The sequence below is a fragment of the Pontibacter ruber genome, assembly GCF_023630205.1.
Classification (GTDB): Bacteria; Bacteroidota; Bacteroidia; order Cytophagales; family Hymenobacteraceae; genus Pontibacter; species Pontibacter ruber.
In genome coordinates, this window is sequence record NZ_JALPRR010000005.1 from 1 (window position 1) to 115,343 (window position 115,343).

General features: G+C 48.5%; 94 protein-coding genes (1 of these 94 running past the window's edge). 59 read left to right on the forward strand and 35 right to left on the reverse strand.

What is annotated here, in order from left to right; all coding sequences use genetic code 11:
- Positions 1-476: 476 nt before the first annotated feature.
- The 3 genes from aspA to MJ611_RS19015 form a co-directional block, all read right to left on the reverse strand.
- The gene (gene aspA, locus MJ611_RS19005; RefSeq protein WP_250432032.1) at positions 477-1,886 is read right to left on the reverse strand and encodes an aspartate ammonia-lyase; all 1,410 of its coding nucleotides are present in this window, start codon (positions 1,884-1,886) and stop codon (positions 477-479) included.
- 46 nt (positions 1,887-1,932) lie between these two features.
- Positions 1,933-3,117: a ribonuclease D gene (locus MJ611_RS19010; RefSeq protein WP_250432033.1), complete on the reverse strand. Its 1,185-nt coding sequence runs from the start codon at positions 3,115-3,117 to the stop codon at positions 1,933-1,935.
- Positions 3,118-3,279: 162 nt separating this feature from the next.
- Complete coding sequence (locus MJ611_RS19015) at positions 3,280-3,486, reverse strand: hypothetical protein (RefSeq protein WP_250432034.1); 207 nt, start codon at positions 3,484-3,486, stop codon at positions 3,280-3,282.
- 334 nt (positions 3,487-3,820) lie between these two features.
- Between MJ611_RS19015 and MJ611_RS19020 the strand changes: the two genes are divergently transcribed.
- Positions 3,821-4,657 (forward strand): DUF5602 domain-containing protein, encoded by an 837-nt coding sequence (locus tag MJ611_RS19020; RefSeq protein ID WP_250432035.1) that lies wholly within the window; start codon positions 3,821-3,823, stop codon positions 4,655-4,657.
- 60 nt (positions 4,658-4,717) lie between these two features.
- Here MJ611_RS19020 and MJ611_RS19025 read toward each other — a convergent pair whose 3' ends face one another.
- Complete coding sequence (locus MJ611_RS19025) at positions 4,718-6,460, reverse strand: M28 family metallopeptidase (protein ID WP_250432036.1); 1,743 nt, start codon at positions 6,458-6,460, stop codon at positions 4,718-4,720.
- 557 nt (positions 6,461-7,017) lie between these two features.
- On the opposite strand from MJ611_RS19025, the gene MJ611_RS19030 reads away from it, so the two are divergent.
- The 4 genes from MJ611_RS19030 (at position 7,018) to MJ611_RS19045 (ending at position 14,255) form a co-directional block, all read left to right on the forward strand.
- Positions 7,018-9,777, forward strand: a complete 2,760-nt coding sequence (locus MJ611_RS19030) for a 2-oxoglutarate dehydrogenase E1 component (protein ID WP_250432037.1) — start codon at positions 7,018-7,020, stop codon at positions 9,775-9,777.
- A gap of 128 nt (positions 9,778-9,905) precedes the next feature.
- Complete coding sequence (gene odhB, locus MJ611_RS19035; protein ID WP_250432038.1) at positions 9,906-11,495, forward strand: 2-oxoglutarate dehydrogenase complex dihydrolipoyllysine-residue succinyltransferase; 1,590 nt, start codon at positions 9,906-9,908, stop codon at positions 11,493-11,495.
- 261 nt (positions 11,496-11,756) lie between these two features.
- Positions 11,757-13,160 (forward strand): dihydrolipoyl dehydrogenase, encoded by a 1,404-nt coding sequence (gene lpdA, locus MJ611_RS19040; RefSeq protein ID WP_250432183.1) that lies wholly within the window; start codon positions 11,757-11,759, stop codon positions 13,158-13,160.
- A gap of 303 nt (positions 13,161-13,463) precedes the next feature.
- Positions 13,464-14,255, forward strand: coding sequence for a pentapeptide repeat-containing protein (locus MJ611_RS19045; RefSeq protein WP_250432039.1), 792 nt, complete (start codon positions 13,464-13,466; stop codon positions 14,253-14,255).
- A 6-nt stretch (positions 14,256-14,261) separates the two neighbouring features.
- On the opposite strand, the gene MJ611_RS19050 is transcribed toward MJ611_RS19045, so the two are convergent.
- Positions 14,262-14,858, reverse strand: a complete 597-nt coding sequence (locus tag MJ611_RS19050; protein ID WP_250432040.1) for a hypothetical protein — start codon at positions 14,856-14,858, stop codon at positions 14,262-14,264.
- A gap of 334 nt (positions 14,859-15,192) precedes the next feature.
- On the opposite strand from MJ611_RS19050, the gene MJ611_RS19055 reads away from it, so the two are divergent.
- The 4 genes from MJ611_RS19055 to MJ611_RS19070 all read left to right on the forward strand — a co-directional run bounded on the left by MJ611_RS19055 (position 15,193) and on the right by MJ611_RS19070 (position 19,911).
- A complete protein-coding gene (locus MJ611_RS19055) occupies positions 15,193-15,921 on the forward strand; it encodes an ABC transporter ATP-binding protein (protein ID WP_250432041.1) in 729 nt (242 codons plus the stop codon).
- A 148-nt stretch (positions 15,922-16,069) separates the two neighbouring features.
- Positions 16,070-17,317, forward strand: coding sequence for an ABC transporter permease (locus MJ611_RS19060; protein ID WP_250432042.1), 1,248 nt, complete (start codon positions 16,070-16,072; stop codon positions 17,315-17,317).
- Between the two features lie 181 nt (positions 17,318-17,498).
- The gene (locus MJ611_RS19065) at positions 17,499-18,749 is read left to right on the forward strand and encodes an ABC transporter permease (protein WP_250432043.1); all 1,251 of its coding nucleotides are present in this window, start codon (positions 17,499-17,501) and stop codon (positions 18,747-18,749) included.
- A 61-nt stretch (positions 18,750-18,810) separates the two neighbouring features.
- Positions 18,811-19,911, forward strand: a complete 1,101-nt coding sequence (locus MJ611_RS19070; RefSeq protein WP_250432044.1) for an efflux RND transporter periplasmic adaptor subunit — start codon at positions 18,811-18,813, stop codon at positions 19,909-19,911.
- 104 nt (positions 19,912-20,015) lie between these two features.
- On the opposite strand, the gene MJ611_RS19075 is transcribed toward MJ611_RS19070, so the two are convergent.
- Complete coding sequence (locus tag MJ611_RS19075; protein ID WP_250432045.1) at positions 20,016-20,606, reverse strand: membrane-associated protein; 591 nt, start codon at positions 20,604-20,606, stop codon at positions 20,016-20,018.
- 167 nt (positions 20,607-20,773) lie between these two features.
- On the opposite strand from MJ611_RS19075, the gene MJ611_RS19080 reads away from it, so the two are divergent.
- On the forward strand, positions 20,774-21,253 hold the full coding sequence (locus MJ611_RS19080) for a GNAT family N-acetyltransferase (protein ID WP_250432046.1): 480 nt from the start codon (positions 20,774-20,776) through the stop codon (positions 21,251-21,253).
- Between the two features lie 3 nt (positions 21,254-21,256).
- Here MJ611_RS19080 and MJ611_RS19085 read toward each other — a convergent pair whose 3' ends face one another.
- On the reverse strand, positions 21,257-21,817 hold the full coding sequence (locus tag MJ611_RS19085; protein WP_250432047.1) for a DUF4864 domain-containing protein: 561 nt from the start codon (positions 21,815-21,817) through the stop codon (positions 21,257-21,259).
- Positions 21,818-21,955: 138 nt separating this feature from the next.
- Between MJ611_RS19085 and MJ611_RS19090 the strand changes: the two genes are divergently transcribed.
- The 5 genes from MJ611_RS19090 (at position 21,956) to MJ611_RS19110 (ending at position 26,401) form a co-directional block, all read left to right on the forward strand.
- A complete protein-coding gene (locus tag MJ611_RS19090) occupies positions 21,956-22,744 on the forward strand; it encodes a phosphatase PAP2 family protein (RefSeq protein WP_250432048.1) in 789 nt (262 codons plus the stop codon).
- 35 nt (positions 22,745-22,779) lie between these two features.
- Positions 22,780-24,066 carry a zinc dependent phospholipase C family protein gene (locus MJ611_RS19095; RefSeq protein ID WP_250432049.1) on the forward strand — a complete coding sequence of 429 codons (1,287 nt, stop codon included), beginning with the start codon at positions 22,780-22,782 and terminating at the stop codon, positions 24,064-24,066.
- Positions 24,067-24,264: 198 nt separating this feature from the next.
- Entirely contained in the window at positions 24,265-24,579 is a 315-nt protein-coding gene (locus tag MJ611_RS19100; RefSeq protein ID WP_250432050.1) for a hypothetical protein, read from the forward strand.
- A 210-nt stretch (positions 24,580-24,789) separates the two neighbouring features.
- Positions 24,790-25,875: a DUF3616 domain-containing protein gene (locus MJ611_RS19105; protein ID WP_250432051.1), complete on the forward strand. Its 1,086-nt coding sequence runs from the start codon at positions 24,790-24,792 to the stop codon at positions 25,873-25,875.
- 85 nt (positions 25,876-25,960) lie between these two features.
- Positions 25,961-26,401, forward strand: a complete 441-nt coding sequence (locus MJ611_RS19110; RefSeq protein WP_250432052.1) for a hypothetical protein — start codon at positions 25,961-25,963, stop codon at positions 26,399-26,401.
- Between the two features lie 27 nt (positions 26,402-26,428).
- Here the strand turns inward: MJ611_RS19110 and MJ611_RS19115 are convergent, their stop codons facing one another.
- The 4 genes from MJ611_RS19115 to MJ611_RS19130 all read right to left on the reverse strand — a co-directional run bounded on the left by MJ611_RS19115 (position 26,429) and on the right by MJ611_RS19130 (position 30,556).
- Entirely contained in the window at positions 26,429-27,943 is a 1,515-nt protein-coding gene (locus MJ611_RS19115) for an HTTM domain-containing protein (protein ID WP_250432053.1), read from the reverse strand.
- A gap of 93 nt (positions 27,944-28,036) precedes the next feature.
- Complete coding sequence (locus tag MJ611_RS19120; protein ID WP_250432054.1) at positions 28,037-28,519, reverse strand: hypothetical protein; 483 nt, start codon at positions 28,517-28,519, stop codon at positions 28,037-28,039.
- 238 nt (positions 28,520-28,757) lie between these two features.
- Entirely contained in the window at positions 28,758-30,104 is a 1,347-nt protein-coding gene (locus MJ611_RS19125; RefSeq protein ID WP_250432055.1) for a lysophospholipid acyltransferase family protein, read from the reverse strand.
- A 230-nt stretch (positions 30,105-30,334) separates the two neighbouring features.
- Positions 30,335-30,556 (reverse strand): hypothetical protein, encoded by a 222-nt coding sequence (locus tag MJ611_RS19130; protein WP_250432056.1) that lies wholly within the window; start codon positions 30,554-30,556, stop codon positions 30,335-30,337.
- Between the two features lie 309 nt (positions 30,557-30,865).
- Here MJ611_RS19130 and carB point away from each other — a divergent pair, with 309 nt between their 5' ends.
- The 5 genes from carB (at position 30,866) to MJ611_RS19155 (ending at position 39,336) form a co-directional block, all read left to right on the forward strand.
- The gene (carB, locus tag MJ611_RS19135; RefSeq protein WP_250432057.1) at positions 30,866-33,679 is read left to right on the forward strand and encodes a carbamoyl-phosphate synthase large subunit; all 2,814 of its coding nucleotides are present in this window, start codon (positions 30,866-30,868) and stop codon (positions 33,677-33,679) included.
- A 157-nt stretch (positions 33,680-33,836) separates the two neighbouring features.
- A complete protein-coding gene (locus tag MJ611_RS19140; protein WP_250432058.1) occupies positions 33,837-34,760 on the forward strand; it encodes a hypothetical protein in 924 nt (307 codons plus the stop codon).
- 865 nt (positions 34,761-35,625) lie between these two features.
- A complete protein-coding gene (locus tag MJ611_RS19145; RefSeq protein WP_250432059.1) occupies positions 35,626-35,913 on the forward strand; it encodes a DUF4834 family protein in 288 nt (95 codons plus the stop codon).
- A 42-nt stretch (positions 35,914-35,955) separates the two neighbouring features.
- Positions 35,956-38,391, forward strand: coding sequence for a YfhO family protein (locus MJ611_RS19150; RefSeq protein ID WP_250432060.1), 2,436 nt, complete (start codon positions 35,956-35,958; stop codon positions 38,389-38,391).
- A gap of 45 nt (positions 38,392-38,436) precedes the next feature.
- A complete protein-coding gene (locus MJ611_RS19155) occupies positions 38,437-39,336 on the forward strand; it encodes a 1-aminocyclopropane-1-carboxylate deaminase/D-cysteine desulfhydrase (RefSeq protein WP_250432061.1) in 900 nt (299 codons plus the stop codon).
- A gap of 2 nt (positions 39,337-39,338) precedes the next feature.
- Here the strand turns inward: MJ611_RS19155 and MJ611_RS19160 are convergent, their stop codons facing one another.
- The gene (locus tag MJ611_RS19160; protein ID WP_250432062.1) at positions 39,339-40,511 is read right to left on the reverse strand and encodes a glycosyltransferase family 39 protein; all 1,173 of its coding nucleotides are present in this window, start codon (positions 40,509-40,511) and stop codon (positions 39,339-39,341) included.
- Between the two features lie 160 nt (positions 40,512-40,671).
- On the opposite strand from MJ611_RS19160, the gene MJ611_RS19165 reads away from it, so the two are divergent.
- Complete coding sequence (locus MJ611_RS19165) at positions 40,672-41,301, forward strand: DUF4230 domain-containing protein (RefSeq protein WP_250432063.1); 630 nt, start codon at positions 40,672-40,674, stop codon at positions 41,299-41,301.
- A gap of 14 nt (positions 41,302-41,315) precedes the next feature.
- Here MJ611_RS19165 and MJ611_RS19170 read toward each other — a convergent pair whose 3' ends face one another.
- Together MJ611_RS19170 and MJ611_RS19175 are read right to left on the reverse strand one after the other, a co-directional pair.
- Complete coding sequence (locus tag MJ611_RS19170; protein WP_250432064.1) at positions 41,316-41,555, reverse strand: PLDc N-terminal domain-containing protein; 240 nt, start codon at positions 41,553-41,555, stop codon at positions 41,316-41,318.
- Positions 41,556-41,650: 95 nt separating this feature from the next.
- Complete coding sequence (locus tag MJ611_RS19175; protein WP_250432065.1) at positions 41,651-42,127, reverse strand: regulatory protein RecX; 477 nt, start codon at positions 42,125-42,127, stop codon at positions 41,651-41,653.
- A gap of 219 nt (positions 42,128-42,346) precedes the next feature.
- Between MJ611_RS19175 and MJ611_RS19180 the strand changes: the two genes are divergently transcribed.
- The 3 genes from MJ611_RS19180 to MJ611_RS19190 all read left to right on the forward strand — a co-directional run bounded on the left by MJ611_RS19180 (position 42,347) and on the right by MJ611_RS19190 (position 46,580).
- Positions 42,347-43,234 carry a DMT family transporter gene (locus MJ611_RS19180; RefSeq protein ID WP_250432066.1) on the forward strand — a complete coding sequence of 296 codons (888 nt, stop codon included), beginning with the start codon at positions 42,347-42,349 and terminating at the stop codon, positions 43,232-43,234.
- An 88-nt stretch (positions 43,235-43,322) separates the two neighbouring features.
- Positions 43,323-45,908 carry a DUF5686 and carboxypeptidase regulatory-like domain-containing protein gene (locus tag MJ611_RS19185; protein ID WP_250432067.1) on the forward strand — a complete coding sequence of 862 codons (2,586 nt, stop codon included), beginning with the start codon at positions 43,323-43,325 and terminating at the stop codon, positions 45,906-45,908.
- A 363-nt stretch (positions 45,909-46,271) separates the two neighbouring features.
- Positions 46,272-46,580, forward strand: a complete 309-nt coding sequence (locus tag MJ611_RS19190) for a hypothetical protein (protein ID WP_250432068.1) — start codon at positions 46,272-46,274, stop codon at positions 46,578-46,580.
- Positions 46,581-46,687: 107 nt separating this feature from the next.
- On the opposite strand, the gene MJ611_RS19195 is transcribed toward MJ611_RS19190, so the two are convergent.
- Positions 46,688-47,638, reverse strand: coding sequence for an EamA family transporter (locus MJ611_RS19195; protein WP_250432069.1), 951 nt, complete (start codon positions 47,636-47,638; stop codon positions 46,688-46,690).
- A 371-nt stretch (positions 47,639-48,009) separates the two neighbouring features.
- Here MJ611_RS19195 and MJ611_RS19200 point away from each other — a divergent pair, with 371 nt between their 5' ends.
- The 11 genes from MJ611_RS19200 to MJ611_RS19250 all read left to right on the forward strand — a co-directional run bounded on the left by MJ611_RS19200 (position 48,010) and on the right by MJ611_RS19250 (position 75,236).
- Positions 48,010-50,466 carry a bifunctional UDP-N-acetylmuramoyl-tripeptide:D-alanyl-D-alanine ligase/alanine racemase gene (locus MJ611_RS19200; protein WP_250432070.1) on the forward strand — a complete coding sequence of 819 codons (2,457 nt, stop codon included), beginning with the start codon at positions 48,010-48,012 and terminating at the stop codon, positions 50,464-50,466.
- A 188-nt stretch (positions 50,467-50,654) separates the two neighbouring features.
- Positions 50,655-50,906, forward strand: a complete 252-nt coding sequence (locus tag MJ611_RS19205) for a FeoA family protein (RefSeq protein WP_250432071.1) — start codon at positions 50,655-50,657, stop codon at positions 50,904-50,906.
- 8 nt (positions 50,907-50,914) lie between these two features.
- Positions 50,915-53,068 carry a ferrous iron transport protein B gene (feoB, locus tag MJ611_RS19210; protein ID WP_250432072.1) on the forward strand — a complete coding sequence of 718 codons (2,154 nt, stop codon included), beginning with the start codon at positions 50,915-50,917 and terminating at the stop codon, positions 53,066-53,068.
- A 713-nt stretch (positions 53,069-53,781) separates the two neighbouring features.
- Complete coding sequence (locus tag MJ611_RS19215; RefSeq protein ID WP_250432073.1) at positions 53,782-57,009, forward strand: SusC/RagA family TonB-linked outer membrane protein; 3,228 nt, start codon at positions 53,782-53,784, stop codon at positions 57,007-57,009.
- Positions 57,010-57,019: 10 nt separating this feature from the next.
- Positions 57,020-58,528: a SusD/RagB family nutrient-binding outer membrane lipoprotein gene (locus MJ611_RS19220; RefSeq protein ID WP_250432074.1), complete on the forward strand. Its 1,509-nt coding sequence runs from the start codon at positions 57,020-57,022 to the stop codon at positions 58,526-58,528.
- Between the two features lie 870 nt (positions 58,529-59,398).
- Positions 59,399-62,650 (forward strand): SusC/RagA family TonB-linked outer membrane protein, encoded by a 3,252-nt coding sequence (locus tag MJ611_RS19225; RefSeq protein ID WP_250432075.1) that lies wholly within the window; start codon positions 59,399-59,401, stop codon positions 62,648-62,650.
- 31 nt (positions 62,651-62,681) lie between these two features.
- Positions 62,682-64,193: a SusD/RagB family nutrient-binding outer membrane lipoprotein gene (locus MJ611_RS19230; protein ID WP_250432076.1), complete on the forward strand. Its 1,512-nt coding sequence runs from the start codon at positions 62,682-62,684 to the stop codon at positions 64,191-64,193.
- Positions 64,194-65,013: 820 nt separating this feature from the next.
- The gene (locus MJ611_RS19235; protein WP_250432077.1) at positions 65,014-68,235 is read left to right on the forward strand and encodes a SusC/RagA family TonB-linked outer membrane protein; all 3,222 of its coding nucleotides are present in this window, start codon (positions 65,014-65,016) and stop codon (positions 68,233-68,235) included.
- A 20-nt stretch (positions 68,236-68,255) separates the two neighbouring features.
- On the forward strand, positions 68,256-69,725 hold the full coding sequence (locus MJ611_RS19240) for a SusD/RagB family nutrient-binding outer membrane lipoprotein (protein ID WP_250432078.1): 1,470 nt from the start codon (positions 68,256-68,258) through the stop codon (positions 69,723-69,725).
- Positions 69,726-70,488: 763 nt separating this feature from the next.
- A complete protein-coding gene (locus tag MJ611_RS19245) occupies positions 70,489-73,758 on the forward strand; it encodes a SusC/RagA family TonB-linked outer membrane protein (RefSeq protein ID WP_250432079.1) in 3,270 nt (1,089 codons plus the stop codon).
- 20 nt (positions 73,759-73,778) lie between these two features.
- Entirely contained in the window at positions 73,779-75,236 is a 1,458-nt protein-coding gene (locus MJ611_RS19250; RefSeq protein ID WP_250432080.1) for a SusD/RagB family nutrient-binding outer membrane lipoprotein, read from the forward strand.
- 90 nt (positions 75,237-75,326) lie between these two features.
- Here the strand turns inward: MJ611_RS19250 and MJ611_RS19255 are convergent, their stop codons facing one another.
- The 6 genes from MJ611_RS19255 to MJ611_RS19280 all read right to left on the reverse strand — a co-directional run bounded on the left by MJ611_RS19255 (position 75,327) and on the right by MJ611_RS19280 (position 80,572).
- Positions 75,327-76,043, reverse strand: coding sequence for an SAM-dependent methyltransferase (locus MJ611_RS19255; protein WP_250432081.1), 717 nt, complete (start codon positions 76,041-76,043; stop codon positions 75,327-75,329).
- Between the two features lie 244 nt (positions 76,044-76,287).
- Positions 76,288-77,058: an alpha/beta fold hydrolase gene (locus MJ611_RS19260; protein ID WP_250432082.1), complete on the reverse strand. Its 771-nt coding sequence runs from the start codon at positions 77,056-77,058 to the stop codon at positions 76,288-76,290.
- Between the two features lie 69 nt (positions 77,059-77,127).
- Positions 77,128-77,760: a hypothetical protein gene (locus tag MJ611_RS19265; RefSeq protein ID WP_250432083.1), complete on the reverse strand. Its 633-nt coding sequence runs from the start codon at positions 77,758-77,760 to the stop codon at positions 77,128-77,130.
- A 9-nt stretch (positions 77,761-77,769) separates the two neighbouring features.
- The gene (selD, locus tag MJ611_RS19270; RefSeq protein WP_250432084.1) at positions 77,770-78,822 is read right to left on the reverse strand and encodes a selenide, water dikinase SelD; all 1,053 of its coding nucleotides are present in this window, start codon (positions 78,820-78,822) and stop codon (positions 77,770-77,772) included.
- A 5-nt stretch (positions 78,823-78,827) separates the two neighbouring features.
- On the reverse strand, positions 78,828-79,856 hold the full coding sequence (mnmH, locus tag MJ611_RS19275) for a tRNA 2-selenouridine(34) synthase MnmH (protein ID WP_250432085.1): 1,029 nt from the start codon (positions 79,854-79,856) through the stop codon (positions 78,828-78,830).
- 2 nt (positions 79,857-79,858) lie between these two features.
- Entirely contained in the window at positions 79,859-80,572 is a 714-nt protein-coding gene (locus MJ611_RS19280) for a pyridoxine 5'-phosphate synthase (RefSeq protein WP_250432086.1), read from the reverse strand.
- A gap of 172 nt (positions 80,573-80,744) precedes the next feature.
- Here MJ611_RS19280 and MJ611_RS19285 point away from each other — a divergent pair, with 172 nt between their 5' ends.
- From MJ611_RS19285 to MJ611_RS19295, 3 genes are all read left to right on the forward strand, one after another.
- A complete protein-coding gene (locus MJ611_RS19285) occupies positions 80,745-81,206 on the forward strand; it encodes a GatB/YqeY domain-containing protein (RefSeq protein WP_250432087.1) in 462 nt (153 codons plus the stop codon).
- Between the two features lie 138 nt (positions 81,207-81,344).
- Positions 81,345-81,863 (forward strand): CvpA family protein, encoded by a 519-nt coding sequence (locus MJ611_RS19290; RefSeq protein ID WP_250432088.1) that lies wholly within the window; start codon positions 81,345-81,347, stop codon positions 81,861-81,863.
- Positions 81,864-82,056: 193 nt separating this feature from the next.
- Positions 82,057-82,629 carry an anthranilate synthase component II gene (locus tag MJ611_RS19295; protein WP_250432089.1) on the forward strand — a complete coding sequence of 191 codons (573 nt, stop codon included), beginning with the start codon at positions 82,057-82,059 and terminating at the stop codon, positions 82,627-82,629.
- Positions 82,630-82,661: 32 nt separating this feature from the next.
- Here the strand turns inward: MJ611_RS19295 and MJ611_RS19300 are convergent, their stop codons facing one another.
- Positions 82,662-82,871, reverse strand: coding sequence for a hypothetical protein (locus MJ611_RS19300; protein ID WP_250432090.1), 210 nt, complete (start codon positions 82,869-82,871; stop codon positions 82,662-82,664).
- Between the two features lie 204 nt (positions 82,872-83,075).
- On the opposite strand from MJ611_RS19300, the gene MJ611_RS19305 reads away from it, so the two are divergent.
- The 11 genes from MJ611_RS19305 to MJ611_RS19355 all read left to right on the forward strand — a co-directional run bounded on the left by MJ611_RS19305 (position 83,076) and on the right by MJ611_RS19355 (position 94,551).
- Positions 83,076-83,852 (forward strand): alpha/beta fold hydrolase, encoded by a 777-nt coding sequence (locus MJ611_RS19305; protein ID WP_250432091.1) that lies wholly within the window; start codon positions 83,076-83,078, stop codon positions 83,850-83,852.
- The gene (locus MJ611_RS19310) at positions 83,849-84,514 is read left to right on the forward strand and encodes a CBS domain-containing protein (RefSeq protein WP_250432092.1); all 666 of its coding nucleotides are present in this window, start codon (positions 83,849-83,851) and stop codon (positions 84,512-84,514) included. Before MJ611_RS19305 ends, MJ611_RS19310 begins: the two co-directional genes overlap by 4 nt.
- A gap of 9 nt (positions 84,515-84,523) precedes the next feature.
- Positions 84,524-85,918, forward strand: coding sequence for a POTRA domain-containing protein (locus MJ611_RS19315; protein ID WP_250432093.1), 1,395 nt, complete (start codon positions 84,524-84,526; stop codon positions 85,916-85,918).
- A 14-nt stretch (positions 85,919-85,932) separates the two neighbouring features.
- Complete coding sequence (locus MJ611_RS19320) at positions 85,933-86,820, forward strand: NAD kinase (RefSeq protein WP_250432094.1); 888 nt, start codon at positions 85,933-85,935, stop codon at positions 86,818-86,820.
- Between the two features lie 121 nt (positions 86,821-86,941).
- A complete protein-coding gene (locus tag MJ611_RS19325) occupies positions 86,942-87,937 on the forward strand; it encodes a DUF6089 family protein (protein ID WP_262921721.1) in 996 nt (331 codons plus the stop codon).
- 49 nt (positions 87,938-87,986) lie between these two features.
- Positions 87,987-88,790, forward strand: a complete 804-nt coding sequence (porG, locus tag MJ611_RS19330; RefSeq protein WP_250432096.1) for a type IX secretion system protein PorG — start codon at positions 87,987-87,989, stop codon at positions 88,788-88,790.
- A gap of 58 nt (positions 88,791-88,848) precedes the next feature.
- Positions 88,849-89,592: an isoprenyl transferase gene (locus MJ611_RS19335; protein WP_250432097.1), complete on the forward strand. Its 744-nt coding sequence runs from the start codon at positions 88,849-88,851 to the stop codon at positions 89,590-89,592.
- A gap of 8 nt (positions 89,593-89,600) precedes the next feature.
- Entirely contained in the window at positions 89,601-92,084 is a 2,484-nt protein-coding gene (gene bamA, locus MJ611_RS19340) for an outer membrane protein assembly factor BamA (RefSeq protein WP_250432098.1), read from the forward strand.
- 15 nt (positions 92,085-92,099) lie between these two features.
- Positions 92,100-92,783, forward strand: coding sequence for an OmpH family outer membrane protein (locus MJ611_RS19345; protein ID WP_250432099.1), 684 nt, complete (start codon positions 92,100-92,102; stop codon positions 92,781-92,783).
- A 25-nt stretch (positions 92,784-92,808) separates the two neighbouring features.
- Entirely contained in the window at positions 92,809-93,426 is a 618-nt protein-coding gene (locus MJ611_RS19350; RefSeq protein ID WP_250432100.1) for an OmpH family outer membrane protein, read from the forward strand.
- A 90-nt stretch (positions 93,427-93,516) separates the two neighbouring features.
- Positions 93,517-94,551: an RluA family pseudouridine synthase gene (locus MJ611_RS19355; RefSeq protein ID WP_250432101.1), complete on the forward strand. Its 1,035-nt coding sequence runs from the start codon at positions 93,517-93,519 to the stop codon at positions 94,549-94,551.
- 71 nt (positions 94,552-94,622) lie between these two features.
- Here MJ611_RS19355 and MJ611_RS19360 read toward each other — a convergent pair whose 3' ends face one another.
- From MJ611_RS19360 to mazG, 8 genes are all read right to left on the reverse strand, one after another.
- Complete coding sequence (locus MJ611_RS19360) at positions 94,623-96,239, reverse strand: tetratricopeptide repeat protein (RefSeq protein WP_250432102.1); 1,617 nt, start codon at positions 96,237-96,239, stop codon at positions 94,623-94,625.
- 49 nt (positions 96,240-96,288) lie between these two features.
- Positions 96,289-97,167 (reverse strand): PstS family phosphate ABC transporter substrate-binding protein, encoded by an 879-nt coding sequence (locus tag MJ611_RS19365; RefSeq protein ID WP_250432103.1) that lies wholly within the window; start codon positions 97,165-97,167, stop codon positions 96,289-96,291.
- Positions 97,168-97,613: 446 nt separating this feature from the next.
- The gene (locus MJ611_RS19370) at positions 97,614-98,450 is read right to left on the reverse strand and encodes an energy transducer TonB (protein WP_250432104.1); all 837 of its coding nucleotides are present in this window, start codon (positions 98,448-98,450) and stop codon (positions 97,614-97,616) included.
- 196 nt (positions 98,451-98,646) lie between these two features.
- Positions 98,647-99,468 carry an energy transducer TonB gene (locus tag MJ611_RS19375; RefSeq protein ID WP_250432105.1) on the reverse strand — a complete coding sequence of 274 codons (822 nt, stop codon included), beginning with the start codon at positions 99,466-99,468 and terminating at the stop codon, positions 98,647-98,649.
- Between the two features lie 15 nt (positions 99,469-99,483).
- The gene (locus tag MJ611_RS19380) at positions 99,484-100,002 is read right to left on the reverse strand and encodes an ExbD/TolR family protein (RefSeq protein WP_250432106.1); all 519 of its coding nucleotides are present in this window, start codon (positions 100,000-100,002) and stop codon (positions 99,484-99,486) included.
- An 18-nt stretch (positions 100,003-100,020) separates the two neighbouring features.
- Entirely contained in the window at positions 100,021-100,626 is a 606-nt protein-coding gene (locus MJ611_RS19385) for an ExbD/TolR family protein (RefSeq protein ID WP_262921722.1), read from the reverse strand.
- Between the two features lie 18 nt (positions 100,627-100,644).
- The gene (locus MJ611_RS19390; RefSeq protein ID WP_250432107.1) at positions 100,645-101,520 is read right to left on the reverse strand and encodes a MotA/TolQ/ExbB proton channel family protein; all 876 of its coding nucleotides are present in this window, start codon (positions 101,518-101,520) and stop codon (positions 100,645-100,647) included.
- 499 nt (positions 101,521-102,019) lie between these two features.
- Positions 102,020-102,829, reverse strand: a complete 810-nt coding sequence (mazG, locus tag MJ611_RS19395) for a nucleoside triphosphate pyrophosphohydrolase (RefSeq protein WP_250432108.1) — start codon at positions 102,827-102,829, stop codon at positions 102,020-102,022.
- Positions 102,830-103,008: 179 nt separating this feature from the next.
- Between mazG and glmM the strand changes: the two genes are divergently transcribed.
- The 4 genes from glmM (at position 103,009) to MJ611_RS19415 (ending at position 106,885) form a co-directional block, all read left to right on the forward strand.
- Complete coding sequence (gene glmM, locus MJ611_RS19400; RefSeq protein ID WP_250432109.1) at positions 103,009-104,400, forward strand: phosphoglucosamine mutase; 1,392 nt, start codon at positions 103,009-103,011, stop codon at positions 104,398-104,400.
- A gap of 140 nt (positions 104,401-104,540) precedes the next feature.
- Positions 104,541-105,683: a cysteine desulfurase family protein gene (locus MJ611_RS19405; RefSeq protein WP_250432110.1), complete on the forward strand. Its 1,143-nt coding sequence runs from the start codon at positions 104,541-104,543 to the stop codon at positions 105,681-105,683.
- Positions 105,684-105,792: 109 nt separating this feature from the next.
- Positions 105,793-106,374, forward strand: coding sequence for an LOG family protein (locus tag MJ611_RS19410; RefSeq protein ID WP_250432111.1), 582 nt, complete (start codon positions 105,793-105,795; stop codon positions 106,372-106,374).
- A gap of 4 nt (positions 106,375-106,378) precedes the next feature.
- The gene (locus MJ611_RS19415) at positions 106,379-106,885 is read left to right on the forward strand and encodes a hypothetical protein (RefSeq protein WP_250432112.1); all 507 of its coding nucleotides are present in this window, start codon (positions 106,379-106,381) and stop codon (positions 106,883-106,885) included.
- Between the two features lie 115 nt (positions 106,886-107,000).
- Here MJ611_RS19415 and hemH read toward each other — a convergent pair whose 3' ends face one another.
- A complete protein-coding gene (hemH, locus tag MJ611_RS19420) occupies positions 107,001-108,029 on the reverse strand; it encodes a ferrochelatase (protein WP_250432113.1) in 1,029 nt (342 codons plus the stop codon).
- A 402-nt stretch (positions 108,030-108,431) separates the two neighbouring features.
- Here hemH and era point away from each other — a divergent pair, with 402 nt between their 5' ends.
- From era to MJ611_RS19445, 5 genes are all read left to right on the forward strand, one after another.
- The gene (era, locus tag MJ611_RS19425; RefSeq protein WP_250432114.1) at positions 108,432-109,319 is read left to right on the forward strand and encodes a GTPase Era; all 888 of its coding nucleotides are present in this window, start codon (positions 108,432-108,434) and stop codon (positions 109,317-109,319) included.
- A 69-nt stretch (positions 109,320-109,388) separates the two neighbouring features.
- The gene (gene der / locus MJ611_RS19430) at positions 109,389-110,702 is read left to right on the forward strand and encodes a ribosome biogenesis GTPase Der (RefSeq protein ID WP_250432115.1); all 1,314 of its coding nucleotides are present in this window, start codon (positions 109,389-109,391) and stop codon (positions 110,700-110,702) included.
- Between the two features lie 77 nt (positions 110,703-110,779).
- On the forward strand, positions 110,780-110,983 hold the full coding sequence (locus MJ611_RS19435; RefSeq protein WP_250432116.1) for a hypothetical protein: 204 nt from the start codon (positions 110,780-110,782) through the stop codon (positions 110,981-110,983).
- A 184-nt stretch (positions 110,984-111,167) separates the two neighbouring features.
- A complete protein-coding gene (locus tag MJ611_RS19440; protein ID WP_250432117.1) occupies positions 111,168-111,353 on the forward strand; it encodes a hypothetical protein in 186 nt (61 codons plus the stop codon).
- Positions 111,354-111,557: 204 nt separating this feature from the next.
- Positions 111,558-111,740 carry a hypothetical protein gene (locus MJ611_RS19445; protein ID WP_250432118.1) on the forward strand — a complete coding sequence of 61 codons (183 nt, stop codon included), beginning with the start codon at positions 111,558-111,560 and terminating at the stop codon, positions 111,738-111,740.
- Positions 111,741-111,823: 83 nt separating this feature from the next.
- Here MJ611_RS19445 and MJ611_RS19450 read toward each other — a convergent pair whose 3' ends face one another.
- Complete coding sequence (locus MJ611_RS19450; protein WP_250432119.1) at positions 111,824-112,393, reverse strand: glycoside hydrolase family 18 protein; 570 nt, start codon at positions 112,391-112,393, stop codon at positions 111,824-111,826.
- Between the two features lie 294 nt (positions 112,394-112,687).
- On the opposite strand from MJ611_RS19450, the gene MJ611_RS19455 reads away from it, so the two are divergent.
- The gene (locus MJ611_RS19455; protein WP_250432120.1) at positions 112,688-113,770 is read left to right on the forward strand and encodes a hypothetical protein; all 1,083 of its coding nucleotides are present in this window, start codon (positions 112,688-112,690) and stop codon (positions 113,768-113,770) included.
- An 89-nt stretch (positions 113,771-113,859) separates the two neighbouring features.
- Here the strand turns inward: MJ611_RS19455 and MJ611_RS19460 are convergent, their stop codons facing one another.
- The 3 genes from MJ611_RS19460 to MJ611_RS19470 all read right to left on the reverse strand — a co-directional run.
- Positions 113,860-114,726, reverse strand: coding sequence for a BadF/BadG/BcrA/BcrD ATPase family protein (locus MJ611_RS19460; protein WP_250432121.1), 867 nt, complete (start codon positions 114,724-114,726; stop codon positions 113,860-113,862).
- 64 nt (positions 114,727-114,790) lie between these two features.
- Positions 114,791-115,051 (reverse strand): cytochrome b5 domain-containing protein, encoded by a 261-nt coding sequence (locus MJ611_RS19465; protein WP_250432122.1) that lies wholly within the window; start codon positions 115,049-115,051, stop codon positions 114,791-114,793.
- 130 nt (positions 115,052-115,181) lie between these two features.
- Positions 115,182-115,343, reverse strand: partial view of a formimidoylglutamase gene (locus tag MJ611_RS19470; RefSeq protein ID WP_250432123.1) — the 3' end only. It continues 999 nt past the right edge of the window; 162 of the gene's 1,161 nt are visible here — the last part of the coding sequence; the start codon falls outside the window, past its right edge; its stop codon occupies positions 115,182-115,184.

Consider the following 115,343-nt stretch of genomic DNA (forward strand, 5'->3'; position numbering starts at 1 on the left):
GAAGTTAAGCCCCGCTGCGCCGATGGTACTGGAGTCACATCCGGGAGAGTAGGTAGCCGCCAACCCCTTCAACCACAAACGCCCCCTGTCCAAAGCAGGGGGCGTTTGTGGTTTTTAGGGCAGCTAAGAAAGTTTTCCTAAGAACAGCACCTAGATAAGAGACGAAAAGCAACCTGCTCTTGCCATTTTCCTGCCATCCCTGCTTGTACTGCCCTCTTCTTAAACGGCTTATTGATGCCTGAGGTGAAGTTGTATTGGTGCGTAAGTGATGTAGTGCAAAACGCGATTTCCTCCGCATGCTGGTTCAAGTAAAAGACAGGTTCTGCAGACTTCGTTCTTATTTGGTGGGATGGTATAAACATTTCGCCTCTTTACGTTAATTATATTGTGAATGAAGCAGAAGTTATAAAGTGTGATAAAAGAGAAGCCCCGGCAGAACATTATCTGCCGGGGCTTCTCTTTTTGTAAATTTGATCTTACTGATTGATGAACTTTGGATGAATAAGGTTTTCGATTGAGAAGATCTCATCCCACTTTTCCTGCGTAATCAGTCTTCTTTCCAGCACCGTAATTTCATGAATAGATTTACCCGTGATCAATGCTTCTTTAGCTATGGAGGCAGATTCCTCATAGCCTAGGATCGGATTCAGAGAGGTTACAATGCCAATGCTGTTCATGACCATATTCTTGCAAATCTCCTCGTTAGCCGTGATGCCATCCACACACTTAGCTTGTAGTGTATAACAGGCATTCTCAAGGTAAGTAAAGGAGCTAAACAAACTATAGGCTATCACAGGCTCCATCACATTAAGCTGCAACTGACCCGCTTCTGCAGCCATTGTGATGGTAACGTCAGTGCCTATTACATAGTAAGCAGTCTGGTTTACTACCTCGGGTATAACAGGATTTACTTTTCCTGGCATGATAGAAGAGCCCGGCTGCATTTTTGGTAAGTTTATCTCATTCAAGCCTGCTCTTGGCCCGGATGAAAGAAGACGAAGGTCGTTACAAATCTTTGATATCTTAATGGCAGAACGCTTCAGAACCCCTGAAACCTGTACATAAGCGCCAGTATCGCAGGTGGCCTCTATAAGGTCTTCGGCTAACACAACCGGTATACCTGTAATTTCTCTTAAGTGCTCTGTAACAATTGCCGGGTAGCCTTCCGGAGCATTGATGGAAGTTCCAATAGCTGTCGCGCCCATATTGATTTCGCAGATAAGCATTTTCACTTCCTGCAGGCGCTGGATGTCTTCTTTTATCGTTGTAGAAAATCCATGGAACTCGGCACCTAATGTCATCGGGACTGCATCCTGCAACTGCGTACGCCCCATCTTAAGAACACCTGCAAACTCTTCGCTCTTTTTGGCAAAAGACTGTTCAAGCGCTACAAGGCTTTTTATGAAGCTTTCGATTTTATTGTATAGGGCAAGACGGAATGCCGTTGGGTAAGCGTCGTTAGTTGATTGGGAACAGTTTACATGGTTATTCGGGTGCAGGAAATCATACTCTCCTTTCTTGTGCCCCAGGATCTCAAGACCAAGGTTAGCGATTACCTCATTGGCATTCATATTCACGGAGGTACCTGCACCACCTTGTATCATATCGGTTACGAACTGATCCAGGAACTCGCCGGCTATGATTCTGTCGCAGGCTTTGCAGATGGCTTCTGCTATAGCAGGCTTCAGTACGCCACAATCCATGTTTGCCAGGGCGGCAGCTTTCTTTACTTGTGCAAAAGCTTTTATAAAGAGCGGTTCTTTAGAGATAGGTATGCCTGTTATATGGAAGTTTTCCAGAGCCCGTAAAGTCTGTATTCCATAATATACTTCATTAGGAATTTCCTTTTCGCCAAGGAAGTCATGTTCCTTTCTGAATGTGCTCATTTCGTTGTAGTCTGTTTTATTAAGGGTATAGTGTATAATTAGTCTTTTAAGCCTCTAAGTCTGCTTTTATCACAGGAGTAGGTAACTCTATCCCCATCGTAGCCGCAGTAGCGAGCACTATATCTGTCGCATACTTTTTAACGCACAGCAATGCGCCGTTCTGACTATAGTAATTGATCAGGTTCTGGTTAATGATCAGCTTCGACGCAAACTCTCCATACTCATCCATGATGCGTTTCTGAACAAGCGTTAAATCCTCTTTGCGCTTTTCTGTTTCAGGGGTGCGCAACGGGCGCTGATAGCGCGAGTCGGGATAATCATGGCTGATGTTATGGTTTTTAGCTTCCTGTTTTGCATTGGCCATGGCTTCTTTCAACAGGCGCTCGTTGCGGGGCTTTTTCAGGCCGCCATGAATTCCCTTTGTATGGTTAAGCCACTCATGCAGATCTGTATTAGGGTTATTGGCCAGCTCCACCAGCGCCTCGTTGCCGATGATGTAAGGAGCAGGCTTGTTAAATTGCTTAGCCATCTCCTCCCTGAAAGCATACAATTCTTTAAGTATGAACTGCTGGTAATAGTTCAGCCTGAAAGCATTGCGCAGGCGTAAATGCGGATGCTCGGTTTCAGTATACCGGATCTGCTCCAGGATATGATTTTCTTCTTCCAGCCAATGCAAGCGGCCTTGCTTCTCAATTTCATGCACCAGCTTATCCATGATACGATGCAGGTAGATCACATCGATGGCCGCATAGCGCAATTGTTCTTCTGTAAGAGGGCGCTTGTTCCAGTTGCTGGACTGCTGCGATTTGTCTATCTCGGTGTTAAACTCTTCTTTCAGTACGGTTGCCAGCGAGGACCGCTCATAGTTCAGGATCTTAGCGGCTACGTCTGTATCCATGATGCCTCGAACACGGCAGCCTAATTTATCCAGGAGCAGGATATCGTTGTTGGAGTGGTGGATGATTTTTGTGATGGAAGCGTCTTCAAAAAGAGCAAAGACGGGTTTCAAATCGCTGATCGGGAAAGGGTCAATGATATAACAGGTACCATTGCCATCTGCTATCTGCACGAGGCATAAGGTAAAGCCATACGTAAAGCGATTCTGATCAAACTCAAGGTCGAGTGCTAATGCTTTATATTGCTTTAGTTGCTCAACTGCTTCCAGTAACTGGGTATCAGAATCAATGAGTTTTATAACAACCCCTTCCTCCATCATAGGTGAATTTTCCATTCCCTAAATTTAACAGGAATCACCCATAAACGCACTTTCTGTGCCTATTTCTTTTATCAGGCTGCAGGAGCTGTACTTTACTAAGGTAAGGCTGTAAAAATAAAGCGCCTCTGCCTTGTAAGGCAGAGACGCTTCAGCATTAATTATCTAAATATGGATATGTTATTGTTGTGGCTGCTCTTCCTGTATGTCATCTGCAACGCCATCGTTAACAGTGGTGTCCTGAACAGTGGTTGTATCAGTTTCAGTCCCCATTTCTGTCTCTGTTTCTGTAGTCTCAGTTTCTGTGGCAGTGTTGTTTTCAGTGCCACAAGCTGTAAAAGCAAAGAAAGCGAATGCAGCGAAAGCTAATTTTATTGTCTTTTTCATGGTATTCAATTTTTAATGAAACAAGAAATTTGTACTTGTTTATACAGCTTATACGAATAGGTAACCCACAAGGTATTCAGTAATTATCTATTTCTTAGGTAAGCGTACTGAATTCTTGTGTGTAGGATAGGATATTATACATAAACAGAATGTAGAGCAAATCTATGATTTGGACCCAAATCATACTTAAAATATATCTTTTATAACTATTTGAAGTTGGTGAAAATATTTATAAGTTGCTGATCCTTACGCTGCTCCCATACTTCGCCACTGTATGCCCACCCTCTTACATGGTTTATTCATCCTGATGAAACCATTAACTACACATAAAACCATGAAGAACCACAATCATTCAGCACGCCGGCTAAGGGGTGTGTATTCCCTGTTGTTACTTGTATTTGCGCTTGCCGCCTGCGATAAACAGGAAGAGGCCTTGCCTGATCAGCTAAATGCGCAGGCTACTGTAGATGCAAAAGAAGGCAAAACCACCATACACTATGGCCCGGCAACGCCATTGGGGCAGGGGGTAGCGCGCGCCTGGGTAGAAGTAACACGCGATGGCACGCCTGTAGCAATAGGGGTGAACATGTCGGCCAAAGCGGCAGCAAGCCTGCCTGAAAAGCCAATGATGTATGAAGTGCAGTTGCCAAAACAGGGCGATCTGACGCAGTATACAACGATAGGTTTAGATTGGAACCCCGGCGGTCACCCACCTATGCCTTACCTGAAGCCTCATTTCGACGTGCATTTCTATATGATCTCCGATGAAGAGCGCATGATGATCCCGCACGAGCCGTTGCACGAGTTCAGCGCTGAGTTCGCTGCTAATTACATGCCGCCTTTGTACATTTCAACAAGAGAAGCTATACCTGCCATGGGCGTACACTGGGCCGATGTTTTATCTCCTGAACTGGCGCCAAACGGACCTTCCTTTACCAAGACGTTGATTCTGGGTGGCTATAACAATAAGTTTTTATTCATAGAGCCTATGATTACGCTGGACTACCTGCAGCACCTGGAGGGCAATGTGCCGGTTGTATCGCCAATACGCCAGGCACCTAAGGTGCAGCAATCTGGTTACTATCCGCTGACCTATACTATCTTGTATGACCCGACTCCGGGAGAGTATGAGATCTCATTGACAGACCTGCAATACAGAGCAGCAGAATAAACTAAAACGGCTCCTGCTTAACCCAAAGCAGGAGCCGTTTTTATATCTAGCAAGTATAAATTACTTCTTGCTGGCAGAAAGCATTGTATCACGACGGGCCTTGAATTCAGAGCCTTCTTTCCATTCCGGGTATTTGTCTGCGTTAGCAACTCTGTAGCCTATCCTGAAGAACAGCTGAAGGTCTTCCACACCGCCCTCCAGGTTCCAGTCGTCACGCACCTCATCGCTTACCTTGTGGTAATGATCAGCAGTATACTTTTGCTGAAGACTGTCAATAAAGCCGGCGGGTTTGTTGCGGGCCAGCACACCGGATTTGGCATACAGCGCCGGCACGCCCTGTTTCGCAAATTCAAAGTGATCGGAACGATAGTAAGAGCCTTTCTCCGGAGAGGTTTCCGGTACGATACGGCGGTTTTGGGAGCGTACTTCCTCTGCCAGTATGTCTTCCAGGGTAGAGTTTCCTGCACCCACCACAACCACGTCTTCAGTAGGGCTGTATGCGTTAAGCACATCCATGTTGATGTTGGCAAGCGTCTTGTTGAGTGGGTAAAGCGGGTTAGTGGCGTAGTACTTGGAACCAAGCAAGCCTTGCTCTTCGGCTGTAACAGCTAAGAAAAGGATGGAGCGTTTGGGTTTGGTCGGCAGTTTGGTAAAAGCTTCTGCCAGTTCAAGCAAGCCTGCCGTACCTGTGGCATTATCCAGTGCACCGTTGTAGATCTGATCGCCTTGTAATTTACTGTCTTTGCCCAGGTGGTCCCAGTGGGCGGTGTACACAACATACTCGTTTTTCAACTGTGGATCGGAGCCTTCCAGCTTAGCTACTACATTGCGCGACTCTATCTCACGAAGTTGATTTTTGAGGGTAAAGTTGGCCTTTGCATTGAGCGGAACCGGCTTAAAGTCTTTCTTCAGAGCGGCTGCCTTTAGCTGCTCCATGTTCTTACCGGTCGCGGCAAACAGCTGTTTTGCTTTTTCAGACGTGATCCATGCTTCTACAGCGGCGCGGTCCATGTTCTTGTTAGGCGTGCTGATGTCGAAGTTCTCACGGCTCCAGCTTCCTGATACCACCTCGTACGGATAACCTGCCGGGCCTGTCTCGTGGATGATGATAGCAGCAGCAGCTCCTTTTTCAGCAGCTATTTCATACTTGTAGGTCCAGCGGCCATAGTAAGTCATGGCTTTGCCGCCAAATACGGTGCTATCGAGCTGGCCTGGTTTACCCGGTGCAGGTACAGGAGGATCGTTGATCAGCATGACAATGGTTTTGCCTTTCACATCCACGCCTTTGTAGTCGTCCCAGCCATACTCCGGGGCCACAATGCCATAGCCTACAAATACCATATCGGAGTTTTCGACTTTCACCTCGGGCACAAAGCGGCGCGACACGGCTACATAATCTTTGGGGAACTCCAGGTTTATTGTTTTACCTGCAGCTGTAAACGATGCTTTGGGTTGCGCTGTGAAGCCGAACATAGGTACCTTCTGCACATAAGAGCCATCGGGGTTGCCGGGTTGCAGGCCTGCTTTCTTAAACTGTCGGGTGAGGTAATTTACTGTAGAATCTTCGCCAGCTGTGCCCGGGCTGCGGCCTTCAAACGCGTCGGAGGCCAGTGCTTTGGTATGGGTTAGAATATCGGTTGCCGTTATACTTTGCAGGGCCGGGTTCAGGTTGGTGGTGTCACCAGCGCCGGCGGCGGAGCTAGTCGTTTTTTCTTCGGACTCGGCTACTTGCCTGGAGCTTTCGTTGCAGCTGCTTAGGGCAAACAGGCCAAGCAGCGTGAGCAGGGTGATGTTTTTCTTCATAGAGGTAAGGGGTTGATCTTGTTAGCATAAGGTAATACTTTTCTGACTAGCTTTTGTTGTGTTGCTTATACTTTCTGAAAGGCAGGTCTATAGTTAAGCTGGGGAAGCGGGCGATATACTAATTCCTTACCAATTAAGTTAAGCCTATACTTCCTTCTGAAAGTTAAGTAACGATGTAAGAAACAAAGTATGAGTTCAGGATACCGACAGAAAGTGCAGGGAGATGATGGGGGCTGGCTAAATCTTATGCATTTGAAAGAGCTAAAAGAAAGTATACCTATCTTCTAAGAATATCATCAAGCTAGAATGTAAATGCGCAGACCCTGTACAGCGCCTGCGCTAGTTCAGATAAAGAATTGCTATTGTGTTACTATCCAGCCGGTAAGATGGTCTGGTAGCGTGATATTTCCGGAACATAATCAAAAGCTACCAATTTAAAGTATAACTTAGTATTTTAGAGAGTTGAAAATGAGGCATATTTGCTTATGCAAATGCAGGTAATTTGAATTGTGGCAAATACTTCTAACTTTGCCTTTCACATATAGCAGTAACTAGTTATGGATAAATATACCTATATCGCAAACGCGCACGGAGACTACATCGATGAGCTGTACAAAGCTTATCAGCAGGATCCGGAGTCGGTAGATTTCGGCTGGCGCAAGTTTTTTGAAGGCTACGAGTTTTCAAGCGCCTATGGCGAGAACGGACATGCCACAGAGGGCGCAGTAGCTTCTCCAGTAAAAGCAGCAGGCGCTGCAGCTCCTGCTGTATCTGATAAGGAGGTGAGCGTTCGCAACCTTATTCATGCTTACCGTACACGTGGCCACCTGCGTTCCAAGACCAACCCGGTGCGTGAGCGCAAAGACCGCCACGCCATGCTGGATCTGCAGGACTTCGGCCTTTCAGAAGCTGATCTGGATACCGTGTTCCAGGTAGGTGAGATCATCGGCATCGGACCGGCTACGCTTCGTGACATATTGGGTGCATTGAAAAAGATCTACGAAGGCAGCATCGGTTTCGAGTACATGTACATCCGCGACCCGGAGGTACTGGAGTGGTTCAAGCAGAAAGTGGAGCGCGACTCCCTGAACTTCAACCCGGGCATCGAATATAAAAAGCGTATCCTTTCCAAGCTGAACGAAGCCGTAGTGTTCGAGAACTTCCTGCACACGAAGTTCTTGGGCCAGAAGCGCTTCTCACTGGAAGGTGGCGAAACTACCATACCTGCGCTGGACGCCATCATCGACAAAGGCTCTGAACTGGGCGTGAAAGAAGTGGTGATCGGTATGGCGCACCGTGGCCGTCTGAACGTGCTGGCCAACATCATGGGCAAAACTTATGAGCAGATCTTCTCTGAGTTTGAAGGTACTGCCGTGCCGGACCTGACCATGGGCGATGGCGACGTGAAATACCACATGGGCTTCTCGTCTGAGGTGGTAACGCCATCGGGCAACAAGGTAAACCTGAAATTGGCGCCAAACCCATCGCACCTTGAGGCGGTGAACCCGGTCGTAGAAGGCTTTGTACGCGCTAAGATCGACACGCTCTATAACAACGACGCAGACCAAATCATGCCGATCCTGATCCATGGTGATGCTGCTGTGGCCGGTCAGGGTATCGTGTATGAGGTAACACAGATGGCGAACCTGGCGGGTTACAACACCGGTGGTACCATCCACTTTGTGATCAACAACCAGGTAGGCTTTACCACTGATTTTGAAGACGCCCGCTCTTCTATATATTGTACGGATGTTGCCAAGATCATTGACGCACCGGTACTGCACGTAAACGGCGATGATCCGGAGGCGGTAGTGTTTGCGGTGCGTATGGCAGTGGAGTACCGCCAGCGCTACAACAACGATATATTTATCGACATGGTGTGCTACCGTCGCCACGGACACAATGAGTCGGATGAGCCGAAGTTTACGCAGCCGCAACTCTACAACCTGATCTCGAAGCACGCCAACCCGCGCGAAGTATATAATAAAGACCTGATCAGCCGCGGCGAGGTGGATGCGGAACTGGCCCAGAACATGGACAAGGAGTTCCGCCAGTTGCTGCAGGACCGCCTGGACATGGTGAAGCAAAAGCCGTTGCCATACAACTACCAGCCACTGGAGAAAGAGTGGCAGGAACTGCGCCGCTCCAAGCCGGAAGATTTCAACCAGTCTCCGCAAACAGGCATTTCTGCTGAAACAATTGAAACAGTAGGTACAGCGCTCACTACTCTTCCACAAGGCTTTAAGCCACTGAAGCAGATCGAGAAGCTGATCAAAGAACGTAGAGAAATGTTCTTCGAGACCAGGCAGCTAAACTGGGCAGCCGGTGAGTTGCTGGCTTATGGTTCTGTACTACTTGATGGCAGAATCGTGCGCTTCTCAGGTCAGGATGTGCAGCGCGGTACATTCTCGCACCGCCACGCTGTGCTGCACGATGCAGTAACCAGCGCACCTTACAACAACCTGAACCACATGCGCGAGGGGCAGGCATCTTTCGAGATCTATAATTCGCTGTTGTCTGAGTATGGCGTACTTGGTTTCGAGTTTGGGTATGCCATGGCTAACCCGAATGCACTTGTTATCTGGGAAGCTCAGTTTGGCGACTTCTCTAACGGTGCGCAGGTCATGATCGACCAGTTCATCACAGCTACTGAATCGAAGTGGCAGCGCATGAACGGTGTCGTTATGCTGTTGCCGCACGGTTACGAAGGGCAGGGACCGGAGCACTCCAATGCCCGTCCGGAGCGCTTCCTGCAACTGGCTGCTGAGAACAACATCTATGTAACCTACATTACCACACCGGCCAACTTCTTCCACATGCTGCGTCGTCAGCTGGCACTGCCGTTCCGCAAGCCGGCTATCAACATGTCGCCTAAGTCGTTGCTGCGCCACCCATTGGTGTCGTCTCCGATAGAGGAATTTACTTCCGGAGGCTTCCGTGAAGTGATCGGTGATGATTATGCAGTTGCCAAGTCTGTGAAGAAAGTGCTGCTGTGCTGGGGTAAAGTATACTTCGACCTGTTGGAAGAGCAGCAGAAGAATAACCGCACAGATGTTGCCATCATTCGTATGGAGCAGCTGGCGCCGTTCCCGAAAGTGCAGCTGGAGGCAGAGCTCAGCAAGTATAAAAATGCCAGAGTTTACTGGGTGCAGGAAGAGCCTGAGAACATGGGAGCCTGGACGTACATCCTGCGCATCATGCGCAACAGTGTAGAAGATGTAGTGGCCCGTAAAGCCAGCGCTTCGCCGGCAACCGGTTACCTGAAAGTACACGCAAAAGAGCAGCAGGAGCTGATCGGGCGCGCATTTGCCATATAATTAATAATGAGTAATGACTAATGATTAGTGGCAGATGAAGAGTGGATACATGATATTCATTGTTCATTCGTCATTAATCATTACTCACTCGTAATTCATAATTCGTAATTCATAATTCTGATAAAAATATGAGCTTAGAAGTAAAAGTGCCTGCCGTAGGTGAGTCGATCACCGAGGTAACCATAGCCCAGTGGCTAAAGAAAGACGGTGACCGTGTTGAAATGGACGAGGTGATTGCGGAGCTGGAATCTGATAAAGCCACCTTCGAATTGCCAGCTGAAGCCGCAGGCATTTTACGCATCGTTGCACAGGCAGGCGATACCATTGAAGTGGGCGCTACGATCTGCCGCATTGAGCAGAACGGTGAAGCAGGCAATGCACCGGCCGCCCCTGCTGCCGCTGCATCGGCTCCTGCCCAGGCAGCAGCTCCAGCACAACCTGCCGCTGCTCAGTCTTCGGCTCCGGTTGCATCAGGCGAGCCGGTAGAAATGAAAGTACCTACCGTAGGCGAATCGATCTCAGAAGTAACGATAGCAAACTGGCTGAAAAAAGACGGCGACCATGTAACTATGGACGAGGTTATCGCAGAACTGGAGTCTGATAAAGCTACTTTTGAGCTGCCTGCCGAGGCTACCGGTACACTTCAGATCGTGGCACAGCAAGGCGACACAGTAGAGATCGGTGGTCTGATCTGCAAAATTATACCTGGTGCCGGCGCCACACAGGCACAGGCTCAGGCGCACGCCAAGCAACAGGAAGCTACACAGCAGGTGGCTGCACAGCCTGCAGCAGCTGCTACTTCAGGAGCACAAACCTATGCTTCCGGTACGCCATCTCCTGCTGCCGGCAAGATATTGGCTGAGAAAGGCATTAATCCTGCCGAGGTGAGAGGTACCGGTCGTGATGGCCGCATTACCAAAGAGGATGCGCAGGGTGCACAGGCCCGACCTGCTGCGCAGCCAGCCGCCGCTCCGGCTGCAAAACCGGAAGTTGCTGCTGCGCCAGCTGTATCCGGCGACCGCAACCAGCGCCGTGAGAAAATGAGCTCACTGCGCAGAACAGTTTCCCGCCGTCTGGTGCAGGTGAAAAACGAAACGGCTATGCTTACTACCTTCAACGAGGTAGATATGAAGCCGATCATGGACATCCGCAACAAGTATAAAGACAAGTTTAAGGAGAAGCACGAAGTAGGCCTGGGCTTTATGTCGTTCTTCACCAAGGCCTGTACGGTAGCGTTGCAGGAGTGGCCTGCTGTTAATGCCATGATCGACGGCAACGAGATCGTGTACAACGATTTCTGCGACGTTTCCATTGCCGTTTCTTCTCCGAAAGGCCTGGTAGTGCCGGTTATCCGTAATGCTGAGCAACTGACACTGGATGGCATCGAGAAAGAAGTAATCCGCCTGGCCAAAAAAGCCCGTGATGGTAAGCTTTCTATCGAGGAGATGACAGGTGGTACCTTCACGATCACCAACGGTGGTGTGTTCGGTTCTATGATGTCTACGCCTATTATCAATGCGCCGCAGTCGGCTATATTGGGTATGCACAACATCGTGCAGCGCCCGGTTGCCATCAACGGACAAGTAGAGATTCGACCAATGATGTACCTGGCCCTTTCTTACGACCACCGCATCATCGACGGCCGTGAGTCTGTTAGCTTCCTGGTACGCGTGAAGGAGCTGCTGGAAGATCCGATGAGACTGCTTCTTGGTGTATAAGTTGTTGAGATAAAAAAGGAGGGGTAAGCGAAAAAGTTTGCTCCTCCTTTATTTTATACTTCAATGTAAGCAAAGTATGACGCGAGCGTCCTCGCTCGTGACTGACTATAGCGGGGCCTCCGGCCCTGTCAAAAGAAGTATAAACTCAACAATAGTTCGGCCAGAGGCCTCAGAATAATAGACACGAGCGAGGACGCTCGCGCCATGATAAAGAAAATCAAATACAAAAACGAGAGCTTGCTCTCATCAAAGTATAAAAAGATGAAATACGATGTAACCGTTATTGGTTCTGGCCCTGGTGGGTACGTGGCAGCGATCCGTTGCGCGCAGCTAGGCCTGAAAACCGCGATCATAGAAAAGTATAACGTGCTGGGCGGTACTTGCCTGAATGTAGGCTGTATCCCGTCAAAAGCGCTGCTCGATTCGTCAGAGCACTTCCACAATGCTGCCCATACCTTCAAAGAGCATGGTATTGAACTGGAAAACCTGCAGGTAAACATCCAGCAGATGATCAACCGCAAGGCTGGTGTCGTGAAGTCGAACAACGACGGAATTTCCTTCCTGATGAAGAAGAACAAGATCGATACCTACTTCGGCCTTGGCTCTTTTGTGAACAAGAACACGATCCGGATCACGGGTGCGGATGGAAATGTGCAGGAGATCGAAACCGACAAGACCATCATTGCAACCGGTTCTAAACCGACAGCTCTACCATTCCTGCCAATCGACAAGAAGCGCATCATCACGTCTACTGAGGCCCTGAACCTGACTGAGGTTCCGAAGAAAATGATCGTGATTGGTGGCGGTGTGATCGGTCTGGAACTGGGTTCGGTGTATGCACGTCTGGGCACTAAAGTACAGGTGGTGGAGTATATGGACTCGATCATCCCGACCATGGACCGTTCGCTGGGCAAAGAGCTGCAGCGTATCCTTAAAAAGACACTTGGTTTCGAGTTCTTCTTTAATCACAAAGTAACCGGAGCAACCAACGAAGGTGATGTGGTAAAAGTAACTGCCGAAAATCCGAAAGGCGAAGTGGTGACGTTTGACGGCGATTACGTGCTGGTATCGGTGGGTCGTAAGCCGTACACCGAAGGCCTTGGCCTTGAGAATGCCGGTGTGCAGATGGGCGAACGTGGTATGATTGCCGTAAACGACCACCTGGAAACCAACGTGCCGGGCATTTATGCCATTGGCGACGTAGTGCGTGGTGCCATGCTGGCGCACAAAGCCGAAGAAGAAGGCGTGCTGGTAGCTGAGCAGATCGTTGGCCAAAAGCCGCACATTAACTATAACCTGATCCCGGGTGTGGTGTATACCTGGCCGGAAGTGGCAGGTGTAGGTTACACGGAAGAGCAGCTGAAGGAGCAGGGACGCGCCTACAAAACAGGTTCGTTCCCGTTCAAAGCCTCTGGCCGTGCCAAGGCATCGATGGATACCGACGGTTTCGTGAAGGTGCTGGCAGACAAGGAAACAGACGAGATCCTGGGCGTGCACATGATCGGCCCGCGTATTGCCGACCTTATTGCTGAGGCTGTGGTTGCAATGGAGTTCCGTGCATCGGCAGAAGACATTGCCCGCATGAGCCACGCGCACCCAACCTATACCGAAGCCATGAAAGAAGCGTGTTTAGCTGCGACAGAAAACCGCGCACTGCACATCTAAGCAAGTATAGAAGTATAAAGTATAAAAGCGCCGCCCTGCAGAGGGTGGCGCTTTTTGTTTGTATAGCTTTAGCTATTTCTTTGGCTTATCGATGTGTTTGATGGCGGCCTTTATAGATAATGATCCTAATGCAATATCAGAGTCTACTATATACTTGTTTTGAATGGTAGCTTTAAATATCGCTTTTGTTGGTTGATTGAAATATAATCAGAAAAACTTTTTCAGCCCAGGCAACCTCTGCAAAATTTTCTTCATCTATTAGATCAAAGTCAAAGAATATAACTCACTTAAACCTTAACAACTATGAAAAGACAAGTACAGCTGCTGTTCGTGCTGCTCATACTCCCGCTGCTATCCATGGCGCAAACCAAAGTAAATGCTTCTGAGATCATCGCTAAGATAAACCGGGGCGAAGCGGTGTCTTACAAAAATGCCGAGATCGAGGGCGACCTGGACCTGACGAAGTTGCAGAATAGGAAGCTGAAGAAGGAGGTGGAAGATAAGAACAACTCCAAGGAATATATCAGCACGGTTACAGCGCCGCTCAGCTTTGTAAACTGTACCTTCCGTGGCGATGTGCTGGCCTACTACAATCCAAGCGAAGGCGTTAACATGGTTAAGGGCATGAACGAAGTATACAATACAGATTTCGAAAAAGAAGTGCGCTTTCAGAACTGTACCTTTGAGAAAAAAAGTGCCTTTAAATACTCAGCGTTTAAGCAGGGGGCAAACTTTGCCGCGAGCCGCTTTTCAGAGGAGGCGCTCTTCAAGTATAGCAAGTTCTCGAAGGCAGTAGATTTTTCTGATGCCACTTTCAGAAACGATGCCAACTTCAAGTATGTAGATTTTCCGGTGATGGCCAATTTCAGCGGAGCCACCTTCTACGACGAAGCCAACTTCAAGTATGCCGAATTTCCGGAGGGCGTTACTTTCCAGAAAGCCACTTTCAACGATCTGGCTAATTTTAAATATGCCAAGCTATCCAATCCTGTAAACATGAAAGGAGCCTCCTTTAATGGCAGCGATGATTTTAAGTACACCAAGGTGAACAACAAGAAAGCAACACGTGCCACATTAATGGAAACGTACAGGTAAAGCTGCTCAGCTGCTCAGGTCAAGTATCAGCTCTATGATCTTACCAAGTCCTTCCTCTGAGGTAAAGCCTGGCACGGGCGATAGATCCAGCCACTGGGTCCGTACTTGGTTCATCAGCTCCAGGCTGAGAGGTTGCTTATACGTTGTACTTGCTATAGCCACTGCCAGAGCCGTTTTTAAGTGGTTTGCCTTTACCCGTATGGTATGGTTAGAATAACGGCCGGGGTGCAGGTGCACATACCGGCCCTCGTACACGCCCCAGCGCAGCGCCCATACCGAGCCATCCGAAAGCGTGCAGAGGCGGTAGCCGCCGAGGCCAAGGTAATGTTTAAATACCTCTGGTTGCAACAGGCCCTGTTGCTGCAGGTATAAGATCACTTCTTCTGAGACCTGCAGCGGCGAAAGCGCGCCAAGGTACAGGTCCATCTGCGAACCTCCGATCCTGCGGAATACTTTTTTCAGTTCCTGCTCCGGCAGCTGTGTGCTTTGCCTGGCAAACTCCCGGATGTACTGCAGGTGATGTTTGAGGGGGTGGAAAAGAATAGGCTTCGGAAGATCAGGGCTATGAGCCTCTGTTGGCGGTATGGAAGCTGCAGCTGTCATGGCTATACTTATACTTCAGCCAGCGTTAAAAGTATTCCCGAATAGCACTTGCTTAAATTTTAAGCAGGCAGGCAACCTTCTTTCTTCTTTGCACATCTATACTCTGAAGCTGTTAGAATAGCGCTTTGCTAAGGTGCATTTTAACTTAAATAAGCAGGTTGTTAACTAAAAACAGCTTCCGGAAATGTACAGGAACTATAGTTTTGTAGAGAAACTACCGCAGTAAGTCGATGAAATGATTGTGTAAGTATAAGATACTTAAATCATTCTGAACGATTCGGTACCTTGTATTACAAACTAGCGTAAAATCTTAAGTATCAGTAGTCTTCCGCCTATGATCAAGTTACACAACATACATAAGTACTATGCGGTAGGGCAAAACAAACTGCATGTACTCAAAGGCATCGACATGCATGTGCGGGAAGGTGAATTAGTCTCTATTATGGGGTCTTCCGGCTCAGGCAAATCTACTTTACTCAATATACTGGGCATTCTCGATGACTACGATGCAGGTGAGTATACGTTAGCTGGCACCCCCATCAAGAACCTGTCAGCAACCAAGGCTGCCTATTACCGCAACAAGTTCCTGGGCTTCGTTTTCCAGTCGTTTAACCTGCTCTCTTTTAAGAACGCCATGGAAAACGTGGCCCTGCCGCTCTACTACCAAAAGGTAGGCCGCAAGCAGCGCAACAAACTCGCCCTGGAATACCTCGATATGGTAGGCCTGAAAGACTGGGCAGAACATTCGCCTAACGAGATGTCGGGTGGGCAGAAGCAGCGCGTAGCTATTGCCCGGGCGCTTATCTCACAGCCCAAACTTATACTTGCCGACGAACCCACAGGTGCCCTTGATACACAAACCTCCTACGAGGTGATGGATATCTTCAAAGAAGTGAACCGCAAGGGTATGACCGTTGTGATTGTGACGCACGAGAACGACATCGCCGAGCAAACACACCGCGTCATCCGACTAAAAGACGGCCTGATCGTGAACGATGAGCACGGCCTGTTGGAAGCGACTGTTGCAGAGAATAGAATTTTGAATGAGCGAGTGAGTGAATGAGTGAATCAGGTCGAAAATTAGAGAGGTAGAAAAGTAAAGAAGTATAAAACAGATCCTGTAAATCCTGATTCAGACAATTAACAATCAGCAATCAACAATAAAATCATTCACTCAATCGCTCATTCACTCATTCAAAATTGAAACAAGCATGTTCGATCTAGACAAATGGCAGGAGATACTGGGCACGATGCAGAAAAACAAGCTGCGTACGTTCCTGACCGCCTTTGGCGTGTTCTGGGGCATCTTCATGCTGGTGCTGCTGCTGGGTGCGGGTAAAGGCCTGGAGAATGGCGTGTACAACCGTTTCGGGGCAGGTGCCAAGAACAGCCTGTATGTTTTTACCGGCAAAACAGCGCTGGCGCACCAGGGCATGCAACCGGGCCGCGAGATCAAATTTACGAACGAAGACCTGAGTGCGATAGACCGCGAAGTAAGTGAGTTGGATGTTCTGGCACCGCGTAACCGCGTAATGGGCGAATACACGATCAACTACGGGAAGCAAAATGGCTCATTTCAGGTGTTTGGTGCCGAGCCGGATTTTCTGGTGCTGAACGGGGAGCGCGCTTTTCGCGGTCGCCTGCTGAATGAGTTCGATGAGCGTGAAAAACGAAAGGTCGTAATCATTGGGCAGCAGGCAAGCAACGTACTGTTTGGCGAGAATGCCGATCCGGTGGGCAAGTATGTAAACATCCGGGGCATCTATTTTAAAGTGGTAGGTACTTTTAAAGTAAGTGGCAATAACGGCAGCCGCCGTGAGGAACGCGCTTATATTCCTTTTTCGACGCTGCAGACCGCCTTTAACCAGCCTAACCAGGTGCAGATGATGGCGATGGCGGCCGAGCCCGGTGTCAGTGCCAAAGACATGGAAGACCGCCTGCGCAACCTGCTGGCCCAGCGGCACAAGTTCTCTACCGAAGACAAAATGGCCTTGGGCATAGAAAATACCGAAACAGAATACCTTAAAGTGATGGGCCTCTTTAACGGCATCCGGATGTTTGTCTGGATTGTGGGTATCGGAACCCTGATTGCGGGCATTGTGGGAGTGAGTAACATCATGCTCATCATCGTGAAAGAGCGTACGCGCGAAATTGGCGTGCGCAAAGCACTAGGAGCTACTCCCTTCTCCATCGTCAGCCTTATACTTCAGGAATCGATCGTAATCACGGCCTTTTCGGGTTACTTGGGCTTACTGGCTGGTACGGGTATACTTGCCGGACTGGAGTACATGATGGAGTCATCGGGTGCAGAAGCGCCCTTCTTTGCTAACCCGGAGGTAGACCCCGGTGTTGCGCTGTCGGCTACCATGGTGCTGGTCATATCAGGTGCCTTGGCGGGACTGATGCCGGCTTTGAAGGCTGCCCGGATCAAACCTATTGAAGCGCTGCGAGCGGATTAAGTATAATTGTGAATGAGTGAATCAGGTAGAAAAGTAGAGAGGTAAAGAAGTAAAGAAGTATAAAACAGATCAGTTAATTATCTAATCCTGTAGAACCTGATTCGGACAATTAACAATTTAACAATGCAGCCATTCAACAATAAAAACATTCGCTCATTCACCCATTCAAAATTAAAGAAGCATGATCGACATAGACAAATGGACTGAGATCTATAACACGGTGAAGAAGCACAGGCTTCGCACCGCGTTGACGGCCTTTGGTGTGTTCTGGGGCATCTTCATGCTGGTGCTGCTGTTGGGTGCGGGTAAAGGTTTGGAGAACGGTATCATGGCAGAGTTTAACATCGCCAAGAATGCCGTCTTTGTCTGGACACAGCGCACCAGCGTTCCCTACATGGGCTTGAAAGCAGGGCGATTTATTAAGATGACAAATGATGACATGGCAGCCATACGGGCCAGTGTGCCGGAGGTGGCAGTTTTAGCACCCAGCAACCAGGTAGACGGTGATTTTGCTGTGGTGTACGGCACAAAAAGCTCTTCTTTTACCGTGCGGGGCGAGAGTCCGGAAGTGCTGCAGGTGAAACCTACCAATGTACTAACCGGCCGGTTTATTAACCAGAAAGATATGGACGAGCGCCGTAAAGTGGCGATCGTAGGGCCCCGCACATTGGAATTGCTCTTTGAAAACGAAAAGGACCCGATTGGCAAGTACATCAGCATCAAGGGCATTTACTTTCAGGTAGTAGGTACTTTTAAACCGCTTGGCAAAGACGAAGATGTGGTGGAGGATGCACAAACCATTTACATCCCGACCACAACCCTGCAACAAGCCTTTAACAAGCCCAACGAGGTAGGCTTCTTTGCCATGACGCCGAAGCCAGGTATACCGGCTGCGGTGGTGGAAGAGAAAGTAAAACAGCTGCTCATGAAGCGCCACAACGTAGCCCCTGCCGACCTGAAGGCCTTTGGCTCGGCGAACGTGGAGCAGGAGTACCAGGACGTGCAGGGTATGTTTGCCGGCATAGCAGGCTTCAGCTGGCTTGTAAGTATAGGCACCATTATCGCCGGTATAATCGGGGTTGGCAACATCATGCTCATCGTGGTGAAGGAGCGGACAAAAGAGATCGGTGTACGCAAGGCCCTGGGGGCAACTCCCTTTTCCATTGTCAGCCTGATCATCCAGGAGTCCATTGTCATTACAGGTTTTGCCGGTTACGTGGGGTTGCTGGCAGGCACCGGCCTTGTGGCCCTGATCGAAAGCCTCATGATCAAGTATGAGGTGCAGGCGGGTTTCTTCGGGGCTCCGGAAGTGAACCTGGGCATTGCCGTCACGGCTACGGTGCTGCTGGTAGTGGCAGGCGCCCTGGCCGGACTTATACCTGCCACCAAGGCAGCACGGGTAAACCCGGTAGTTGCCCTGCAGGAAGAGTAAGTATACTTCGGATGTTGAATATTTTACTGATTACTGTTAATTGTTAATTGATAAATCCACTATGAAAAAAGTTTTCATCGGACTGTTCATCCTGATCTTTCTGGCGCTCTCGGCCTGGCTGGGATACTACTTCTACAAGAAATCGAACACAGACCCGATCGTCTACAAGACAGAAGCGCCCTTTACAACCGATATCGTGAAAAAGACAGTAGCCACCGGCTCCATTGTGCCGCGCAAGGAAGTACAGGTAAAATCGCAGGTGTCGGGCACGGTAGAGGAGCTGTATGTGGAGGCCGGCCAGATCGTGAAAAAAGGACAGGTGCTCGCCAAAGTAAAGATCGTGCCGAACATCGTGAACGTGAACAATGCCCAGAATACCCTCGAAACAGCCCGCATCAACTTCGACGAAGCCAGGCGCGAACTGCAGCGCTACGAGCAGCTGTACGAGCAGAAAGTTGTGCCGGAGCAGGAGTACCGCAAGTATAAAGCAGACTACAACCTGAAGCGCGAGGCCTTACAATCGGCAGAAAACAACCTGCAGCTAGTGCGCGAAGGTGCCTCCCGGCGCAGCGGCCAGGCATCCAACCTGGTATACTCCACCATTGATGGCATGCTGCTGGATGTGCCGGTAAAAGTGGGTACATCCATCATCGAGCGAAACAACTTCAACGAGGGTACGACCATTGCTACCGTAGCCGATATGCGCAGCTTGGTGTTTGAGGGTAAGATCGACGAATCGGAAGTAGGCAAGCTGAAAGAGAACATGGACCTGCTGCTGACCATCGGGGCCATCGAAGGCCGCGTGTTCAATGCCAAACTGGAGTACATTGCGCCGAAAGGTGTGCTGGAAGAGGGCTCCATCAAATTCCCGATACGGGCCAAGGTGCTGCTGGATGAGAAAGATTTTATACGGGCAGGCTACAGCGCCAATGCCGACATTGTGCTGGACAAGCGCGAAAAGGTGCTGGCCATAAAGGAGAGCATGCTCAAGTTCGAGAAGGACGAACCCTACGTGGAAGTAGAGAAAGCGCCTCAGGTATTCGAAAAGCGTGCCGTGAAAACCGGGCTGTCAGACGGTATCAACATAGAGGTGGTGTCGGGGCTTAAGACATCTGAAAAGGTAAAAGTGCCGGACGCCAACGCGATGGTAAAAAATATTTGATGTTTGTTTAAGGTGAAGGTAAAAAAGCGGGCACTGCACGCTTTTTTATTTTGTACGCATGCTGTTGTTATCAGCCTAATAACCGTTGATCTCCAAAGTATAACCTAGTTAAAGATCCACTGCAGGATAAAATGGGAGGGTATGAAAACAAGCAAAGGGTACACCAATAGTATAATCAGGAAGTATAAAACAGGAGAGATCGCCTTCTGCGGCTCGTTGCCCCAACCGAAAATCCAATTGATGTTTTCTTTGGGATCGGTGAAGAAGTAGGTTATCAGGAGCACCACCCAGGCCAGCGCTGTCTGGTAATAGATGGCGCGGGTATCATAGCCCCATTCCGTCAGCAGCCAGATAACTATAGCCGGCAGCACAACATGAAAGAGCGACAAGCCCCGTAGAAACAGGCTTTTGTCCTGCTGGAACATGTAATCGGTAAGCCCCAGCAGTTTTACCCCCGAGAACAGGCGCACAAAGTAATCTACGTTCCAGACCAACTCCAGCCCCAGCACCCCAACAGCCATCATGCTCAGCAGCAGGCGGTTCTCCGTCCATAGCACAATGCCAATCGAGAAAAGCGCAATATCAGAAAACCAAAGAAAGTTAGCCGGTTTATACTTTACCCAGTAGATGGGCACAAGTATGAGGAGAAACAAAGTATAAGCAAGCTTGAGCCAGAGCGGAACAGTAGCATCCATACTTGTGTGGGGTGTTGCAAGATAAACGGTATACTTGGGTTACGCTTAAAAAGATTGCGCTATGAGAGCCGGGTACACTATCCTGTTTCCGGCAGCCGGTACCGTGTAGTTTTCGTTTTGCGCTACGGCTGTTGTGCTGTAATTTTGCACCTGCTTATACCTTAGAAATGAATTTACCTGATATTTCTGCCTCTGTGCAGATACTGGATTTTGAGCCACAGCATGCAACCCGATTCCGTGAGCTGAACGAAGAATGGATAACCCGCTACTTTGTAATGGAAGAGGCGGATCATAAATCACTTGGAGATCCGCAAGGGTACATCATCAGCAAAGGCGGTTATATCTTAATGGCAGCCTATGAAGGAGAAATTGTGGGTGCCTGTGCCCTGATCAACGAAGGCGGTGGCATGTACGAGCTGGCAAAAATGGCTGTTACACCAAAAGCGCAGGGCCTGAAGATCGGGAAGAAGCTTGGAGAAGCTGCCATCCGGAAAGCAAAAGAAGCAGGAGCTTCCAACGTATACCTGGTATCAAACCGGAAGCTGGAGACAGCGCTGAATCTGTATCGTAGCCTCGGTTTTGTAGAAGTGCCAATGCCGCCAAGCATTTACGAGCGTGCCGATATCAAAATGGAGCTGGCGCTATAAGTATCAGATGAGGCTGCTTTCCCGTTGGGCATCCATGCGGGCAACGCCTTCTGTCATCCAGCAGCCTTTGTAGGGACCTTTCTGCTGTCGGCCAAGTATAAAAAGATAGGCACTTTCGGTATCGTCCTGCCCCTTAACCACCACAAGCTGGTAAGCACTGTTCTCGGTGATGATGAGCTTTCCTGTTTTGTACGATTTAAAGTTAAGCATAGGACTATAGGCAGGGTCGCGTACCAGCAGCCGGAAATGGTTGATGGGGCCTAAAGTCACACGGTTAGTTGGAGACGAGAAGTTGAACACCGTGATCACGCCACTGTCGCTGTGGTCGTTCTGCTGCAGGGCCCGTAACTGTATCCTGATTACCTGTCTTGGTGAAAGTGCTTTGGAAGGTCGTAAGAAGCTTGATTTTGAGAGTGCCTCCGCTCCGGTTTCCGAAGTAGCATACACTGCCTTTACCTGCATGTCCTGTGTTGGCTGTGCCGGAAATTGCACCCACAGCAGTACTAGCAACACCACCCCTACCATGAGCAGGAGCTTATCATATAACCGCTCATACCCTCTCATGTGTTTATGTACTTTATTTAGATAGGGAATGTTGCCAACTGCCGGGGTTAATATGTAAATGCTATATTTATGATTGTCAATGGAACCGGTGAGTAAACAAACACAGGAGCCTGCGTATAGTACAGCATAACTTCTCCTATGAAAAACTTATTGCTGGATACTGTGCAACGGTTGTACTGGTGGCTGGAGCAGCACCCGCTGGTGCAGCGGCAATACCAGCGTACCCCGCGCCTGGTGCGGCACACGCTCAACCGTCTTAACCCCCGGCTGTTTACCGGCTTGCCACTTACCCTACTGGTACTTATCTTCTGGTTCAATGCATCGCTGCTCTCTGAGCTTACAGAGGATGTGATCGAGTCGGAAGGAATGATGACGTTTGACGATGGTTTTTCGCTGTTCCTGTACAGCATGCGCACCGATCAGCTAAGCCAGGTATTTTACTTTTTTACCTTGTTTGGCGGAAGGGAGGCTACTTATATCGTGGGCGGTATACTTACGGCCATCATGCTGTACAGGCGGCGCTACGTAGGCATACTGGTGTTCTGGCTGGTGATGGCGGGCGTGGGCCTGTCGGTGCAGTATGGCAAAAAGTACATCAGCCGCGATCGCCCTTCTGAGATTGCCTTTTATGCCGAGCATAACCATTCCTTCCCCAGCGGGCATGCCACTACAGCTATTTCGCTTTATGGTATGGTTGCCTACTTCTTGTGCAGGCATTACACGAGCTACTCTAAACGCGTAGTCATACTTGGCACCTCGGCCATGCTTATACTTATCATCGGTTTCAGCAGAATTTACCTGGGTGTACACTACCTCACAGATGTGCTGGCGGGCTTCTTGCTGGGTGCTATGTGGGTGCTGCTGGGCATCAGCCTGATGGAGCTGATCACCTTCCGGGCCAGAAAGATGGCCGCAAATAAAGTATAGCACTTTTTCTATCTGTTGCACGTACAAGCAGGTAAATGAATACGAAACACTACCGCAGCTTTTTCTGCCTTACCCTTGCCTTTTTCCTGATGCTGTTGCAAACGCCGCCTGCGCAGGCATACAGCGTACTCACCCATCAGGCCATCATCGACGCAACCTGGGATGCGTCCCTGCGCCCTCTGTTGCTCAAGCGTTTCCCCAATGCCACCGAGGCGGAGCTGAAAAAAGCACACGCACATGCCTATGGCGGCTCCATTATGCAGGACATGGGCTACTTCCCGATGGGCAGCACCTTCTTTACCGACTTGCTGCACTACGTGCGCAGCGGCGATTTTGTCAGCAACCTGATATCTTCGTCTGAAAACATCAACGAGTATGCCTTTGCGCTGGGAGCACTGGCACATTACCACGCCGATATTTACGGCCACCCCATTGGCACCAACCGCGCCGTACCTTTGGTATACCCTAAGGTGCGGGCAGCGCATGGCAACGTAGTAACCTATGCCGATGACCCGATCGCTCATATCAAGACAGAGTTTGGGTTTGATGTGCTGCAAGTGGCGCGGGGAAACTTTGCGCCGGAAGACTACCAGGCATTCATTGGCTTCGAGGTATCCAAAGAGGTACTGGAGCGTGCCTTTCAGAAGACCTATGGCCTGGAACTGGGTGATGTGTTTGTAAGCCTTCCGACGGCTATTGCCACGTACCGTTACACGATCCGGGGATTTATTCCGACCCTAACAAAAGCAGCCTGGCAAGCCAAAAAAGGAGAGATACAGCAGGCAACCCCTGGCATCACCCGTCGCAAGTTTCAGTACCGCATGAGCAGGGCCAGCTTTCACCAGAACTGGGGAGACGACTATGACAAGCCAGGTTTGTTTACCCGTTTTCTATCTTGGATTATCCGGATGCTGCCTAAGGTAGGTCCGTTGCGGCCACTGGCACTAAAGCCCCCAACCCCTGAGGCAGAGAAGCTGTTTATGGAAAGCTTTAACAAGACGGTGGAAGCATACGGTGCAACGTTACGCAAGCTGGGTAAAGGTGATCTGCAGTTACAGAACACGCAGCTGGATACGGGTAAGCCTACAGCAGCGGGGACCTACAAGCCAACCGACGAGGCCTATGCCGAACTGCTGGCTAAGCTGGAGAAAACAGACTTCGAGCACCTGACACCGGCACTTCAGCAGGATATTTTGCAGTTTTACCACCATACAAAGCCAAAGAAAGCCTCAGCCCGGCACGATGAAGACAGAAAAGAATGGGAGGAAACACGTAAAGCGCTCGAAAAGCTGAAAACGGCAAAAGCCAAGCTCCCGCAGTAATCAGGGGTACAATGACCAGCAAATACCTTATATGATTTTGGTTATATATGATTGTGAGTTTATGGAAATGCAAAAGCTTATGTAACCATTACGGTTTTAATCCGATACAATAAGTCTGCAGTATTGGCAATGCTTTGAAGAATACAAATGTGAGGGCCAATACTTAGATTATCGTATTTATTAAACTTTTTAACTATTATGGAAAACGCACAAAATAAAACTCCGCAATCGAAAGCTAATCAAACAACGCAGAGCAGCACGCAAAGCAATACTTCTACTTCTGGCATGAGCAGCCAATCTGGTACTTCCGGAAAAGGTGGACTTGGCAACATTACAGGCAAGCTGCAGCAATTCGGAAATACAACAATGAACAAGGTAAACAACCTGAGCACTACTCAGAAAGTGGTAGGCGGTAGCCTGCTTGCGCTGGGTGCCGGTTGGTTAACCATGAACTCTATGAATAAAAATAAGACAAAAGTAGGTAAGACAAACCGCAACACGAACAAGCGCTAAGCTTACCTGAACCATACGTTAAAAAGCCGGGCTGTGAGGTCCGGCTTTTTTATGGAGTATACTTTGCACTGCAGCAGGGCGAGTTTTTTACGGAGCCCTCTTTTAATTGCTTGCTACTTCACTTCTGTACGTATACATTCACCTGCAGACAGTAGATTTTAAATTTGTATGCCGGGCCACGTTGGTTCCGGGGCAGTAAGAAAAGACACGATGGAAAAGAATGTTGTATTGAATTTTGACCCGGCACAAAGCCTGAACTCAGAAGGGAAACACGTACGCGACGGCCTGTCCACCATACTGCGCACCGGCAACGATCTGTGGCTGAGTTGCGATGAGCGCACCAGCATCGAGCGGCTGACGCTGGATGGTGACGGTACCTTTGGCCAGCACAAATCGTTTCACCTGAACGAGTACCTGGACCTGCCTGACAAAAGCCACAGCGAGATAGATATCGAAGGGATGGGAATGGAAGATAACTACCTCTGGATTCTGGGGTCGCATAGCCTCAAGCGCAAAAAGCCCCGGAAAGACGATCCTTTTCCAAAACAGATAAAGCGGCTTGCCAAGGTAACGGCCGACCCCAACCGCTATTTGCTTGCCCGTATCCCGATCATTTTGGACGAAAGGACAGGTCATTACAACCTCTTCAAAGAGTGCCCGGATCCGCAAAATCCGAAACATACGTTGCGCGCAGCTCAGCTGAAGGGTGGTAAAAACAGCAACCTGCTAACAGAGGCACTCGAAAAGGACGAGCACATCGCTGACTTTATGAACATCCCGGGCAAAGACAACGGACTGGATATAGAAGGGCTGGCGATCAGTGGCAAGCACATCTTTATGGGGCTGCGCGGACCCGTGCTGCGGGGCTGGGCCATTGTGCTGGAGGTAGAGGTTGAAGAGGAGGAGGAAGGTACACTCAAGCTAAAGCAGCTCACCGACAAACATCCGTACAAAAAGCACTTCCTGCACCTGAAGGGAAAAGGAATACGGGAGCTGCGCATTGCCGGCAACGATATGTACATACTGGCAGGGCCTACCATGGACCTGGATGGCGTGATCGCTATTTACCGTTGGCGCAATGCCGTCGGGCACAAAGAAGAGGTAATGGTGCGGGGTGATGAGCTGGAGCGCCTGTGCGAAGTGCCTCATGGCCATGGCGCCGAATCGGGGTTAGACAAAGCCGAGGGGTTGGCAATTTATGATGAGAGCACTGTGCTGGTGGTATTCGACAGCCCCCGGGATGCCCGTAAAGTAGGCGAGCACAGCATAACAGCAGACCGAATCAAAGTGCTCTGAGCCGGAGCATTGCTGTAACCTTATCCTGAAAGTATAACTATAACTGGTAATTGAATTGCTACAACAAGCCTAAATTTAGAGAACTATGAAAGCAGTAAATGCATTGGCAAGCGGCTTAGCTGGCGCTTGCGTGCTCACCCTGGTACATGAAACAGTCCGCCGGTTAGTGCCTGACGCGCCGCGGATGGATGTGCTGGGCATGCGGGCAATAGCTCAAACCATGCAAGGGGCAGGTAAAGAGCCACCTGCCCGGGATGAGTTACACACCTGGGCACTGGTAGGAGACATTGTTTCGAACGCTTTATACTATAGCCTGGCCGGAACAGGCAAACAGGCATGGCTGCGCGGCGGCTTGCTGGGTGCTGGTGCCGGAGCAGGTGCTATCCTGTTATCAGGTCCACTGGGGTTAGGCACAGAGCCAAGCGGACGAACCCCGCAGACAAAAGCCATGGCCTTCGGGTTGTACCTGTTGGGCGGGCTGGTGGCTGCTGCGGTTGGCAGTGCGCTGGCTTCAAATAAAAAGTAAGTATGGTTGGCGCCTGTGCTGAAGCCTCTAGTCAGGAAGGTTGGCGCAGGTGCACAACACCTCCCGGGTAGGTACGGCAAGTTTATAGTCGGGCAGCGAAGGCTCCTTCATGTATACTACCTGTAGTTCCCTTATGGGTTGCTGTGGATGTGCCTCGTTCCAGCGGCGTACCAGGTAGTTGCAGTAATAAGGGCGCATGTACGAGTTGTGTATAAATAGGTAATTCTCCGAATACTTGCGCCACCTGTCGTTTTTAAACAGCGATACCACCGATGCCGGCTTGGTATAATCCGCTGCTTTGCCCTGCTGGTTCAGGTCTATGGCCAGTCCGTCGGCAGTTTGCCCTTCCAGTATGTACCAGCCATCGTCTTTAAATACAACAGGAGCAAACATTCCCCAATGCTGGTCTACGCGCAGCAAATGCCCTACCCAACGGCTGTTATCTGGCATGGCAGGCACTAAAAAGTTGGCTCCGGTAAAGTTCCACCAGATACAATACAGCAGTATGCTGGTCACAAAAGCTTCGCGCAGGTATTTTCTCCTGGAAACAGGTATGATAGGTTGGTGTAACCGGAATTGCACGTTAAAGCTGGCTGGGCTCCTGAACCGCTGAAAAACCTGTTTGAACTGCCCGGTGTAAGGCCGCCGGAAAGACGCCAGGAACCGATGCTCGATCCAGTCCATGGCTTTGGGAGGGATAAGGCCTGCCACCGAAGCGATATTGATCAGGTAGAACAAACCCACAAAAAGCGTAAGGCTGATGCCGATGTGAAACAATAGCAGCACACCGATCACCACAAGCCGGAAGAAGCTGTTGTAAAACGGGATCAGCAGCAGGAACGGCAGCAGCAGTTCGGTGTAGAAAGTTGCCAGCGTCAGAAACTGCAGCAGTTCGGGGTAAGGATACAGCAAACGGCCCAGCGGCATCACGATCTGATCAAGGCTGAGCGCATAATAGATGGCTGTACCTTCGACAGCCCACTCCGGGGAGTGCTTAAGCAAGGCGGTGCAGAAGTATACCAGAAAGATCTGGAGGATGTAGGCCACCGTTGCAGTACTGAAATAACTGGTATCCTGCAAGCCTTCTTTAGGAGCTTTCAGAGCATCATAAGAATAAAAACGGCCCCAGGGCAGAAAGATAGCCCAGAACAGGAGCATGCGCAGCAGATCGTCGCCGCCCTGCGAGATGAGGGTATTGCGGTTCTGGATGGAAAGCAGCAGCAGCCAGGTAACAATGGTGGCGGTGCGGGTTTTATAACCGATCAGCAGGAAAACAGCAAACAGGCCTGCTATGGCAAAGAGTACAGCCTGCACCTGCCAAAGGCCGCTGAGGGTATGAAAAGAGATGTAGTACGGGTTCCAGACGTACTGGTGCAGCACATGCAGCGGCAACACGCCCATGTTAGAGTAATGTGCCTCCATGTCAGTTGCCCGGATGGCCAGATCGGTAAGCACAATGCCTGCTACCCAGATGCGCATCACTGCCAATGCCCGCAAATCAACAGTAAATACTTTTCTGAGGTATTGCTCCAGCTTTGTCATCTGCTACAGGTTAAGGGTTCAGTAAAAGCAAAAAGGCAAAAACCATACGGTGCTTGCCTTTTTGTCATGATGTATCAGATAAGTCTCGTTCGCTTATTTTGATGTAGTAGTACCACTGGTAGTTCCTGAAGTTGTACCGGTTGTAGAACCAGATGTAGTAGTACCAGAAGTTGTACCTGACGTTGTACCGCTGGTAGTACCAGTAGTAGTACCGGTAGTAGTTCCAGAAGTTGTACCGCTGGTTGTGCCGGTAGTGGTACCTGTTGTCATGCCGGAAGTTGTTCCGGATGTAGTGCCACTGGTCGTACCAGTAGTAGTACCGGTTGTCATACCTGTAGTAGTACCACTGGTTGTGCCTGATGTAGTGCCAGTAGTGGTACCCGATGTAGTGCCGCTGGTTGTGCCGGAAGTAGTTCCGGATGTAGTACCAGAAGTGGTGCCGTAGGTAGTGCTACCCGTTGTAGTTCCTTCTGTTTCGCTCTCGGTGCCGGTAGTACTTTCCTGTGACGCACAGCTCGACAGAGCCGTGGCAGCTACAAAAGCTGAGGCAAGTAAGGTTACATAAGTTTTTTTCATAGGTGTCAAAGATTAAATTAAACAGTAAAACAAATTGTTTGCTTAGCTACACCTTTTACGGCATACTCTAAATTTAGATAGATAATTTGTACGGATTAATTGCTCTTTGGTATATAGTTGGGCTTTATTGGTAGATCTAAATACGTATTTCTACGCTGCTGCACGAAGTATAAAACAAGATGTAAAACCATCAGGAAAAGGCCTTTAGTATACTTGTAAAAGCTATAGCTTGCGTGAACTAGCTGTTTTTCGACAGGTATTCCTGCTTGCCCTGTTCAAGTTCCTGAAGTATTTCCCGGCGTTGCTGCCGTAGCTGATTTACAAGCGAACTGCGCTTAAAAAAGAGGCTGAGCAAGGTCCAGTGGCCGTGCGTGTGCCGGAACGTATTCCAGTAATGCAGTGCAAAGAAACCACTCAGCGGCAAACTCAGCAGGTACAATACGAGGTAGTATGGCTCCGGCAGCAGTTGCCAGAACAGGAGGCCGAGCAGCAGGTAAAACAACGGAAACACAAAGATCCCGACAGTCATCATCACAGGTGCCCGCCACTCTTCTTCCTCGGTCAGGTAGTCGGCTATTTTAGAAGGGATGATGTACGGGATATAATTTTGCACCACGCCATACAGGTACAACGGGAAGCCCAGCAGCAGGTAAATGCTGGCAATTATACTCTGGCTCAGCAGCTGGCCGTGCCTTTTGCCGAGCACAGCATCCTGTAACCGAAGCCGCTTTAGTTGCAGCACGTAGTTGTGTATCTTCTGCCTGAATGCTGCTACCCGCTGCGGCTGCTCCCGGTTAAAGTAGTTTATACTTTTGATGATGGCTTTGCTAAGCTGGAACTCCTGCTCGTGTTCGGGGGCGCCTGCAGGTACTTCGGCCACCAGGCGGTCTTTGTACACTGTTTCAATGTGGCGCAGCAACTGGTCCTCTTCCTCTGTGGGCGTATTTACGATCAATGATTCGAGCTGCTCACGGAGTCTATCGGTCAGGTGGTCTGCAGCAGCCTGCGCGTCCTGCTGGTACGCCGCTGCAAAATCAGCCACCCTGATCGGTTCCCCGATGTTTACCAGCACATCGCTCCGGAAGCGGGTAGGGGCGGAGTAGTTAAGCCCCACGGGCAATATTTTTACTCCTAAGCTGTAGTTGTGCTGCGCTTCGGCTCCCAGTGCAATGCGGGCAGTTCCGGTTTTGATCTTGCGCAGGCGGCGCTCGTTAAAGCTGTTTCCTTCCGGAAAGATCATCAGCGTCTTGCCTTCTTCCAGAGCCTTGAAGCTGGCCATAAAAGCTTCTTCGTTGCTGAAAGGCTGATCGGGCAGATCTTCGCGCCGGTGTATGGGAATGAGGTTCATTTGGCGCAACAGCCACTTTTTGAAAGGCGAGTTGAACACCGTGCTCTTGGCAATAAAATAACATTGCTGCCGCAGCAACGAGGCGATCACGATCGGGTCCATGAACGTGTTGGGGTGATTGGAGGCAACCAGTAAAGGGCCCTGCCCCGGAATAGCCGAACGGTTGCTGACTTTCAGCTGACGGAAAAACACCCGCAGGCCGGTTGTAAAGAGCACGCGCAAAATAAAGTATAGCATAGCTTTAGATGTGGCAGAGGCCGCAGGAGAAAGTATAAATCTATTTCAAACAGGCCTCACGATTACACAGCAATATAGTAATTACGCTACATAGCTGTGCGGGCACAGACCAGCATATTTATACTTTGGCAACGAAAGTATACCCGTAGCTAACCAGGTAAGGTAAAAGCCCGGGCTGCACTACTATTATAATGCAGCCCGGGCTTAGCTTTTGTACTTACTATTTAAGCCTATTTGGTGCGCAGGTTATTGGCGTTGCTGCCGTCCAGCTCGCGGGTATCCTTTTCGTCTTTGGCAGCTACGTTGCCTCCCTGCTCTTTGCCTTCCGCTTCCTTATCCAGAATGTCCTGTTCTTCTTTTTTCACGCCTTCCAGTGGTTCGGGGTTATCGTCGGGCAGGCGCCTGCTTTCGTCTGCATTTGTGATGAAATCGTCTTCTCTTGGTGTTTCCATACTTAGTTAAGTTTGTTTTATACTTTATACTAGGGTTTACGAAAAGCAGCCGGAAGGTTAACTGTTCCTCGAAGTGAAATGCACAAAGTATAAGTCTTAAAGTATGCTTCTTTTGCATTTCCTGCAGGTGCCTCTTTTTATAGTATAGCAAGTATAAAACCCTGCCGAAGCAGTAAGAAGGTGTAAATAAAATGTGGTAAAACAGTTGTTCAGATCCCTTATTCGAGAAAGAAATGACGCAGCCAGCACTTTTCCTTTGCCTCCCTTAACTTTTTGCCTTAACTTTGGGCAATTTATACATACCACTCCATGCCTAAAGATACCTCCATTAAATCCGTTCTGATTATCGGCTCTGGTCCTATTGTTATCGGGCAGGCCTGCGAATTTGACTACTCCGGCTCCCAGGCCGCACGCTCACTCCGCGAAGAGGGTATTGAAGTTACGCTTATCAACTCCAACCCGGCCACTATTATGACAGACCCGGTTACAGCAGATAACGTGTACCTGAAACCACTCGAGAAAAAATCTATTGTTGAGATTCTGGAGAAGCACAAGATCGACGCGGTGCTACCAACCATGGGCGGCCAGACCGCGCTGAACCTGGCGATCGAATGCGATAAAGCCGGCATCTGGAAAAAGTATGGCGTTCGCATCATTGGCGTTGATATCAAAGCCATTGAGACCACCGAAGACCGCGAGATGTTCCGCCTGAAAATGCTCGAGCTCGGGGTGAACGTATGTAAGGGAAAAACGGCAACCTCCTTCCTTGAGGGCAAGGAAATAGCCCAGGAAATTGGTTTTCCGTTGGTAATTCGCCCTTCGTTTACTCTTGGTGGTACGGGGGGCGGTTTTGTTAATACCCCTGCCGAATTCGACGCAGCCCTTACGCGCGGCCTGCATGCTTCGCCGACACACGAAGTACTGGTTGAGCAAAGTATATTGGGTTGGAAAGAATACGAGCTGGAACTGCTCCGCGATAACCTGGGCAACGTGATCATCATTTGCTCGATCGAAAACTTCGACCCGATGGGCATCCATACCGGCGACTCTATTACGGTTGCCCCTGCTATGACGCTGCCTGATACGGTATACCAGAAAATGCGCGACCTAGCCATTAAAATGATGAACGGCATTGGTCAGTTTGCCGGTGGCTGTAACGTGCAGTTTTCCGTGAACCCGGCAGACGATACCATCATTGCCATTGAAATTAACCCGCGTGTTTCCCGCTCGTCGGCCTTGGCATCAAAAGCAACCGGTTACCCGATTGCCAAAATTGCTTCGAAGCTGGCCATTGGCTATAACCTGGATGAGCTGAAAAACGCCATCACCAAAACTACCTCCGCCTACTTTGAGCCGGCACTGGACTACGTGATCGTGAAGATTCCGCGCTGGAACTTCGATAAATTCCCGGGTGCCGACCGCAAGCTTGGCCTGCAGATGAAATCGGTGGGTGAGGTAATGGGCATCGGCCGTACCTTCCAGGAAGCACTGCAGAAGGCCTGCCAGAGCCTCGAGATCAAGCGCAACGGCCTTGGCGCTGATGGCAAGGAAATGACCAGCTACGACCAGTTGATCTATAACCTGCAGAACCCAAGCTGGAACCGCCTGTTCTGTGTGAAAGACGCTATGCGCATCGGCATCCCTACCAGCACTATCCAGAAGCTGACCAAAATAGACCCTTGGTTCCTGGCTCAGATCGAGGAGCTGGACATGCTGGAAAAAGAAATAGAGAAATACCGCCTGGATACCATCCCGAGCGAACTGCTGCGCGAAGCCAAAGTAAAAGGCTACGCCGACCGCCAAATTGCGCACCTGCTGCGCTGCAAGGAAAGCGAAGTGCACGCAGTGCGCATGGAGCTGGGTATCACACGCGTATACAAGATGGTAGATACCTGCGCGGCAGAGTTCGAAGCTAAAACACCTTACTACTACAGCACGTTTGATGGCGAGAACGAAAGCATCGTTTCCGACAGAAAGAAGATCGTGGTACTGGGTTCTGGTCCGAACCGCATTGGCCAGGGCATCGAGTTCGACTACAGCTGCGTGCACGGCGTACTGGCTGCCAAAGAGTGCGGCTACGAAACCATCATGATCAACTGCAACCCGGAAACCGTTTCTACGGACTTCGATATTGCCGATAAGCTATACTTCGAGCCGGTGTTCTGGGAGCACATCTACGACATCATCCTGCACGAAAAACCGGAAGGTGTAATCGTGCAGCTGGGCGGACAGACAGCCTTGAAGCTTGCCGAGAAGCTGGACCGCTTTGGTATAAAAGTGCTGGGAACAAGCTACAAAGCGCTTGACCTGGCCGAAGACCGTGGCTCTTTCTCAGCCTTGCTGCGCGACCTGAACATCCCGTACCCTCCGTTTGCAGTGATCGAGACGGCGGAAGAAGCGCTGGAGTTGTGCAAAGAGCTGAAGTTTCCGCTGCTGGTGCGCCCAAGCTACGTACTGGGTGGGCAGAACATGAAGATCGTGATCAACGAGAAGGAACTGGAAGCGCACGTAATCGACCTGCTGAAAGATCATCCGGGCAACAAGGTACTGCTCGACCACTTCCTGGATCACGCGATCGAGGCTGAGGCCGACGCGATCTGCGACGGCGAGGACGTGTACATCTGCGGGGTGATGGAGCACATCGAGCCGGCGGGTATCCACTCCGGCGACTCGTATGCCGTACTGCCTCCGTTTGACTTGAGCGAAAACGTGATGCGCCAGATCGAGGAGCACACCAAAAAGATTGCTGTGGCACTGAACACAGTGGGTGTGATCAACATCCAGTTTGCGATCAAGAACGAGGTGGTGTACATCATCGAGGCCAACCCGCGTGCGTCGCGTACGTTCCCGTTCATTGCCAAGGCATACCGTGAGCCGTACATCAATTACGCTACCAAGATCATGCTGGGCGAGAAGAAGGTGAAAGACTTCGAGTTTAAGCCTTACAAGCACGGGTATGCCATCAAGGTGCCGGTGTTCTCTTACAGCAAGTTCCCGGAAGTGAACAAGGAGCTTGGTCCGGAAATGAAGTCTACGGGCGAGGCCATTTACTTCATCGACGACCTGTACGACGACTACTTCACCAAAGTATACTCGGAGCGCAACCTGTATCTGAGTAAGTAATTTTGCTAGATCATACTTTAAAACCCTCTCCCGCAAAAGGAGAGGGTTTTTGTTTTAGGGTATACTTTGAAGCGCGGCATGAACTTTGCGTTGCGCTCCATACTTTCTTTTCTCTTATTTCTCGTAGCTTTATGGTTTCAATTTAGGCAAGTATACTATGCACTCATACTTTACATTTCTTCGCAGCAGCTTTGTGTTGGCTCTTATCTGTTTGGCGGCAAGCTGTACAGCTCCGCGGGCTGTTATTAACTCGGGCAAGGTAACGGCACCAGGCCAGTTTAAGGCAGGCGTCAACTTTGGCGGTAACATTGCTACCGAACCCATTGGTCAGCTGGATGATATTACCAAAGCGGCAGTGGACGCCATCTCCAAGAAAGACTCTGTTTACTTTGACGACGAGATAGACGCCGCTACCCGGGGTTTGCTGGCTTACGCGCTCGATCCGGTAGGTCCAACGTTTGATTTTTACCTGCGCTATGGTTTGATGGAACGTGTGGATGTAGGGTATAAGTATGCCTCCGGCGTGCACGTATTCGATACGCAGCTGCAGTTCCTCGGCCCGACAGGCACCCCTGAAAATCCGGGACTGGGCGATTGGTACGGCAGCGTGGGCATACAATATGCGGGCCAGAGTTCCGGCATTGTAGATAAACTCTTCCTGGACAAGTTGCAGCCATTGCTCCAGTTCACAGCCAAGCGCCGCGACGTAACGGTGCCGATCATCTTTAGTAAGTCTTTAGGCCCGGAGGAGGAGAAAGGCAGCATTGCTTTTGGTGCGGTGTACAACCATACCTTTATCAAGTATGGCTTTGAGCCCGGCAGGCTCTACAAAGAGTATGGCAGCGAAATAGTGGAAGTAGAGGGTGTAACAGCCAAGAAAAGCTTCCCTTCTTACGGCCTGTTTGTGAATGCAAAGCTCGGGTTTAAGTATATCTACATCCTGCCGGCTATCACCATGTACTACCAGAACTACGGCAAGTATGAATTGCTCAACAACAAGGCTTATAGCTTTTCAGGCATGACGTTTATACCTTCTATCGGTCTGCAGGCTAATTTTGGCGGCGGAAGAGGGAGAAGATAAGTAGAGTTCTAAAAGTTTTTTAAAAGGCAGAAGGTCAGATATGATCTTCTGCCTTTTTGTTTTGTGGGTCCAACCACCCCTGGCCCCTCCTTGCTTGAGAGAAGCTTCAAGGTTCTTTGCTAACGCTCATCTTTAACCTTCGACGTCCATTCTTTAAATCAGCTTTCGCCTCGCCGGCTGGGCCTTACTTTTCTCCTTGATGAGAAAAGTAAGCAAAAGAATCAAGACGATTTTGAACTCGCTGACCGCTCAAACAAAAAATCGTCATTAGTGCACCTGGCTAATGCTATTACTTTGTAGCCTCTGCTTAACACCTCTGTAGTCCCCCAGGGGGGACTTGGTTCTAGCTACATAGTGGCTTACGAAGCCGTGTCATTTCCAGTCCTTGGGTTGAGCGCCTTCTGGGTTTCCGGTGCCCTTTAGGGCATTGCGACCGAAGGGTAGCAAAGGAAAGCTAGACAGCGCGATGCCCGAGGACGAGGCCCCGCGGCCGTGAGCGCACCAAAGTATAAAATAAAACTAGCGGCAAGTAGAACTAAGGAATACTAGAAGGTGCAAAGCAAAGGCTTGCTGGCTGAAAGTATAAACCACTGCTACAAACCAATTATAAAGAACAGTCTTACCTTCAAGCGTCGCTCATCTTAACAGTCTGTAGAAAAAACCTTATCATTTAAACAGACACAACTGCTTTCTATCGGAACTATACTTTTCTCCGGGCACTTTATAAAGTATAGCCTTATCTTTGCAACAGCAACAATCTCCGACGAAATGACAGGTAACAAAATGTTGGCAAGAGAGTTGTATAGATAAGTAAACGATTCATTTGGCTGAGTTTATAAATTCGGCCTTACTATAAAAGCAACACATGGCATTCCTTAAATTCATACTTGTTACCATTCTGGTTATTTACTTCATCCGTTTGGTGGCACCTTTTCTATTCCGTTTTTTGCTGGGCATGTTCCTAAAAAAGAAAATGCGCAACGGCACCTTCTTTTACACCAACATGAACCAGCAGCGCCAGTACCAGGATCAGCAGCAACGCAGCAACGGCAGAGCGCAGGGCAACAACATTAAGATCGACTACATACCGGAGCAGCCGGAGCGCAGGGACTTTAACGGCGGCGAGTACGTAGATTATGAAGAAGTAAAATAAAAGTTCTATCTTTCAAGCTCTATTTTGAGGTTTTTGAAAGATATGATTGCTTCTCTCAACTTTAAGCGCGACGTGCTCCCGCACCTGATCGCGATCCTTATTTTCTTGGCGCTGACGGCCGTATACTTTGCACCCGTTCTGTTCGAAGATAAAGGCCTGCCCCAGCACGACATCCTGCAGTTTAAGGGCGGCGCTAAAGAGATACAGGATTACCGCGAGGCAACCGGCGAAGAAACGCTCTGGACAAACTCCATGTTCAGCGGCATGCCCTCGTACCTCATCAATACCCGCTATCCAGGCGATTTTTCGGGTGTAATCCATACTATCCTGACCTTCGATATGCCGGCTATGGCAGGCAATATCTTCATCACGCTACTCTGTGCCTACATCCTGATGGTGACGCTGGGGCTGAGTCCATGGCTGGGTGTGGTGGGTGCTATTGCCTTTGCTTTTACTTCCTATAACCTCATCATCCTGGAGGCCGGGCACAACACCAAGTCTCTGACGATCGCTTACATCCCGATGGTGCTGGCAGGTTTGATTTATGCCCTGCGGCGCAACCTCTGGATAGGGGCGGGCCTTTTTGCGCTTGGCCTTACCCTGAACCTGCACTTCAACCACCTGCAGATGACCTACTACATGCTGCTGATGGTGATCGTGTTTGGTGTGGTAGAGATCATCTATGCCATTAAAAAAGGAACGATAGCTGAACTGCTGAAGCGTGGCCTGGTACTAGGTGTGGCCGCCATACTGGCAGTGGGCGTAAACTTCGGCAGGTTGTATACTACTGCCGAGTACAGCAAGTACAGTATCCGCGGTAAGTCTGAGTTAACGGCCCCTAACAGCGGCGACAAGACATCGAGCGGGCTGGACCGCGACTACGCTTTTAACTGGAGCTACGGCGTGGGCGAAACTATCACGCTATTGATCCCTGATTTTTACGGTGGCGCCAGCAACACCCCACTCGGTACCGATTCGGAAACCTACAAAGCCTTCACCAGTATGGGCGCGCCGCCAGCACAGGCCGAGCAGATCGTAAGCCAGGGCATGCCAACCTATTGGGGGCCGCAGCCGATGACGAGCGGGCCGGTCTATGCGGGCGCCATCATGTGCTTTTTGTTTGTGCTGGGCTTGTTTATTGTCGATAAATCGACCCGCATCTGGCTTTTGGCAGCCACCATACTTTCCATTGTGCTGGCCTGGGGCAAGAATTTCGAAGCCTTTAACTACTTCATGTTCGACTACTTCCCGGGCTACAACAAGTTCAGGGCAGTGTCTTCGGCTCTGGTTATTGCACAAATCACGATTCCGCTTTTGGGCATGCTGGCGCTTTACCGCCTCATCCGGGACAAAGGTGTTGTAAAAGATCTGGATAGAAAGCTCCTGATTTCGGGTGGAATTACGGCAGGCCTATGCTTGCTGGTGTGGCTGCTTGCCGGCACGTTTAGCTTTACAGGTGAAGTAGATCAGCAGCTGCTACAGGCGCAATACCCGGTTGATGCCATCCGTGCCGACCGTGAAAGTATGATGCGCTCCGATGCGTTCCGCTCCCTGGCCTTTATTGTGCTGGCGGCCGCATTGCTATACTTCTACCTGAAAAACAAACTATCGGCCACCATGGCCATTGCTGGTGTGGGTGTGCTGATATTGGTAGACCTGTGGGCAGTGGACAAGCGCTACCTGAACGATGGTGACTTTGAGAAGCGCGTGGTAGAAAATTACTTCCAGCCAACACCTGCCGACCAGCTGATCTTACAGGACAAGGACCTGAGCTACCGCGTGATGTACCTGCCCAATCCGTTCAACGATGCGCGTACTTCTTACTTCCACAAATCGGTGGGCGGGTACCATGGCGCTAAGCTGCGTCGTTACCAGGATATCATTGATCGCCACATCTCGCAGAACAACCTGGAGGTGCTGCGCATGCTGAACACACGCTACGTGATCACAGGCAATGAGCAGCAACCGGTGCAGCGGGTGCCGGGCGCGTTGGGCAATGCCTGGTTTGTGGAGAAGGTGCAGCCGGTAAACTCACCGGATGAAGAAATAGATGCACTGAAAGGTTTTGACGCTGCTAAAACTGCGGTGGTGGATGTGTCGAAGTTTAAGGTGCCGGCGCAGCAGTTTAACGCTGCTGGCTCCACCATCAAGCTAACTGAGTACAAGCCAAACTACCTGAAGTATGAAGCCAACGCGGCACGGGCCGGCCTGGTGGTGTTCTCGGAAGTATACTATGCCGATGGCTGGCAGGCGTACCTCGATGGAAAACCGGTCGATCACATCCGGGCAGATTATATACTGCGTGCCATGCTGGTACCTGCAGGCAAGCATGTGATCGAATTCCGCTTCGCGCCGAAGTCGTATGAGATTGGAAACACGGTATCGCTGGTGTCGTCTATCCTGCTGCTGCTGGTGCTGGGTGGGGCCATTTACTATGGCATCCGGAAGAGGCCCGAAACAGAAACGGTAACTGCATAAACTAAAAAGGCCTCAGCTATAACTGGGGCCTTTGCTTTTATACATATGGAGGCTCCCTTACAGCAACTGCACGACCCGCTATTTGAGCAGCACGACGTAACGCTTTGGGTAAAGCGCGAGGATTTGCTGCACCCGACCATTTCGGGCAATAAGTGGCGCAAGCTGAAGTATAACCTGCAGGAGGCAAGACAACAGCAACACGATACGCTGCTCACTTTTGGCGGTGCGTACTCCAACCAGATAGCAGCCGTAGCCGCGGCAGGGCAGGAGTTCGGCTTCAAAACGATCGGGATGATCCGGGGAGAAGAGCACCTGCCGCTCAACCCGACGCTCGGTTTTTCTGCGGCTGCAGGTATGGAGCTGCATTACGTTTCCAGAGAGATGTACCGGAAGAAGCAGGATCCGGAGTACCTGGAGCAGCTGTCGCTACAGTTCGATCAGCCTTATATCATTCCGGAAGGCGGCACCAACGCGTTGGCGGTAAAAGGCTGCACGGAGATTGTGACCGATATTGCGATCGAGTATGATTACGTTTGCTGCGCGTGCGGCACCGGTGGCACTCTGGCCGGTATCATTGCGGGCCTGGATGGAGAAAAGCAGGTGTTGGGCTTTCCGGCTCTGAAAGGCGGCGAGTTCCTGAAAGAAGAGATCGAGCAGCTTATACTTAACTACAACGGGCAGAAGTACAGCAACTGGCAGCTGATCACAGAGTACCACTTTGGAGGGTATGCCAAGGTTAAGCCGGAGCTGTTGGAGTTTATACTTGCGTTTCAGGCAAAGCACAACCTGCCGCTAGAGCCCATCTATACCGGCAAGATGTTTTACGGCATCATCGATCTTATCCGCAAGGGCTACTTTCCGAAAGGCAGCCGCATCATTGCCATCCATACCGGCGGACTGCAGGGGAATGCCGGCTTTAAGGAGCGGCTGGGGCTGGACGTATAAATTTATACTTCGACCTGCTCCGGCTTCTTTTTCCGCCACTTTTCCAGCTGCCAGCTCAGCCCGATAGCGCCGAATATAAACACAAAGGCAATCAAAGTCATGAGGAACCGGCCATTCCAGTCCTCGCTCGTCATAGTGGTGATAAAGCACTGCTGTAGCAGCAGCAACACGACGAATACACTGAGCGAAGTGGCAATTCTATTAGTTGCAATGGCTCTCACTGTAAAGAAGTACAGTGGGTAGAGCACCACTACGATGATTAGGTTATGCAGCAGTGAATAGAAAGGCTTCACGTTACCCCAGAACAGCAAAAAGCGCAGCCCAGCCATCCTTATAAAATACGACGTGTTGTGCTGGATAAAGTAGGAGATTTTGGCAAGTGGCGAGGCATCAGCCGGGGGCATCAGTATAGGCCCGCTCGACGGCACTACCAGGTCCTCATACATAAAAATGACATGGCCTTTTTCGTATGGATCCAAGATTGCTCCGAAACTGGTAAGCAGGTATTGGTCTACAACAACAACCGCTATGACAGGTACCAGGCTAAATGCCAATATAAGGGCGCCTCTTGTTAACGGACTTTTGATGTGAATATAAAAGGTAGTAAAGATATAGCCGAAATAAGCGACCAAAGCTATAAACCCATTTGGCCTTACAATGCAGATGTAAAAGATCACCAGCAGCGCCCATAATGATTGCCTCAAATTACCCTTTGCCCTTGCCAAAAAATAAAAGACAAAGATGAAGAGGCTGATGTAAAGCGACTCTGTCAGGATGAACGTGTTGTACATCTGCACTTCATACCAGCCAATAAAGAGCAGTGTACTTAATGCCGGGGCAAGCCAATTGCCTGCAAGTAGTCGGGTTGTTTTGTATAGCGCTATAGTTGCTACCCCCGAAATAATTATCTGGGCAAGGACCACTCCTTTTAGCCCCAGGCCAAACTTGAAGAGCAATGCCATGAATAGCGGGTAACCAAAGTATTTCAATTGGTGGCTCTGCTCGAAATGGAACCGCTCGGCTATGTTCTGGGCGTAGAGAATATACCCTTCTGAATCGCCCATAAAGCGGACGCCGTAGCGCAGGTAAAGTGCTGACTGTATGCACAGCCAGAGCAGAGCGAGGCCAACAGTTATAGTTCGTTCAGAAAGAAAACCTAAAGTCGTATTTCTCATAGATTCACCCCACTGAGTATGCACGAGGTATCGAGATAAGATGATTAAAGTATAGAAATATGTAATACTGATCTATCCATTTTCTCCCGTAAAGATACGATCTTTAAGCATGGCATTTTATTTGAAGCCATGAACAAAGAACTACAAGCCACTATAAAACATGTCCCTAATCCGACTTCTTATCAGATTGGTCCCCTGGATACTGATTGGTTTTGCTACCTTTTTCCTGTGGCGCAGCTGCAACAATGCTTTCCTTCGTGAAGAAAAACAGCCGGCTGTAGTTGTAAACCACAATACCATCCTGACGAAAGTGGAAGAACTGGGGCGCATGGAGCTGGTGCGCTATAATTTCAAGGATGTGGTGGAGTACCAGAAAGATTACTCCAAGTGGCTGCCTAACTCAAAGGTGGTGCTGATCGTGGCCGGAGAGGCAGTAGGCTGCGTGGACTTTACAAAACTGCGCCCGGAGGATATCCAATTTATAGGCGACTCGGTAGTGCAGGTGGCGCTGCCTGAGCCGGAAGTATGTTACTACAAAGTAGATCACAGCCAGTCCAAAGTCTTCTCGAAAGAAAATACCTATTTTCAGGATGCCGACCTGGTGCAGGAAAGTTACCGCTATGCCGAGCAGAACGTGAAAAAAGCGGCGCTCAACTCCGGTATACTTCGCCAGACGCAGGTGAACGCCGAAAAGGTGCTGAAGCCTATACTTGAGGAGATAACCGGCAAGCGGGTGGTGCTGGTACCGCAACGTCGTATCCAAACTCCGGAGCTGCCGCCGAAACGGTAAATCAGAGGAGAATGCTATGGGTTGAGACTTCGTGCTTTCTGCTTTCTACCAAAGAGCAGGTATAGTAGCGCACCTAGGAGAGGTATAAAAACAATAACGACCAGCCAAATCAGCTTATCTATACCTTTTTCAAAATCGCTGTTCAATAAATCTATCAGCGCCCACAGCCACAGTATTGTCGGAATGCCAAGGAAAAGAAGAATCAATAGCAGTTCTGCTACTCCGATTCCTCCTATAAACAGTAGAATATTCATAGATTAGACTTAGTACCTCAGAAAAGATGAAAAACAATATTTATCGTATCTAATATAAGTATATTCTAATAACAAGAGCTATTTAGACAGGAAATTTATTCCAAACTCTTCAATGCATCCTGCACCAAATCATTTTCATAGCCCTTGCTCATGAGGAAGTAAGCCAGCTTCTGGCGGCGCAGGAAGGGGTTCTTTTCTTTTTCGGTCTGGTTTTTCTTTTCCAGCAGGTGCAGCAGGTTCTGTTCGTATACTTCCGGATCGATCTCTTTCAGACCCTGCTTTACGCAGTAATCGGAAATGCCTTTTGCCTTAAGCCCCTGCATGATCTTGCGGCGGCCCCACTTCTTTAGACCATACTTGCCGCGCACGTACGCCTGCGCATAACGTTCCTCATCTATTAGTTTTTCCTGGCTCAAACGAACGATCGTTTCTTCTATTTCGTCTGGCGTTAGGCCATAACCGTAGAGTTTTTCACGTACTTCCTGCTGGGTGCGCTCCTGATAGGCACAGTACGCGGCCGCCTTTATCAAGGCTTCTTTGGGAGTGTAGTTTTTCTTTTTCTTTTGTTCCAAACCGGTTGTGATGAGTGCTTAAGTATAACAAGCTACGGCAGGTAAGAGTTGCCCTTTTCAAAGGTAGAAGTATAAAATCAGAAAGTATAATGCAGCAGACTGTGGCCACGACGCACAGGCAGCAGGACCGTATGCCACAACCGTAATTTTACAGCGTCCTCTTGTAGTCGCCCGTCAACAATTGTACCTACCTTTGCAGCCTTAACAGGAATGCAAGGTATGTTTTCGAAAGGTGTCAGGTACATGCTGATGGCGACGTTCTTTTTTGCGCTCATGAACGTGTGCGTGAAACTGGTGAGCCATTTGCCCGCAGTGGAGGTGATCTTTTTCAGGTCGGTGGTATCGCTGGCGATGAGCTATGTGGCGATACGGCGGCAGAAGCTCAACATCTGGGGCAATAACCCGAAAACGCTTGCGCTGCGGGGCATTGCCGGTGCCGGTGCGCTCATCCTGTTCTTTATCACGCTGCACAACATGCCACTGGCCACTGCAGTAACCGTGCAGTACCTCTCGCCCATCTTCACCACCATCATGGGCGTGTTTATTGTGAAAGAGCGGGTAAAGCCGTGGCAGTGGGTGTTCTTTGCGCTGTCGTTTGCCGGTGTGCTGGTAGTAGAGGGCGTGGATACGCGGGTGTCGCCGGTATACCTGGGGCTGGGGGTACTGAGTGCGCTGCTCTCGGGGCTGGCCTATAACTTCATCCGGAAGCTCAACACACAGGAGCACCCGCTGGTGATCGTGTTTTACTTTCCGTTCATCACGCTGCCCATCGCCTTGCTATACTCTGCGTTTAACTGGGTGCAACCGCAGGGCTGGGACTGGGCGATCCTGCTGCTGGTAGGCGTACTGACGCAGCTGGCGCAATACTACATGACCATGTCGTACCAGGCCGAAGAGCTCTCAAAGGTGGCCAACCTCAACTACATCGGCATCATCTACGCCCTTGTGTTCGGTTTTATACTTTTCGGCGAGACCTTTGAGGCAGGGGCTTATCTGGGCATGGCGCTGGTACTATTGGGCGTGCTCCTGAACATCCGCTATAAAAACAGGCTCACCAGGCAACAGAAAGCAGAGGCACTTGCAACAGCCGAAGTAACAGGTAAGTAGGCAAAAGCTACTGCAAAGTATAACATTGGGCTGGTGTTTTAGCGTTAGCTTTTTATCTTTAAGATTCTAACTGCTAACCTTATTGCGCATGCGCACGCTCTGGCTTCTGCTTTTTATACTTGCCCTGCCTGTTGTTGCTTCTGCCGGCACCCTGCGCGGCCGTATCACCGACGAGAACGGACAGGGATTGCCTTTTGCCAGCATTTACATCAAAGAAACTGCCAGCGGCACCGCCACCAACGACCAAGGCTACTACCAACTGCAGCTTGCACCGGGTACCTATACCTTAGAATTTAAGTATGTCGGCTATAAAGCGCTGCAGCAAAGTATAACCATTACCGCCGATGAGACCCGTGAGCTGAACGTGCGCCTGGAGCCGGAAGTGCTCAACCTGAAAGAGGTAGTGGTGCGCGCTGCCGACGAAGATCCTGCCTATGCCATCATGCGCAACGCCATCCGGCTGCGCAAATACCACCTAAACGAAGTAAATGCCTGGAGCGCCCGCGTGTACATGAAAGGGGTGTACCGACTCGATAAAATACCCAGCAAGGTATTGGGTATCAAAGTAGTGGATGTGGATACGGGCATTGTGTACTTATCAGAGTCGGTGTCAGAGTTGCGGTTTAAAAAGCCCAATAAGATACACGAGCGCATGATCTCCTCGAAGGTGAGCGGGCAGAAGAAAGGCTTCAGCTTTAATCAGGCTTCGGAGATGAACATCAGCTTTTACGAAAACCTGCTGAAGGTGGAAGGCCTGAGCCAGCGCGGCTTTGTGTCGCCGCTGGCCAACAATGCGCTCTTCTTTTACAAGTATGAGTACCTGGGCACTTTTCAAGAAAACGGTCGTACCATCAACAAGATCAAAGTGATTCCGCGCCGCCGCAACGACCCGGTTTTCCAGGGCAACATTTACATTGTAGATGGCTCCTGGCGCATCCACAGCACCGACCTTCGCTTAACCAAAAACGCCGGAATCGACTTCGTGGATTTTATACGCGTGCGGCAGGTGTATGCGCCTGTGCAGGAGGAAGTATGGATGCCGGTGTCGCAGAAATTTACCTTTGAGGCAGCTGGTTTGGGGTTTAAAGGTGGTGGATACGTAACAGGCGTGTACTCTAAATACCAGGTACAGCCGGCCTACAGCAAACCGCCGGTGTTAGAGGAAAAAGAAGAACCGGTACAAACCACGGTAGCCGCAGCAGAAGCTAAACCGCAGCGCCGCCAGCGACCCCGCCTGATCAAACCTGAAAAGGCCAAGCCACAGGAGCAGCAAACGGTAGCCGATGAAAAGCTTTTCAGCAAGGAGGTATTGGTAGTAGAAGAGGAGGCCAACAAACGCGATTCAGCATATTGGGCCGAGATACGTCCGGTGCCGTTAACCCAGGAAGAAGTGCAGGATTACGAGCAGAAAGACAGTCTCGAAGCCATCAAGGAATCCAGAGTATACAAGGATTCTGTAGACCGGATCCGCAACAAGCCCTCTGTTGGTAACTTCTTTTTAAGAGGCTATACTTACTCCAACACGTACGAGAAGAAAAGCTTTAACATCGATCCGCTACTTGACGTGACCGGGGGTAGCAGTTTTCTGCAATACAATACCGTGGAAGGGCTCGTGACCAACCTACGAATGAGCTACACCAAAACCTTTGAAGACCGCCGCCGCTACGAAATTGAGCCCACCATCCGCTACGGCTTCTCCAACGAAAAACTGAACGCCCGGCTGCAGCTGAACTATACTTACAATCCTGTAAAGCGGAGCAATGTGCAGCTGGAAGGCGGCCGCTTTGTGAGCCAGATCAACACGCTGGACCCGATCTCGCCTTTCGTGAACACGGTGTACACGCTGCTGGTGCACAAAAATTACATGAAGCTGTACCAGCGCGACTATGCCCGCCTGGGCTACCGCACCGAACTGTGGAACGGCGTGAACATCATCACGTCCCTGGATTACTCGCACCGCATGCCGCTGGAGAACACCACCGATTATGCTTTCCGGGAGGGATCCGACTTTACCTCCAACATACCGGTAAACGCGGAACTGGGCGATGCCTCGTTTGAAGAGCACCAGGCACTCACGGCGGCGTTTACCGTAAGTTTCCGCCCCGGCATGCGCTACATCTCGCGCCCGAACCAGAAGATCAACATTGGCTCCCGCTACCCGACCATTTCGCTTGGTGTCCGCACAGGTATAAAAGGCGTGCTGGGCAGCGATGTGCAGTATACCACGGCTGCCCTGCGCATCAGCGACGAGCAAAGCTTTGGCCTGCTGGGCAGCAGCACCTACAGTCTGATGGGCGGCACTTTCTGGAACAAGAAAGGCATGCGCCTGATGGATTACAAGCACTTCAATGGCAACCGCACCGTGTTTGCCGGCACTTACGAGGGTTTTCAATTGCTCGATTATTACCGCTACAGCACCAGCAACAGCTACCTCGAAGGGCATTTCGAGCACCACTTCAACGGCTTTGTGTTTAACAAGATACCGCTGTTCCGCCGCCTGAAGTGGCAGGAGGTGGTGAGCCTGCATTACCTCAACACCAAAGAATCAAATAACTACCTGGAGTTAGGCCTGGGCGTGGAGCACATCTTCAAAGTGATCCGGGTGGATTTCGTCAGCGCTTTCCAATCTAACCAGAAAGTTCAGACTGGTGTGCGTTTTGGGTTAGGGTTCTGATCTAAGTATAGTTTCATTCTTACGCTGTCTTGACTGGATCAACTAAAGTATAAACCCCCCCTTGCCCCTCCAGGGAAGGGAATTCAGCTGTTGCCATACTTGTAAGAATAAATGGTATCTATAGTTGAAGTATAGCTATTGAAGACAGTACGAGCTACAAGCTCGCACCAGCGCAGAAGCAGCACGCTCGCACCAGCAAATCGCTGGCAAAGACTAAAGTATAAATGACCCCATTTTATACTTAATCTCTTGCAGAATTAGACCTTTCTTATTCCAGGCACCACATTGAATCACATACTTGGCTGCTTTACAACCAAATGACTTTATGGTCGTTAAAATTCAGGACACAAAATACGATTGACCATGAAAAGCACAATGAATATACTTAAGACCTCGGTAGCCTTAGCCTTTGTAGCAGCCATCGGGTATGGTTGCGGCGAGCGGCCCGAATCTAATCCAACCGACGATACCAGCACTTCCGAAGCCATCGTAGGTATGGACTCCTCGGCAGCCAACCTGAACAACCCGCGTCCAGCTCCGATTGGAGATACCTCCAAAACAGCCGAGCAGGCCGACCAGTTCGGTGATCTGCCTTCTAACCAGGACTCGGCGGCAAGAGCCCTGCAAAAACTGGACGAGCAACAGCAAAAGAAGCAAAATCCAAAACAATAGCCTTTTATTAGAACATCTCTAAATTGAATATGGCTGATTGATTAGGGTATAAAAAAGCCGCCTTTGCTGCTAAAGCAAAGGCGGCTTTTTTATGGGCGTAGTGCCGCTTACTTCACCACAGTCGTGGTGCCTACCGGAGGAATCACCATCCCTGCAGCACGCTTTTTCCGGCCTTTGAGGTTGATGTTGTAGATGATCACCGAAATAAATATCAGCACATAAGCCAGCACCTTAACCAGCGTAGTATGCTCGTTAAAGTAGATAAAGGCCATCGCAAAGTTCAGGATCGGGTTGATGTACATCAGAATGCCGATGGTGCCCGATGTGAGTTCTTTCAGCGCATACAGGTTCAGGAACAGCGGCAGCACCGTAAACAAAGCGCTCAGGATACCTACCATCGTGAAAAAGTGCGCATCCAGGGCCACAGTGGAGTCACCTTTGAAATAACTGTAGAACGGACCAATCAGCACTATCGAAAGCAGCAGTTGCAGGGTAAGCAGCACAATTTTGTCGTATACTTTCAGGATGCGCTGCGTGATCAGGTAAAATGCGTAGCTCAGGGCAATCAGCAAGCTGAAAAGCAGGCTTGTGATCTCGCCTGTTCCGATCAGAACGCAACTCAATGCACTCAGCCCGATGGCCAGCCATTGGTTAGGCCGCAGTTCTTCCTTCAGCAGGGCAAATCCGAGCACGGCCGTAAGTATAGGGCAGAGCAGGTAAGAGAAAGAGCCGGTCTGTATGTCGATGTGGTTGATGACGTAAATGAAAGCCAGCCAGTTGGTGGTAAGCAGCAGGCCACCCAGCGCAGTGAACAGCAGGAATCGGCGTCTCTCGGCCACTGGCGAATCCTTAACCTGCCGCAATGTTTGCTTCAGTTTGTTGCGCCGGAAAAACAGCGATATAACGAGCAGCAGGCTCACAGAAAGTGCAACCCGGAAGTATAAGATCTGCCCGCTCGGGTAAGCGGCCAGCGCCTTCAACGGAAAAGGTATAAATCCCCAGATCACGAAAGCGGCTATGCCTGCCGTATAGTATGGATTGCTTTTAAGCGTCTTCATAAAGTATAAAAATTGCACAAAGGTAGAGAATTGCTGGTTGTTGATTGTTAATTGGTGGAGGGTTAAATTGTTGATTTAGGTTTACCACTTTTCATCACATTGAACTTCCGCCCTCGCTGCGTGTTTTCACCAGCAAGCACAAAGGCTGCTGAAGTATAAGCGGTTGGTGAGGGCATCAACGAAAGTAGAAATAATGCAGCAAAGCCAGATAGGATCTGATAGCAAAGTATATACCCTCTGTTGCGCCTGCCTTTGCTGCAGATGAGTGATAACAGCTTAGAAGTACAATTAATTTCAGTAAGTCAAAGTATAATCTGTGTCAGGGAAAGCCCCGGTGGTTTAGTATCTTTGTGCCGATAAAGCCTATTGCCATGCTCTTATTTCAGCAACTTGCCGCTATAACCGAAGGCTCGGTGGTGCAGTTTGTTCAGGACCATCCGGTGGTGCACCTGCTCACCGACAGCCGCAAGCTTTCGCAGCCGGTTGGCTCACTCTTTTTTGCTATTCGGGGCAAGTATAACGACGGCCATAAGTACCTAGCACAGCTGTATGCACAGGGTGTAAGGCAATTGGTGGTAGAGCAGGGTGAGCCGGAGGCGCAGAAAGCACTGTACCCGGAGGCGAACATCCTGCTGGTGCACAACAGCCTGGAAGCACTGCAGAAACTGGCGGCCTGGCACCGGTCGCAGTTTCACATACCCGTGATCGGCATTACGGGCAGCAACGGCAAAACCATTGTAAAAGAGTGGCTCTCGCAGCTGCTGAGCCCGGATGAGCAGATCGCTAAAAGCCCACGAAGCTATAACTCGCAGCTGGGCGTGCCGCTTTCGGTATGGCAGCTCAACCAGAATCATACATTAGGGATTTTTGAGGCAGGCATTTCGCAGCCCGGCGAGATGGAGAAGCTCCGGCAGGTGATTCAGCCTACCATAGGCATTTTTACCAACATTGGTAGCGCCCACGACGAAGGCTTCACCTCACGCCAGCAGAAGGTGGAGGAGAAGCTGAAGCTGTTCAAGGAGGTAGAGCTACTGTTCTACTGCTCCGATCATACTTTAGTGCACGAAGCGGTGCAGGCCAGAAACCTCCACACCTTCACCTGGTCGCGCACGCAACCTGCCGACCTTACCATTACGGCTACCACCACAGCAGGCCATAAAACGATTGTCGTTTATACTTACCAGGGCCAGAAGCAGCGGCTGGTAATACCGTTTACAGACGAGGCATCGGTAGAGAACGCCCTGCACTGCCTGGCGGTGCTGCTATACCGCAACCTGCCTTTAGCCGAGATACAGGACCGCCTGGACAAGCTGCAGCCCGTGGCCATGCGCCTGGAGATGAAAGAGGCCATCAACGACTGCTACCTCATCGACGATACCTACAACAACGACCTGGCCGGCCTGGCCATTGCTCTGGATTTGCTGGCGAGCCAACCAAAGCGGGGCGGGCACACGCTCATACTTTCGGATGTGCTGGAGTCGGGCTTGCCCGAGGAGAAGCTGTACGAGCAGGTAGCAGGGCTGGTGCAGGCACACGGCGTGGAGCGGCTGATTGGCATTGGCAAAACCCTGCAGGCGCATGCCGCTAAGTTCGGAAGTATGGGTACTTTTTACCAGAGCACATATGCGTTCCTTGAGCAATTCCGGCCGGGCCAGTTCCACAACGAGGTGATCCTGGTGAAGGGTGCGCGTGTGTTCGAGTTCGAAAAGATCGTGCATGCGTTTCAGCAGAAGGTGCACGGCACGGTGCTGGAGGTGAACCTGGATGCGCTGGTGCATAACCTCAACTACTACCGCAGCAAACTGGCTCCGGATACCAAAATGATGGTGATGGTAAAGGCCCTGGCCTATGGCAGCGGCAGCTTCGAAGTGGCCAACCTGCTGCAGTTCCACAGGGTAGATTACCTGGCCGTTGCCTACGTAGACGAAGGCGTGAGCTTGCGGGAGCACGGCATTACCCTGCCCATCATGGTCATGAACCCCTCGCCCGACAGCTTTGTGAAACTGCGGCACTACAACCTGGAGCCGGAAATTTACTCGCTGGAGATATTGCAGGCCCTGCTGGATTCCGCGCCGGCTACCGATCCGGTTAAAATTCACCTGAAGCTCGACACCGGCATGCACCGCCTGGGCTTTACAGCTGCTGATTTTGATGCACTGTTTATACTGCTGCACCAGAACCCGCAGGTGCAGGTGGCAAGCGCTTTCACCCACCTTGCCGGTGCCGACGAGGCGCTGCACAACGATTTCTCGCTCCTGCAACTGGCTACGTTCCGTAAGCTGGCGGCACAGGTAGAAGAGCGATTGGGTTATAAAGTGATTAAACATGCGCTGAACTCGGCAGGCATTGTGCGTTTCCCGGAGCACCAGCTGGACATGGTGCGGTTGGGGATAGGTTTGTATGGGGTAGAGGCTACCGGCTCGGAGCAGGAGGCTTTGCGTCCGGTCAGCACGCTCAAGACCACCGTATCGCAGGTGAAAAGTATAAAACAAGGCGAGACTGTAGGTTACAGCCGCAAAGGCATTGCCGACACCGATAAAACCATCGCCACCATTGCCATTGGCTACGCCGACGGCTACGACCGCCGTTTCAGCAACGGCGTGGGCGAAGTATGGATCAAGGGCCGCCGGGCGCCTCTTATCGGCAACGTGTGCATGGACATGTGCATGGTAGATGTGACCGGTATGGACGTAAAAGCCGGCGATGAAGTAACCATTTTTGGTCCGCAGCTGACGCTGGTAGAGTTGGCAGGCAGGATCGGCACCATCCCCTATGAGCTGCTCACCAACGTAAGCGCGCGCGTAAAGCGGGTGTTCTTTGCAGAGTAAGTATACCCGCGCCTCTACCATTTAGAAAAGCAGGAGTATAGAATTTTTGGTGCTGAAGATTCTATAATTACCTCATCTTTAAATTTCTAACCCTACCCTCCGTCTAATTGCCCTTTTCTTTTGTTTTAAAGGGGAACACCTTGTAACTTGCAGTTGTTTATAAAGAGTCTAAATAAAAACAGTCAAAGGTGCAAAACAGGGTAGAAGAGCAGCAACGGCAAAAGAGTGTACGCGATCTGAAAAAAGGGGAAAGTGGTGTGATCTGCTGCCTGAAAGATCCGGAAATGGCGCTAAAACTGCTGGAGATGGGATGTATACCAGGCACACCGGTGAAGCTTAACAGCGTAGCTCCGCTAGGCGACCCTATTACTATCATTGTGAACGACTATACGCTTTCCCTACGCCTGAACGAAGCCGAGACTATTTTGCTCAAGCCCTAATTACCTGTATGTCCGTGACTCTCCAGCCTGAAGCTTTACAGGCCGAAAGGCCCGCAACGCAACGATCTGTGGCAAAAATCGCCCTGATCGGCAATCCAAATTCAGGCAAAACTTCCTTATTCAACCAGCTTACCGGCCTTAACCAGAAGGTGGGTAACTTCCCGGGTGTCACGGTTGATAAAAAGACCGGCATCAGCCAGATTACGCCAAACCTGAAGGCGCAGATCATTGACCTGCCGGGTACCTATAGCCTTTATCCGAAGTCGCTCGACGAACGGGTGATCATCGACCTGCTTTACGATCCGCAGTCCAAGCACTACCCTGATCTTGTAATTGTTACCGCAGACGCCTCTAACCTGAAGCGCAACCTGCTGCTGTTCACGCAGCTGGCCGACCTGCAGATTCCGTCGGTGCTGGCACTGAACATGATGGATGTGGCCGAAGCGGAAGGGGTTAAGATCGATATCGATGCCCTGCAGCGTGAGCTAGGGGTGCCGGTTTTCCCGATGAACGCCCGCAAAGGCGTAGGTATAGCCGCCCTGAAGATCGTGATGTCGCAGCAACTGGAGGCTACATCAACCGTTTTCTATACTTTACCGGAAGAGCTGAAGCCGCTGATTGCAAGTATAAAAGCGCGCTTTGACCTGAAGAACGATTACCTGGCCCTGCATTACGCGCACCAGTACAAGAGCCTGAAGTTCCTGACGGAAGAAGAAAGCAACTGGATAGCAGCCCTGCTGGAGGCAGACGAATTCAAGTCCAACGCACAACAGGCTGCTGAAACCATTGCGCGGTACACCCGCATTAACGAGATGTTGCTGGATGTCGTGCGCGTAGAGCGTGTGGACAAAGATGAGAAATTCAGCAACCGCCTCGACCAAGTGCTCACGCACAAAGTGTTTGGTTACGTTATCTTCTTTGGCATCCTGTTCCTGATCTTCCAGGCGATCTTTGCCTGGGCCAGTTACCCGATGGACCTCATCGATCTGGGCATCACGAACCTCAATGGCCTGATCCAGGAGAACTTCAGCGGGCCGCTCGTGAACCTGTTAACCGAAGGCATTATTGCTGGCTTGGGCGGTGTGCTCGTGTTCGTGCCGCAGATCGCTATACTTTTTGCCTTCATCGCCATACTTGAGGAAACAGGCTACATGGCCCGCGTTACTTTTATGATGGACAAGATCATGCGCAAGTTTGGCCTGAATGGTAAAAGCGTGGTGCCGCTGATTTCGGGGGTAGCCTGCGCGGTGCCGGCCGTGATGTCGGCGCGTACCATCGAGAACTGGAAAGACCGCATGATCACAATCTTTGTGACGCCGCTGATGAGCTGCTCTGCTCGGATACCGGTGTACACGGTGCTGATCGCGTTGGTGGTGCCGGAGAAATATTACCTCGGCTTCCTGAACCTGCAGGGCCTGGTGCTGATGGCATTGTACCTGATCGGCTTCCTTGCGGCCATCTTCTCGGCATTGCTACTAAAAGTTATTCTGAAAGCCCGTGAGCGCAGCTACTTTATCATGGAGTTCCCGGTGTACAAAATGCCGCGCTGGAAGAACGTAGGCCTTACGATTCTGGAGAAATCCAAAACGTTTGTATTTGAGGCCGGTAAAGTGATCGTAGCTATTTCGGTTATACTTTGGGTGCTGGCCTCTTACGGTCCGGGTAACAGCTTTGAAGTAGCCGAGCAGCAGGTGCTGCAGCAGGCACAGGTAAAAGGCTGGACACCGGAAGAAACCGAGAACCACGTTGCTTCTGCGCAACTCGAGTCCTCTTACGCCGGCATTGTAGGCCATGTGATTGAGCCAGTTATCCGACCACTTGGCTACGACTGGAAGATCGGTATTGCCCTGCTTACCTCTTTTGCTGCACGCGAAGTGTTTGTGGGTACCATGTCAACGATCTATAGTATAGGGGAAGAAGAGAACGTAAGCACGATCAAGAGTAAGCTCCTTTCTGAAAAAGACGAAAACGGACAGCCGTTCTTTAATCCGGCCCGCTCGTTCTCGCTGATGATTTTTTACCTGTTTGCGATGCAGTGTGTGAGTACGCTGGCCATTGTGCGCCGCGAAACCAAGAGCTGGACCTGGCCTCTGGCGCAGCTCCTGTACATGAGCGGTCTGGCTTATGTAATGGCCTTTATCACTTATCACCTGTTTAGCTAATCTCTTTATACTTCCCGGTTCAGGCCCGCATTTTCCTGAACCAGGAAGTATATACTTCAAGCTTCTTTGTTGCGCCACCTGCGTTGCCCAAAGTATGCACGAAGTATAATTTATAGTGCCATGCCTTATTGGTCACTTCCTGCCTGTGCTGCCTCTAGGGCTAATCAACTCTTACTTTATAGCTTTTTGTATTCGCCTGAACTGTAGTGGCTGCCTGGTAGTCGCTTAAGGGAGCAAGTATGCTTGCCAATTCTACTATATTGGAGTGTTGACCAATCTCTCTTAAATTCCTCAATTATCCTTTCGCTAACAAAAAGTATAGCTTCAAACATAAAAAAGGTGCGTTTATAAGATTTTCAACAAGCGTTTGAAATTTTATAATGAAATTGATTGAGGCTTAAGCTGTTAATGTATAACTATAGTTATATTTAATCGGTATATAGCAAGAGGCGCAGCAAAGGTCGCAACTGTAAATCCAACCCTGGCTTTATTGCAGCGGCTAAAAATTGCTGGCTTTTATTTACGTTTACTCCTCCTGAACGGCAGCCACTCTGGTGCCGGTTTCCATTGCACTTCCTTGAACGGTAGCCTTGCCGGCACCGGTGTTTTTTCCCTCCACTTGAACGGTTGCCATTCCGGCGCCGGGTTCGTCAGATTCTAGCTTTAGAGAAGGCCAAAAGAAGTCTATCTATCTTCACTTAAAACGAACAGCAATGAAAAAACTTTTAATCTTGAGCCTTTTTCTGGTATTCGCTCTGCTGCAACAGGGCATGGCTCAGACAAGGGCCATCACCGGAACGGTCACAGATGCTTCCACAAACCAACCTCTTCCCGGCGTTACAGTGCTGGTGAAAGGTACTACAGTAGGTACTGCTACAGGCGCAGACGGTACGTATTCGCTTAATGTTCCTCCGGAAGGAACCACCCTTGTTTTCAGTTTTATTGGTTACCAAACCGTTGAGCGCCCAATTGGCAATGCTGCCGTTGTGAACGTAGGCCTGCCACTTGCTACTAAAGAGCTTGGCGAAGTGGTGGTAACAGCGCTGGGTATTGAAAGAACAAAGAATGAGCTGCCCTACGCTGCACAGAAAGTAGAAGGCGATGCAGTTACCACTACCCGCGAAGCCAACTTTGTGAATGCGTTGTCGGGTAAGGTTTCCGGTGTAAACATACAGCGAAACAACACCCTCGGTGGATCTACAAACGTGGTAATACGAGGTAACAAGTCATTGTTTGGAAACAACCAGGCTTTGTTTGTGGTAGATGGCGTACCAATTGACAATGCCAACACCAACACTTCCAACCAGCGTACCGGCCGTGGTGGCTACGACTACGGTAACGCTGCCGCTGACATTAACCCTGATGACATTGCATCGATCAACGTGCTGAAAGGTGCTGCCGCTACCGCATTGTATGGTACACGTGCCGCTAACGGTGCTGTGATTATTACTACTAAAAAAGGTAGAAGAGATGAAAAGGGTGTAGGTGTAACTATTAACTCAAGCGTAAACGTTGGTTTTATAGATAAGGAAACTTTTACAGATTTTCAGGACCAGTATGGTGCCGGCTATGGTGCTTATTACGATGATCCTTCCGGTTTTTTCCTGTTAAGGGATGTTGACGGAGACGGCGAGGAGGACGACCTGGTAGTACCAACCAGCGAAGATGCTTCGTATGGTGCCCGCTTCGATCCGAACCTGCTGGTGTACCAGTGGAATGCCTTCGATCCGACATCACCTTTTGCCGGGCAAGCAACGCCATGGGTGGCAGCAAAGAACGATCCGACTGAATTTTTCGAAAATGCTTTCGGAACTGCCAACAACATTATGCTGGACGGTGGAGGTGAAAAGGGCTATTACAAGCTAGGCTATACCCGCAACAGTGATGAGGGTATTCTGCCAAACAGTGAGATTGTCAAGAACTTCATCAACTTTGGTGCATCTTATAATATCACGGAAAAAATAAATGCCTCTGCTTCCATCAACTACTCTGTAGTAGATGGCTTAGGCCGATACGGCACCGGCTACGATGATAAGAACGTGGCAACCAACTTCAGGCAGTGGTGGCAGACAAACGTAGATATAAAAGAGCAGGAAGATGCTTACCGCAGAACAGGTAAGAACATAACCTGGAACTGGGCCGACCCGCCGGATGCCTTGGTGCCAATCTATTGGGACAACCCATACTGGACCCGTTTTGAGAACTATCAGAACGATACGCGTAACCGTTACTTCGGCAACGTAAGACTTGACTATAAACTTACAGACTGGCTGGACATCATGGGCAGGGTGTCGCTGGATATTTATGATGAAATTCAGGAAGAAAGGTATGCCGTAGGGTCACTTTCGCCATCTCAATACCAACGCTTTAACAGAGGCTTTAACGAGCGAAATTATGACCTGATGGCCAACCTTAACAGAGACCTGTCCGAAACATTTAACCTAAAAGCCACGATTGGTACCAACATCCGCAAGACAGAAACTGAGTCTATTTTTGCCTCTACTAACGGGGGATTGGTTGTGCCGCGTTTTTATGCGCTAACCAACTCAGTAAACCCTTTGGAGCCGCCAATAGAGGAAGATACAGAACTGCAGGTGAATGGTTATTTTGTCAGCACCACTTTTGGCTATAAAAATCTTGCCTTCGTTGACCTGGCTTACAGAATAGATCAGGCCTCAACCTTGCCTTCGGATAACAACAGCTTTGGTTATGGCTCGGTTTCCGGCAGCTTTGTGTTCTCAGAGTTGATGGAGCCGCGCGCCTGGCTGACAGGTGGCAAGATCCGTCTGAACTACGCCGAGGTAGGTAACCTGGCCCCGGTTTACTATGTAAATGACATTTATACCAAGCCAACACCATTTGGTACAACACCGCTTTTCTCAATACCAAATGATAAAAATAACCCGGACCTGAAGCCGGAGCGAACTAATAGCTACGAGGCAGGCCTGGAGATGTCATTCCTGGATGGTCGCACAGGTTTCGATTTTACATACTATAATTCTAAATCCGTTGACCAAATCGTGCCGGCTTCTGTTTCCAGGGCCACTGGTTATAACAACAAAATCACAAACCTTGGCGAGATCCGGAACAATGGCGTGGAGCTGTCAATATTCGGAACTCCGTTCAAAACTGACAACTGGAATTGGACTCTCAATGTTAACTGGACCCGAAACCGAAACGAGGTAGTAGACCTGGGTGAATTTGATAACTTCCAGTTAGGTACCTTCCAGGGTGGTGTGTCAATCAACGCGGCGGTAGGAGAGCCTTACGGTACCATCAGGGGCTCTAACTTCGTGTACTTGGATGGCAAGCGCGTGGTGGATGAAGAGGGACATTACCTGATATCTCCTACCTCGAATGAGGTGATTGGTAACGTAAACCCGGACTGGCTTGCCGGTGTATCGAGCTCGCTCAAGTATAAAGGCCTCTCTTTCGGTTTCCTGATTGATATCAAAGAGGGCGGTGATGTTTTCTCGCTTGACCAGTACTATGGTTTGGCAACCGGTGTTAGCACAGCTACAACCTTTACCAACGACCTGGGCAATCCGGTCAGAAATTCGCTGGATGAAGGCGGCGGTGTGATACTGGAAGGTGTGAAAGAAGACGGTAGCCCGAACGATGTAAGAGCGGACGCCTCTGCATACGGCTTGTTTGGTTATGCCTACAATCCTGCTGCGGCTTTTGTGTATGATGCAAGCTATGTGAAGCTACGGGAAGTAACCCTTGGCTTTGCCTTACCTGAATCGTTGGTAGCCAACTGGGGACCAATAAAAGGGATCGAACTGTCTGCTTATGGCAGGAACCTGTGGATCATTCATAAGAACCTGCCTGACGCCGATCCGGAGGATGGCATCAGCTCAGGTAACCTGGCAGGAGGCTATCAGGTGGGTAGCTATCCTACTACCCGAAACATAGGCATCAACCTTAAAGCAAGATTCTAATCACAGACGTATGAAAAAGATACTAGCAATATTTATACTTGTGATTGCAGCAGTTGCCTGTACAGAGGATTTTGATGAGATGAACATCGATCCGAAGAACGCCAGCTCCAACGTGCCTGCAACTACACTGTTATCCAATGGCCAGAAGAACCTGGCTGATGTGGTAACCAGCACCAACGTGAACCTGAACGTTTTTAGGTTGCTTTCCCAGTACTGGACAGAGACCACTTATACGGACGAAAGCCGGTACGACCTGAGTACACGCAACATCCCGCAGAACTTCTGGAACGTGCTTTACCGAGACGTACTACGCGATCTGAGAGAGGCCCGAAACCTTACCAATGCAAATGCTGATATTGACGAAGGTGTGAAGGGGCAGCAGCTTGCCATTATCGAAATTACCGAGATTTACGCCTGGATGGTGCTCGTGAATACGTACGGAGACGTGCCTTATACCGAAGCACTCGATATCGAGAACGTGATTCCGAAGTATGATGACGATGCTGCCATTTACAACGATCTGCTGGTAAGAATCGACAATGCCCTTACAGCGCTTAATACAGAGGTAGAAGGCGGGGCAGGTGCTGATGAACTTGCCGCTGCTGATCTGATTTATGGAGGTGATATAGAAAAGTGGATCAAGTTCGGAAATTCGCTGAAGCTGAAGCTGGGCATGACCATTGCCGACGTAGATCCGGGTAAGGCCAGAACAGTTGTAGAAGCAGCTGCAGCAGACCCGGAGAAACTGATTTCGTCAAATGAGGATAACGCGGCATTCCAGTACCTGAATACCCCTCCCAACACAAACCCGATCTGGGTAGACCTGGTGCAGAGTGGCAGACGGGACTATGTAGCGGCGAATACCATTGTCAATGAAATGAACAGGCTGGAAGACCCTCGCAGGGAAGCCTACTTTACAACAGTGGCTCTAGCCGCTGATGATCCTGCCACACCGGATGTTGATGAAACTGTGCCCCGTTACGTTGGTGGAATATACGGTAGGAGTAACAGCTACAGCCGTTTCTCCAAGCCAGATGAGCAGATCGCCAGCCCGACTTTTGAAGGCTTGCTGATGGACTACTCTGAAGTCGAGTTTTTTCTGGCAGAAGCTGTTGAAAGAGGATTTGCAGTTGGAGGTACAGCAGAAGAGCACTACAATGCTGCTATCCGTGCTTCAATGGAATATTGGGGGGTAGAAGATGAAGCTGTAATCAACAACTACCTTTCACAGCCTGAGGTAGCTTATACTTCGCCTGCTTCCGGTGCCGACTTCCGCGAAAAGATTGGTACTCAAAAGTGGATAGCACTCTACAACAGAGGCACTGAAGGCTGGACAGAATGGAGGCGCCTGGACGCTCCTGACCTGGTGCCCCCTGCAAATGCCGTGCTGCCGGAAATCCCGGTCCGCTTCCCGTATCCTGTGCAGGAGCAAAACCTGAACACTGCTAATTATCAGGCTGCTTCAGGGGCTATTGGCGGAGACGTGACCACATCAAAAGTATTCTGGGATGTGCGGTAGCAGGAAAACAACATGAGAAACTAGGTAGTAGTCTTCTATACTTTAAAGGCCCCCGGATTCCGGGGGCCTTTTCTTTTGCAGGGTCTTCGAAGCTGATTTTTACCTAACAGGAACAAGCAGATATGTTAGTGTAAGACTGAATGTTAACACTTTGGATCAGGTATGCCAGTGTAATTTGTGTAAAGCTATACTTGCTGTTATAACTATTTGATTATCTATATGATAGTCTGCTTTTTAAGGGGCGATTATAGACTGCTCTATCTGAATATCATATTAAAACAATGTTAAATATTTGTTAAAATAAAATATATTGTCTAAACTTGATTTCTTACTCACCAAAAAACAACCGGCTAATAAATGAAACGACTTATACTTCTTTACGAGTCTCTTCGCATCCATTGTAGTTCACATTTCCTTATGTCTGGCAGCTGCTAGATCTTCTCTAATATATTAAATAATTCAAGTATTTCAGTGCTGTTTATGACTGAAGCTGGAAGGATATTGCCTTTTAATTGGCTTTTTATACGGTGTTCCCTATAGCCTTGCTGGAGATCTGGTAAGGCTTTCCGCATATCTGCCCATATTTAGGTAGCTAGAAGAATTCACATAAAGTCGGCTTTTGCAGCGCAATGTTTACAAGTAAATACCCCGGCAGTTGGCAAGGGATAATTAAATAATGGGATTGTCTAATTAAAGTTTAGCTATTAAGATAAGTGATAGCTATACCCTGAAGGAGGTGAAGCAGGAAATTTAGATTGAGTCAGGATTAATACGAATACAGTGATCTGCATTACTTTTTGCTTAGGCAGAACTAAAGTGTAATAGAGTAATACCTAGTACAATTAATACATACCTTAAACAATCAACGCAATGAAAAAACTTTTAATGCTATGCTTTATGCTGGTAAGTGCCCTGTTGCAGCAGGCCATGGCCCAGACGAGAGCAATCATCGGTAAAGTAACCGATGCTGCAACCAGTCAGCCCCTTCCGGGCGTAACCGTTTTGGTAAAAGGTACCACAGTAGGTACTGCTACCGGAGCTGACGGTAACTACTCTATTAATGTGCCGGAAGGCGGCACTACATTAGTGTTTAGCTTTATTGGCTATAATACTACTGAGCGTGCTATTGGGACTTCAACTACGATTAACGTTGGCCTGCCTGTAAACACACAGCAGCTTAACGAAGTTGTGGTTACAGCTCTTGGTATCAAGAGAGAAGAGAAATCAATTGGTTACTCTGCTCAGAAAGTTGGTGGCGAAGAACTTAGCACTGTTCGTGAAACGAACATTGTTAACTCTCTGTCTGGCCGCGTTGCCGGTGTGCAGATTGGTAACAACTCGGGTGCTATGGGTGGTTCTGCCAGAGTAACAATGAGAGGTGTAAACACGATTTTTGGTGACAACAACGCCCTTTTCGTAGTAGATGGTGTGCCAATCGAAAACTCTAACACTAACTCTGCTAACCAGCAGCGTGGTGGTGGTGGTTACGACTACGGTAGCCCAATCCAGGATATCAACCCGAATGACATTGCTGAAGTAACAGTACTGAAAGGTGCTGCTGCAACTGCATTGTATGGTAGCCGTGGTGGTAACGGTGTAATCGTAATTACAACTAAGAAGGGAACCAAGAAGAACGGTATTGGTGTAACATACAGCTTGGGTGTAACCAGAGATGAGGTTTCCGTACTGCCTAAATACCAGAACCTATACGGTGGTGGTTATTCATTCGATACTCTGTACTATGATCAGTTATCTGATACTGAAAGAAAGCTGGCTTATCCTGAAGGACAGAAAGGTTACTACAATGATAACGACGGAAAAGGTAGCTATGATCTGATGCCAAACTATGGTACAGACGAATCATGGGGACCTAAATTAGAAGGCCAGATGTACCGCCCTTACTGGAGCTGGGATGGTAATAAGGGCAACCCGGACTTTGGTAAACTTGCCAAGTGGGAAGCTCAGCCAAACAACATCCGTGACTTCTTTGAACCAGGACTGACTTTAACAAACTCTATCGCAGTTGACGGTTCTAACGACGCCGGTTCTTTCCGTGTGTCTTACTCGAACCTGGATCAGAACTTTATTCTTCCTAACTCTGCATTAAATAGACACAATGTTGGCTTCAACGGAGCTTACAACCTGACTGAAAAACTGAATGTTTCTGCAAGTGCTAACTACATAACGCACGAAGCGAAAGGCCGCCCAGGTACTGGTTACAGCGGTACTAACGTAATGCAGCAGTTTACGCAGTGGGGACAGCGTCAGCTGGACATGAACAAGTCTAAAGAGTATATGCTTCCTGATGGCACGCAGCTTACCTGGAACCGTACTTCATGGGACAATCCTAAGCCTAAGTACTCTGATAACCCATACTGGACTCGCCACATGAACTACCAGACTGACGGTAGAGATCGTATTTTCGGTAACATTGCTGCGAACTACAAGATCACTGACTTCTTAAGTGCTGAAGTAAGAGTATCAACTGATACTTACTCTGAGACACAGGAGGAGCGTATTGCAATCGGTTCACAGGATATTCCAGAGTATAGCTTGTTCAAGCTAGACTTCATGGAGAACAACATTCAGGGTTTATTGAACTTCAACAAAGACCTGTCTGAAAAATTCTCTCTGAACGCTTATGTTGGTGGTAACAGAATGGCCCGTAACCGCCAAATCTTCAGCGGTGCTACAGCTGATGGTCTAAGCTCTAACGTGTACAACCTGGGTGCTTCTATCGGACGTCCTGTTATCGGTGACAGCAAGTCTGAGAAAGAAATCCAGTCTGCATTTGCCAGTGCCTCTTTAGGTTATAACGATGTGTTATTCCTTGACTTAGGTGCTCGTAACGACTGGTCTTCTACACTGCCAGCTGGCGAGAACTCATACTTCTACCCATCAGCTTCCCTTTCTTGGGTGTTCGCTGACCTGATCAACGCACCTTGGCTGAACCTTGCTAAAGTACGTGCTGCTGTTGCGCAGGTAGGTAAAGATACTGATCCTTACAACACCATGCTGACTTATGAGTTAAGACAGCCTTTCGGTACTAACACAAGAGTTTCTGTTCCGAACAGATTTCCAAACGAAAGCCTGTTGCCAGAGATCTCAACTGAATACGAATTCGGTACTGAGTGGCGTGCATTCAACGACAGAGTTGGTCTGAACCTTTCTTACTACAACAGAGTAACCAAGAACCAGATCATGCCTTTGACTGTATCAGCTGCTACTGGTTATACTTCCAGAATGATCAACGCTGGTAAAATCGAGAACAAAGGTGTGGAAGTTAGCTTGAACGCTGCTCCTATTCAGACAGACAACTTCAGCTGGAATGTGACTGTTAACTGGGCTAAAAACCAGAACAAAATTCTTGAGCTGACAGAAGATCAGAAGATCGTTATCCTGACAAACGCTCCGTTTGCAGTTCAGCTGCAGGCTCGTGAAGGTGAGTCATTCGGTTCAATCGTTGGTTACGACTACGTATATGACGAAAACGGAAACAAACTGGTAACGGCTGGTGGTTACTATGCACGCTCTAAGGAGCAGAAAGTGATTGGTTCAGTTCTGCCGGATTACACTGGTGGTATCACCAACACAATCAACTACAAAGGTGTAAGCCTGTCAGCACTTGTTGACTTCCAGAAAGGCGGAAGCTTCTTCTCTACTACTCAGATGTTCGGCCGTTACTCAGGTATCCTGGAAGAAACTGCTGCAAACAACATCCGTGAAGAAGGCATCATCGTGCCAGGTCTGTACCAGCCAGGTACTAAGATCGACGGTGTTGACGTAAGCGGCCAGCCAAACAAAACTTCTATGAGTGCTGCTGACCACTTCTACTACAACGGTGGTTACCGTATCGGTGCTGCTGACGTAGTTGACGCGAGCTACATCTACCTGCGTGAAATGAGCCTTGGCTACAGCCTGCCATCTGCACTAGTTGGTAAAACTCCATTCAACAGCGCTAAACTGTCTTTAGTAGGCAGAAACCTGTGGCTGATTAAGTCTAACTCTGAGCACGTGGATCCATCAAACATCACGAACTCTATCACAAACATCCAGGGTATCGAGGGTGGTGCGCTACCATCAATGCGCTCTTATGGTGTTACGCTGACGTTAGGTTTATAATAGCTTAATCATTAAAAATTTAGGAAAGTATATGAAGTTCTATAATAAATTATTAGTAGGTGCGGCGCTGCTCTCTTTCATGTCTTGTACAAAAGACTTCGAAGAGATGAACGTAAACCCTAACCAGCCTGCTGTTGCCACATCGGCACAGCTGCTAGCTAACGCCCAGTATAACTTTGCCACTAACATTGGTGATGCCTGGAACAACGCCCGTATGGGTATGTACTACGCACAATACTGGTCTTCTACTTACTATACAGACGAAAGCCGTTACCTGATCCGTGAAGGTACTAACCAAACGATGTGGAACACTTTCTATGCTGATGTGCTGAAAGAATTATCAGAAGCACAGAAAGTAGAAGAAGAAGCTAAAGTACTTGGTTTCGAAAACAGGATAGCAATCGCTGAAATCTTTAAGGCAATGACTTACCATTACCTGTCTGATATCTACGGTGGCCCAATCCCTTATGCGGAAGCACTTGATGCAAATAACGCCGTTCCGAAGTATAACACTGGTCCGGAAGTTTATGCTGGTTTGCTGGCTACTCTAGAGGAGCAGATCGCTGTGCTTAAAGATCCAAAGAATATGGAGAATCCTAGCTTTGCTGCTGGTGACGTAGTTTACAAAGGCAACACTGCTAAGTGGATCAAGTTTGCTAACTCGCTGCGTTTGCGCATAGCATTGCGTATGATCGATGTGAACCAGGAAGCTGCTGTTGCTGCTATCAGAAAGTCACTTGACCCTGCAAATGGTGGCATTATCGAGTCCAATGCTGATAATGCAATGTTCAAGTGGTTATCAGGTGCTCCAAACAATAACCCACTTAATGAGGCTTACAAAACGAGAATCGACTTCTCAGTAGCGAAACCATTTGTGGATTACCTGAAGAAGTATGATGACCCTCGCCTTAAAGTTTATGCCAACCCGCTTTCTACAGATGCCAATGCTTATGTAGGTGAGACATATGGTCTGGAAACAGGTAGCGATAATAACTCAAACGGTAGCACGAAAAAAGTAAGCTTACCAAGTAACTATGTTATTGGCGCTGAGGCACCTACTGTCTTCTTGGATTACGCTGAGGTAGAATTCATGTTGGCTGAGATCGCTGCCCGTGGTCTTAATGTAGGCCTGGCAGGTACAGCTGCTGAACACTACGCCAAAGGTATCAAAGCTTCTTTTGACTTTGCTGGTCTGAGCAACGAGCAGTATGTAGCTTACCTGGCAAAAGTGCCTTATGTTGCAACTGACCTGGAAACTGCTAAAGACCTGATTGGTTCGCAGAAATGGATTGCAATGTACGGTCAGGGTATTCAGGGATGGTTAGAACGTCTTCGTCTGGATTTCGAGGACCCATACACAGGAGCTGCAATTTTTGCTCTACCTGCTGATGGTTCTCTTGACCCTAACGTTACGACAGTACCATTCCGAATGAGCTATCCGGTAACAGAGGCTTCTCTGAATGCTGAAAACTACAATGCAGCTGTACAAGCTTTAGGTGGTGCCAACAGCAAAGGCGCTAAAGCATGGTGGGATGTTTTCTAAGCCACAAGTTAATTAAGACCGAATTACCAAATAGATTAGAATAACTAGGTAGTAGTCTTCTTCATTGGACAAAGGCCCCCGGCTTCCGGGGGCCTTTTCTGTTTTTATTAGATTTCACGTTTATTAGATTTTCCGCTTTTTAACAACGGTAGAACATATCTGATACGGCTAACAGAAACTGAGAAAGCTTCTTGTATTATATGGGAGTGGGGTAGTTTGCTGAATTGATGTTAAAACATTTAATGTCTTGATAAGCTGGATTTTATAGGTTGTGAAACACTTTAGAGGGGAATTGATACATGTAAATAAAAAAATATAGGCATTCTATATATAAATGTTGTTTATATGATAGATAATGCTTAAAATAGATGCATTTCTCACCTTAAACAAAACCTCTTATGCTTAAACCTTTACTTTTATCCGGTACTCCACCGGCACTTACTTAGTAACATCCTCTTTCACCAGATCTGCGTCGAAAGAAGCTTCACAGTATTAAACATCCTATCGCCGGGTTTTGACTCCGGTTACAGGGGCTTTTTATATCTTTTCTTCATAAGAAGCAACCTTATAAACTAGTTGAGCCAGTCACAAGAGCAACAGCAGGAAGGCTGTTTCGTGCTTGACCTTCTTTTTCTGTAAAGAAGGCAGAACGCGAGGTGGTAAGAAGCTCTGGTTCTTTGCGGGTTCCAGTCGGTCAGCAGGAGGAAGTATAAAACTGTACGAAGGCGCTGAAATAGCCCCTGATAGGGCAAAGCCGAAAAGCAGTAATATAATAGTAATCACAAATTAATTCTTAATACTAACCTTAAACCAAAACACAATGAAGAAAGTCTTACTCTTTTGCTTTATTCTGGTAAGTGCCCTGCTGCAGCAGGCCATGGCCCAGGTTAGAGCAATTACAGGTAGAGTGACCGATGCCTCTACCGACCAGCCTTTACCAGGTGTGGCCGTTCTCGTAAAGGGTACGACCACAGGCACGGCTACAAGTGCCGACGGCTCCTATTCCATCAATGTTCCGGAAGGCGGAACAACACTTGTATTCCGCTTTATCGGCTACACTACCGTTGAGCGTGCAATTGGAAATGCGACTACTGTAAACGTTGGCCTTCCGATCGATAACAAGCAGCTCGATGAAGTAGTAGTAACCGCTCTTGGCTACCAGCGTGAAAAGGAAACGCTTCCGTACTCTGTGGGTGCTGTAAACAGCGAAAATTTAACCTACGCTAAATCCAACGACGTAAGTACGGCGCTTGTTGGTAAAGTACCAGGTGTGATCATCCAAGGTTCGCCAAGCTCCTCATTCGACAATGGTAACGTCGTTATTCGTGGCGCGAACAGTCTGAACACTACACAGCCTCCGCTTTATGTAGTGGATGGTACCATCACGGACCAGAACTCAGTTATCATGGATAACGTGGAGAGCATCTCTGTGCTGAAAGGCGCTGCTGCTACTGCACTTTATGGTTACCGTGCTGCTAACGGTGTAGTTATCGTAACCAGCAAAAAAGGACGTAAGGGCACTCCTACTGTAGACCTTAACTTATCTGCTGCTTTCGAGAACCCATCTGTAATGATGCCTTACCAGAACCAGTACGCGGCAGGTTATACTTCCAACTCCAGAACTCCTGGCTCAACTTACGATGCAGAAGGATATTACATTTTCAGGTATGATCCGAAAGTACACCCGGAAAATTGGGCTTCTTTTGATGGCCAGCGCATCCTGGATTATGGTGCCGACGAAAGCTGGGGTCCTAAAATGAACGGACAGCCGTATCGCCCTTACTACTCCTGGTATCCTGGTGCAGATTTCGGAAAGCTTGTGCCACTTACGGCACAGCCTGATAACATCAAGAACTTCTACGAAACAGGTAAGAACTTCAACAACAGTATCGGTATCAGCGGGGGAGGCGATAACTACTTGTACAGACTGACTTATGCAAATCAGAATCGTACGCTGATCGTTCCTAACGCGGAGCGCGACCAGCACCAGGTAGGCTTGAACACTTCCTTGGATATATCTAAGAAGCTGACGGCATCTGCCGATATGACCTTTACCTACACCGGCACAAAAGGACAGCCACAGGAAGGTTACCGCCTGGATGGTTTGAACGTGACGCAGAACTTCAACCAGTGGTTCCAGCGCCAGCTTGACCTGGAAAAACTGAAAAACTACCGTAACGAAGATGGTACCCTGCAGTCCTGGAACATCGGTGACCCGAACGGTACCGGCGACCCTAGCCTTTACCTGGCTCCGCAGTACTGGGATTCTCCATACTTTGTGATCAACGAAAACTATGGCAAGACCGGCTCAAACCGTTTGGTGGGTAACCTGGGGTTAAAGTATAAGTTCAACGACTACCTGAACTTACAGTCATATGCCCGTATGAGCAACAGAAGTGCTGAAGGCGACTTCCGTATTGCTTCCGGCGGTCTGAACACCGATGGCTATACCTTGTGGCAGAACACCAGAAGAGAGATGAACTATGAGTCAAACCTGAACTTCAAGCGTGCATTCGGCGATTTCTCTATTGATGCAGTTGTAGGTGGTAACATCAGCAAGAATTACTACAACCAGTTAGAAGAGAACACACAGGGCGGTCTTACTTTCCCGAACTTTTTTGACATCAGCGCCTCTGTAGCCCGTCCGCTTGTTACACGTGGTTATGCTGAGAAGACTGTACGCAGCTTGTACGGAAGATCTTCTTTCGGCTATAAGAGCATCCTGTTCGTGGACGCTACTTTGAGAAATGACTGGTCTTCTGCACTGCCGGAAGCGAACAACTCTTATCTGTATCCATCCATTGGTGGTAGCTTTGTATTTACAGAACTGTTTAACAACGATGCCCTAACCAACATCCTGACCAGTGGTAAATTGAGAGCATCATGGGCACAGGTAGGTGCTGACCTTGATCCTTATAGTGTTTACATTTCTACTAACAACAACCCGCTTTACGGTAGCAATGCATCCGCAGAAGTTGGTAACCAGTTCAGGACAGGCAATATCAAATCTGCTTTAACTACATCTTGGGAAATTGGTACAGACCTGCGCTTGTTCGACCGCGTTGGTTTAGAAGTAACCTACTACGTTGATGATAACAAAGACCAGATCCTGCCACTGAACATTGACCCAACCACAGGTTTCAGCACGTACCAGATTAACGCCGGTAAAATCCAGCGTAAAGGTATAGAGGCTGCCTTGCTTGTATCACCTTTCCGTGGTGACTTTACCTGGGATGCAACCCTTAGCTTTGGCAGAAACCGCTCTAAGATTGTGGAACTGGCAGATGGCCTCGAGAACTACCTGGCCAGCACACAGCGTAACGATACCCGCTTGGAGCACCGTGTAGGCAAAGAGTGGGGTATGCTGGTAGGCCGTATGTGGCAGCGTGATGCCCAGGGCAACGTGTTGGTAGGCTCTAACGGTATCCCGTTGTATGAGATCAACAAAGAAAAAGGTACTATACAGCCTGACTTTACCGGTGGTTTCTTCAACAGCTTCAGCTACAAAGGCATTAGCCTTGCCTTCTCCCTTGACTTCCAGAAAGGTGGTCTGTTCCACTCCCTGACCAAGATGTACGGTTACGGATCTGGTTTGCATGAGAACACAGTTGGTGTAAACGACAAAGGTCATGACTGGAGAGACTTCCCTTCTAACGGTGGTGGTATCCTGATCCCGGGTGTATATGCACCAGGCACTAAGATCGGTGGCGTAGACAAGAGCGGCCAACCTAATGAAACCTATATTCCTGCCCGTAGCTACTTCTATACTTCTCTTCAGCGTGATAACATCAACGCTAACGTGATTGATGCTTCTTACCTGAAGCTGCGTGAGGTTCGTTTGGGTTACGAACTACCTAAGTCAATACTGGGAAGCATGATCAAAGGCGCTAACCTGGGCATTATGGTAAGCAATGCCTGGCTGATCAGCGCACCTGGAAAAGAGTTTGGTGTAGACCCATCTGAACTGGAAGAAACCTGGTATGAAGGTGGTCAGTTGCCATCTACCCGCACAACAGGTCTTAACCTGAGAGTAACATTGTAAATTTTAAACTTTGCATTCGTATGAAAAATAAATTCATATTATTTATAGCTGTGCTTTTCGCAATGGTTGCCTGCGACCCGAGCGAGTTCGACGATATTAACGTCGACCCACGGCAGGTGAAAGAAGCGCCTACCCGTACGCTGCTGACCTTTTCACTGCAGCAGCTTCCTTTCACGACCTGGAATTCACCAATCCGTAACGTAGCCGGTTATGGTACAGAGTACATGGCACTTTACTCTCAGCACCTGGCGGAAGGTCCTTATCCTGGAAGTTCGTTGTATAATGTCCGAAATCTTTCCTGGACAGCCTGGTATACTGGTCCGCTTTATAACCTGCAGACCATTATCAACCTGAACAACGAGGATAGCAAACTGGCAGACCTTGGTAACGGTTCCAAAGACAACCAGATAGCAGTTGCCCGTATTCTGAAGGCGTATTACTTCTGGTTCCTGACAGATATCTATGGCGACATACCATACTCTGAAGCCCTGAAAGGCAATGAGATTCTGCAGCCAAAGTATGATTCTCAGGAATCGATCTATACTGACCTGTTCAAGGAACTGAAAGAGGCGCAGGCCATGATCAAAGAAGACGAGGCTGGCGTAACCGGCGATATCCTGTTGGGTGGCGATATGGCTGCCTGGAAACGTTTCGCAAACACCACCCGCCTGTTTATGTCGCTGCGTTTGATGAAGAAAGATCCAGGCAAAGCACAGGCTGAAATGACAGCTGCCCTGACTGATGGTGTGATCGAGAGCAACGCTCAGAATATTACCCACCAGTTCATTGGTGGTGACCCGAACAACTGGAACCCATGGTACGAGAACTACTCAAACGACAACCGTAACGACTATGCTCTCAGCGCTACCCTAGGAAACTATATGCTGGGTACTAAAGATCCGCGTGTGTTTGTATATGGTGAAGTTCTGAATGGTTCAGAAATTAAACCACTGGCTTACGGAAGCTCTGCAGCCAAGAACATACCAGGCATCTACAGCCGTATAGGTGCAAGCCTGCAGGCTGATAACACGGAGGTGCCAATCTTTACGTATGCGCAGGTACAATTTGTAAAAGCTGAGGCAGTACATAGAGGCTTCTCTATCCCTGTTGAAGGCTCTGCTGCTGAGCTGTACAACAGTGCGATCAAAGCATCATGGGAGTTCTGGGGCGTATACGACGAAGCTAAATTCAATGAGTTCATCGCAGATCCGAAGGTGGCTTATACTTCGGGCGATGCTGGTCTGGAGAGAATCATTTCGCAGAAGTGGGTGCACCAGTACCTGAATGGCTTCGAAAGCTGGACTGACTGGAGAAGAACCGGGTACCCTGTGTTGGCGCCAGCACCAGATGCTGTTGACACACGAGGTATTCCGCGTCGTATGGGTTATCCGTCTAACGCCAAGGCGCTGAACGAGAAAGGCTATACTGAAGCTGTTGCCCGTCAGGGTGCTGACGACAACTACACCAGAGTATGGTGGGATGTGCAGTAAGCCACTTTAAAAGAAATTCGTTGATTAAATAAGGAGATTAAAAATACTAGGTAGTAGTCTTCTTCATTGAACAAAAGGCCACCGGTTTCCGGTGGCCTTTTTTAGTATAGTAACATTCTATAACGTGTTGCCTTCTAGTGTGAGACGAATAGTAGACTTGCAATGTAGCTTGTGAGACAGGATATGTTCTAGCATTATGCAGACATGAATTAAAGCATGTTAATAGATAAATATACGTTTTTTCTATACTTATTTGGAATTACAAGAAATAATACATAAACTAGATATGTTTAAATTCTCACCTTAAACCTAAATAACTATGATAACATCTTTACTTTCCTTAAGTATTCCTCCTGACTTCCCAGCAATTCCTTCTTACGCTACAACCTTGGTGTAACGGGTTACACCATAAAAGAAATAACAGGTTATGCCTCCTTTCACAAAGGATGGCCATGTTTTGCGTTTTCTACAGACACATATGCTCCTTAAGGTAAATGATTTATCATCATCTCATTAACCTGAATACATACAAAGAGCAATATTACAACTGTTCCAAAATCTGAATAAAACTCTACTAACTGCAGAGGCCATAGGGAAGCATAAACAGCTTCTTAGCCTTGGTGCTTTAAGTGCAAGGTTTTCGAAGTGATAGTATTCACTTGTTCCGGTCATGTTTTCTCAGTATATGAGAATCATCCTATTGATCTGGTTACGACATAGATTACCATTTCCGTTTTATTTCACACCTTAAACAAACAGCAAAATGAAAAAACTATTACTGTTATGTTTTTGCTTGGTTTCGGTACTGCTACAGCAGGCCATGGCCCAGGTAAGAGCTATTACCGGTAGAGTGACGGACGCCTCTACCAACCAACCGCTGCCAGGGGTAGCAGTATTGGTGAAAGGCACATCAGCAGGAACTGCCACCGGGGCTGATGGTACTTATTCCCTTAACGTACCTGAAGGAGGCACAACGCTTGTATTTCGCTTCCTTGGTTATACTACAATCGAGCGCGCCATCGGAAATCAGGCAACCATCGACGTTGGCTTACCAGTGGACAACCAGAAGCTGGAAGAAGTGGTTGTAACTGCGTTGGGCTTTAAAGAAGATAAAGACAAGGTTGGCTCTTCTACCAGCCAGGTATCTGGTGCGCGCGTGGCCCAGTCAGGTGAAACAAGTGCTGTAACCGGTCTGAGTGGTAAAGCTTCCGGTGTTCAGATAACAAGATCATCCGGTGACCCGGGTGCCGCTGCTTACATTCAGATCCGTGGCCAAAGTACAATTACAAACTCCGTACAACCTCTCGTTATCATCGACGGTGTTCCTGTGAGCAATAGCTCACTTGGCTCAGGCGTTGGTGGAGTAGTGCAGCAGTCTCGCTTAAACGACATCAACCCGAACGATATTGCTTCTGTTCAGATCCTGAAAGGGGCCTCTGCTGCTGCTCTCTGGGGATCGCGTGCGGCCAATGGTGTGATGGTAATCACAACCAAAAAAGGCCAGTCGGGTAAAGGTAAGATCAATATTGGGTATGACGTTACCTACTCTCTGGATAAGATCAGCTACACCCATGACCTGCAGGATACATATGGTCAGGGATTGGGAGGTGTTTACTCTCCTGCATCGGCGTATTCTTTTGGCGATAAGGTGGCAAGCAGATCCGGAGGTGCTGACGAGGTTGATAAGTCAGGCCAAAAGTTTGTAGCGCAGGATGGTACAGAATACTATCCAATCACTAAGAAAAACGACCGTTCTACTTTCCTGGATGAGAACTTCGATGCTGTATTTCAGAACGGACACTTCCTGGAGCAGAACCTGAGCTTTAGCGGAGGTGACCAGGACGGTAACTTCTTCGCCAGCATCTCTGACCTGAACCAGGAAGGTATTATCCGCAATAACAGCGACTATCGCAGAACCACTGCCCGCATCAATGCTGAAAAAAGGCTAGCTCCGTCATTTAAGGCAAGTGGTAATGTAACTTACTCTAAAATTGGCTCTAACCGTATACAGCAGGGTTCTAACACCTCTGGTTTATACTTGGGTTATCTGCGCAACGCACCTGACTTCGATATCAGAGATTATAAAGGTACTTACTTTAATGCCGGTGGTGATGCGTTCCTGAACAGACACCGTTCCTATAGAAGATACCTTGGCAACAACCCTAACCCGATCTATAACAACCCGCTCTGGACGATTAATGAACAGCAGAATACAAGTGATGTAGACCGTGTATTGGGCTCTTTTGAGTTGAACTACGAACCTACTACGTGGCTGAACTTCATTGCACGTGCCGGTGCTGACCATTATACTGACCAGCGCTTAACGTTCTTCCCTTTTAACTCTGCAGAAAACGGGGGTAACGGATTGGGAACAGAGCAAACGATTGCTGAAACGCAACTGAATGCTGACTTCATCGCGCGTGCCAACCATACATTTGGCGATCAGTTTACCGGGTCTTTCCTGGTAGGTATGAACCTGAACCAGCGAACCTACAATGAAATAGGTGGTACATACCGAAACTTCATCCTGGGACAGGATATCAGCAACTTCTCTAATGCAACCAATGAGAATACAACGCCATTCGACTATGAGTCTACCCGTCGTAACTCTGCTGGCTATGCAACAGCTACCTTTGGCTTCAACGACATGCTATACCTGAATGCATCAGGCAGACTGGAAGCAGCTTCTACGTTTGGCTCACAGGCAAAAAGCGCATTCTTCTATCCTTCAGCTGATGTTGCTTTCCAGTTCAGCAAACTTGCACCGTTTGCAAACAGCAAGATACTGAGCTTTGGTAAATTACGTGCAGGCTATGGCGAAGTGGGTGTTGAACCTGGACCTTATTTGACGACAGATGACTGGGTACCTGCTTTCTTCGGTGAGAGCTGGGGCCCTGGCCTGGATGCCAATGCCTATGCAGGAGCATTTATAAGAAATGATGTGAAAGGCAACCCGGAACTGAAACCGGAACGCAAGAAAGAGCTTGAATTTGGTACAGACCTGCGTTTCTTCGCTGATCGCCTGACATTAGGTGCCACCTACTATAAAAACAAGACAGTAGATGCCATCTTTAACCTTCCTGTTTCTCCTTCCTCAGGCTATTTGAATAAAACGGACAATGCAGCGACGCTTGAGAACAGAGGTATTGAACTGGAATTTGACGGTCTGATTTTAAAATCAGAAGACTTCTCGTGGAACATAGGTGGTAACTGGTCCAGAAACCGCAACGAGGTTACAGACCTTAGAGGCGTAGAATCACTCTTCTTAGCCGGCTTTACTGGTGTGTCTTCAAGAGCTGTTGAAGGCCAGCCTGTTGGTGTGCTGTGGGGCGTTGGCTACGAGCGCAACGAAGACGGTACTATTGCCACAGACGAGTTTGGTTTCCCGCTGTCTGCTAGTACGGAAAGTGTGATTGGTGACCCTAACCCGGATTGGAGAGGTGGCCTGAACACAAGGCTGAACTACAAAGGCTTTAGCTTTTATACCTTGTTTGAGTTCTCCCAGGGTGGTGATATCTGGGCAGGTACAGAGGGCGTACTACGTAACTTTGGTACCTCAGCCTACACAGACGTAGAGACTACGCTGTCTGCACAGCAGGCAGGTTCCACTTATCTATATGGTGGCAAGTTAGTTTCTGATGTATATACTCCGAATGCAGATGGTAGCTATACTTTCCGTGGCAGGTTGGAAGATTTCGGAGGCGGCCCGGTTGCATTGGACCAGAGTTACTTTACAACCATAGGCGGTGGCTTTGCGGCTAACGGGGAGCAGTTTATCCAGGATGCCTCCTGGTCCCGCATAAGAGAGATGACCCTTTCTTATACACTCACCAGCGAGGGCTTCAGAAATCTAACCAGGCTACAGTCGGTGCAGTTCTCTTTAACAGGCCGCAACCTGGCCATCTGGTCAAAAGAGTTTAAAGGTGTTGATCCGGAGACAAACCTGACCGGTACAGGCAACGGCCGTGGTCTTGAGTATTTTAACAACCCTGGTACAAAGTCGTTCCTGGCCTCTATCAGAGTTAATTTTTAATACATCAACTAAATACACTTATGAAAAAGATACTTAGATATATATCAATCTTCTCACTGGCTGTATCCGTGATGGGATGCGAGAGCTTTGTGGATGGCTTTGAAGAAGATCCGAATAACCCAAGCGGGAAATCTGTTGATGTAAACAACATGATTCAGGGGGTGATGCTTGCCGATGCGCTGCTCCATGAAGGTGAAATGGCGCGTCTGACCGGTATGTGGACCAATCAGTTCACCGGCGTTGACAGGCAGTATGTAAACCTGAATGAATACCGGGTTTCTGCCGGTGATTTTGACAGCCCATGGTCTACGATGTACTACGGCACTATTGCGCAGGCTCGCTTGGCTAAGAAAAAAGCAAGAGCTGAGCTAAACCCGAAGGTAGAGGGGGTAGCGCAGGTACTAGAGGCGCATGCTGCCGGAACGGCTGCTGCGTTGTTTGGGGATGTGCCGTTCTCGGAAGTGACCGTATCAGAAACTCCTGTTTTCGATCCGCAGGAAGAAGTGTATAACAGCGTACAGGTGCTACTGGACTCTGCTATCACCAACCTTGAGCTGAACAAAGGTATACTTAAAGCAGAAAAGGACCTCTACTACACGGGAAATGCACAGAACTGGGCACGCGTTGCTTATACCTTGAAAGCGCGCTACTACCTGCACACCGGCGACTATGCCAAGGCAGAAGAAGCAGCTTTAAAAGGTATTTCTTCTCCTGAAGGAAACATGGTTACGCCGCATGGTGAAGCCTACTACAGCCTGAACGTTTTCTATTCGTTCGGCCAGTCTGAGCGCGTGGGTTATATGACAGCAGAAAACGCATTTGCGCCGCTGTTGCTTGATCCGGCTCAACAAGGCACCTTCGCGAAGAACCGTAACAATGCTAAAACAGACGAAACCGGTCGTTTTAACTTTTACTACACCGGCGAGGATGGAGCTTATGATCTCAACTATGCTGATACAACAGCTTACGGATACAATCAAGGATACTCTATGGTGACCTACGCTGAAACACAACTTATCATAGCTGAGGCGCGTGTAAGACAAGGCAACGTAAACGGAGCTATAGATGCCCTAAATGCACGTAGAACCGCTCTAAACGCAATATATGGCAGACCAGCAGTACCTGCAGTTCCTGCAACACCAACGACACCAGAGGTGCCAGCCATTCCGGAGTACAAGCCATACCAGATGTTTACGCTTGAAGATTTTGCTATAGGCGGTATTGAAAACAACGGTTCACTCTCTCCGGAGCAGGCCTTACTTATGGAAATTATGGAGGAGCGTTATGTTACATTTATTGGGAACATAGAGGCTTTCAATGATGCCAGAAGAACGGATAACCTGCTGGGTATTCCTGTTAAAGGAACTGCCAACAAATTGCCGGAGCGTTTCCTTTATCCACAAAACGAGGTAAACTCCAACCCTAATACTCCAAATCCGCTTCCTGATTTGTACGAGCCTACCGCTCTTAACAAATAGAAGTTGATAGTATAGCAAAGGTTAAAAGCTTATTAAATAGTAATTTTAGTTTTCTCACAATTAAAGGCTTCCGGTTACCGGAGGCCTTTTTTATTTATAGATCAGAAACACCGCCGGCTGCTTGTGTATATCCGGCAACTGGTTCTTCCAATCAGCTATGGTTTTGGTCTGGATGAGTTCGTGCTCGGGCGAGGTGATGTTGGCAGCGATGCAGAGGCGGGTAGAGCCGCTGAGTGTTTGTACCAGGTCTTCGAGCAGCTTGTTGTTGCGGTAGGGCGTTTCCATGAAGATCTGGGTCTGGTCGCGCTGCAGCATTTCTTTTTCGAGGTTACGTAGCGCCTGCAGGCGTGGGCCTTTTTCGATGGGTAGGTAGCCATGGAAGGCAAAACGCTGGCCGTTGAAGCCGCTTCCCATCAAGCTCAGAAGTATAGCAGACGGACCGGCGAAAGGCACCACTTTTATACTTTTCTGATGTGCATACTTAACCACTTCGGCACCCGGATCGGCGATGCCCGGGCAACCTGCTTCGGATATGATGCCGGCATCTATGCCTTGCTCCAGCAACGGCTTTAGCGATGCCTGTACCTGAGCGGGGGTGGCGTCTTTATCTATCTGTAAAAAATTCAGTTGCTCGATTATTAGCTCCGGGCAAATGCTCTTAACGTAACGGCGTGCCGTGCGCAGGTTCTCCACGATGAAATAGGTAAGGCGGCGCACTGTGTCCTTTACCTGTGGTGATATCACCTGGTCGGCGGTGTCTTCAGCAAGTATGGTCGGTATCAGGTATAAGGTGCCGGTCTTTTTCATAGCGCAAAGGTAGGGGTTAATTGCTGATTGTTGAATGGCTAAATTGTTGAAGGGCCGCCAAAAACACAAACAGCCACGGCGTTGTGACAGTGGCTGTTTGGTTGCCTGGATCAGGATTAACAGGACAACTTAGGATGTACAGAATTATAAAGTATAAACTTGCATTACTCCCTTACTCTCTGCTATTGCTCATTAAGGTTATCCTGTTAATCTCCAAGAATCCTGAAAACCTGATTCAGAAAGATCAGTCAGTGCTCAGGAACCTTGTAACCAGTTCGTATACTTTATCCGGAGCTTCGGCATGCACCCAGTGGCCTGCTTCCGGTATGGTTTCTACTTCTACCAGCGTGAACAGGTGCTCGATGCTGCCGTATACGTCTTCTGGTTTTATATACCTTGACCTGCCTCCTTTGATAAAGAGGGTGCTTTTTTTGAAAGGCGTATCAGAGGTGATGGGAGCGGCTATCTTCTCGTAATTCTTCTCAATGGCGTCCAGGTTCATGCGCCAGTCGAAGGTGTTGTCTTCTTTGCGGTACAGGTTCTTCATCAGAAACAGGCGCACTTCGTCTTCATGTATAGTTTTGGCTAGTTGCGCATCTACCTCGCTCCGACTTGTTACGGTGCTCAGGTCCACCGACTGCAAGGCATCAATGATCTCGTCGTGGTGCGGCGGATACGCTTTGGGGGCAATGTCTACCACAATCAGTTTGGTAAGGCGGGTAGGATACTTCAGCGCATAGTTCATGGCTACTTTGCCGCCCATGGAGTGGCCCATAATGGCCGGTGTGGGTATTTGTAGCTCATCTACCAGCTCCAGTACGTCAGCGGCCATAACATCGTAGTTGTGCAGATCGTCGTGTGGGGAGCGGCCGTGGTTGCGCAGGTCTACCAGGAACACGTTGTAATGCTCAGCCAGGCGCCTGGCCAGGGTCTGCCAGTTATCGGATGTGCCAAACAAACCGTGCAGTATAATCAGCGGCTGCCCGTGGCCCATCTCTCGGTAGTGTAGTTTCATGTCTTCAGTGAACAGTAAATCAATTATCAGTAAACAGTAATAAGCTTACGGGAGAAGTTGTATTGTTGGTTAATGGATAGACTTTTTACTGGATATTTGCCACAGGCTAAGTATTACAAGTAATAGCAATATCGTGAGAGCTGGCCAAAGTGCAGCCGCCCCAGAACGGTAAGGGGACAGATGGTATTCAATCTTTTCAGACAGCGTCATATAATCGTAAGGGTCATAGGAGTGGTAAACATCCGGAGTGCCACAAACAAATAGGTATGGAGTATCTTCTTTTGGTTCTGGTTTTTTCAAGACCCAGATACTGTTATCATAAATAGCAAAATACCTAATGCTGTCCTGCTTGAAAAAATTTAAGAGGCTTACAAAGGAGCCATAGGAAGCAGAATCCTGAAAGATAAAGCGTATGCCATTAACCGTATCTGTTTCCTGATACATCTGCCGGATAAATGCTTGGGTGTTTTTGATGGCAGGCACATCTTGACCACTATTTCCGGTAAGTATAATTTCTTTGTAATTCCTTACTGGAAAAGGGAAATGCTCTTCAAGATCGGGGTGCCAAGCATTCACCTCTATAAGCCGCGTATCTAAATTTCTCAGCTCATCCTTTCCAAAATAAACCAACATCAGAGGCACCAGGATCAAACTGGTCAATCCCGGTACATAGTATAATTTTCTATACTTGCCTCTGCGCATACTTTTCGCCTAGATTACTCTTATCAGCTTTTCTCCGTTTTCGCGTTCTTTCAGCACTCCCAGCGGCTGCAGCTCTAATCCATACTTTTGAAACACCTGCAGTACCTCTTCGCGTCCGGCCGGGTCTACGGCTACCAGCAGGCCGCCGCTAGTCTGCGGGTCGCAGAGCAGGTGCTTCTGGTCTGGGGAAAGGTCTGCTATTTTGTGGCCGTAGCTGTCGAAGTTGCGGTGCGTACCGCCCGGTATGGCTTTCTGTGCCAGGTACTCCAGCGCCTCCGATATAACCGGTACTTTGTCGAAGTATACTTCTGCACTCAGGTTGCTGCCTTCGCACATCTCTGAAAGGTGGCCCAGCAAACCGAAACCAGTTACGTCGGTCATGGCTTTTACCTGTGGTAGCTGGCCGAGCTCCGCTCCGATCTTGTTGAGCTGCATCATTTGCTGCGGCGCCAGGTGTGCGTGCTCCGGCTTAAGTATGGCTTTTTTCTGTGCCGTGGTAAGTATACCAACACCCAGCGGCTTGGTCAGGTACAGCTCGCAGCCTGCCGTGGCGGTATCGTTGCGTTTTAGGTTGGGGATGTCGAGCATGCCGGTTACGGCCAAACCAAAGATCGGCTCCGGGCTGTCGATGCTGTGGCCGCCGGCCAGTGGTATACCGGCTTCATGGCATATGCTGCGGCTGCCTTCAATTACGCGCTTGGCTACTTCTGGTGCCAGTTTATCCACGGGCCAACCCAACACGGCAATAGCCATCATAGGCGTGCCGCCCATAGCGTATACATCCGAAATGGCGTTGGCCGAGGCGATACGGCCAAAGTCGTAGGCGTCGTCTACGATTGGCATAAAGAAGTCGGTGGTGCTGATCACGGCGCGGCCGTTGCCGATATCGTACACGGCGGCGTCGTCGCGGGAACTGTTGCCCACCAGCAGGTTCTTGTTCTCGGGATAACTTACCTCCGTGTGCAGGATGGCGTCGAGCACCTTGGGGGATATTTTGCAGCCGCAGCCGGCGCCGTGGCTGTACTGGGTCAGTTTTATGTCTTGTGAGGTTGTCTCTTCCATGGTTGTTAGATCAGCTTGTGCTGTTTTGCAAATTCAATTACCCGTAGAGCATTTTCTTCCGGGTTTATACTTTCCAGCTGCAGGGGCAGCTCATGCTGCTTTTTTGCCAGGTCATAAGTATAGGCTTTGTCGTAGTAGGTGAGGGCAATATCCACCATCTTTTCCATATCGCCGGCTTCTATGGCTTCAAGCGCCTCTTTGGTAGCAAGGCCTCCGAGTCGTTTTTTTATTCTGAGAACAGCTGCTTCCAGCAGGCTTTTTTCGGTACGGCAGTATTCTTCGGCTAGCTTTTGTATGCGGAGTTGTTTGGGTACTTCCAGTACGATGGTCGGTGCTTCCTGCATTTGGTCAAATAGCGGCTTGGGCATGTGTACTTTGCCGATGCTTATACTTTCATCCTCCAGCCACAGCGATTTCTGTTCATCCAGCTTCAACAGCTCCATGCCCAGCAGGTTCTCGAAGTGCTCGGTGCTAGGCTGGGGCGCCATGCCTATACTTCCGAAAGAGGAGCCTTTGTGGCTGGCTAATCCTTCCAGGTCGAGGGTTTGCTGGCCGTGCTGCTGCAGGTAGGGGAGCAGATCGGTTTTGCCGCTACCCGTCAGTCCGCCCAGTATGATGAGCTTGCGCGGCTTCTCGAATTGCCCCTGCATCAGGTGGCGGTACGCCTTGTAGCCGCCCTGCAGCAGGTGCACTTTAAATCCCGAAAAATCGAGCAGCCAGGCCATGGCACCGCTGCGCATGCCACCACGCCAGCAGTGTACGAGCAGCTCCTTCTGCGGGGCCAGCTTTTCCGCCTCCCGCACAAAGCCCGACATCTTGGGCCCGAACAGGTCCAGGCCGATCAGCACGGCCGGGTCGTGCCCCTGCTGTTTGTAGGCTGTACCTACCCGGGCGCGCTCCTCATCCGAGAAGATGGGAAAACTGTGTGCCTGCGGGATATGGCCAACGGCGTATTCTTTGGGCGCACGCGCATCGAGCACCGGCAGTCGCTTTGCCTTCTGCAGAAACTCCTCTATGGTGATGGTATTTACCACGGCTATTTAAGCTGGCGCAGGTAAAGCTGGATGGTATTTTCCAGGCCAAAGTATAGCGCGTCGCAGATCAGGGCGTGGCCAATGCTTACCTCCAACAGGCCCGGCAACGTGTCTTTCAGGTATTTGAGGTTGTTCAGGTCCAGGTCGTGGCCGGCGTTCAGGCCAATGCCAAATTCCTGTGCCTTCTGAGCAGCGATCAGGTATGGCTGTATGGCCGCTTCACGGTTGCTGTGATAGTTTTTGGCGTAAGCCTCGGTATAAAGCTCTACCCGGTCTGTTCCAACCAAAGCAGCGCCTTCGATCATGCTTTCGTCCGGATCCACAAAAATGGAAGTGCGGATGCCCAGTTCCTTTAGTTCGGAGATCACATCCGTCAGGAAATCTTTGTGCCTGATGGTATCCCAGCCGGCGTTGGAGGTGATGGCGTCGGGTGCGTCAGGTACCAGCGTTGCCTGCTCAGGTTTGATCTCTTTTACAAGCTTCAGGAAATCAGAGGTTGGATTGCCTTCGATGTTGAATTCGGTGGTAACGACCGCTTTCAGATCGTACACGTCGCGGTAGCGTATGTGGCGCTCGTCAGGGCGGGGATGTACGGTGATGCCTTGCGCGCCGAAACGCTCGCAGTCTATAGCAGCCTGCACAACATTGGGTCTGTCGCCGCCGCGGGCGTTCCGCAACGTGGCTATTTTATTTATATTTACACTCAGTTTGGTCATGCGTATACATGTAGCGGCCCCTGGGGCCAGTTTATACTTTCTGTACGGAATGACTAAATTAGTGGAAATTTGTTTAACATGTTAAACTATACCACGTCTGTAATAGCGTATACAGAGGTGCACAGCGCAAAACCTGAACGTTATCAACTATAAAGAAATCTAACTTAAAACTATGACGCTAAAAGAGAGAGTAGAAGCCGACATTAAGCAAGCCATGTTGGCCAAAGATAAGCCGCGTTTGCAGGCACTCCGAAGTATAAAATCGCTCATCCTGCTGGCAGAAACCGAGAAAGGCGCCGGTGAGGGCCTGACCAAAGATGCCGAACTCAAGCTGTTGACCAGAGCGGCCAAGCAGCGCCGCGAGTCGGCAGAAGTATATGCCCAGCAACAGCGCGCTGACCTGGAGCAGATCGAGTTGGGTGAACTGGCCGTGATAGAAGAGTACCTGCCAAAGCAACTGGATGAGGGTGATTTGCGCGCGCACCTGTTGGATATCATCCGCCGTGTTGGTGCTACCGGTCCATCTGACCTGGGCAAGGTAATGGGTGTGGCTTCGAAGGAGCTGGCCGGTCAGGCCGACGGACGCGCTATTTCCAGTGCTGTGAGCGACCTGCTGAACAATACCGATTTCTAATGTATAGCCGGAGGTTGTGCACAATAGCTTTCTGCAAAGTATAAAAATGGGAGGCAGCCATCTTTAGCACAACCTGACAATTCGTATATTTGAAGGCAGAAACTATGGCAAAATGGTTTCTGCCTTAATTTTTATACCGTGAGCACATTCGACTTTTTTCTCATTCTGCCGATTGCATTTGGGGCTTTTCAGGGCTTCCGGAAAGGTTTGCTGCTGGAGCTGGTTTCGCTGGTGGCGCTGGTGCTGGCTATACTTGGCGGCTTAAAGCTGCTGGATACCGCACTGCCCGTTATGAAGGAGTTTATCGGTGATGCCGGGGGGCTGCTGCCGTACGTTACCTTTCTGGTGGTGTTCGTGGGTATTATCCTGCTCATTCACCTCGGGGGGCTTTTCCTGAAGAAGATAATTGACTTTACACCTTTCGGCCTGTTTGATAATTTTTTGGGTGGTGTGCTGGGTGCGCTCAAGTGGTGCCTTGCCCTTAGCATGCTGTTCTATGTGTCGGACATGGCCGGTATCAGCGTAACATCCGAAACCGCATCTGCCTCGATGGTATACCCGGTGGTGCTCAAAAGCACGCCCTACGCACTGGACATCCTGAGCTACTTACTGCCATTCATAAAAGCGCTACTTTCTTCCTTAAAAAGCCATTTTTAGAAGTTAGAGAGGTATAGAGTTAAAGAAGTAGAGAGGTAAAAAGTTAGAAAGGGAGTATAGCTGAAATGCTTTATACTTTCTGACCTATTGAGTATAAAGCCGCCGTTGTCTTCCATTAAACGAATCACAACCTTCAACCTCTTTAACTTTCTAACTCCTCAACCCTCTAACTCCCAAACCCTCTAACTTCTCCATGCTTCTCCTGCTTGATAACTTTGACTCTTTCACCTATAACCTGGTGGATTACTTTGGGCAGGTAGGAGTGGAGGCGCATGTGGTTCGGAATGATGTGCCGCTGGAGGAGATAAAAAAGTTGCCTGTGGAAGCGATTGTGCTTTCGCCGGGGCCGGGAGCGCCGCAGCAGGCGGGTGTGATGATGGAGGTGATCAGGCATTACCATGAACAGGTGCCGATGCTGGGCATTTGCCTGGGACATCAGGCGCTGGGCGAATTTTTCGGAGCTACATTGGCCAAGGGAATAAAGCCCATGCACGGCAAAATTTCAGAGATCACCTGTGAACAGGATCCGGTGTTTGAAGGTCTTCCCCCGATAATGCCTGTTGTGCGGTACCACTCGCTGGTGCTGCAGCAGGTGCCACAAAGTATAGTTCCGCTGGCACATACTTCAGAGGGCGAACTGATGGCTTTCCGGCACAGCACTTTGCCCTTGTATGCGCTGCAGTTTCATCCGGAAGCGGCGCTCACTACCTACGGCCTGGATATGCTCCGTAACTGGGCAGTGCTAGCCAATATCATCCCGGCTTGATACACTTGAAGTATAAAATATTCCGACGTTAACTACTTCTGTTGCTGATCTATTTCTTTTGCAGAGGAAACGGTGTCCACATCAAGGCGGGCATCAGAGCCGGAATCGCTTTCCAGCTGAGGCGATATTACTTCACCGGAACCTTTTTCTACATCGTTAGTAGCATTATCGGTGCCTTTGTTATTTCCGTCGCCGCAAGCAAAAGCAGCAAATCCGACCATAAAGATTAAGAGTTTTTTCATTCCTTTGTAGTACATAGTTTAACAGGCTTAAACGGCAGCCATCCTGAAGTGTTTCTGCACAAAAAACAACAGTAAAATGGCATTATAAGGGGGAGCAACATTGGTAATGCCGGGATATGCTTCCAAATTGAGTTACTATTGCTAATATTGCAGGAGAATATCCGTATACAGTCAAACACGTTTCTTTAAGCGTATTTTTTACACATGAATCTACAGGTTAAACGAGAAGGCGATTTTCAGTTCATAGACGAGGGAGAAGGAGAAGTAATGTTGCTATTGCATGGTTTGTTCGGCGCACTGAGCAACTGGCATGGTGTAGTGGATCACTTCTCGAAGCAGTACCGCGTAGTAATACCGCTGATGCCGATTTATGAGATGGCATTGCACAAAGCCGGTGTACCGGGCCTTGTTTCATTTGTAGAAGATTTCGTAAATTTCAAGAAGCTGAACGGAATGACGCTGCTTGGCAACTCGCTGGGCGGGCACGTGGCTCTGGTTTATACGTTGAACAACCCCAATAAAGTAAAGCGCCTGGTACTGACCGGTAGCTCGGGCCTGTTCGAGGATTCCATGGGAGGTTCGTTTCCGAAGCGCGGCAACTATGGTTATGTAAAAGAACGTGTCGAGTACACATTCTACGATCCGAAAACTGCGACCAAAGAGCTGGTAGACGAAGTGTTCGATATCACCAACAGCAATGCTAAGTGCCTTCGCATCATTTCTATTGCCAAATCAGCGCAGCGGCATAACATGGCCAAAGACATCACAAACATTGCAGTGCCTACGTTGTTGATATGGGGATTGAACGACACCATTACACCTCCGCTGGTTGCGCATGAGTTCAACAGGCTCATTCAAAACTCAGAACTTCATTTTATAGATAAATGCGGGCATGCCCCGATGATGGAACATCCGGAGAAGTTTAATAGTATCTTAGATAAATTTTTAGTTAAAACACACGCTTCAGTAACAGCCACATGATCGCAGAAGAACTCATCAACCAAATGATTCCGCCGCTTAAGCTCTACGATACCGTGGAGAAAGCTTTGCGTTGGATGGATGAGTTCCGCGTAAACGAGCTTCCTGTGGTCCGGAACCGCAAGTACATGGGGCTGGCAACAGAAACCAGCCTGGTAGAACTGAACGACCGCAGCATCACACTGGAACAAGTGACCCTTGACTTCCAGGATGTATCCGTAATGCACTTTCAGCACTTTTACGATGTGATGGAGGCGGCTATCAAAAATAAAATTCAGGTAGTGCCCGTGCTCGACGAAGAGCAGGACTACATGGGCATTATCACCATCAACGATACCCTGGCAGCTTTCGGGCAGATGTCGGCCTTGCAGGGGCAGGGAAGTATACTTGTACTTTCCATGCCCGAACGCGACTACTCCCTAAGCCAGATCAGCCGTCTGATCGAAGAAGAGAATGTAAAGATTCTAAGTGCCTACGTTTCTCCGGATGAGCTGGACCCTTTCCAGATAAAGCTTACCCTAAAGCTGAATACTTCTGACCTTTCCCGTATTATCGCAACCCTGGAGCGTTTCCAATACCGCATTACGGCCCAGTTTAACGACAGCAACAAGTATGACGTTGGCAGAGACCGACTGGATATGTTGTTCAAGTACCTGGATATCTAACAAGACCAGGTGCTGCTGCGTGTAATCCTGTTGTTGCTGTTGCTACTGCCTGCATTTCAGGAGGCTGCCGGTGCTGCAGTGTGTCCTTCAGATACTGTAGTTATTGCAGAAATCCGTTTCCAGGGAAATGAAACCACCAAGAGTAGTGTGCTGCAGAAAGAGCTCACCTTTGCCACCGGCGATACGCTGGTAACGGCAAGCCTGGTAGAATTACTTGAGGAGAACCGCAAACGCTTGTTCAACCTGCGCCTTTTCCATAATGTGACCTATACTTATACTTGCCAGGAAGGGCAGGTTTCGGTGCTGTATACCATGCAGGAGCGCTGGTACCTGTACCCGTTCCCCATCTTCAGCCTTGCTGACCGTAACTTCAATGCCTGGTGGGATAAAAAGGATTATGACAGAATTGACTACGGCATCAATCTGGTCAGGAGAAACTTCAGAGGGCGAAATGAAGAGGTAAGAATAAAGCTTCAGCATGGCTTTAACCGCAGGGTGGAGTTTGCTTACCGGGTGCCTTATGTCAGTCGTAGTCATCGGATCGGATTTGACTTTGGCATTGCCGATTACCGCAGCCATACCATTGATGTAATTACCCGAAACAACAGGCAGCGCTTTTTCGAACAGGAAGAGGGGATGCCGGTTAAAAGAATGGCTGTTTCAGCGGCACTCGTGCACCGGCAAAATGTTCAGCGACAGCAGGGATTTCGGCTTTCCTTTCACCAGGAAGAAGTATCTGACTCGGTGTTGGTCTTTAACCCGGAGTATTTCAGAAGCGATGTGCAAAAACGGGAATTTGTCCGTTTTGAGTTGTTTAAAGCAATAAACCTGCGCAATAATTTTGCCTACCCACTTACAGGTAGCTATTTTGAGGTTGCAGTAGGGCAGACTATGTTTCTGAATAATGCGGGTGCTCACTTCACCACTGCACGCGCTAAATACGTTGATTATAGAAAGCTATCGAATAAATATTATTATACCGTAGGAGGCGAAGGGCAGCTGCGGCTTTCCAGGCGCTATGCGTATGCCGACAATGTTGCCTTGGGTTTTCGGTCCATGGTGCGGGGGTATGAACTTTATGTGATAGGCGGCCAGCATTTCGGATTGTTTAAGCAAGGGCTTTCGCGTGAGCTGATTAATCTGAAAGGCATTCACCTGAAACCGATCAAAAGCTCTAAATTTAATACGATACCCCTCGCCTTGTACTTGAACGCGTTTACGGATGCCGGCTATGTAGTAGACCAGGAGTTTGAGGAAAACAACCCGCTAACGAACAGGCTCCTGCTGGGAGGGGGCTTGGGCCTGCATGCTGTTACTTTTTATGATATTGTCGTTCGGGCGGAGTATACCATAAACAGGGAGGGTGACAGAGGTATTTACCTGAGTGGAAGATTTCCATTCTAAAGCATTTTAGAACTATGAGAATAGCTATACTTGGCAAACCATTTACGGAAGAATTTGCTCCTTTTATTCAGAACCTCTTCGACGAATTGGTGCACCGTCGTTCCGACGTGCTGGTGGTAGAGCACTTCAAATCCTTTCTGACCAACACCATAAATTTGCCAACCGGTATTCAGACCTTTAGCAGGGGCGATAAGTTAACAGGCGTTGATGTGGTACTTAGTATAGGGGGCGATGGCACCCTGTTGGATACGGTAACTTACGTTGGTGCACAACAAATTCCAATTCTTGGCATCAATACCGGGCGCCTGGGATTTCTTGCAACGATAGCCCACGACAGCATAGGCCTGGCGCTGGATGCACTTTACAAGGGCCACTACACCCTCGACGACCGCGCGCTGATCCGGGTAGACTCCGATCAGGACATTTTCAATGGTATCAATTTCGGGCTCAACGAGTTCAGTCTGCAAAAGCGCGATACCTCGGCCATGATCGTGGTCCATACATACATCGACGGCGAATACCTGAACTCCTACTGGGCCGATGGGTTGGTTGTCGCCACACCTACCGGCTCAACAGGATATTCGTTAAGCTGTGGAGGCCCTTTGGTGCTTCCGCAGACCAACAATTTCGTGATTTCTCCCGTATGCCCGCATAATCTGAACGTCCGGCCCATGATTGTCTCTGATAGAAGTGTGATATCATTCGAAGTTGAAGGCCGGAGCAGTAGCTATCTTGCTACACTCGATTCCAGATCCGTGCCCGTGGACATGTCGGTACAAATTGCAATACGCCGGGAAAGCTTTAATGCCAGGCTGGTGAAGTTGCATCATGTTAACTTTTTATCTACTCTCCGTAGTAAATTAAATTGGGGGCTTGATAGGAGGAACATCGCAATACAATGATTTATATTAAATATTTGTTATATTATTTCTATAACAGCAAATAATCTTTATTTTTGTATCTCTTAGATTAGAGAAGGTGTCAGCACGAAGAAAATAGCCAAGAACCAAGAACATAGTTGTTATGAAAAAACTTATTACCCCGTTATTGCTGCTTGTTTTTACATTAGCTCTGGCTACTGAAGCAGAAGCTCAACGTTTTACCAAAAGAAAGCGCTATGCTTCCTTTGGGGTTAGTCTCAACGCTATGAACTACTTCGGTGACATCGTGCCAGAACCTGACTTTACCAGTTTCCGGTTCAAGTCAACGCGACCAAACGTTGGAATAACCTACACCTACAGGATTTTTCCTCGTATCTCGTATCGTGCCGGTCTTAGCTGGGGTCGTATAGTTGGTGATGACGCAAAGTCTGCCTCCCAGTCGGAAGGTGAAAACAGAGGCCGTTATCAGCGAAACCTGTCATTCCGCAACGACATTACAGAGCTTAGCTTCGTGGGTATGGTTGACCTTTTCGAAAACCGCTACAACTACCGTCGCCGTCCTGACTTCGTGCCATATGCATTTGCTGGTGTTGCTGTATTTCATCATAATCCCAAGGCTTACTATGAAGCTGGTTCACATCCTGGTCTGAGCCCTGCGGATGATATTGCTACAGGCTGGTATGCACTGCAGCCGCTGGGTACACAAGGCCAGTATGCCAATGGCGAGGGTTATCCGGATCCTTACAAGCGCGTGCAGATTGCTATTCCGATGGGCTTGGGTGTGCGCTATAAGCTTGACAGACGCTGGGATATGAGCTTTGAAATTGGCTGGAGAAAAACATTTACTGATTACCTGGATGACGCAAGTGGTGCTTATGCTTCTAAAGCTGATATATTAGCTGGAGGCGGAGATAATCCCAAAGCTGCAGCCTTGCTGTCTGATAGAAGTGCCGAAGGCCCTTTCCAGAGTGAAGTACAGGCAGATCCATCAGGGACTCCTTACAAGCGTTTGCAAGGATTTGGTACTACCAGTAATCTAAGACGTGGTAACAAGTCTGACGATGACTGGTACATCGTATCTGGTCTTACAGTAAATTATATTTTAGGTACAAGCATCAGAAGTCCGAAGTTTAGATAATAGAACACCTAGTTGTTCGTTGTTCACCTAAACTTCGCTATTACCATACATGATTCTGAATAAGATTAAGCAGGCACTCCTTATTTGTTCTATACTACAAATAGGGAGTGCTTTTTTTTGCAGCTCCGCAAGTGCCCAAGATGCCGTCACAACCAGTGAAATAGGGATAGGGATTGGTGGCGCCAACTATAAAGGGGAGGTTGCGCCCAAATATAGATTCCTTAACAATCAACCTGCCATGACAGTATTCTACCGCAGGGATATTTCGGAACCAATTACCTTGCGTGGTGGGTTGATGGGCAGCCATAGGATAATAAAAGACAATACCTCTTTTAGTGACGAAGATTACAATCTGCCTTTGCCAAACTTCCGTCAGGCAGATGTGCGATTAAGTATGCTGGAGGCCTCAGTTGTAGCGGAATATAATTTCCTCGACTTCTATGATATGAGCCAGAAGCCGCGGGTCTCGCCTTACTTTTTTGCAGGCGCTGCATTTTTACTGTATCATGTTAAAACCGTATTTAGAGAACCACAGCTGGCTGGCGCCCATAATACGGCAGTTCAGGACTGGGATTTACAAACAGCAGTTTCTATCCCTTTTGGCGTGGGAATAAAGTATGCGCTGAACAAGCATTGGAATCTTGGCGCTGAATTTGGAGCCCGCAAAACTTTTACCGACAGACTCGACAAACTTGACGAAGGTCACATAAATAATAATGGAGAACCAGATAAGCGTATTATTAACCCTTATGATAACGACTGGTACTTCTATAACGGCATCAGTCTTTCTTATACTATCTACCGCTACAATTGCCCTCCTCCATACAGGCGAAAGAGAGGTTTGTTAGAATAAAGTTAAAATTTCCCTTATTTGTCTTGCTTTTTGTAACTTGCAGGGAAATTGTGTATTAATGAATCTTAAGGAGAAAGTAGATCTAGATAATTTACCCAAGCACATCGCCGTTATTATGGATGGTAATGGACGCTGGGCAAAGAAGCGGGGCGGCTTAAGAATATTCGGGCACCAGAGCGCCATTACGGCCGTGCGGGAAACAGTTGAGGCCGCTGCTGAACTGGGAGTAGAGTACCTGACCCTATATGCTTTCTCCACTGAGAACTGGTCAAGACCAGCTATGGAAGTATCTGCGTTAATGCAGTTACTTGTTTCTTCCATTCGAAAGGAAACAGCTACCCTGAACGAGAACAACATCCGCCTTCAAACGATTGGTAATACTGCCAGCCTTCCTGCATCCTGTCAAAAAGAGCTCTCGGAAGCAATGGAAATTACCAAAAATAATAAACGCATGACGTTGGTGCTGGCTCTCAGCTACAGTGGGCGCTGGGATATAACACAAGCAGTGCAACGTTTGGCTGTTGATGTGGATCATGGTAAAGTAGCGACTGAGGCTATTAACGAGGCAACCATTGCTCAATATCTTTCTACAGCAGGAATGCCTGATCCGGAACTGCTGATACGTACCAGTGGCGAACAACGGATAAGTAACTTCTTGCTGTGGCAACTGGCCTATACTGAACTGTACATTACAGAAATGCTTTGGCCTGATTTCAGAAAAGAGAATTTATACGAGGCTATTTTATCTTATCAAAGCCGCGAGCGACGCTTCGGCAAGACCAGTGAACAACTAACAAAGTGAAAATATTAATGACAAGATGCATTTGGGCGCTTGTGTTTCTGCTTATCACAGGCACAGCTTCGTCACAAGTATTAAATACACCTGCTCAGAGAAACACCATCGATTACTCGCAGCCGCAGCGCTACCGCATAGGTGAAATAAAAGTAAGTGGTGCCAACTTCCTTGATCCTAATGCGCTGATTTCTGTAACAGGTCTGAAAGTAGGCGATGAGATAACTGTTCCTGGTGAAGATATCAGCCGTGCTATCCAAAAGCTCTGGGACCAGGGTATTCTGGGGGATGTGGAGGTGTTTGTAACTAAAATCGAAGGAAATCAGATCTTCCTGGATTTTAACCTGAAAGAGCGGCCACGCCTTTCACGTTTCACTTTCTCAGGTATAAACAAGACACAGCAGGATGCGCTTCGCGATAAGATCAACCTGATTCGTGGTAAGGTAGTGACGGACGCTGTATTAAGCAGCACACGCAACATCGTACGCAACTACTATCTTGACAAAGGCTTTCTGAATGTAAAAACCAATATCGCGCAGAAGCCTGATTCCGTTCTGCCAAACAGTGTTGTTCTGAACATTCATGTTGATAAAGGAGAAAAAGTAAAGATCGGGGAGGTTGTATTTGAAGGAAATGAAGCTTTCCCAGACAAGAAGCTCCGCCGTCAGCTGAAAAAGACGAAGCAGAAGCGCTTCTACAATCCTTTTACCGCATCAAAGTATAAACGTGCCGATTACGAGGAAGACAAGCAGAAACTACTCGACTTCTATAATTCAGAAGGTTATCGGGATGCCATTATCGTCTCAGATTCTGTTTACAAGATATCGGAAGATAGATTGGGCGTACGCATTAAAGTAGACGAAGGCAACCGTTATTACTACCGTAACATTACCTGGAATGGCAACTACCTGTACGACGATGCCTACCTAACCAGGGTGTTGGGCATCGAGAAAGGGGATGTATACAACAAACAGGAACTGGATAAACGCTTGACCTATAACCCTACCGGCATTGATGTGTCAGGCCTGTATCAGAATGATGGTTATCTTTTCCAAAGTATAGACCCGGTAGAGGTTAAAGTGGAAGGCGACTCTATTGACCTGGAAATGCGTGTGTACGAAGGGCCGCAGGCTACGATCAACAAGATCAATATTACAGGCAATACCAAGACCAGCGACCACGTAATCATGCGTGAGATCCGCACCCTGCCTGGACAAAAGTATAGCCGGGATGACCTGATTCGCACCAGAAACGAATTGGCTGCCCTGGGTTATTTTGACCCTGAGAATATTGGACTGAACCCGATTCCGAACCAAGCGGATGGTACAGTAGATATCAACTACAGCGTTGTAGAGCGACCAAACGACCAGATCAGCTTGTCTGGTGGCTGGGGTGGACCTATCGGTGCTGTGGGTACAGTTGGTCTGACGCTAAACAACTTCTCTACACGCAAGCTGTTTAACCTGTCGGAGTGGAGACCTTTGCCAAGTGGTGATGGCCAGCGTCTGTCCCTCAACGTTCAGGCGAATGGTAAATACTACCAGTCGTACTCGTTATCTTTCACAGAACCCTGGTTAGGGGGCCGCAGAGCAAATGCGCTTACGGTAAGCTTGTTTAAAACAGTACGACGTGAGCCAGGAAGCGAAATTGACCGCAGACTGAATGTAGATGGTGGCGCTATAAGCTTAGGTAGAAGACTGCGCTGGCCAGACGACTTCTTCCACATGAGCCACTCGTTGTCTTATAACCGGTACACCTTGAGGAACTACACATTATTCGGCTTTGGTGATTTCAACAATGGTACATCTAATAGTTTGTCATTTAACAACACCATTGGCCGGACAAGTATAGATAACCCTACTTTCCCGAGAAGAGGTTCGCAAATAACGCTTAGCCTGAACCTGACTCCTCCTTACTCACTATTTACAGAGAAGCGGAACAACTATGAGTTCGTGGAGTTCAACAAGTGGATGTTCGACGCCTCATACTTTGTAAATTTAGCAGGGGATTTGGTGCTGAACGCAAGAGCACACTTTGGTTTCCTTGGCAAGTATAGCCCGGAAACAAGCCTTGGTCCGTTCGAACGCTTTGTAATGGGTGGTAGTGGCCTCGGCGGTGGTAACTTCTTTGTAGGTACAGAATATATTGGCTTGCGTGGTTACGAAGATGAGTCGGTGATAAACAACGACGAAGAGATGCTGAAAACCGCAGGTGGTATTGCCTTTAACAAATACGTGTTCGAGGCACGCCAACTAATATCACCTAACCCTGCTGCTACCATTTATGCGTTGGCCTTCATGGAGGCGGGTAACAACTTCGGGTCTTATGACCGTTACAACCCGTTCAAAGTATACCGTTCGGTAGGTGTAGGTGCACGTATTTTCATGGCAGCATTCGGTTTGTTAGGCTTTGACTATGGTTGGGGACTAGACGACATACCTGGTGTGCAAAACCAGAAACGTGGTCAGTTCCACTTCATGATCGGACAGCAACTGCGTTAATACGAAGGAATTAGTATGAAAAAGTTTTTGTTCATCTTTATAACAGGCTTTCTGCTTAGCACTGTTTCGCAGGCACAGAAGTTTGGCTATATTGACTCTAACTTCATCCTGAGCAAAATGCCAGCCTATGGCAAGGCACAGCAGGAGCTGGATAAGTATGCTGAAGCGTGGCAGAAAGAGATCGAAACCATGCATCAGGGTGTCGAGAAGATGAAACAAGACTACAAGGCGGAAGAAGTCCTGCTGACTGATGAGATGAAGCAGAAGCGCCAGGCCGAGATCGCAAAGAAGGAAACAGAAGTCCGCGATTACCAGCGCAAGATCTTTGGCTACGAAGGCATGATGTTCAAGCGCCGCCAGGACCTGATACGCCCGATTCAGGATGAAGTATTTACGGCTGTGGAGAAAGTAGCCAAGGCAAAGCAACTTCAGATCGTGTTCGATAAGTCCGGTGACCTGGTGATGATCTACACCAACCCTGTACACGATTACACAGAGTATGTGCTGGAGGAGCTTGGGTTAGCTTCTGATAAGCAGAACACCCCGGGTAAGCAACCACGAGAAGGCGTAATCGATAATCCGGAGAATTTACCGGAAACAGGAGAAACTGGTACGGAAGTTGAACAGGAACAACAAAAACAGCCTGCCGGAAAGAAGGGACAACAGCCAAAACCGGCAACCAAAAAGAAGAATAACTAACCCTGAATATTTAATTAATCAACCAATGATGAACAAAATCAAAACTTTAGTAGTAGCGTTCTTATTGATCAGCTTCGCTTCGTTTGCACAGACCAGCGATAAACCTCTTAAGATTGGTTATACTAACGTAGAGTACATTCTACTGCAAATGCCAGAGAGCAAGAGAATAGAATCTGAACTGAAAACGCATAGCACACAGCTGGAAAGCCAGTTAAAGAACAAATACAGCGAGTACGAAACCAAGCTGCAGGCATACGAAAAGAGTGCTGCTACTATGGATAAAGTGGTTCGTGATGATAAAGAGAAAGAGCTGATGAACCTGAACAATTCTATCCAGGAATTTCAGCGTAGCGCGCAGGCTTCTCTTCAGCAGAAAGAGAAATCTCTGGTAGATCCGGTAATTGCAAAGATCGACCAAGCTATCAAAGACGTAGCAAAAGAGAACGGTTATACTTACGTGATCAGCAACCAGGCATTGCTGGCTGGTCCTGAGGATGGTGACATCTCTCCGCTTGTACTAAAGAAGCTTGGTGTTGACCCAACCAAAGTTACTGCTGAGCCAGCTGCAACAAAGCCAGCTGCACAAACACCGGCTAAAACAACAACAACTCCAGCTAAGAAGTCTTCAAAGAAGAAGAACTAAGTTAAACAGCATTTTATAGTTGAGAGAGCCGATGTTTTATACTTCGGCTTTCTTTTTTGTTTATACCATACAGGTTATACTTTATTCCCAGTGATTGATTATACAGAGCAAGAAGAAACGGCAGAGGATTCGGACGAACTATACGAGCATTACCGCATTGTAGTAGATAAGGGGCAGGCCCAACTGCGGGTTGATAAGTTTCTGATGGACAGGCTGCCGAATGTTACCCGTAATAAACTGCAGGGCGCTATACGTTCCGAGTCGGTGCAGGTAAACCAAAAGCCTGTAAAGGTAAGCTACAAGGTTAAGCCGCTTGATGTCATCACTATTACACTGGCAACCCCGCCTCGCGAAACTGACATTGTTCCTGAAAACATTCCGCTGGACATCCGGTACGAAGATGAAGAACTACTGCTCGTAAACAAGTCTGCAGGCATGGTGGTACACCCGGCTTATAATAACTGGAGTGGTACCCTTGTAAATGCCCTGACATATCACCTGCAGAACCTGCCTACTTCACGTAACGGAGAGGGCAGGCCCGGGCTGGTGCACCGCATCGATAAAGATACATCGGGGTTGCTGGTAATTGCCAAAACAGAGTATAGCATGGCCTTCCTGGCAAAGCAGTTTTATGACCATACCATAGAACGTACTTACTATGCGCTTGTATGGGGTGTGCCAAAGCAAGCAGAAGGTACCATTGTAGGGCATGTAGGCAGAAGTGCCAAAGATAGGAAGGTAATGGCTGTGTATCCTGATGGATCTTACGGCAAACACGCTGTAACGCATTATAAAGTGCTGCGCCAGTTCAAGTATGTAGCGCTGGTACAATGCAACCTGGAGACAGGGCGTACCCACCAGATCCGTGCGCACATGAAGTATATTGGGCATCCGCTGTTCTCAGATGCTACTTACGGAGGAGACAAAATCCTGTACGGCACACCCACCGGAACGTACAAAGCGTTTGTAGAGAATGCCTTTAAGCTGATGCCGCGCCAGGCGCTGCATGCCAAGTCGTTGGGGTTCATCCATCCGATAAGTAAAGAATTCATGCAGTTCAATACGGATCTGCCAGAAGACTTTGCTGCCGTACTGGAAAAGTGGGAATTGTACGAAGGGCAATAGTATGTTTATACTTCATTAAAAAAAGAAAGCCCGCTCTTTTGGAGAGCGGGCTTTCTTTTTGGGCTATGCTGTTACTTCTTCTTTTTCTTAGAAGTAGATGCAGACTTGTTGATCTCTGCCAGCAACGTATTTGCAGTTTCATTAGACGGATCAAGCTTCAGTGTTTCCTGGAAGTTCTTGGTCGCGTTGGCTCTGTCAGGCTTAATTACATAGTAGTACTGCCCTAAGTAGTTATGCGCTTCTACCAGACCATCCTTATACTTAGCAGGTTCGGCACTTGCCAGTTCAATGAACTTCTCATAGTGAGGCTTTGCTAAACCTTTTTCACCAGTCTGGTCCTGGTAAGCGTTAGCCTGGGCTCTCCACAGGTGGCCGTAAGCATAAGTTGGGTTGCTCTCAGTGATTTTGCTGAAAGATTCGTCAGCTTTCTGGTACTGCTCAGCTTTCATGTACGTTCTACCCATCTGGTAGAAGTCTGTGTTAGACGAGCCCAGCTTATCCATCTTAGCCTTGTAAACATCAGCCGCTTTATCAAACTGCTTCGCATTGGCATACGCGTTCGCAAGTTCATAGTACAGCTCAGGCTTGCTTGGATCAAGTTCGATAGCCTTGTTCAGGTTTTCAACTGCCTTCTCTGGCTGGTTGTTCTTGCTCAGGATTCTGCCGTAGTACTCGTAATCAGTAGCAATAAGCTTGCTCGGATCTATTTTCGACAAGTACGTTTCCATTGCCTGCAATGCTTGCTCCGGCTGGCCAAGTTCCAGGTAAGAGTAAGCCAGAAGGCGGTTCATGGTCGTGTTGTTCGGATCTTCTTTCAGAACCTCCTGCACCTCAGTAAGTGTGTTTTTGTAGTCTTTTGTCAGGAATAGGAAAGAAGCATACTTTGCTCTTGTTTCCGGTGTTTTCTCTGACATATCTACGTACTGCTTGAACGTAGACAATGCTCTGTCATACTGTCCTGCAAAGTAGTATAACTCACCTAGGTCACGGTAAGCAGGCGCGTAGTTAGGATCGATTTCGATCGCTTTTTTATAAGCTGCTTCTGCCTCGTTGTAGTTACGGGAGCTTGTATACAACTGCCCTCTTCTCAGGTATGCCTTCGGATTTTTCTCATCCAGCTGAATAGCTCTGTCGTAGCTGGTCATTGCCTCGCCACCTTTTTTCTGCTTCAGGTAAACGTCGCCCATCACCAGGAAAGCCAACGCGTTGTTCTTATCACGCTTGGTAGCAGCCTGCAGGTACTCGATTGCTTTGTTCAGGTCTTCCTCTGTAGGGTTTGCAGATTCTGCATAGGCCTCAGCAATCATTGTAAGTACATAAGGGTCTTTCTTCTTGCTGGCTTTCAGTGCCTGCTCAAAGTTTTTCTCAGCTTCTGCTTTATTACCATTTTCAAGCTGTACTTTACCTAAACCTACCATGTTGATAGCAGATTTGCTGTTTTTAGATAAACCTTGGTTAAAGTAGAAAGCAGCTGAATCTGGCTTGTCAGTTTTCAGGTAAATATCACCAAGTGCGAAGTAAGCATTATCAGCCTTTTTGTCGCCTAGCTGCGTTTTGTAGTATGATTTTGCTTCCTGATAGCGCTCTAAGTCAACGGCTCTTCTGCCAGCATCTCCTGTCTGTGCAAACGCTGCTGCTGTAGGAAAGGCAGTTGCCATGAAGAGAAGGTACTTCCAGTTATTTGTCATTGTAATTAAAGTTTAGTTGTTTGTTAAAGTTTATTTATAGATCTCAGGCTTATTCGCGAAAACCTACCACCCGAATTGGCATAGTAGCTGGTACTAAACCTGATTTTAGTATTATACGTTGTCCTTTATCTCCGGCTACAAAAGAAGCAAAACCTGTGCCAAGCCCTGCACGCCCCTCAGTATTAATGATATACAGGTATCGGCGTAGCGGGTAAGTTCCTTGTGCAATGTAAGCCTGGTAGGGCTGGTAATAGCTTTCTGTCGTTTCGGGATCTGTTTCTGTACTGATGCCTACCACCTTTACTTTCTTCAGAAAACCCACTGCCGTCGTGTCATCAAAATCGCTTACCCAGTTTACACCAATCACACCCAGCGCCTTTTCGTTCTTTGCCACATAGTCAATTAATTCCGTATGGGAGTTTGTCGCATAGGTGCCGGGCTTTACTGGCTGGTTTACCAAAACCGAATCGCGGATGAAGCGTGCCGTGCTCGAATTATTGTTATCAAAAACGACCGTTATATCCTTTAAATTGTTCTTCGGGTTCAGTGCGCTCCAGGAATTTACCTTGCCGCTGAATATTGCTTTCAGTTGATCTACTGTCAGCAGGGTGTCCGGGTTTTGATTGTTTACTACAAGGGCTACGGCGTCGATAGCAATTTTAGTAACTCTCGGGATCAGTTTCTTCTTTTCAAATACAGCTTTTTCATCCGGAGTAAGATCACGGGAAAGTATAGCTATCCTAATACTGTCGTTCAGCAACTCTTTGATTACTTCGCCTTCCGGCTTGTAAGCAGCTTTGATGGTTGCATACTTGTAGAGGCTGTGGAAGGTGCTAAGCTGCGTATCTATAATGGGCTGAAATGATTCATCAACGCTTATCTTAATATTCCCTGAGGTAGGAGTATCTGCCGGAGTTTCATCTTTCATTCCGCAAGCAGCCATAAGTATGGCCATACCAGCAACTGCCAGTGCAGTTCTGAGTCTGCTGATGTTAAAACCTGTCATCTTCGGTGCGTTCGTTTCTTTTTCTGCTGGTTCTGATAAATCTAAATACGCCGTATAAAATGAGTATACCTCCTAAAATTAATCTAAATTTTCTTGGCAGATCCAGGTTTAGGTTATCTCCGGCAAACAGTATAAATATACCCAAACCTATATACAGTAAGGTCATTACTAAACTAAAGTAATAGATAAACTTATTCAGGGAGCTTTGGTTGGTTTTCTCTTTACGTGGTCTTAGCATACTGCTCAGCTGTGTGGAAACGAGCGCTTAAATTGTTTCGGTGCTTAAAAATACGTTTATACTATCAGAAATGAAAGCAGGAGCCCGAACTAGTATGCTAAGGCTCCTGCTTTATACTATGTATAACTGTTTAACGTTGCATGCTGAAGCGGATTGGCATGGTAAAACGAACTGCAACGGGTTTTCCATTTTGTTTGCCCGGCGTCCAACGCGGCATTTTCTGAATTACCCTGATCGCTTCTTCATCAGTGCCGTATCCCAGGCTTTTTACTACAGCTGCTTCTGTTACTTCGCCATTGCTGTTTACTACAAAGCTTACTACCACAATACCTTCGACTCCTGCCCTCATGGCGTCAGCTGGATAGCGTAAGTTTTTGCTCAGGTATTTTGCCAATCCTTTTTCTCCCCCTTCATACTGAGGCATATCGGCAACGAAGTTATAAACAGTTGCCGGAGCTGCTGCTGTTTCGGCGTCCTTGGTACCGTCTGCTTCCCCTACTGTGTCGGTTGTTTGGATACTGTTGGTTGCAGCAGTGCCTTCGGTGGTCTGAGTTGATGCTACAGCCTTGCTTAGTTCTTCCTGTGTTGGTCTGGTTTCTTCCTTTACAACTGCATTGTCAGCTACAACTTTTTGCTGTACATCTTTTACTGTTGCTTGTGGCTTTTCCTTTTTAACCAATGGAGCGGGTTTCGCTTTTTCAGTGGATGGAGGAGGAGGCAATGGTATATCCAGCGGATAGAGGATCTCTATTACCTTTTCGTCCTTGGGTACTGTGGGTGTTTCAGTGGTGAGGTGTTGCAGTAATGACCAGACTAGTGCTCCTGAAAAGAGTGCTGTTGCTATTATGGCAGCCATAATAACATGCCGGCTATATGTTCTGCGCAGTGCATAAGCACCATACGCCTTGTTCCGACCTTTGAACACGATGTTGTTGAAGGTCATGTCGAGTAAATAGCTCTCTTTCATAAGCATTATAGTTTAGAGGTGAATAATCAGCTGTCTGGCATTTCTGTATTTGTATTTATTATGTTATTAAATAGCTTTTCCTGAATATACGATATTATTTTTATTTAGTATGCATGCAGAAGGTTTATCTTTGAGCTCCTGTAAAAAGAAAAAGGCCCTGATTTCTCAGGGCCTTTTTCTTTATTGTTTATACTTTTTACTTGATTGTAAATCGTACTGGAAGGGTATAACGAACTGGTACTTCTCTACCGTTCTGCTTACCTGGTGTCCACTTTGGCATTGTTTTCACAACGCGCATGGCTTCTTCGTCGCAACCTGCTCCAAGGCCTTTCACAACCTGGATCTCAGAGATTTCCCCTGTTTTGCTTACAACGAACGACAGTACTACCAGACCTTCAACTCCTGCACGCTGTGCTGCTGCAGGGTATCGGATGTTCTTACCCAAGTATTTCATCATTTCTGATTCACCACCTGGGAAAGATGGCATTTGCTCTACGTAGGTATAAGGTTTTTCTTCAACTACCTCAGCTACTACGTCGCTTGTACCGTCGATGTCACCTAGGTCCATCGGAGCGTCTTTTACGCCTTCTACTGTCTTAGTACCAGCGTCGATCTCCTTTAGTACCTCCTGATCCGGCACCTCTTCCTCTTCACGCACTTCCTCGTCGCGTTTTACAACCGGAGGCGTAAATTTAACCTGTGCACGCACTGGTGGCGGCGGCGGTGGAATATCAGGTGGCGGCGGCGGCGGCGGTGTCGCTTCTTCCAGTGGTGGTGGTTGTGCCAGTTCTACTTCTGTTACAACTCTGTCAATCACTTCTGCCTCTTGTTCGCCTTCTATCATTTTACTGATCAGCGGAATGCTGAGAAACAATAAAAACAATACTGTTGCGATAATAGCGGCTCTGGTGATATGGCGGTTGTACAGTCTGCGAAGTAGATAGGCTCCGTATGCTTTGTTCCGTCCGGCAAAGACGATATCATCAAGCGATGCGTTAGCTACTTTACTAGATTCCATATCTTACTTTTATCCTTATTTGTTTGCTACCAATTGTTTGTCGTTCTCAGAAACTTCCACCAACGCAAACTTTTTGGTATCAGTGATCTTCATTTCATCCAGAATATCTACAACGTTCTTGTAGCGGGACTTCTCCATCGGTTTGATCAGCACCGTCATTTTTTCGTTGCCTTTCACTTTTGGAGACGTCAGCACCTTGCGGATGCCGTTCGCTGAATAATCTGTTGTAATTACTTCAGGATTGTCTGCAGGATCACCTAGTCCAAAATAATAAAATACTTTGTCGTTCTCACCTAAAACGACAGTCATTGCATTACTCGCCTTAAGCGGCATTTCCTCTGTCTTATCTTCAGGTTTCACAGGCATGTTGATTTCCATGGTCTGTGGTTTGCTGAAGGTAGTCGTAAGCATGAAGAACGTAATCAGGAGAGCTGCAAGGTCTACCATTGGCGTCATGTCAATTTTGGTAGAGTGCTTCTTGGCTCGTTTCTTACCGCCCTTACCGGAGCTGGCTTTTTCTTGTATTTCTGCCATTTCAGTTTCTCCTTTCCGTTATAATGATGTTGGTCTGGCCTCCATGTCAGTAACCAGGTTAAACCTGTTTACCTTCTGATCCTGAAGGGTCTTCACAACCTTCTGCACTGTTGAGTAATTCACGTCCACGTCGCCTTTGATCGCAATTACGACCTTCTGGTTCAGTTTACGTGTCTCCAGAACCCAGTCTCTCAGCTGATTGTTAGTTGAGTCAACCGGAATACCTGGCTGGTTTACCTTCTTGCGGTCCGGGCCATCCATTGCTAAATAAGATTTTAGCTGGTTAACAGGAACACCGAAGTTGCTTAACAGAGAGAATGTCTTTTTTTCCTTCTCATTGAAGCTAACACCGTACTTACTCGATATCTTGTCTAGTAAAGCCTCCTTTGTTTGCTGACCGTCTACACCGAAGAACACACGGTCGTTTTTATCAACCGTTAGTGTTATCACGTTTGCATCAGGTAATTTAATCTCTGATACGGATGAAGGGGTATCTACTATAACGACTTCCTCTTCTCTGGCAGTCGCCGTCAGCATAAAGAAAGTAACCAGCAAGAAGAATAAGTCCACCATTGGTGTCATATCCAATGAAGGGTTAGTTCTTTTTACTTTTACTTTAGGCATTTTCTTAGATTAAGATGATTATACAGTTTGAGTTCTTGGGCTACCTGCAGGAACTGTGTCGTGCTGAGCAGCGAAAGTAGAGATGATGCTGAAACCAGCCTCGTCAATGCTGTAAGTTAATTCGTCGATTTTGCTAGTAAAGTAGTTGTAAGCAACGATCGCCATAGCAGAACCTGTGATACCAAGGGCAGTGTTGATCAAGGCCTCAGAGATACCATTTGAAAGGGCAGTTGCGTCAGGAGAACCTGAAGCTGCAAGAGCCGAGAACGCCTTGATCATACCAAGTACTGTACCGATCAGACCTACCAGTGTAGAGATAGAAGCGATAGTTGAGATTACCACCAGGTTTTTCTCAAGCATTGGCAATTCCAGTGAAGTAGATTCTTCGATTTCTTTCTGGATAGCAGCTACTTTCTCAGCTTTCAATAGTTCGTGCTCGTTCTGCATTTCTTTGTACTTCAGCAAACCTGCTTTTACCACGTTTGCTACTGAACCTTTCTGAGCGTCGCAGGCAGCAATTGCACCGTTGATGTCGCGCTGGTTAAGCTTAGCAGAGATAGTTCTTACGAAAGCAGCAACGCTCTTAGAGCCTTTTGCTTTGCTGATAGTAAGTGTACGCTCGATAGCGAAGATGAATACCATCAGTACAAGAGCCATCAGAACTGGTACAACCCATCCACCTTTGTAAACAATGCCAAGGTAGTTGCCTGGAAGTGGGTGGTTTTCGTTGCTGCCACCTTCAAAGTTTGCAGGGTTACCTAATACAAACATGTAGATAAGTACGCATGCAAGGATCGCAAGTGGAATAACGATAGTGGCAAATAAAGAGCCTGCCGGGCTGTTTTTTACTTCTACATTAGCATCTTTGCTCACTACTGCAGTCTTTTTTTCCATTTTGTTTAAAGTTTAAAGTTTAGCTGTTTGTGTTGTAATAAAAATTGAATGTGTAATATAAGAATGTAATTGTTTCGTTTTTAGTTCTTTAATCAAATTGCAATTTCTGATTTTTTCGCAATTTTCAAACAATCGAGCGTTCAATTTAAGAAAAAACTTAGATTTTCCACCTCTTTGTTTTCTTTTCTAGTTGTGCCTTTCTCCTGAACAACTGTACAGCTTTCGTAATTTTTTGCCGTTACCTGCTCCTCATTACAGCTGAACATCCTGTGTTTTGGCCTTTGTCAGGCTTTCTGATTTCAATTTGTAATGGCAAGAGGGAGATTGTACTGCTTTTTCTTTAAGCCTACAGCTAACCTCGGGTAATCTGGCAGCTGTGAAATATTTCATGCACTGTTTCAGGTATATCAGGCAAGCGCCATAATTAATATCGTTATACTTAATTTCTAAGAAAAAGTGCTCGAAATATACATACTGATGTTGCAACTTGTATGCAGGCTTACCTTTTTTTTGCCTCATTCCAGTAAAAGTCCATTTCCTCCAAGGTCATATCCTGTAGTTTTCTGCCATTTTTTGCTGCCTCGGTTTCCAGGTACTGGAAGCGGTCAATGAATTTGAGGTTGGTTTTTTCCAGTGCCTCTTCCGGGTTGATGTCGATAAAACGGGCAAAATTAATGAGTGAGAAGAGCAGGTCTCCGAACTCACCTACTGCCTTTTCGCGGTCGATGGTTGCGGTGTCTTCTACGTTAAACTCCGTTTTAAACTCATTCAGTTCCTCCTGTACCTTCTCCCATACCTGTGACTTGTCGTCCCAGTCGAAGCCGGCTCCTCTTGCTTTTTCCTGAATGCGCATAGCTTTTACCAGCGCTGGAAGCGAGGCAGGCACTCCGCCCAGCACAGATTTATTGCCTTCTTTAAGCTTCAGTTGTTCCCAGTTTTTCTTTACTTCTTCTTCGGTATTGGCAGTGGTGTCGCCGTAGATATGTGGGTGCCGGAAGATGAGCTTCTCACAAAGCGAGTTAAGTACATCGGCTATGTCGAACGTATTTTTTTCTGAGGCAATTTTGGCATAAAAGACCATGTGCAGCATCAGATCGCCAATTTCTTTTTTGATTTCCTGCATGTCCTGGCGCAGGATCGCGTCAGAGAGCTCATAGGTCTCTTCTATGGTCAGGTGGCGCAGGCTTTCTATGGTCTGCTTTCTGTCCCAAGGGCATTTTTCGCGCAGCTCATCCATTATGTCTAGCAGGCGGTTAAAAGCTTGCAGTTGCTGGCCACGGCGGGTATTATCAAATTGCGGGTAATTCATAAGAACAAATATACTAAAATCCGGCTTTCGGTGTTTTAAACTAATTATTAAACAGCGGCTGTGGCTGTCATGTAGGTGTGTAAGCGGGCGGTTATCATTGATAATGAGTATAAATAAGGGAAAAGTTCTATAAATAAAACAAAAACATTACATTTGTCTGTGTAAACATATACTTAGGAGTGGCTCTAATAAAATCAATTTCAGGAATCAGAGGTACGATAGGCGGGCAGGCTGGTGAGGCACTCACCCCTGTGGATATTGTAAAATTTGCCGCAGCTTTCGGTACCTGGGTGCTACAAACCACGAACAACAACACGATCGTGGTTGGGCGCGATGCACGCATATCCGGCGATATGGTAAACAAGTTGGTATGCGCTACGCTGCAAGGATTAGGTATAAACGTGATCGATGTAGGATTGTCTACTACACCTACTGTGGAAATGGTGGTGCCGGACAAGAAAGCAGGCGGGGGTATTATACTTACAGCCAGCCACAATCCAAAGCAGTGGAATGCGCTGAAACTGCTGAACCAGCACGGAGAATTTATCTCGGATGAAGAAGGCAAACTGGTGCTTGAGCTGGCAGAAAAAGAAGCCTTCGAATTTGCGCAGGTAACTGACCTGGGCAAGTACAAGCAGAACGAAAGTGCCCTGAAGAAACACATCAAGGCCATACTTGAGTTGCCGCTTGTGGATGTAGAGGCTGTTAAAGCAAAGAACTTCCGGATAGCAATAGACTGTGTGAACTCCAGCGGAGGCATCGCAGTACCAATGTTGCTTGAGAAGCTGGGCGTAAAAGTAATCGAGAAATTATACTGCGAGCCCGATGGCAACTTTGCCCACAACCCGGAGCCGCTTCCTGAGAACCTGCGCGAAATATCCAGGGTGATTGAGAAAGGCAAGTTTGATCTGGGGATAGTAGTTGATCCGGATGTAGACCGCCTGGCGCTGATAAATGAAGACGGCAGCATGTTCGGCGAAGAGTACACGCTGGTTGCCGTAGCAGATTATGTGCTCAAAAACACCGTGGGCAATACGGTTTCTAATCTTTCCTCTACCAGAGCGCTGCGCGACGTTACTGAAAAAGCAGGCGGCAGCTATTATGCTGCGGCTGTTGGCGAAGTGAACGTGGTGAACATGATGAAGGCGCAGAATGCCATTATCGGTGGCGAAGGCAATGGCGGTATTATTTACCCTGAGCTGCACTACGGACGCGATGCTCTGGTGGGTATTGCCCTGTTTCTGACGCATCTGGCTAAGTCCGGATTAAGTATGACGCGTCTGCGTGCTTCTTATCCGAACTATTATATATCGAAGAACAAGATCGAGCTGACGCCGGAGGTGAACGTGGACGAAGTGCTGAAGCAGATGCAGGAGCGCTACGCCAAGCAGCCGATCAATACGATAGATGGGGTAAAGATCGAATTCGGGAAAGAGTGGGTCCACCTGCGTAAATCCAACACCGAACCGATTATCCGCATCTATGCCGAGTCGGACAGCAATGCAACAGCAGAGCACCTGGCCAACAAGATCATCACTGATATCAAAGAAATTATTTCAGTTAAAGCCTAATGTGTTGTTGTAATAACTATAAACAATAGGTGTAAACGGTTGCGCCAGGGGTAAACGGACGTATGTTCTTGCCTCTGGCGCAACTTTTTTTATTAGTTTAACAGTTCGTTAATTAGAGTTACTGAAAAAGCTTAATAACAATGCGTGTATATTTAGATAATGCTGCCACTACTCCTCTTGATAAAGAGGTTTTTGATGCCATGGCTCCTTTCATGCTGGAACATTTCGGAAATCCATCCTCTATCCACTCACACGGACGCGAGGTAAGAGCCGCCATCGAAAACGCACGCAAAACTGTGGCCGGCTTGCTTAATACATCTCCGTCTGAAATCTTTTTTACTTCTGGCGGTACAGAGGCTGATAACTCAGCTATTGTTTGCACTATTCGCACGCTGGGGATCAAACATGCCATTACGTCTCATCTGGAGCACCATGCAGTACTGCATACAATAGAGTCGCTGGAGAAGAACGATGGGGTGAAGGTAAGTTACGTGCGCCATGATGAGCGCGGCGTGCTGGACCTGGAGCACCTGGAAGAACTGCTAGCCAACAACCCGCAGAGCTTTATCTCTATTATGCATGCCAACAACGAGCTCGGCAACCTGAACGACATTGCAGCAATCGGGGAACTGGCGAAAAAGTATAATGCCGTTTACCACTCAGATACCGTGCAGACTATGGGCCATTACAAACATGACCTGCAGCAGTTGGGCACTAGTTTTATAGTTGGTTCGGCACACAAGTTTCACGGACCGAAGGGCGTAGGTTTCCTGTATACCGACGGAAACCTGAAAGTGCAGCCGCTGATTCATGGCGGGGCACAGGAGCGCAACATGCGGGGCGGTACCGAGAACGTGTACGGCATAATCGGTTTGGCGAAAGCACTGGAAATAGCTTACCGCGACATGGAAGATCACACCCGCCATATTCAGGGATTGAAAGACCGCATGATCCATAAGCTGCGGGAACAGATGGAGGATGTAAGCTTTAACGGCATGTCTGAGTTTGGCGACAAGAGCCTGTACACGGTGCTGAATGTGAGCCTGCCAGCGTCCGATATCAACGAGATGCTGCTCTTCAGCCTGGACATCAACAAAATTTCAGCTTCGGGCGGGAGTGCCTGCAGCAGCGGGGCTAATGCTGGCTCGCATGTGCTGCGCGCTTTGGGTGTAGATCCGGCACGTGGCTCTGTTCGCTTCTCATTCAGCAAATATAACACGCCCGAAGAAATTGACTACGTGGCCGAAACGGTGGCGAAGATGTATAAGAAGGTGCTTGCCTAAGCAGCAACCATTAAAGTATAAGTATGAATGAATAGGCTCCGGCAGCAATGCCGGAGCCTTTCTTTATCCAAAGTATAGATTTTAAATTTAGCAAAGTATAAAGTATAGCATGAGAAGTATAGGTGTTTTCTGTGGAGCCAACTCAGGCCTGAACGAAGTATACAGCCAGGCAGCAGCGCAGCTGGGAGAGCTGATGGCCCAGCAAAGTATAAAACTGGTATATGGCGGTGGCAATGTTGGCCTGATGGGCGTGATTGCAGATGCCGTTCTGGCAAGTGGCGGCACGGCAGTAGGCGTGATTCCGCAGAGCCTCGTGGACCGCGAAGTGGCACACAGAGGGATACAGGAATTGGTGGTAGTGCAGACCATGCACGAGCGCAAAGCCATTATGGCAGCCCGGTCAGATGCTTTTGTGGCCATGCCGGGCGGCTTTGGCACCTTCGATGAGATCTGCGAGATCATCACCTGGAATCAATTGGGCATCATCAAAAAGCCGGTGGCTTTCTTTAACATCAACGGTTACTACGACAGGTTTTTCGAGATGATAGACCATACCGTGGCGGAAGGCTTTGTGAAAAAGGATCAGCGCGAGAACATCATCGTTGAAAGCGACCCGGCTGTACTTCTGGAAAAGTTAAGAGCCTATTCTGACGCTACTTCAGATTACTGGGTTGATTTTAAAAGGATTTAGAAGGATGCCCGCTTATGTGGATGCAGCTTCCAGCCCTGGAAGGAAGAAGCTGCTGTTGTTGCTCTTCAGTATATTATTGTTTGCAGAAGTACGTGCACAGGATGTGTTCTCGGCCGGCCCGATGTTGCACTATAACTTTGGTGATAAAAAACCAAAGTTAAGCTGGGGCATAGAGGCGGCAGTATGGTGGTATGAAGACGGTTTCCCGATCAGCGCCAACATTGGTTTTGACCGCCGGAAGGGCAGTACCATACTTTACACACAGGCACAAACGGGTATAGCTGTAGCCGGCTTGTCTGTTGGCCCGTACCTGGAGTTGCGTAAAGAAGAGCCAACTGTACTTGGCCTGCAAACCGACTACTGGATCAATAACTACCTGGGCCTGAACTACAGGATAAGGTATGGCGGCGGACAGAAGCAGAAAGCCCTGGGCGGATACGTGAAGCTGCCGGTATCGCTCATTCCTGAAGAGGAACGGGAAGATGGTGATTGGGACTGGGATTGGGATTAACCATAAAGTATAAAACAGAAGCGCCGCTATATTCTAGCGGCGCTTCTGTTTTATACTTTATAGGAGATCCTTTCCAAATTTTCAAATCTCCACATCTCCAGATTTTCAGATCTGCCTAATTCTCCAGTACCATATCCCTTAAGGCTTCCACCCAGGAGTCGCTGGAGTTCAGGCTTTCTACCAGTTGCCAACGTTCTCCGCCGGCATGTTCAAACATCTCCTTAAATTCTTCGCCAACCTCAATGGTAGTTTCCAGGCAGTCGGCTACGAAGGCAGGGCTGAAAGCCAGCACCTTTTTAATGCCTTTGGCCGGCAAGGTCTTCAGCACATCATCGGTGTAAGGCTGCAGCCACGGGTCTTTACCCAGGCGCGACTGAAACGCTACGGTATACTGATCTTCTCTCAAACCTAGTTCAGCGGCCAGTAAGCGGGAGGTCTCGAAGCAGGAGGCGCGGTAGCAATAGCGGTTGCGCTTGTTGTAGCTGTTGCAGCAGGAGCCCAGTTTACAATAGCCGTGGTCGCTGCCTTTCAGGATCTGGCGCTCCGGCACCCCGTGGTAACTGAATACCACATGGTCGTAGTTGTCCTGCGCCATGTACTGCCTACCCAGTTCCGCAAAAGCACGGATAAAGCCCGGGTCGTCGCAGTACGTGGAGATGAAGTTTATACTTGGGATGATCCACCAGTCCTTCACGATCTCCATGATCTTGTCTTGCACCGAGCCGGTAGTGGCCGAAGCATACTGTGGGAACAGCGGCACTACAATAATGCGGGATACGCTTTTATCGCGGAGCTCCTCTAAGGCATTTTTTATACTTGGGCTCTGGTAGCGCATCCCAAAAGCAACATGATAATCGTCACCAAGGGCTTGCTGCAGTTTCGCCTGCAAATCGCGGCCGTGGTACAGCAGCGGCGAACCACGGTCGGTCCAGAGCTGCTGGTATATTTTGGCAGACTTCGGCGCACGGAAAGGTGCGATCACACCGTTCACCAAAGCATAACGGCCCACAGGGTTTATGTCGATCACGCGCTTGTCCAGCAGGAACTCGCGGAGGTATTTTCTAACGTCTGGCGTATTGGGCGTATCCGGTGTACCGAGGTTCACCAGCAAAACACCGATCTTTCCAGTTGTTTTCTTGCTCATCTATACTATAAATGATTTTGTAAGGCAAAGATACAAAGTATAACGGGTTAGTTGTTGATCAATAGTTTCTATGATCAGATAGAATAACCCGCTGCTGTTAAAGTATAAACAGGGCTAAAAGGTTTTGAAGAGTTAGAAAGTTATCTAGAGTTTGAGAGTTTAGGAGTTAAAGAGTTAAAGAGTTTAGGCATGCGAGGGCCACCAGCCACTTCATGTGTACTGACGCGTGGCGAGGCCTTATAAAAGCACAGACTCGCTGGACGCTAGCGAGTAATGCAAATACCGGCTTACAGCTAATTCTCTAACTCTTCAACTCTCTAACTCCCAAACTTCCTCTAAATCTGCACATTTTCACGGGGTTTCGTAAAAAAGAAGTAATTTTGCGTCCTTAAATTTTAGAGTATGTCCGAAACACCGCACAAAGCAGGTTTTGTAAGTATCGTGGGCAAGCCGAACGTGGGCAAATCAACGCTGATGAACGCGTTGGTAGGAGAGAAGCTTTCCATTATCACGTCCAAAGCCCAAACCACGCGGCACCGCATCATGGGTATCCTGAACGGAGATGATTTTCAGATCGTTTATTCCGACACGCCCGGTATCATCAAGCCGCAGTATGCCCTGCACGAGTCCATGATGAGCTTTGTGCGTACTTCACTGGAGGATGCCGACGTGATCCTGTTTGTGACGGACATCTACGAAAAGCACGACGAAGACGATGTGATCAAGCGTCTGCAGCACGCCCAGGTTCCCATCCTGCTGCTCATCAACAAAATCGACCAGGCTACCGAAGAGGAGGTGAACGAAAAGGTCGCGTACTGGAAAGAGCACATGAACCCGACCGAAATCCATCCGATCTCAGCTCTGCATAACTTCGGGTTGGATCATCTGTTCCAGCGTTTACTGCATTATCTACCCGAACACCCAGCCTTTTATCCCAAAGATGAACTGACTGACAAGCCGGAACGTTTCTTTGTGTCGGAGATAATCCGAGAGAAGATCTTCCTCAACTATAAAAAGGAAATCCCTTACAGCTGCGAAGTGGTAGTGGAAGAGTTTAAAGAGGAGGAGGAGATTATCCGCATCCGGGCCGAGATAAGCGTGGAGCGCAAAAGCCAGAAAGGCATAGTGATCGGCCACAAAGGTGAAGCGCTGAAAAAAGTAGGCATGCAGGCCCGTCTGGATATGGAAGAGTTTTTCCAGAAAAAGATATTTCTTGATTTATATGTGCGCGTGAACGAAAACTGGCGAACCGACCAAAAGCTGCTACGCCGCTTCGGTTACAGCGAGTAAAGAGTGCGCACACTTAAAGCTTCGGGGCAAGGTGCTCCGGGGGCACTTTAACTATTTTATTTATTTACGATGTCATCAAACATCATTGCTATTGTAGGCCGCCCGAACGTGGGCAAGTCTACGCTTTTTAACCGCCTTGTCGGACGCCGGCAAGCTATTATGGACAACGAGAGCGGCGTAACCCGCGACCGCAGCTACGGCCACGGCGAGTGGTGCGGAAAGTTTTTTACTGTGATTGACACAGGCGGCTACGTGCACGGCTCCGATGATATTTTTGAAGGAGAGATAAACAAGCAGGTAGCACTGGCCATAGAAGAGGCCGATGTGATCCTGTTTATGGTGGATGTTGAAGCTGGCCTGACGGGTCTGGATGAAGAATTTGCGAGTGTACTGCGCCGTTCGGATAAGCCTATTTATGTAGTAGCCAACAAAGCCGATACCAATGCGCGCGCACACCAGATGGGCGAATTTTATGCACTGGGTGTAGGTATAGACATTTACCCGATCTCCTCGCAGAGCGGTTCGGGTACGGGCGATCTGCTCGACGAGGTAGTAAAGCACTTCAAAGACGAAGGCGTAGAAGACCCGGATGCCGGAATACCTAAAATTGCTGTGTTGGGTCGCCCGAACGTAGGTAAATCATCTTTCGTGAACCTGCTGCTGGGTGTGGAGCGCAATATCGTAACAGACATTGCAGGTACTACACGCGATGCGATCCATTCGCGCTACAACGCCTATGGAAAAGAGTTTATCATTGTGGATACAGCAGGTCTGCGCCGCAAGAGCAAGGTAAGCGAAGACATCGAATTCTACTCAGTAATGCGCTCGGTACGTGCCCTGGAAGAGGCGGACGTGTGTATTGTGCTGCTGGACGCTACCCGGGGAATTGAGTCACAGGACGTGAACATTATCTCACTGGCCGAAAAGAACCGCAAGGGCATCGTTATCCTGGTGAACAAGTGGGATCTGATCGAGAAAGATACCCATAGCACAAAGGAGTTCGAAGAAAAGATTCTGGAGGCGATTGCCCCGATCAAGTATGTGCCGATCATCTTTACCTCGGTAGTTACGAAACAGCGTGTGCACAAAGCTGTTGAGACTGCTATGGAGGTATACGAGCAGAAGACGCGTAAAATCCCTACGTCCAAGCTCAACGATCTGATCCTGCCGGAGATCGAGCGTTATCCGCCGCCGTCTGTTAAAGGTAAGTTCATCAAGATAAAGTATGTAACGCAGCTGCCGACGCACAACCCAACGTTTGCATTTTTCTGTAACCTGCCGCAGTACATCAAGGAGTCTTACACGCGTTACCTGGAAAATAACATACGCAAGCACTTTGGTTTTGAGGGAGTACCGATAAAAGTGTTGTTCAAGAAAAAATAAATTTGGCCTGAATGTATTAACATATATAAATATGCTAGTATATTTACGGCTCATTTTTATAAAAACAACATAACGACATGAAAAAAGTATTTGGTTTACTTTTCGTTGCTGGTCTGTTCGCTTTCGCATCTTGCAACAGCGCAGAAGAAACTACAACTGAGTCTGAAACAACAGTAGAAGAAACTACAGTTGATTCTGCTGCTGTAGCTCCAGTTGATTCTGCTGCTACTCCAGTAGACACTACAGCTACTCCAGCTGACACTGCTGCAGCTGCTCACTAATCAGCAATTAGTAACCACCTGGCGTATGGCCGGGACCAAGAAAAGGCATTCAGAAATGGATGCCTTTTCTTTTTTTATCGCCTGCAGCACAGCCACTCCTTACCATTCCTGAGGGTGAGGCACCTCATCAAGCCGCTAAATAACGTAGAACTATGTATGTTAAATAGTTTATAGTTAATAAGTTATGAAGAAGTTGATATTCTTGTTTGCGATAACAGGGCACTTTGCCATAGTATCATGTGCTTCGAACAAAGAAAGCGAAGCCGAAGAAACGGTTGAGAAAGCTGAGGATAAGTTGGAAAATGCAGCCGAGGAGGTGGAAGAAGAAGTAGAGGAAGCGGTTGAAGATACCAGCAGTGTTAGAAACTAAAACCGGAAAGGGTCACTGAAATTATAACCTGAGAAGAAAAAAGGCACTACCTGGTAGTGTCTTTTTTCATATATATTTAAACCAATATAAAGTATAAGCGTAATACCCTCCATGTTGCAGCGTAGCAGGTGGCGCTACAACGGCCATTGCCTGCAGAGGCTTCGGCGATAAAATTGTTCAACCAACACCGTTAAAACCAAAACCATGAAAAAGGTATTTTATCTTTTATTTGCAGCAGGTCTGTTCACTTTTGCTTCCTGCGAATCTAAAACAGAAAACAGAGCAGAAGAAGTACAGGAAGAATCTGAAGATGCAGCAGAAGAAGCCGCAGACGACATGGAAGATGCCGCAGATGATATGGAGGACACCACAGCTGTAGTGCAGTAATCCTGATTATTGATATAAACTAAAAGAGCGGTCCTGCTAAAGGACCGCTCTTTTAGTTTATACTTATACTTAGCCATGTTGCTTCAGGCACCCAGCCGCTTCTGGATCATACTATCGACCAGCGAAAAGAGCCGTTTTGGTGTATAGGTGCGCCATGGAATTTCCGCGAGGCTGCCGCCGTAGTTGATGTAGGAGTCCAGGTTATAGTTGCGCATCTCGCTCAGCACAAAATCCTGGAAGCTGATGGCAGCTATCCAGCCTTCTTCCACATCCTCGAACCACTCTTCGTAGTAGGCGTCGTCTGATCCATGAAAGTTAAACACATTCTCTCCTATCAATATAAAGTGTTTGATGCCTTCGTGCACCATCGGGTCGATGATGTTGCGTTTTAGGTTCATGATGTCGTTGTTCAGGGTATCGTTCCACTCGCCGATAAATTCAATCACCGCAAATCCCAGATCATAGTCTGTATAAAGTATTTTAAGGTACAGCGTTTCGGAGTCAATGTCGTCCCACTGCGGGTGTATGTAGTAGCCATAAATAGCATGGGTATAATAGTTCAGGCTGTTTTCGGCACCGTAAAGTGGCGAGCGCGGATCTTCGCAAGCAGAATACAGCTCAAGCCAGTTATAGAAAGGTTCGATCTCGTGCATAGTGTAAAGTAGTATTGCAGCCGCTCCGGTAAGTCCCTGCCATTATTTTCCATACTTCAGCAGCAGGTATAAAGTTAAGTATGGCTGCAGTTTCAAAAATAGGCCAGGCTATGGTGTAAACAACCTCTTTGGCTAAAATATCCCAACTATTCCGGCTTTTTTGGGTATAAAGCATAATAAATTTTAACCGCCAAACAGGCAAAGGTTAGATGTGTAATGCAATAACAGGGGCTGTGTACGTTATAATCTGAAACAGCCGTTAGTAATCACCCTTACCCGTTTATTCTGTTAACCATGTTCCGTTTTTTACGCCCTGCCGCACCGCGCTATTGCGCCCTGCTGTTCCTGCTGTTCCTGTGGTGTTGCTCGCTTCCTAGCTATGCCGCTGCCGACAAAGCAGACTATGTGAAAGTATACTATCCTACCATTAACCAGGCAGAGCTCAGTATTCTGGCAAAAGACTACGCAGCAGCCTCTGAGCTCTACAAGCAAGCCTTTGCAGCCGTGCCGGAGCCCTTTGCAAAAGATTATTACAATGCTGCTGTCTGTGCAATGCTGCTGCAGGATGAAAAACAGACGTATGCCTATCTGGATCGACTGGTATTAAAAGGAGTGACGTTGCCCTACCTGGCAAAACAGGAGGTGTTCAAACCACTGCAGGGCACCAAGAGCTGGAGCAAGTTTGAGAAATCATACCCTAAGAAGAGAAAAAAGTTTGAACGCAGCGCGGAACTGGACCTGCGTGCAGACTTAGATGAGCTCTATGCCCAGGACAAGTACTTCCGGCAGGCAAAAGGCGGCCTGCGGGTGTACGGCGATACTTTGCGGAAAATAGAAGCGAACAACGTAGAGAAGCTGCTGAAAGTGATAAAGAAACACGGCTATCCGGGCGAGCGCATGGTAGGCGTAGGGGATACGCTGGAGTATTTGCCCCGCTTTGCCATTGTGATACAGCGGCAGACAAAAGCCAAGAATGGGTATGATTTTACAGGCATTCTTACAGAGGCAGTGCAGCAGGGCCGCCTGGCCCCGCATGCAGCCGCTTACCTGATGGAGCAACAACAAGGCAAAAGCCTTTATAAGACCAAAGCCCTGGTCCGGGTGAACTGCGCATCTGACGACTGTGATAAAGGCAAAAAGCTGAAAAACATAAACAAGTACCTGACAGAAAGCATCAGCGAGAAGGAGCAGGAAAAAGTAGATAAAGCGCGCGCCGAACTTGGACTGGAGAGCCTCAGCGATTACAAAAAGAAGGTGCTGTACGGACTGGAGGATACGCGTTTCAAGTTTAATTTCGTGGGGGCTGTAGCAAACTACTATGTGCCAAGCAAAGAGGCCGCCCGGGTGTTGCTCGATGGCCTGGTTGTAGCCGAGTAAGAAGAGATGCTATAAAAAGAAAAGGCAGCGGAATGTGTTTCCGCTGCCTTTTCTTTTTATAAGTTGTATAGTTACTGCTAACCGGCAGACTATGCCTCTTTGTTTTGTTGCTGCAACAGCTCCTGGTGGTACTCGATCAGGCCTTCGCTTGGGCTGCTGATGATTCTCTCGATATGGGCACCGTATTTTTTTGCTACCTGCTTCAGCGTGTCGGAGAAGTGGAAGGCAATAGAGCCAACAAAGTTTACAGGCACTTTCTGATAATTCTCATACTTGCATACATGGCGCTCGAAGAACTCAGCAAAGTTCTCGTAGATCATGGCATGTATAACCGGGTGCTTGCGCTTGTCAAAGGCAAAGCGGGCGAACGTAGCGATGTAGCGGCTCGGTACAGGCGAGTTGTAAAGCTCATCCAGGAAAACATCTTTCGATAAGTTATACTTGGATTTCAGGGCCTGTGCCAGCTCGTCTGGCATTTCGCGGTAGAAATACGCTTTCATCACCAGTTTGCCCAGGTAAGCGCCGCTTCCTTCGTCACCCAGCAAAAAGCCCAGTGAAGGTACGTTATCAACAATGTCTTTGCCGTCGTAGAGGCAGGTGTTGGAACCGGTGCCCAAGATACAGGCAATACCCGGTTTGTGGCCGCAAAGCGCGCGGGCAGCAGCCAGCAGGTCGTGGTCGACGTGTATCTCACTTGCCGGGAAAGCCTGCCGCAGGGCATCCTCTACCCGTTTGTTGCGCTCCGGAGAACTACAGCCAGCGCCGTAGAAGAATATCTGTGCAGGGTTCTTTTCTTTTAATTGAGGAAGAAGCGAGGCCTCCAGTTCTTTGTATATCTCAGGTGTATCCTGGTACATCGGGTTAAAACCAACGGTTTGCGCTTCTTCTAGTACTTCTGTGGCATTCAGGATGCGCCAATCCGTTTTGGTGGAGCCGCTGTCAGCTATCAATATCATAATTATCTGTTTTAGATTCTTTCTGGTGTCTGCTGTAGAGCAAAGATAGTATTTACGGGGATTCTTACGAGCTAATATTACGGTATTGTGAATTTTTGATATAGCCGACAGCCTCAAATTTATCAAAAACATAATCTGTGTGGGGCGCATCCTTCAATTCTTCCGTCAGATCCTGCCCCGCCCAGTGCTCGTAATGGTTGCCCGTTCGCCACAGCCTCGACTTCCGCACATCGTAAATCACCCCTTTGTAGGCGATCCATACTTCATCCCGGTCCTGCCCGTTGCGCAACGCCAGTTGTTGTATTGTATATTCTGGTAATTCCATACTTATTTTGATTTGGAGATGTGAAGATTCGTGAATTTGAAGATGATATACTTCAGATTATTTTCAGGATGAAAGCATAAAGGTTTAACTGAACCTCATCTCCACATCCTCAAATTTCCACATCTTCAAATTACCCGATACGTGCCTGCGTCAGTATCCAGCGGTTAGGCACCTCCCCGTTGATGGCCTGCAGGTAATCTTCATAGCTGCAGGGTACAATGCGCGAGCCTTTTTCGTTGGAGAGCGACTCTACCTCCAGCCACCATTTTTCGCTTTGCCTGCTCTTGTAAAA

Bases quoted from the DNA above. Each gene is read 5' to 3' on its own strand.
- MJ611_RS19370 (WP_250432104.1), bottom strand. From the start codon at position 98,450: ATGAAAGAGAGCTATTTACTCGACATGACCTTCAACAACATCGTGTTC.
- lpdA (WP_250432183.1), top strand. From the start codon at position 11,757: ATGAAATACGATGTAACCGTTATTGGTTCTGGCCCTGGTGGGTACGTG.
- MJ611_RS19435 (WP_250432116.1), top strand. From the start codon at position 110,780: ATGAAAAAAGTATTTGGTTTACTTTTCGTTGCTGGTCTGTTCGCTTTC.
- MJ611_RS19170 (WP_250432064.1), bottom strand. From the start codon at position 41,555: ATGAATATTCTACTGTTTATAGGAGGAATCGGAGTAGCAGAACTGCTA.
- MJ611_RS19415 (WP_250432112.1), top strand. From the start codon at position 106,379: ATGCCCGCTTATGTGGATGCAGCTTCCAGCCCTGGAAGGAAGAAGCTG.
- MJ611_RS19230 (WP_250432076.1), top strand. From the start codon at position 62,682: ATGAAGTTCTATAATAAATTATTAGTAGGTGCGGCGCTGCTCTCTTTC.
- MJ611_RS19250 (WP_250432080.1), top strand. From the start codon at position 73,779: ATGAAAAAGATACTTAGATATATATCAATCTTCTCACTGGCTGTATCC.
- MJ611_RS19450 (WP_250432119.1), bottom strand. From the start codon at position 112,393: ATGCACGAGATCGAACCTTTCTATAACTGGCTTGAGCTGTATTCTGCT.
- selD (WP_250432084.1), bottom strand. From the start codon at position 78,822: ATGGAAGAGACAACCTCACAAGACATAAAACTGACCCAGTACAGCCAC.
- MJ611_RS19075 (WP_250432045.1), bottom strand. From the start codon at position 20,606: ATGGATGCTACTGTTCCGCTCTGGCTCAAGCTTGCTTATACTTTGTTT.
- hemH (WP_250432113.1), bottom strand. From the start codon at position 108,029: ATGAGCAAGAAAACAACTGGAAAGATCGGTGTTTTGCTGGTGAACCTC.
- MJ611_RS19130 (WP_250432056.1), bottom strand. From the start codon at position 30,556: ATGGAAACACCAAGAGAAGACGATTTCATCACAAATGCAGACGAAAGC.
- MJ611_RS19080 (WP_250432046.1), top strand. From the start codon at position 20,774: ATGAATTTACCTGATATTTCTGCCTCTGTGCAGATACTGGATTTTGAG.
- MJ611_RS19185 (WP_250432067.1), top strand. From the start codon at position 43,323: ATGCGCACGCTCTGGCTTCTGCTTTTTATACTTGCCCTGCCTGTTGTT.
- MJ611_RS19280 (WP_250432086.1), bottom strand. From the start codon at position 80,572: ATGACCAAACTGAGTGTAAATATAAATAAAATAGCCACGTTGCGGAAC.
- MJ611_RS19060 (WP_250432042.1), top strand. From the start codon at position 16,070: ATGTTCGATCTAGACAAATGGCAGGAGATACTGGGCACGATGCAGAAA.
- MJ611_RS19385 (WP_262921722.1), bottom strand. From the start codon at position 100,626: ATGCCTAAAGTAAAAGTAAAAAGAACTAACCCTTCATTGGATATGACA.
- MJ611_RS19155 (WP_250432061.1), top strand. From the start codon at position 38,437: ATGGAGGCTCCCTTACAGCAACTGCACGACCCGCTATTTGAGCAGCAC.
- MJ611_RS19090 (WP_250432048.1), top strand. From the start codon at position 21,956: ATGAAAAACTTATTGCTGGATACTGTGCAACGGTTGTACTGGTGGCTG.
- MJ611_RS19225 (WP_250432075.1), top strand. From the start codon at position 59,399: ATGAAAAAACTTTTAATGCTATGCTTTATGCTGGTAAGTGCCCTGTTG.
- MJ611_RS19305 (WP_250432091.1), top strand. From the start codon at position 83,076: ATGAATCTACAGGTTAAACGAGAAGGCGATTTTCAGTTCATAGACGAG.
- MJ611_RS19260 (WP_250432082.1), bottom strand. From the start codon at position 77,058: ATGAAACTACACTACCGAGAGATGGGCCACGGGCAGCCGCTGATTATA.
- carB (WP_250432057.1), top strand. From the start codon at position 30,866: ATGCCTAAAGATACCTCCATTAAATCCGTTCTGATTATCGGCTCTGGT.
- MJ611_RS19335 (WP_250432097.1), top strand. From the start codon at position 88,849: ATGAATCTTAAGGAGAAAGTAGATCTAGATAATTTACCCAAGCACATC.
- mazG (WP_250432108.1), bottom strand. From the start codon at position 102,829: ATGAATTACCCGCAATTTGATAATACCCGCCGTGGCCAGCAACTGCAA.
- bamA (WP_250432098.1), top strand. From the start codon at position 89,601: ATGACAAGATGCATTTGGGCGCTTGTGTTTCTGCTTATCACAGGCACA.
- MJ611_RS19245 (WP_250432079.1), top strand. From the start codon at position 70,489: ATGAAAAAACTATTACTGTTATGTTTTTGCTTGGTTTCGGTACTGCTA.
- MJ611_RS19165 (WP_250432063.1), top strand. From the start codon at position 40,672: ATGTCCCTAATCCGACTTCTTATCAGATTGGTCCCCTGGATACTGATT.
- MJ611_RS19070 (WP_250432044.1), top strand. From the start codon at position 18,811: ATGAAAAAAGTTTTCATCGGACTGTTCATCCTGATCTTTCTGGCGCTC.
- MJ611_RS19365 (WP_250432103.1), bottom strand. From the start codon at position 97,167: ATGAAAGATGAAACTCCGGCAGATACTCCTACCTCAGGGAATATTAAG.
- MJ611_RS19105 (WP_250432051.1), top strand. From the start codon at position 24,790: ATGGAAAAGAATGTTGTATTGAATTTTGACCCGGCACAAAGCCTGAAC.
- MJ611_RS19150 (WP_250432060.1), top strand. From the start codon at position 35,956: ATGATTGCTTCTCTCAACTTTAAGCGCGACGTGCTCCCGCACCTGATC.
- MJ611_RS19440 (WP_250432117.1), top strand. From the start codon at position 111,168: ATGAAGAAGTTGATATTCTTGTTTGCGATAACAGGGCACTTTGCCATA.
- MJ611_RS19010 (WP_250432033.1), bottom strand. From the start codon at position 3,117: ATGGAAAATTCACCTATGATGGAGGAAGGGGTTGTTATAAAACTCATT.
- MJ611_RS19460 (WP_250432121.1), bottom strand. From the start codon at position 114,726: ATGATATTGATAGCTGACAGCGGCTCCACCAAAACGGATTGGCGCATC.
- MJ611_RS19015 (WP_250432034.1), bottom strand. From the start codon at position 3,486: ATGAAAAAGACAATAAAATTAGCTTTCGCTGCATTCGCTTTCTTTGCT.
- MJ611_RS19065 (WP_250432043.1), top strand. From the start codon at position 17,499: ATGATCGACATAGACAAATGGACTGAGATCTATAACACGGTGAAGAAG.
- MJ611_RS19120 (WP_250432054.1), bottom strand. From the start codon at position 28,519: ATGAAAAAAACTTATGTAACCTTACTTGCCTCAGCTTTTGTAGCTGCC.
- MJ611_RS19055 (WP_250432041.1), top strand. From the start codon at position 15,193: ATGATCAAGTTACACAACATACATAAGTACTATGCGGTAGGGCAAAAC.
- MJ611_RS19295 (WP_250432089.1), top strand. From the start codon at position 82,057: ATGCTTCTCCTGCTTGATAACTTTGACTCTTTCACCTATAACCTGGTG.
- MJ611_RS19220 (WP_250432074.1), top strand. From the start codon at position 57,020: ATGAAAAAGATACTAGCAATATTTATACTTGTGATTGCAGCAGTTGCC.
- MJ611_RS19050 (WP_250432040.1), bottom strand. From the start codon at position 14,858: ATGACAGCTGCAGCTTCCATACCGCCAACAGAGGCTCATAGCCCTGAT.
- MJ611_RS19235 (WP_250432077.1), top strand. From the start codon at position 65,014: ATGAAGAAAGTCTTACTCTTTTGCTTTATTCTGGTAAGTGCCCTGCTG.
- MJ611_RS19285 (WP_250432087.1), top strand. From the start codon at position 80,745: ATGACGCTAAAAGAGAGAGTAGAAGCCGACATTAAGCAAGCCATGTTG.
- MJ611_RS19125 (WP_250432055.1), bottom strand. From the start codon at position 30,104: ATGCTATACTTTATTTTGCGCGTGCTCTTTACAACCGGCCTGCGGGTG.
- MJ611_RS19140 (WP_250432058.1), top strand. From the start codon at position 33,837: ATGCACTCATACTTTACATTTCTTCGCAGCAGCTTTGTGTTGGCTCTT.
- odhB (WP_250432038.1), top strand. From the start codon at position 9,906: ATGAGCTTAGAAGTAAAAGTGCCTGCCGTAGGTGAGTCGATCACCGAG.
- MJ611_RS19095 (WP_250432049.1), top strand. From the start codon at position 22,780: ATGAATACGAAACACTACCGCAGCTTTTTCTGCCTTACCCTTGCCTTT.
- MJ611_RS19390 (WP_250432107.1), bottom strand. From the start codon at position 101,520: ATGGAAAAAAAGACTGCAGTAGTGAGCAAAGATGCTAATGTAGAAGTA.
- MJ611_RS19255 (WP_250432081.1), bottom strand. From the start codon at position 76,043: ATGAAAAAGACCGGCACCTTATACCTGATACCGACCATACTTGCTGAA.
- MJ611_RS19160 (WP_250432062.1), bottom strand. From the start codon at position 40,511: ATGAGAAATACGACTTTAGGTTTTCTTTCTGAACGAACTATAACTGTT.
- feoB (WP_250432072.1), top strand. From the start codon at position 50,915: ATGTCCGTGACTCTCCAGCCTGAAGCTTTACAGGCCGAAAGGCCCGCA.
- MJ611_RS19445 (WP_250432118.1), top strand. From the start codon at position 111,558: ATGAAAAAGGTATTTTATCTTTTATTTGCAGCAGGTCTGTTCACTTTT.
- MJ611_RS19455 (WP_250432120.1), top strand. From the start codon at position 112,688: ATGTTCCGTTTTTTACGCCCTGCCGCACCGCGCTATTGCGCCCTGCTG.
- MJ611_RS19215 (WP_250432073.1), top strand. From the start codon at position 53,782: ATGAAAAAACTTTTAATCTTGAGCCTTTTTCTGGTATTCGCTCTGCTG.
- MJ611_RS19180 (WP_250432066.1), top strand. From the start codon at position 42,347: ATGTTTTCGAAAGGTGTCAGGTACATGCTGATGGCGACGTTCTTTTTT.
- MJ611_RS19240 (WP_250432078.1), top strand. From the start codon at position 68,256: ATGAAAAATAAATTCATATTATTTATAGCTGTGCTTTTCGCAATGGTT.
- MJ611_RS19380 (WP_250432106.1), bottom strand. From the start codon at position 100,002: ATGGCAGAAATACAAGAAAAAGCCAGCTCCGGTAAGGGCGGTAAGAAA.
- MJ611_RS19200 (WP_250432070.1), top strand. From the start codon at position 48,010: ATGCTCTTATTTCAGCAACTTGCCGCTATAACCGAAGGCTCGGTGGTG.
- MJ611_RS19350 (WP_250432100.1), top strand. From the start codon at position 92,809: ATGATGAACAAAATCAAAACTTTAGTAGTAGCGTTCTTATTGATCAGC.
- MJ611_RS19320 (WP_250432094.1), top strand. From the start codon at position 85,933: ATGAGAATAGCTATACTTGGCAAACCATTTACGGAAGAATTTGCTCCT.
- porG (WP_250432096.1), top strand. From the start codon at position 87,987: ATGATTCTGAATAAGATTAAGCAGGCACTCCTTATTTGTTCTATACTA.
- MJ611_RS19110 (WP_250432052.1), top strand. From the start codon at position 25,961: ATGAAAGCAGTAAATGCATTGGCAAGCGGCTTAGCTGGCGCTTGCGTG.
- MJ611_RS19020 (WP_250432035.1), top strand. From the start codon at position 3,821: ATGAAGAACCACAATCATTCAGCACGCCGGCTAAGGGGTGTGTATTCC.
- MJ611_RS19145 (WP_250432059.1), top strand. From the start codon at position 35,626: ATGGCATTCCTTAAATTCATACTTGTTACCATTCTGGTTATTTACTTC.
- MJ611_RS19190 (WP_250432068.1), top strand. From the start codon at position 46,272: ATGAAAAGCACAATGAATATACTTAAGACCTCGGTAGCCTTAGCCTTT.
- MJ611_RS19375 (WP_250432105.1), bottom strand. From the start codon at position 99,468: ATGGAATCTAGTAAAGTAGCTAACGCATCGCTTGATGATATCGTCTTT.
- era (WP_250432114.1), top strand. From the start codon at position 108,432: ATGTCCGAAACACCGCACAAAGCAGGTTTTGTAAGTATCGTGGGCAAG.
- MJ611_RS19325 (WP_262921721.1), top strand. From the start codon at position 86,942: ATGAAAAAACTTATTACCCCGTTATTGCTGCTTGTTTTTACATTAGCT.
- MJ611_RS19310 (WP_250432092.1), top strand. From the start codon at position 83,849: ATGATCGCAGAAGAACTCATCAACCAAATGATTCCGCCGCTTAAGCTC.
- MJ611_RS19085 (WP_250432047.1), bottom strand. From the start codon at position 21,817: ATGAGAGGGTATGAGCGGTTATATGATAAGCTCCTGCTCATGGTAGGG.
- MJ611_RS19195 (WP_250432069.1), bottom strand. From the start codon at position 47,638: ATGAAGACGCTTAAAAGCAATCCATACTATACGGCAGGCATAGCCGCT.
- aspA (WP_250432032.1), bottom strand. From the start codon at position 1,886: ATGAGCACATTCAGAAAGGAACATGACTTCCTTGGCGAAAAGGAAATT.
- MJ611_RS19360 (WP_250432102.1), bottom strand. From the start codon at position 96,239: ATGACAAATAACTGGAAGTACCTTCTCTTCATGGCAACTGCCTTTCCT.
- MJ611_RS19045 (WP_250432039.1), top strand. From the start codon at position 13,464: ATGAAAAGACAAGTACAGCTGCTGTTCGTGCTGCTCATACTCCCGCTG.
- MJ611_RS19405 (WP_250432110.1), top strand. From the start codon at position 104,541: ATGCGTGTATATTTAGATAATGCTGCCACTACTCCTCTTGATAAAGAG.
- der (WP_250432115.1), top strand. From the start codon at position 109,389: ATGTCATCAAACATCATTGCTATTGTAGGCCGCCCGAACGTGGGCAAG.
- MJ611_RS19115 (WP_250432053.1), bottom strand. From the start codon at position 27,943: ATGACAAAGCTGGAGCAATACCTCAGAAAAGTATTTACTGTTGATTTG.
- MJ611_RS19300 (WP_250432090.1), bottom strand. From the start codon at position 82,871: ATGAAAAAACTCTTAATCTTTATGGTCGGATTTGCTGCTTTTGCTTGC.
- MJ611_RS19345 (WP_250432099.1), top strand. From the start codon at position 92,100: ATGAAAAAGTTTTTGTTCATCTTTATAACAGGCTTTCTGCTTAGCACT.
- MJ611_RS19265 (WP_250432083.1), bottom strand. From the start codon at position 77,760: ATGCGCAGAGGCAAGTATAGAAAATTATACTATGTACCGGGATTGACC.
- MJ611_RS19100 (WP_250432050.1), top strand. From the start codon at position 24,265: ATGGAAAACGCACAAAATAAAACTCCGCAATCGAAAGCTAATCAAACA.
- MJ611_RS19025 (WP_250432036.1), bottom strand. From the start codon at position 6,460: ATGAAGAAAAACATCACCCTGCTCACGCTGCTTGGCCTGTTTGCCCTA.
- MJ611_RS19030 (WP_250432037.1), top strand. From the start codon at position 7,018: ATGGATAAATATACCTATATCGCAAACGCGCACGGAGACTACATCGAT.
- MJ611_RS19410 (WP_250432111.1), top strand. From the start codon at position 105,793: ATGAGAAGTATAGGTGTTTTCTGTGGAGCCAACTCAGGCCTGAACGAA.
- MJ611_RS19465 (WP_250432122.1), bottom strand. From the start codon at position 115,051: ATGGAATTACCAGAATATACAATACAACAACTGGCGTTGCGCAACGGG.